Here is a 115343-nt window from a genome sequence, read left to right on the forward strand (position 1 = left end):
TGTTCTTGCCGAAGTCGTGCGTCGGGTCGACGAGCACCGAGGCCGCGGGCACCCCGCACGCGACCGCACGCGCGGCAGCCGCGGTGAGGGTCGCGACGACGTCCTGCACGACGGCGTCGCGAGGGTCGTCCGGCCGGGTCGCCGCGCCGTCGTCCTCGTGGGAGCGGTAGGCGACCCGGAACGGGTCCGTCCGCGGCGTGGCGCCGCCCGTGTGGGAGCACACGACCCCGACGCCGAGCTCACCCGCGACCTCGACCAGGCGTGGGTCGTGCCCTGCCCAGGTGTCGTTGATGAGGTCCGCACCGGCCAGCGCCGCCTCGCGCGCGACCTCGGCTCGCCAGGTGTCGACGCTCACGAGGAGGTCGGGGAAGTCGGCCCGCACCCGTTCGACGAAGGGCACGACCCGACGGATCTCCTCGGCCGGTGTGACCTCGGGCCCGGTCCCGGCACGCACTCCCCCGACGTCGACGATCGCCGCGCCCTCGGACCACGCTCGCGCGACGGCCTCGAGCGCGGCGCCGTCGTCGAGCTGTCGCGCGGGCGCGTAGAACGAGTCCGTCGTCCGGTTGACGATCGCCATGACCACGGGGCGCACGGGGCGACCTGGCACGCTCTCGTCGACCCCCACCTCCCGCCCCCGCAGGACGAGCGGAGCGCACTGCGGGGGAACCGGCGCGAGGGGTCCGGTCGAGGACGGGTCGTCGCCGGCCCCCGGGCCTCCCGACGCCGGGGTCGCGGCGCCGGTCACCGGTCGCCGGCAGCCCGCTGCTGGGCCGCCGCGGTCTCCTCGACGGACTCCCGTTCCTCGGCGCGGAGCTCCGCGCCCCGCTCGCACACGTACTCGACGGCCTCGGCCGGGTCGTCGCACAGGTACAGCAGGTCGAGGTCGTGCGCGCTGATCATGCCGCGCCCGGCCACGGTCGTCCGTGCCCAGTCGAGCAGGCCCTGCCAGTACTCGGTGTCCACGAGCGCGATGGGGAACTCGGTGACCTTGTGCGTCTGGACCAGGGTCAGCGCCTCGAAGAGCTCGTCGAACGTGCCGAACCCGCCCGGCAGGACCACGAAGCCCTGCGCGTACTTGACGAACATGGTCTTGCGGGCGAAGAAGTACCGGAAGTTCACGCCGAGGTTGACGTACTTGTTCATGCCCTGCTCGAACGGGAGCTCGATCCCGAGGCCGATCGACAGACCGCCCGCCTCGTTGGCACCCTTGTTCGCGGCCTCCATGATCCCGGGGCCACCACCCGTGATGACCGCGAGGTCGCGCTCGGCGAGGAGTCGGCCGACCTGCTCGGCCAGCGCGTAGTCCGGGTGGTCGGGACTCGTGCGCGCCGATCCGAAGACCGACACCGCCGGGCCGACCTCGGCGAGGGCTCCGAAGCCCTCGACGAACTCGCTCTGGATCCTCATGACCCGCCACGGGTCGCTGTGCACCCAGTCCGCGCTGCCGGCGGTGTCCAGGAGGCGCTGGTCGGTCGTCTGCTGGGGGATCTGCTCGCCCCGCAGCAGCACCGGCCCCTTGCGGTAGCCGGTGCCTGCCTGGGGAACTCCGTCGTCGCTCATGCTCTCGAGCCTAAGCGTTCCCGGGACCCGTGGCGGGGACGATCAGCGGGTGAGCCACGCGTGCAGCGCGTCGTGGCACAGCGCGAGGTGCCCGACCGGGCAGCGCTCGTCGTCCTTGTGCGCGAGCAGCGGGTCGCCGGGGCCGAAGTTCACGGCCGGGACCCCCAGCTCCGCGAAGCGCGCCACGTCGGTCCAGCCGTACTTGGGCGCCGGCCGGCCGCCCGTGAGGCTCAGCACCGTCTCGGCGAAGTCGGCGGCGATCGGGTCGTCGAGCCCGGGGCGCGCACCGGGGGCGGCGTCGGTGACGACCACCTCGAATCCGGAGAAGAGGTCGCGGACGTGCGCCTCGGCGTCGGGCAGCGAGCGCGAGGGCGCGAAGCGGTAGTTGACCGTGACCACGCACTCGTCCGGGATGACGTTCCCCGCGATGCCGCCGCGGATGCCGACCGCGTTCATGCCCTCGCGGTAGACGAGCCCCTCGACCTCGATCGACGCGGGCTCGTAGGCCGCGAGGCGGTCGAGCACGACCGACGCCGAGTGGATCGCGTTGGACCCCATCCACGCCCGCGCCGAGTGCGCCGTGACCCCGGGGACGCGGACCTCGACCCGCAGCGTCCCGTTGCAGCCGCCCTCGATGCCCGCGGCCGTGGGCTCGCCGAGGATCGCGAAGTCGCCCTGGAGGAGCTCGGGGTGGTTGCGGGCCAGGCGTCCCAGACCGTTGAGGTCGGACGCGACCTCCTCGAGGTCGTAGAAGACCCACGTGACGTCCTGGTTGGGCGAGGTCAGCGAGGCCGCGAGCGCGAGCTGGATCGCGACCCCACCCTTCATGTCGACCGTGCCGCGCCCCCAGACCTCGGCCTGGGCACCCTCGCCGACCACGCGGGTGGGCAGGTTCGGCGGGTCGGTGAGCGGGACCGTGTCGATGTGCCCGGCGATCACGACGCGGCGCGAGCGCCCGAGGTGCGTGCGGGCGACGATCGCGTTGCCGTCACGCACGACGTCCAGGTGCGCGAGCGGTCGCAGCGCGGCCTCGACCGCGTCGGCCAGAGCCCGCTCGTCCCCGCTCACGGACGGCACGTCGCACACCGCGCGGAAGAGCGCGGTGAGGTCGCCGTCGAGGTCGAGCCGGATCACCGGTACCGACGACACCGGCGGTGCGGTCTGGTCGGAGGACTGGTCGGGAGTCTCGTCGCTGGTCACACGCAGACCCTACCCGGACAGTTCACCCCCCGGCCTGGAGTGACGGATAGGGTGAAGGCATGACTTCAGCGACTCCCACCGGCGCCGCAACGGGCCCCCGCACCGCCTGGGCCTTCGGCCTCGCCACCGTGACCGACGAGGGCGCCGTCCTCGACGTCTGGTACCCGTCCCCCGTGCTCGGGGAGGCCCCCTCGGACGAGACCGTCCCCGCGTCGCTCGACGCGCTGACCGAGCACGACGAGGCACGCCGCGTGGACGTCGTGGTCGTGCGCACCGTGATCGACCTGGACGCCGCACCGTCGGGCGCGGCGGACGCCTACCTGCGCCTCCACCTGCTCTCGCACCGCCTCGTGGCCCCCCACGGCCTCAACCTCGACGGCGTGTTCGGCGCCCTCGCCAACGTCGTCTGGACCAACCACGGCCCCTGCGCGGTCGAGGGCTTCGAGGAGACGCGCCTGCGCCTGCGCGCCGCGACGGGCCAGCCGGTGCAGGTCCTCGGGGTCGACAAGTTCCCCCGCATGGTCGACTACGTGGTCCCCTCGGGCGTGCGCATCGCCGACGCCGACCGCGTGCGCCTGGGCGCGCACCTCGCCGCGGGCACGACCGTCATGCACGAGGGCTTCGTGAACTTCAACGCCGGCACCCTCGGCACCTCGATGGTCGAGGGCCGCATCTCGGCCGGCGTGGTCGTGGGCGACGGGTCGGACATCGGCGGCGGCGCGTCCATCATGGGCACGCTCTCGGGCGGTGGCCGCGAGATCATCTCGATCGGCCAGCGCTCGCTCCTCGGCGCCAACGCCGGGCTGGGCATCCCGCTCGGCGACGACTGCGTCGTCGAGTCCGGGCTCTACGTGACCGCGGGCACCAAGGTCACCCTCGTGGGACGCAGCGGTCCCGACGGCGGGCCCCTGGTCGTCAAGGCCCGCGACCTGTCGGGCCAGGACAACCTCCTCTTCCGCCGCAACTCCCTCACGGGCGGTGTCGAGGCGGTCTCGCGCACGGGCGTCGGGATCGAGCTCAACGCCGCGCTGCACGCGAACTGACATGTCCTCCGTCTTCGGCGCCCCGGGCCACCAGGGTGCCCCGTCCGCTCCTGGGCAGGAGGGCACGAGCCTCCACGCCCAGGGGCGCGACGTCCGCAGGCGTCGGCACCGCCCGCTGCGCCTCGCCGTCACGGTCGTGACCGTCCTCGCTGTCGCGAGCGCCGGGGTCGTCATCGCGCTCAACCGGCTGACCGACCACACGCCCGTCGCCGAGCGCTGCTCGGCCGAGGCCGACGGGCAGGCCTGGCACCTCTCGCCCGCCCAGGCGGACAACGCCGCCCTGGTCGCCGTCACGACGGTCCGTCGCGGCATGCCCGCACGTGCCGCGACCATCGGCCTCGCGACGGCGCTGCAGGAGTCCCGGCTGCTCAACATCGACTACGGCGACCGCGACTCGATCGGGCTGTTCCAGCAGCGGCCGTCCCAGGGCTGGGGAACCATCGAGCAGATCATGGACCCCGTCTACTCGACCACCGCGTTCTACGACGGCCTCGACACGGTGGACGGCTACGAGGACCTCCCGGTGACGGTCGCGGCCCAGGCCGTGCAGCGTTCCGGCTTCCCCGACGCCTACGCGCAGCACGAGTCCAGGTCGCGCGCATGGGCCTCGGCCTTGACGGGCAACTCCGAGGGCACCCTCTCGTGCGAGCTCGTCGCGGTCGACCCGGCCACGCTCGTGAGCGTCGAGGACTCGAACGAGACGCTGAGGACGCGCGTCGTGCGCGACCTCGGAGACCTGCCGGTCACGGTCGAGGGAGCGAGCACCGTGGTGGACACGACGCCGCTCACGGGAGTCCCGTCAGAGGCCCGCCGGACAGGGTGGGCCGTCGCCCAGTGGGCCGTCGCGAGCGCCGACGCGACGGACGTCGTCCGGGTGGACGTCGGTGACAGCACCTGGACCCGCGAGGACCCCGTGTGGACGCCGTCGAGCGACCTGCCGGCGGACGAGGCCGGCGCTGCTCTCCCGGTCGGTCAGGTGCGGATCACGGTCGCCACGGCCGACGAGGGCTAGCCCTCGCGCATCGCGGCCGTCGCGGCCGAACGGTTGCGCGCGCTCCTGGCGAGCGGCCCGCATACGACGACGGCGCCCCGCACCGAAAGGTGCGGGGCGCCGTCGTCGGTGCTGGTGATCGACGAGGTCAGCGACCGTCGACCGGCAGGTACGGACGCTCGGTCGCGCCCGTGTAGACCTGGCGCGGACGCCCGATCTTGGTCTGCGGGTCCTTCATCATCTCGCGCCACTGCGCGATCCACCCGGGCATGCGCCCCAGGGCGAACAGCGGGGTGAACATGGCCGGCGAGAAACCCATGGCCTTGTAGATCAGGCCGGTGTAGAAGTCGACGTTCGGGTAGAGCTTGCGCTCGATGAAGTAGTCGTCGTTGAGCGCGATCTCCTCGAGACGCAACGCGATGTCGAGCAGCTCGTCCTTCTTGCCGAGGGTCGAGAGCACCGCGTCGGCCTTGGCCTTGACGATCGCTGCGCGCGGGTCGTAGTTCTTGTAGACCCGGTGGCCGAAGCCCATGAGGCGGACGCCGTCCTCCTTGTTCTTCACCTTCTTCATGAAGGTGTCGACGTCGAAGTCGCTGTTCTGGATCTTGTCCAGCATCGACAGGACGGCCTCGTTGGCACCACCGTGCAGCGGGCCCGAGAGCGCGTTGACGCCCGCGGCGACCGACGCGTAGAGGTTCGCGTGGCTCGAGCCCACGACGCGCACGGTCGAGGTCGAGCAGTTCTGCTCGTGGTCCGCGTGCAGGATGAGGAGCTTGTCGAGCGCGTCGACCACGGTCGGGTCGGACTCGTACTTCTCGTAGGGCGTCGCGAACGTCATGCGCAGGAAGTCGTCGACGTACCCGCGCGAGTAGTCCGGGTAGAGCAGCGGCTCGCCCACGGCGCGACGGTGCAGGTAGGACGTGATGGTCCGCGTCTTGGCGAGGAGCAGGACGGTCGCGAGCTCGACCGTCTCGTCGTCGAACGGGTCGAGCGACTCCGGGTAGAACGTCGACAGCGCGTTGATCGCCGACGACAGCACCGCCATGGGGTGCGCGTTGCGGGGGAACGTCCCCATGAACGTGCGGAAGTCCTCGTGCACCAGGGTGTGGCGGTTGACGCGCTCGACGAACGCGTCGAGCGTGGGCCCGTCCGGGAGCTCGCCGTGGATCAGGAGGTAGGCGACCTCGAGGAACGTGGACTTCTCCGCGAGCTGGTCGATCGGGTACCCGCGGTAGCGCAGGATCCCCGCGTCGCCGTCGATGTACGTGATCTCCGACTCGCACGAGGCGGTGTTCATGAACCCGGGGTCCACGGTGACGAGCCCGGTCGACTTGAGCAACGAGGACACGACGATGCCGTCGTTGCCATCGGTCGCTGCGACCACGGGCAGGTCCTGGCTCGATTCGTTGACGACGAGCCGAACGGTCGCCTGCTGGGTGGTGGTCATGTCTTCCTTCCTTGCGCGCTGCCGCTCCCCCTGCGGGTGGCTGCGCGTGTCTTCCGTGGTGTCGCCGCGAGATCGCCACCTGTCCGGCCGAGCCGTCGGTGGCCGAAGTGTCGGACAGCGTTGGCCTGGGTCGACGGTACTCGCTTCACCCACACGTGACCAATCTGGAACGGTCACACAACCGACACTCGCCTGTGATGCGGGTCACAGGCGAGAACGAGGCGCAGTTCGCCCAACAATCGACAGGTGGGTCACACCGCGGTCAACCGGGCCGCCGCCTCGTGCACCCGCTCGTCGCTCGCGGTGAGCGCCACGCGGACGTGACCCGCCGCCGTCGGGCCGTAGAAGGCCCCGGGACCCACGAGGATGCCGAGGTCCGCGAGAGCCCCTACGGTCTGCCAGCAGTCCTGCTCCTCCGCCGCGGCTGCAGGGCGCGACCAGAGGTACAGACCCGCCTGCGACCCGTCGACCTCGAGTCCCGCGTGCCCCAGCGCGGGCAGGAGCACGTCCCGACGTCGCCGGTACACCTCGCGCTGCGCCGCGACGTGCGCGTCGTCCGTGAGGGCCGCGACCATGGCCGCCTGGACCGGGGCCGGCACGATCATGCCCAGGTGCTTGCGCGTCGTGAGCAGGTCGGCGACCACCGCCGGGTCGCCCGCGACGAACGCGGCCCGGTACCCCGCGAGGTTCGACTGCTTGGACAGCGAGTAGGCGGCGAGCAGGCCCTCGTTCGAACCGCCGCTCACGCGCGGGTCCAGGATGCTCGGCACGCCGGAGCTCGCGTACGGCTCCTCCCACGCGAGCTCGGCGTAGCACTCGTCGCTCACGACGACCGCGCCGATCTCCCGGGCGGCCGCGACCACCCGCGCGAGCTCCTCGACCCCGAGGACCTCGCCCGTCGGGTTGCCCGGCGAGTTGACCCAGACCAGACGCACGTCGTCGCGCCCGGCCCAGTCCTCGACCCGGTCGGTCGCGAGCGGGGTCGCTCCGGCGAGCCGGGCACCCACGTCGTACGTGGGGTACGCGGTGGCCGGGTGCACGACGACGTCCCCCGGGCCGAGCCTCAGCAGCGACGGCAGGAGGCCCACGAGCTCCTTGGAACCGACCGTCGGCAGAACGGCGTCCGGGTCCAGCCCGGGCACGCCGCGACGCCGCGCGAACCAGTCGACGACGGCCTCGCGCAGCACGGGCGTGCCGTGCGTGGTCGGGTAGCCGTGCGCGTCACCGGCTGCGGCGAGAGCGTCGCGGACGACGGCGGGGGTCGGGTCGACCGGCGTGCCGATCGAGAGGTCCACGATCCCCCGCGGGTGCTGACGGGCGCGCTCGGCGAACGGCGTGAGCGAGTCCCACGGGTAGGCGAGGCCACCCAGGCTGGCGAATCCCATGGTGTTGTCCGGCCTCCGGGCTCAGGCCTGGGGGGCCAGTGCGGCGATCATCGGGTCGTCCTTCTCGATCATGCCCATCTTCGCCGCACCACCCGGCGACCCCAGGTCATCGAAGAACTCCACGTTCGCCCGGTAGTAGTCGCTCCACTCCGAGGGCACGTCGTCCTCGTAGTAGATCGCCTCCACCGGACACACCGGCTCGCACGCACCACAGTCCACGCACTCGTCAGGATGGATGTACAACGACCGCTTGCCCTCGTAGATGCAGTCCACCGGACACTCCTCGATGCACGCCTTGTCCTTCACGTCCACACAAGGCTGAGCAATCACGTACGTCACGTCGGAGGTCCTTCCACCTTCTGCACAGGGCACTTCCCCCTAGTATCTCTCAGGAGACGGACATCCTGGCCACCCGCCGACCAAGGGAGCGTGACGACTGCTGTGAACCCCTCGCACCGCTTCCCCGCCGTCGACCCCGACTGGGCCGACTGGCCTACGGGCACGCGCGTCGTGCTCCGCCGGCGCCTGAGCGCCGCGGAGTCGCTCGCGACGCGCGACGCGGCGAGCGGCGAGGCCGCGAAGACCGTGACCGACGTGATCGGGATCGTCCTGTCGACCGTGCCCGGCCGGTCCGTGACGGTCCGCACCGACGCCGGCGGATCGCGCGAGGCGGTCGAGGTGACGATCCCCGCCGACCAGCTCGTCGCGGCCAAGCGCATCCCTCCGAGGCCACCCCGCCGGCTGCCCCGCCAACCGGTCGACTGAGCCCGGCGAACGGCCGAGCCCGGCGCCCGGGTTCCGGCCCGGTCCGCTCAGCCCGGCACGACCGCGGCGATCGCGCTCACCTCGATCAGCGCTCCCGGCACCCCGAGCCCCGCGACGCGCGCTGCGGTCACCAGCGGCGGCGCCCCGGAGGTCGCCAGCCGCGGCGCGATCGCACCGTAGGCCGCACCCAGGTCCGCGTCGGCGGCCAGCAGGACCGTCCACTGCACGACGTCGGCGAGCGAGGCCCCCGCTGCCTCGAGCGCGATGCTCACGTTGTCGATCGTCCGGACCGACTGCTCGACGACGTCGTCCGAGACGACTACGCCCGTGTCGTCGACGCCGTTCTGGCCGCCCACGTAGATGGTCGCGGCCCCCGCAGGGACGATCGCGACATGACTGAACGCCGGGCTCACCACGAGCCCGGCCGGCTGCATCCGTGTGATCTCCATGACCTCCACGGTTCCACGGACCCCCGACACCGGCACCCGGGCGGCACCCGAGCGGCACTGGGGTGGGCCCCGGAACCGGGACCGGCTCTCGGCGGCGCAGGGCAACGGCTCCACGGCGGCACCGTGCCGCCGAAGGCCGGGGCCTACCGGTGCAGACCGGGCCTACCGGTGCAGGCCCACGAGCGAGTCCTGCACCGAGACGACGGCCCAGCCCGCGAGGCAGAGCTCGACGAGCTCCGCGAGACCGTCAGGCTCCGCGAGGTCGACCGTCAGCCGCTCCCCCGAGCCGTCTCTCACCGGTACCCCCGACCCGCCCGACGACGGCCCGGCGGCGCCCCGAGGCTGCCAGGTCGCCCGGACGTCGTCGGCCCGATCGAAGAACTCCGACGTCGAGGCGTTGGCCTCGAGCGCCGTCGCGAGCGCCTCCAGGTCCCGTGCCGCGAGACGCAGGGCCGGGGCGATCCACCCCGCGTTCTCGGTGAGCATGGCCTCGGTCCGGCGTGGATCGGTCCGGCCCACCCGGGTCCCGTCCCGGAAGCTGCCCGCCGCGAGCGCCAGCGCGACGTCACGCACCGGGGCCGCCGAGACGAGGTTCAGCAGCTCGATCGCGAACGCGTGCGGGACGTGGCTGACGAGCGCCGCTGCCTCGTCGTGCACCTCGTCCGTCAGGACGTAGGCACTCCCACCCGCGGGTCCCGTCACGAGCGCGAGCAGCGTCACGAGCAGGTCCGCGCGCGTGCGCTCGGTGACCGTGACGGCCCACCGCGCGCCGTCGAGCAGCGACGCCGAGGAAGACCCGAAGCCCGACTGCTCGGTACCCGCCATGGGGTGCGCACCGACGTAGCGCTCTCCCAGCCCGCACGCGTCGAGGACGTCGCGCACCGGCCCCTTGACCGACCCGACGTCCGTGACGAGGGTCGTCGCCGGCACGTGGCGTGCGACCTCGGTGGCCACCGGACGCATGGCCCGCAACGGCACCGCGAGGACCAGGACGTCGGGGGCAGCGCTGCACAGGGCCTCGACGTCCGTCGCCACGAGGATCCCGGCCGTCGCGGCCTCGGCGCGCGTCGCGGGCGAGGAGTCGTACCCCGTGACCTCGATCCCCTGAGCCACGAGCCGCCGGGCCAGGGACCCACCGATGAGCCCCAGGCCCAGGACCGCGACGGTCGGCGGCGTCATGCCCACAGCAGCCCCCGGTCCAGCTCGTCGGCTCCGGCGCCCGCCCCTACCGACCCCACCGGGACGTGGTCGCTCGAGAGCGCCTCGTCGAGCTCGCCACGGGCCGGGAAGACGCCGAGCGTCTTGACCGAGTCCCCCGCGGCCAGCAGGCCCTCGAGGACCTCACGCACCGCCGGTTCCCACGGCGCCGCGTCGGCCGTCAGGACGAACACGTACTTGCCCTCGAGCGCCTTGAGCGGACGCGTGATGAGGCTCGACAGGTTGACCCCGCCCGCCCCGAACGCCTGCGTGATGCGCGCCAGGACCCCCGGTCCCGTCACGAGGGGTGTGAGCGCGAGCATGGTGCGCCACTGTGCAGGCCCCGCGGCCCGCGCCGCCGCGAGCGCGTCGCGCGCACGGTCCCGCCGGACGATCGTGAGGAACCGGGTCCGTGCGCCGTGGAAGTCCTCGACGCCCGCCTCGAGCAGGTCCAGGCCGTAGAGCTCGCCGCAGATGCTCGGACCCAGGGCCACCTGGTGCACGGTCGCGTCCCGGCAGGCCGATGCGTTGGACGCGGCCGGCACCGGCAGCGCCCCCGAGCGTGTCACGAAGCCCTGGCACTGCGCCAGGCCGTGCGGGTGCGCGGTCACCTCGGTCAGGTCGCCGTGGCCCGGCCGGACGAACGCGTCGAACGTGATCTCGAGGACCACCTCGTCGATCGCGACGACGTCCTCGCTGCCCACGATCGCGTCGAGCGACGGGACGACGTAGCCCTCGACCGAGCTCTCGATCGCGACGATCCCCTGGTCGAAGGCCCCCGAGGCGACCCCCGCGTAGACGTCCGTCACGGCCTGGACGGGCACCAGCTCGACGGGCACGTCGGCAGGGCGGTCGGCACGGTCCGAGGTGCCGGGTGATGCCGGGCCCGCAGCGTGCTGCGCCTGGGACCGGACCCACTCCACGGCCGCCTGGTGTGTGAACGTGCCCTCCGGCCCGAGGTAGGCGACCCGGCTCACGAGCCCACGTGCTCCGGCGCCCACTGCGGCACCAGGGCGTCCGGACCGGGCAGGAAGTCACGTCCCGGGAGCACCGCGAGGACGCGGTGCGCGACGTCGCGCACCGCGAGCTCGGTCACGAGCGAGGACAGGACCGACGCGTCGGGGCACGAGAACGACGAGAAGAAGATGTGCGGCCCCGCGAGCGAGCGGTGGCTGCGCAGGTGCTGCATGTCGATCCCGCTCTCCGCGATGACCGACAGCGTCTGCTGGAGCGAGCCGCGGTGGTCGTCGCGCGGACCGAACGCGAACCACACCTGCGCCTGCCCCTCGACGACGGGCGCCGGGCGCCTGGCCTCGACGAGCCCGTACCAGATCGGGGCGCCCGCGCTCAGCTGCTCGCTGCCCGGGATCTCGGCCCACCCGGCGGGGATCTCCGAACGCTCGACGACGAGGGTCCCGTCCCGGCCCGAGAGAGCGATGCGCTCGTCGAGCGCGGTCCGCGACGGGACCAGGCGGGGGTTCGCGCCCAGGGTCCGCAGGACGTGACGGCAGTCGCGCATACCGGCCTCGTCGACGACCACGCTGCCCGTGGCCTGCCCGGGCCGACCCACCCACACCCACTGGGCGGGGACCGCGACGGCCGACGTCACGACCAGGGATGGTGACGCCGCCAGGAGCGCCCGCTCGAGGTCGTGCGACGGCTGTGCAGGGTGCCCGATGTGCATGACTGCCGCCAGGTCGTCGATGCTCGCGACCGTCGCCAGGGTCGACGTCGTGGACCCCAGGTCCAGCAGGTCGTCGGCGCCGGTCCCCGCGGGCAGACCGTCCGCGCCGTGCCACTTCGCGATCTGCGCCGCGAGCCGCGCGTGGGCCCCCGACTCGCGTTCACTACGTCCGAGCATCGAGTGTCTCTGCCTTGCCTCGAGGGGTGGCTGCGCGAGCGCAGCGCCGGTCAGCGTCCGCCGAGCAGTCTAGCCGCGGGGGCACGACCCGGCGGCGGACGCCAGACCCTGTGAGACGGCCTGGATCACGCGCGGAGCCCGACCCTACGTGCGGTGACAGGCGCGGTACGCCCCACGACGGAGCGGGCCGCGGCCCGGTGGCCACGACCCGCTCCGTGATGGTGCCTGGCGCCTCGTCGCCCACCCGACAGCGACCCGCCGACCTCCGGTGCGAGGTCAGCAGGTCAGGGAGCGCAGACGACCTGGTTGTCCGGCTTGTACGTCCACGTGTTCTTCTCGTCCTTGACGACCTTGCCGTCGAGCAGGACCTTGCGAGGCGTCGTGATCGTGAACCCGGGGTTGCCCTTGGGCTGCGGCACGCAGTCGGCGCCCGAGTGGGTCACCGTGGTCGGCTGGACGACGTTGCGCTTCTCGCCCTCGCTCGTCTGCACCTCGTAGTACTTGGTGCTCCAGATCGCGACGTGCAGCTCTCCGCCCCCGACCCACGACTGCATGAGGACGCCGTACGGCGTGTCGTTCTTGAACTTCATGTCGATCGAGCCGACGAAGATGGTCGCCTCGCGCCCTGCCGGGTAGCGGGTGAACCAGTAGCTGTGCTGGCGGTGCTCGACGTCGTCGAGGCCCGCGAAGAACCCGGCGTTGTAGGTCGTGGTCGCCATCTGTGACAGGCCACCACCGATACCGTCGACGTGCTTGCCGTCCTGGACGATCCCGGCAGAGAAGTAGCCCCCCGCCTTGGTGATGGGCGACAGCGTCTCGGTCAGCGAGAACGTCTCGCCCGGCAGCACGAGGGTCCCGTTGACCTTGCTCGCACCCACGCGCAGGTTCTCGGTGCGCTGGGCGTCGTTGGTCAGGGGCGTCGAGAACTCGGAGACCTTCTCCTTGACGCCGAGGGCCTCGAGCGCGGCGACCGACTGTGCGGGGTCCGACTCCACGAGCTCGACGGTCGCCGTCCGCTCGGTGCCCGTCCCCGCGGTCGCGACCGCTGCACTGAGGGCGGCAGGGTCGATCGTCGTCCCGGGTGCGCCGCCCTCGATCACGGGAGCGCCGTCGACGAAGACGAACTTGGCGTCGGCCGCCTCGTTGAGCAGGTCGTCCGTCCCGTCGACGACCGCCTCGAGGAGCGTGGCCCCGTCGAACGTGAGCTGGAGCGAGCCGTCCGCCGCGTTGAAGGCCGCAGCCTCGGCCAGCACGGCCGGGCTCAGCTCGGCGCGCTGTCCGCCCACCTCGACCGTGACCGGTGCGGAGACCAGCGTCGTGGCCTGCGCCAGCGCTGCGTCCGTCTCGGCCTGGGTGATCGCCGGGGCGATCGGGTCGGTGGGCAGCTCGAGCGGCTGCGCGGCCGTGAGCCATGACGACTCGATGATCGCGGTGGCCTCGTCCGCGACGACCTCGGCGCCGTCCTGTGCCGGCGTCGCGGTCGGCTGCCCGTCGGTGAACACGACCGAGCCGTCGACCGGCTCGAGGTTGAGACCCGCCTCGATCTCCGCGACCTGGGCCGCGAGCTTGGTCTTGTCGACCGTGGTGACGGGCAGCTCGTCCTCACCACCGAAGAGCTGCTTCCACAGCTGGACCGGGCTCATGGAGAACGACGTCAGCTCGTCGGCCGTCGCCTGGGCGTCGAACGCGAGACCCGCTGCCGCGGGGTCGAGCGTCGTGGTCGCCTCGCCGGCCTGGAGCGTGACGGGCTCCTTGGCACGTCCCGAGAGCCCCTTCTCGAGGGCTGCCACGGCAGAGGTTCGGTCGAGGCCGCCGACCTCGACACCCGCCACCGTGGTCTCGGGCGGCACCTTGTCCGAGTAGAACCACTGGGCACCCGTGTAGAGACCACCGAGCACGACGACACCGATGCCCGCCCACAGGGCGACCTTGGGCAGTCGGCTCGGAGCCTTGTCACCGGACAGGCCCGCGAGCGGCGAGTCGTCGGCCGGCGGCTCCACGTTCGCCGGGGCAGACGCCCCGACGGGCGTGAACGCCGAGGTGACGGACGTACGCGCAGGAGCGGACGGTGCGGGGGTCGCCGCAGGGCCCGACGTCGCGGCGCTCGTCCACGCGGACGTCGCCGGAGCGAAGGGTGAGGCGGCCGCCTCGGAGGCCGCGGACGCCTCGACCGGGGTGGCGGGCACCTCGGGGACGTCCTGCACGGGCGCGATGACCTGGGTGGCCTGGACGTCCGGGGCCGGGTCGGCGGGCGCGGCCGGCGCCTCGGGCGCTGCGGCGGCGGGCGCTGCGGCGGCGGGCGCGGCGGGCTCTGCGGAAGCGACGGGCGCAGCGGCGGTGGGCGCCGGTGCGGTCTCCACGGGCGGCAGGACCTCCGTCACAGCGCCGGTCGGCGCCTCGGCAGCCACCGCCACCGTGGCAGCGTCCGACTGATCGAACGCGAAGACCCGCGGCGAGTAGGGGACGTCGTCGTCATCGTCGAACGACGGACCACGCGGTGCCGCGGCAGGCGTGGCGGTCGACTCGGGAGCGACGGCCTGCTCGGCAGCGCTCGCCGGCACGGTGGGCTCTACAGCTGCCGGCACGGTGGGCTCTACAGTTGCCGGCTCGGTGGGCTCGGCAGCCGCCGGCTCCGGTTCGATCGGGGCAGGTGCTGCGGCAGGAGTCACGGCCTGGGCGGGAGCCGGGACCTCGGCGTCGGGTGCGGCCTCGTGGGCAGGAACGACCGGCTCGGGCGTCATGGAGTCGGTGGGGACGACCGGCTCGGGCGCCTCGGCCGTGGGGGCTGCTGCCGCTGCGGGAGCGACATCCTCCGAGACAGGCTCGGCGGGAGCGACCGGCTGGGGCGCCGTCGCGGGGACGCGTTCCGCGTCGGAGACGACCGCCGGAGCGTCCGCAACGGCTTCCGCCGTGCCCTCTGCACCGAGCACCTCGGCGGGCTGCTCGTCCGGGGACGCCGTGTCCGCAGCCGATGCTGCCTGGTCCACGAGGACGGTCGGCTCGCTCGACGTCGAGCTCTCGACCGGAGCCGGCTCGTCCGCAGGCTCGACGATCTCCGGACCGGAGCCGGCGGTCTCGGCCTCGGGTGTCTCCGCGTCCGACACGGTCGCGGAGGCCTCGGTCGCCGGGCTCGCCGGAGCGTCGGCAGCACCGGGCACCCCTGCCGGGGCTGCCGCGGACTCAGCGACCGGGGCTCCTGACTCCACTGGAGTCGCAGTCCCGTCGCTCAGGCTCGGGTCGGGCGCGTTCTCACGCTCGGTCGGGTGTCCCATCGACTGTCTCCGTGATGATGTGGGTGCGCGGTCGAGCCGCGACGAAAGTGGGGGGATGCGGGAGCCCGCACGGGGGCAATTCTATGCGTCTGTACCGAAGTGTCCGGTGGTTGTCCGGGGTGAAGATCCCGTGGTGATCTGCGGCTGCGACGACTCGTCGCTCACGCGGGCGACGGCACGCACGGGCCTGTCGCTGAACCAGGACGCCGGTAGGAAGGCGGACACCGCCACGAGCAGCATCCCGCCGTAGACCCACACGAGCCCGACGGTCTGGTTGGGCACGAGCAGGTCACCGCCCGGACCGCGCATCGACAGGACCTGGACGGCGACGACCCATCCGATCGCGAACCCCACGACCCCGGCGTAGCCGGCCCAGGCCCGCGCGAGGGTCCCGGCGGCCAGCACCGCGAGCAGCGCGACGACGACCCCCACGGGAAGGAGGTGGTCGGTCACCACGACTCGGTGCATGACCGTGCCGACGATGCCCACGACGAGGCCCAGGAGCACGCACAGCAGCGCGTGCGTCAGGCGACGGGTTCCGGTCTTCTTCACGACGTCCACGCTACTGGTCCTGTCTGATCATTTCCCGTGAACGTGCGAGAGGCTCCCGCAGACTCCGAGGTCACCGTGTAGAACTCGCGTGAAGGAAGGGCAGCGAGGACGTCGTTGCTCAGCGCGTACCAGCCGAGCGCCTCCGCGGCACCACCCTGGCCCCCCTCCCCCGTCGGGTCCCCGTCGCCGCTGCCCAGCGCGACCCCGACGTGCTGCACCTGGGTCGCGTGCGCACGCAGGGCGCCGACCACGGCACCGAGCACCGGCCCGACCTCGACCTCGACGACCTCCTCGAGACCCGTCTTGGCCACGGGGGGCAGCGGCTCGTCGGGGTTCGGCAGCGTGAGCTCCGGGTGCTCGGCGCGCAGCGTGGCGACGCCGGGCAGGACGGCCAGCTCACGACGAGCTGCTCGCGCGACCTCGGCGGGCACCACCGACTGCCACAGCTCGAGGTCGTGACCGGCCGACGGGTCGACTGCGCGAGCACCGCCCACCCGGACGTCCTCCGGGTCCGACGCTCCGGCGTCGGGCACCACGGAACCCTCCTCCCGGGCGAGCTCGATCGCGCGGACCGTGATCTCGTGCGCCCTCACGTGGTCCGGATGGCCGTAGCCGCCCGACGGCTCGTACGTCACCACGACGCGCGGGCGCCGCTCGCGCAGCACGCGCGCGAGGCGGCGCGCCGCCTCGTCGAGGGGGACGCCGACCAACGCCCCCTCCGGGAGGTCCGCCTCTGCCGCGGCCCGGGCGATGCCCGGCGCGGCCCACGCCATGCCCGAGTCGCGGAAGGCACGCTCACCGACCTGACCCCGTGAGCCGTCGGGCTCGACCTGGTCGAGGAACACGTGGTCGGACACGCCCAGGTTCGCGAGCGCGGCGGCCAGCTCGCCCTCACGGTGCGCCGCGAGGGCCGGACCGTCGCCCTCGAGGTGCGCGAGCTCGGCGCCGATCACCTCGCCCTGCTCGCCGCGCGTGCACGTCACGAGCGTCACGGGCTCGCCCGACGCCGCCCACGTCGCCAGCAGCGCGCCGGTCGCGAGGGTCTCGTCGTCGGGATGGGCGTGCACGGCGAGCAGCCCGCCGCGGGGCCGGACCGGCTCGGTCCTCATGCGCTCTCCAGAGGGGCAGGAAGCGCGGAGCCCGCGCCGCCGGTCACGAGGACCGGCGGCACGGGCTGCACGCTCAGGCGGACGACTGAGCCGACGCTCAGGACTTCTTCGCGCGGGAGAACGCGCGGGCGCGCTCGGTCTGGTCGAGGATGACCTTGCGGATGCGCACGACCTCGGGGGTGACCTCGACGCACTCGTCCTCGCGGGCGAACTCGAGGGACTCCTCGAGCGTCAGGTGCTTCGGAGGGGTGAGGTTCTCGAACGTGTCGCTCGACGCGGCACGCATGTTCGTGAGCTTCTTCTCCTTGGTGATGTTGACGTCCATGTCCTCGTTGCGCGAGTTCTCGCCGACGATCATGCCCTCGTAGACCTCCTGCGTGGGGTCGACGAAGAAGGAGCCACGCTCCTGCAGGTTGATCATCGCGAACGGCGTCACCACACCGGAGCGGTCCGCGACGAGCGAACCGTTGACGCGGGTCTCGATGGGGCCGGCCCACGGCTCGTAGCCCTCGGCGATCGAGGACGCGATGCCCGTGCCGCGCGTGTCCGTGAGGAAGCGCGTGCGGAAGCCGATGAGCCCACGAGCCGGGACGACGAACTCCATGCGGACCCAGCCCGTGCCGTGGTTCGACATGGTCTCCATGCGGCCCTTGCGCTGCGCGAGGAGCTGCGTGACGTTGCCCAGGTACTCCTCGGGCACGTCGATCGTCATGCGCTCCATGGGCTCGTGGCGCTTGCCGTCGACCTGCTTGGTGACGACCTGCGGCTTGCCGACGGTCAGCTCGAAGCCCTCACGACGCATCTGCTCGACGAGGATGGCGAGCGCGAGCTCCCCACGACCCTGGACCTCCCACGCGTCAGGACGCTCGGTCGGCAGGACGCGCAGCGACACGTTGCCGATGAGCTCCTTGTCGAGGCGGTCCTTGACCTGGCGGGCCGTGACCTTGTGGCCCTTGCCGCCCTTGCCCGCGAGCGGGGACGTGTTGATACCGATCGTCATCGAGATCGCCGGGTCGTCGACCGTGATGAGCGGCAGCGGACGCGGGTCGTCGGGGTCCGTGAGGGTCTCACCGATGGTGATCTCCTCGATGCCGGCGACGGCGACGATCTCGCCCGGGCCCGCCGAGTCCGTGGGCACGCGGGTGAGCGCCTTGGTCTCGAGGAGCTCGGTGATCTTGACGTTCTGCATGGTGCCGTCGGCACGGGCCCACGCCACGGTCTGGCCCTTGTGGATGGTGCCGTTGAAGATGCGCAGCAGCGCGAGGCGGCCGAGGAACGGCGACGCGTCGAGGTTGGTGACGTGCGCCTGGAGCGGCGCGCCCTCCTCGTACGTGGGGGCCGGGATCTTGTCGAGGATGACCTTGAACAGGGGCTCGAGGTCCTCGCTGTCCGGGACCGAGCCGTCGGCCGGCTGGACCGTCGAGGCGCGCCCGACCTTGGCCGCGGCGTAGACGACGGGCATGTCGAGGATCGCGTCGAGGTCGAGGTCGGGGACCTCGTCCGCGAGGTCGCTCGCGAGACCGAGCAGCAGGTCGGTCGCCTCGGCGACGACCTCCTCGATGCGCGAGTCGGGACGGTCGGTCTTGTTGACCACGAGGATCACGGGGAGCTTGGCGACGAGCGCCTTGCGCAGCACGAAGCGCGTCTGGGGCAGCGGGCCCTCCGAGGCGTCGACCAGGAGCACGACACCGTCGACCATGGACAGGCCGCGCTCGACCTCACCACCGAAGTCGGCGTGGCCCGGGGTGTCGATCACGTTGATCGTGATGCCGTCGGGCTGACCGGCGGCGATCGCTGCGGGACCGGCATAGTGCACGGCGGTGTTCTTCGCGAGGATCGTGATGCCCTTCTCGCGCTCCAGGTCACCGGAGTCCATGGCCCGCTCGTCGACGTGCGCGTGAGCGCCGAAGGCGCCGGACTGGTGCAGCATCGCGTCGACCAGGGTCGTCTTGCCGTGGTCGACGTGGGCGACGATCGCCACGTTGCGCAGGTCAGAGCGCACAGACATACAGAACTCATTTCGGGAGAGGAGCAAGCGACGGAGGTTTCCGCCCCGGAGTTGGTGGCCAGCAGACGGGCGCCGCCCGCGCAGAGCACGCGCGCGCCGTCGTCCGGGCACGGCTATCTTACCGGGTGCAGGCCAGTGCGTGGAGGGGGTGCTCCGTCACACCCCGCTCCCCTTGCCCGCAGACGCGAGATGCCCGACGACGGCGCGTGCCGTCGTCGGGCATCTCACCCGTGCTGTGCGCGAGACCGGTCAGACCGGCTGCTGCGGGATGCGGTCGCCCTCGAGGTCCTCGCGGTCCTCGTCCTGCGTACGCGCCAGAGCGCCGAGCTCCTTGCGCTCGTCGCGCGCCAGGTCGTTCTTGGACGCGTCGAGCAGGGCGTCACGCACCTCACGACGCCGACGCTGCTCGGCAGGGTCCGGCACCGGCACCGCAGCGAGCAGGCGCTGCGTGTACGGGTCCACGGGCGCGTGGACGATCTGCTCGGTGGTCCCGACCTCGACCAGCTTGCCCTGGTGCATGACCGCGACGTGGTCCGAGAGCATCTCGACGACCGCGAGGTCGTGCGAGATGAACAGGCACGCGAACCCGTGCTCACGCTGCAGGTCCTGGAAGAGGTCCAGCACACGGGCCTGGACCGAGACGTCGAGAGCCGACGTCGGCTCGTCCGCGACCAGCAGCTTGGGCTCGAGCGAGAGCGCGCGGGCGATGCCCACACGCTGGCGCTGGCCGCCCGAGAGCTCGTGCGGATACCTGTTGCGCATGGCCCGGGGCAGCTCGACCTGGTCCAGCAGACGCTCGACCTCGGCGCTCAACGCCTTGCCCTTGATGCCCTTGTGGAGCATGAGGGGCTCGCCGATCGACTCTCCGATGGGCAGGCGCGGGTTCAGGGACGAACCCGGGTCCTGGAAGACGATCCCGACCTCCTTGCGGAGCGGGCGCAGCGCCTTCGGGGAGACCCCGACCATGTTCATGTCGCCGACGCGCAGCGAGCCACCCGTCACGGGCAGCAGCCCGACGACGGCGCGGCCGATGGTCGTCTTGCCCGAGCCGGACTCGCCCACGAGGCCGAGCACCTCGCCCTTGCGGATCGAGAAGCTCACCTGGTCGACGGCACGGAACGCCTTCTGCCGACGGCGGGCCGGGTACTCGATGATCATGTCGGTCGCCTCGAGGACGACGTCCTTGTCCACGACCGGAGCCGTGGCAGGTGCACGGTGCGTCACGGACTCGACGCCGGTCTTCGACGTACCCAGGTGCGGGACGGCGTCCAGCAGACGACGCGTGTACGGGTCCTTCGGCGCGCCGAAGACCTCTGCCGAGGTCCCACGCTCGACGACGTGGCCGTCCTTCATGACCATCATGGTGTCGGCCATGTCCGCCACCACGCCCATGTCGTGCGTGATGAGGATGATCGCGGCGTCCACCCGGTGACGCAGGTCGCGGAGCAGGCGCAGGATCTCCGCCTGGACCGTGACGTCGAGCGCCGTCGTCGGCTCGTCGGCGACCAGGAGCTTGGGGTCGCAGGCGAGGGCCTGGGCGATCATGGCGCGCTGACGCTGACCGCCCGAGAGCTGGTGCGGGTACGCGTCGAAGCGACGCTCGGGCTCGGGGATGTCCACGAGACGGAGCAGCTCGATCGCACGCTTCTTGGCCTCCGAGGGGCCGACCGTGAAGTGCGTGCGGATCGTCTCCACGATCTGGAAGCCGACCGTGTAGACGGGGTTGAGCGCGGTCATGGGCTCCTGGAAGATCATCGAGATCTCCCGCCCACGGATGTTGCGCAGGCCGCCCTGCGTCAGGCCGATGAGCTCGCGGTCGCCCAGCTTGGCACTACCGCGTGCGCGCCCGTTCGAGGGCAGCAGACCCAGCAGGGCGAGCGAGGACTGGGACTTGCCCGAGCCCGACTCGCCCACGATCGCCAGGACCTCGCCCGCGTACAGGTCATAGCTGATGTCGGTCGCCGCCGGGTACCAGACCCCGTCGACGTAGAAGTCCACGCCCAGGTCGCGCACCGAGAGCACGGGGCTCCCCGTGGGCGTGAACTGAGGCACGGAAGATGTGTCGATGGCCACGATGATCAGTGTCCTTCCAGCAGGTGGGAGACCTGGCGCTCGTGGCGCCGCATCTCTGGGAACATGGGGCCATGGGTCCCACGAAGGTCTTCTTCTCGATGTACGGCCGAGTGCTCACCGTGGCGGTGGGCGTGGTCGGTGTGATGCTCTGCGCCGCGATCTGGACGTCCGACGGCGCGGCCGCGGGCCTGCGCACGCTGCCCGGCGCGGCACTGGTGACCTGGGCGGTCGCCATGCTGTTCTGGGCGCCACGCGTCGAGGTGTCCGACGGCGGGATCGACGTCCACAACGTGGTGCGCAGCGTGCACGTCCCGTGGCCCGCGTTCGAGGGCGCCGAGACACGCTGGTCGCTCGAGGTCAGGTACCGCGGCGGCTCCGTGACCGCCTGGGCCGCGCCCCGGTCGAGCGGCAGCGCACGCTGGCTGCGCACCCGCCGTGACGGTACCCAGCGCGGCAGCGGCGCCACGGCTGCCGCGACGGCCGAGACCGTCACGGCAGCCGTGGCCGAGCGCCACGCGGCCCTCGTCGCGGCGGGCTACCTCGATGCCCGCCGCGACGACACGCCCGGCGCCAGCACCCGCTGGAACGTCCGCCAGCTCGCCGTGCTCGGCGCCCTGGTGGTCGCGACGATCGTGGTCACGACCGTCGGAGGGTGACCCGACGCGCCGTGGCGCGCAGGTCACGGGGTGCTCGGTTCCGCAGCGGCACCCGTGCCGTCGGTCGGGCGCGTCGTGGGCAGCGGACGCTCGATGCGGCGCGCACGCGCCATCTTGCGCAACGAGGGGATCCGCTTCTGACGCGGGTCGAACGCGTCGCGCAGACCGTCACCGATGAAGTTCACGCACAGCGCGATCGACACGATGAAGGCACCTGGCCACCAGAAGAGCCAGGGGCGCGAGGCGAACGCCTGCTGGTAGTCGTTGATCAGCAGACCCAGCGAGATGGACGGCGACTTGATGCCGACCCCGAGGTAGCTGAGCGACGTCTCCAGCAGGATCGCCGAGCTCAGCAGCAGCGTCGTGTTGACGATGATGACGCCGACCGCGTTGGGCAGCATGTGCTTGAAGATGATGCGCGTGTTGCTCGCACCGGCGACACGAGCCGCGTCGACGAACTCCCGCTCGCGCAGCGAGAGGAACTCGCCACGCACCAGACGGGCCAGCGGCGGCCAGAGGATCAGACCGAGGAACGCGCCGAACACCGCAGCGTTGTTGCCGCCCGACATCAGACCGAGGACGGCACCCAGGACGATCACGGGCATCGTGATGATGAGGTCCGTGAAACGCATCAGGAGCGAGTCCGTCGTGCCTCGGAAGAACCCGGAGAGCGCGCCGACGACGATGCCCATCACGGTCGCGATGAGGCCCACCGAGAACATGATGATGAGCGACGTCTGCGTGCCGCGCATGACGCGGGCGAAGATGTCACGACCGGCCTCGTCCTGCCCGAAGGGGTGCACCGAGCTCGGGGCGCCCCCGTTGACCAGAGGGTTGGTCGCTCCCTGACCGGACGGGACGAAGTTCCACCAGCCGGTCCACGAACCGAAGCCGACCGAGGTGACCGCGAGGACCGTGATCAGCGCGAGGACGACGACCGAGATGACCGCGCCCTTGTGGCGGAGGAACCGCCGGCGGACGATCTGGTTCTGCGAGAGCCCCTCGACCTCCTTGAGCTCGATCTGGTTCTCGACGTTCGGGTCGAACGTGGAATCTTGAGGAGAAATGGCGTTGCTCATGCGTTCACCCGGATCCGCGGGTCGAGGGCTGCGTAGATCAGATCAGCCACGATGTTGGCGATGATGGCGAGGGCCGCCACGATGACGAGGTACGCCATCACTGGATCGACCTCAGCACCCTGCAAGGAGTCGATGAACAGGGTGCCCATGCCCGGACGGGCGAAGACCTTCTCGGTGATGATCGCGCCACCGAGGAGCGTGATGACGTCGATCGGGACGATCGTCGCGAGCGGGATCAGCGTGTTGCGGAACCCGTGGCGCATGATGACCGTCCGCTCCGGCAGGCCCTTGGCGCGCGCGGTGCGGATGTAGTCCTGGCTCATCACCTCGAGCATGCTCGACCGCGAGTAGCGGGTGTAGCCGGCGAACTGGATGAGGACCAGCGCGATCGTCGGCAGGAGGAGGTGCGTGAAGCTGTCCAGGGTCCCGACCCAGAAGTTGCCCCCGAGGTTCGGGGTGGCGTCTCCGATGGTCGCGAGCGGCCGGCCGTTGATCGCCGGGGCCTTGAGGTAGGCGGGCCAGATCGACATGACCTTGTCCACGAAGATCATGGACGCCACGAGGAACGCCGTGATCGCAGCGCTGCGCGCGGAGATTCCTCGGTCCGGTCCTCCCCAGAGGTAGCCGATGCCGATGCCGACGGCGATCGTCAGGACCGCGAGGCCACCGACGAGAGCCCAGCTGTCGACCGCACGGAGGACGGACCTCAACGGGTAGTAGAGCGCCAGCCCCAGTGCCACGGTCGACAGCGCCGCGCCCAGGGCCCGGCGGTTCTGCAGACCGGCCGTCAGTGCGGTGATCGCGAAGGCGAGCGCCGTACCCGTGATCAGGATGATGACGGGGCCGAGGTTCGGCTGGAGCCACCAGTTGGAGAGCTGGAGGTAGTAGAGCGCGCCGACGGTGACCAGGAAGGCGCTGCCGAACGTGATGAGCCGCTTGCGGGCCGTCCCGCCGAAGGCGAGCATCCAGGCAGTCCCTGCCAGCGCACCGGCGACCGCTATCACGAGCGGACTCAGCGACGGATCCTTGAGGAAGTCGTTGAAGCCGATCGCCCCCCACTGCTTGAGCAGCACGGCGACCCAGAAGGCCGGGAGCGAGTAGAGCACGAAGGACAGGAAGATCGTGATGTAGTCGAACGAGCTGTACTGGCGCAGCGCGCTCACGATGCCGATCATCACGCCGAGGATGATCGCGATGACCGTCGCCGCGGCGACGAGCTGGATCGTGGAGGCGACGGCCCCCTGGAGCAGGCTCGAGACGGGCTGACCGGAACGCCAGCCGACGCCGAAGTCGCCGGTCACGAAGTCACCGAGCCACTTGAAGTAGCGGATCACCGGGTGCGTGTTGAGATCCAGGATCTCGGTACGCTCGGCGATCCTCTGCGCCTTGACCGCGCCGTCCGTCAGCGACTCGAGGTCTTCGAAAGGCCTGATCGACTTGCTCACGAGCAGGTACATGGCGAACGTCGACACGAGCAGGGTTCCCAACCCTGCCAGCAGACGCCGCGAGATGAAAGAGAACATTGGAGGGCATACCTCGCTGAAACTAGGGACCCAGGTTAGGGCCGGGCAAGTCTACGCGCGGGTAGCGCGAGGAGACGTTCAGCCGGCGCGAGGTGAGGGTCATGGTGGACTCCTGCCGCACAACCCACGACGAGGACACCGGTGATCGAATCGACCGGTGCCCTCGTCGTGCGACGCGCCGAGCACGGGCCGGCACCAGGCGTGGGCCTGGTGCCGGCCGGGGGCTTGGCCCCGTGCTCAGGAACGGATGGGCTCGACGCTACGCGCCGAGCTCCCAGTTCCAGAAGCCGTAGAAGATCGTCGGGCTGATGGTGATCGCGTCGACGCCCTTCAGGTTCTCGTTCCAGCCCTGGATCGCGGGGAACTGGAAGATCGTGGTGCCGAAGGCGTCGGCCCACAGGTTCTTCTCGACCTCGAGCTGCAGCGCGAACTGCTCGTCGGGGTCGGTCGAGACCTGGAGCTGGTCGAGCGCAGCGTCGACGGCCGGGTTCGAGTAGAAGCCGTAGTTGTTCAGGCCACGCTCGGGCGAGTAGCGGAAGTTTGCGTCCGACTCGGTGACGGCGGTCGAGGTCGACTGCCACCCGAAGAGCGATGCGTCGTACTCCTGCTGGCCGGTGCCGAGGAGCGTGCCCCACGTCGCGGCCGGACGGCCGGTGTCGACGATCTCGAAGCCGGCCTGCGACGCGGTGTCGGTGATGAGCGCGACCTGGTTCACACGGCGCGCGTTCTCGTTGTTGTACGCGAAGCGGACCTTGACGGGGGTGGTCACGCCGGCCTCGGCGAGCAGCGCCTTGGCCTTCTCGACGTCACCCGCGGGCGGGTAGAAGTTCGAGCCGTTCTCCTCGACCATCTTGTCGTAGTTGGGCGAGCCCGGGATGAGGATCTGCGAGTTGCGGACCTCGGCGTCAGGGTTCAGCGGGACGATCAGGTTGTCGACGATCGTCTGGCGCGGGATGGAGAGGAGGAACGCCTGGCGGACCTTCTTGGCCTTCTCGGCGTCGCCGCCGTAGGTCGCGGGGCTGAAGGGGCCACCGTTCTCGAAGACCAGGTCGACGTGCTCGAACGTGCCCTCGACGCTGTTGTTGGTCTCGATCGCGGGCAGGGCCTCGAGGGCGCTGCGCACGTCTGCCGAGGCCTGCGGGCCGATGAGGTCGACCTCACCGTTCTGCAGCGCCTGGACCTGGGCCATCGGGTCGTCGATGTAGCGGACCGTGATGGTCTCGACCGAGGCCTTGTTCTTGCCCTTGAAGTCAGGGTTCGCCTTGAGCGTCAGGTACTGGTTCTCCTCGTACGCGTCGAGGAGGTAGGCACCGTTCGAGAGCACGAGGGACTTGTCCTCGGGCATCTTGGTCATCTCGAAGCCGGAGTTCCAGAAGGTCGCGATGGGCGAGAGCTTGGCGACGTCGGCGTTCAGGATGGCGTCACGCAGAGCGTCCTTGGCCTCCTGCGGGTCCTGGATGTCGAGCGTCTTCTGAGCGACCACGTGCGCCGGGACGAACTGGTTGGTGAAGTTCAGGGCCCAGTCACCGAAGGGCTTGTCGTACACGAAGGTGATCGACTTGCCGTCTTCGCTGATCTCCGGGACCGCGCTGATGAGCGAGGCGCCGGGGGTCGTGCCGTCGAAGTAGACACCGGCGTCCAGGGCGGCCTGGTTCGTGATGGTGCCCTCCTCGTCGGTCTCGGGCTGGACGTTGTTGAACTTGGCGGAGGTGCCGGCCCACTGGAGCAGGATGTCCGTCGCGTCGAACGCCGTGCCGTCGGACCACTTGGTGTCGTCGGCAACCGTGTACTTGACCGTCAGCGGGTCGTCGGAGACCTTCTCGTACGAACCGAACGAGGTGTCCTCGACCAGGTTGAGGTTCTCGTCGTAGTAGTTGAAGCCCGAGTTCAGCATGTAGCCGATCACGGCGTTCTGCGTCGCGTTGCCGTTCGTCGAGCTGAGGTTGAGCTCGTTGAGCGGTGCTTCCCAGGCCACGGTGACCGCGGACTCCTGGTTGATGCCTGCGTCGTCAGTTTCCGCCTCGTTGGCCGTGCCACCGCATGCGGTCAGCACCAACGCGACCGAGGCCACGGCCGCGGTAACGGCACTTGTGCGCCTGATGTTCAATGTTCCTCCTCAAGGGGATGGCGACTCCCTTGCCTCGAGGACCGCGCGGGTGACCCGCAGGGCGTCCTCGGCGGCGTCGTCAGGGAAGCCCACCATGGTTTGGGGCAACGGTACCGACCAAGATGGGTGACTTCACCCGGTTGCGCCTTTCGGGCAGCCGATCGTTACCGAGTTGATACTGGCCGGTACGGTCCTGTTTCCGTCCGGATACCGGGAGAAACCGGTACGTAACACCCTGGACACGAAGAACGGGCACCTGCCGCGTCTCACGATACGGCGGCGCCCGTCCCACGAACGGGGAGTGTGACCGGCCTCTCGGAGACCTCCGTCACGCAGCCGATCCTCCTGCGACCCGCACGTCGCAGGAGCTTCGCCATAGGCTCCTCGTCGTGACCGTGCCCCCTCCGGCGACAGCCGCCCTCCCCTCCAGGACGCTGCGCACCGCCTCGATCGTCGTCCTCGCCTTCGCGGCCATGTTCCTGCTGTTCGGCCTGAGCATGCTCGGAGCCGCGCTCGGGCCGGGCCTGGAAGCCAGAGAGCTCGTCGCGTCGGGGCGGTCGGGGACCGTGACCGATGCCCGCGTGCACTCCTGGTCCGCGGACCAGCAGATGCACAGCTCGCTGGAGCTCACGTTCACCGGCACCGACGGAGAGCAGCTCGTCGCCGAGACCGACCACCGGCCGGAGTATGTCCGCGGTCGGTCCGTCACCGGGTGGGCCGACGAGTTCCAGGGAAAGGAACAGCTCATCGGCCGGCCTGTCACGTACCTGCTCGGCGACCCGCCGACCGTCGAGCTCACGAGCGAGCTGCCGGCCCTCGCGTCCGGCGGGTGGGGCTTCCCGCACTTCCTGGGACTGGCGTTCGTCGTGATCGGCTGCGGCGCCGCCGTGGGCGGGCTGATCAGCCTGCACCGTGCCCGGCGGCGGATGACGCTCGAACGGTCCTGAGCGCGCCGCGCACGGGGAGGCGGACCAGGTTCTGGTCGGGCCGGACGCACCGAACGGGCTAGAGAACCTTCTTGACCACGCTCGACTTCAGCTGCATCTGCCCGAACCCCGGCACCTTCGCGTCGATGTCGTGGTCACCTACGCCGTCGGAGATCAGCCGGATGCCGCGCACCTTGGTGCCGACCTTGACGACTCCGCCGCCAGCACCCTTGACCTTGAGATCCTTGGCGATCGTGACGTCGTCGCCGTCCTCCAGCGGATTGCCGACGGCATCCTTCACCGCACGTGCGTCTGGCGCGTCGGCGTCGTCGGTCTCCTCGACGCTGCTGGGCGCCCACTCGTGGCCGCACATCGGGCACACCAGCAGCGCGCCGGACTCGTACGAGTAGTCGCTCGCGCACGAGGGGCACGGGGGCAGCTGATCAGACATTGGACCTCCAGGTCGTCGTGTGTCGTGGAATCGGCCTCGAGCCGACTCTCGTTCCTCGTCGAGGCGTGGGTGCGTCGAGCCGGGACTACCGGGCGTCGCGCCGCCGGCGTGCACGCTCGAGCTCGGCGGCATCCGACATCCACGGGCCGTGCTGGTCGAGCCCGGCGCAGCCGCCGCGGACGAAGGCGCTCACCACGGTCCGGTACCCGCTCATCCCGTCGACCAGACCGTACTCGACCCGGTACTCCGGTTCCGCCCCGCCGACACCCTTGCGCACCGTCGTGACCCGGGCGATCGAGTCCGCGTAGAAGTGGAGCTGGATCCCTTCGCCCATCGTCTCGTCCTCGATGGTGAACACCTCGTTGTCCGAGGCCGACCGATCAGCGACGAACTCCCAGAACTCCACGTCGGCAGTGCGTGGGCCACCCTGCTGCCACCGCTTCTCGACCTCCTTGTCGTCCGTGAACGTCAGCCTCGTCCTTCTCGCGCCGGCATGGTCGCCCAGCACCACGGCTTCGTCCTCCACGGGCAGGTCCCGTGTGCGGTCCGCGACCTCCGAGCACATCAGGAAGCTCACGGTGCGTACCGCGTCGTCGACGAGCTCAGGGTGTGCGCCCCGCACCGCGGCCTCGACCGCCTCCGCCACGCGGTCCCACTCGCGCTTGTCCGTGGCGCGCCTTCCCCGTCGCGGGTCGAGGCCGATCCGCATCCCGGAGCTCGCCTGCTCCGCGGTCGCGATCACGCGCATGACCTCGGAGAGCAGCGCAGGGTCGACGGCGTCCGGATGGCGTCGCGGGATCGTCGCACCGTGCAGGTACTGTCCGGTGAACCTCAGGATCGCGGCGTCGAGCGGGCCGAGGACCACCCCACGCCCGGCTCGACGACGGTCCGCCGAGTACGCCTGCGCTCGTCTCCCGTCGGGCGTCTCCGACGCCTCGCGCATCGAAGCGCAGACCTGACCGCGCTCGAGCAGATCGATGTGGGCCCCGTGCGCGACGAGCCGGCTCCTGTCCCACGGGATGCGCTCGAACAGCGCGTCGACGTCGACGGACGGGGAGAGGAGCACAGGGTCCAGGAGCGCGACAGCGACGTCCTCGTCGAGGCGCCCCCGGGTCCCGGCCGCGTCGCACAACGGAAGGACCGCGCTCCACAGCAGCAGGTGTCTCGCCAGGTCCTCGCGGATCACCGCCAGATGGGCTTCCCCGATCGGGAAGGTGAACGTCCGCGGGTCGTGGTTGGCGTCGGCCCCGGCAGCGAGCATCAACCTCAGCTCGCCGTCCTCCCGGATCACGGTCGGGATCCAACCGCTCGCGCGCGTGAAGACGACGTCCCTCATGACCACTTCTCGAGCTCGACGTCGAGGCGTTCGTCGGTACGCACCCAGACCTCCCCTGCGGCGGCCCCGGCCGGGGCATCGACCCGCTGGAGCCCGAGGAACGTGATCAGTCCGAGCAGCTCGGCTCGATCTGCCGGGGCATCGTCGAGAGCGTGCGCATCGAAGAAGACGTAGAACTGGTCGCTCGGGTCGACGATGCCCGAGTCTCCCCAGATCCGAGCGACCTTCTCGATCGCCTCGGCTTCGGTCGTGATCGCCGCGGCGCGGGCGGCACCGCGAGCCTCCGGTGACGCGTCGAGGTCGTCGAGCTCCGGGAGCCACTGGCCGAAGCGGTCCAGGCCGGCATACCCGTTCTCGAAGAACAGCATGGCGCTCGGCAGGTAGCGATGGGGCCCGTCGACCGTGAGGTGCTCGCTCCGGGCCCGTCCCGTCAACTCGCTCCGCGCGATCACACCTCGACCGGGCATGAGCACCAGGCGTTGGCCCGCCGGCTCGTCGTCGACGGTGTAGGTGTCCGACTCTCGACCTCTGAAGAACGCGGAGAACGCGACGTAGGCCTCCTGCGGGTCTTCCACGAAGACCTGGTGGTCGTTGCCGTCGCCTACGCCGAAGACGAACTGCTTCGGTCCGGGGTGGTACGGGCGGGCCATGGCTGTCCTCCGTCGTCGTTCGTGCGGTCCCCACCGCCGTCGTCGAGCCGGCGCCGGGCCGGGCCGGCCTCGGCCGGCGCCGACCCGGCCGGGGCTTCCGAGCGACTACACGTTGAAGCGGAACTCCACGACGTCGCCGTCGACCATGACGTAGTCCTTGCCCTCGATGCGGGCCTTGCCCGCCGCGCGGGCCGCCGCGACCGAGCCGGTCTCGACGAGGTCGTCGAACGAGATGACCTCGGCCTTGATGAAGCCGCGCTCGAAGTCGGTGTGGATGACGCCCGCCGCCTGCGGCGCGGTCCAGCCCTTGCGGATGGTCCAGGCGCGCGACTCCTTGGGCCCGGCGGTCAGGTAGGTCTGCAGGCCGAGCGTGTCGAAGCCGACGCGCGCGAGCTGGTCGAGCCCCGACTCCTCCTGGCCCGTCTCGGCGAGCATCTCGGCCGCTTCCTCGGGCTCGAGCTCGGCGAGCTCGGACTCGAACTTGGCGTCCAGGAAGATCGCCTGGGCCGGCGCGACGAGCGCGCGCAGCTCGTCCTTGCGGGCCTCGTCCACGAGCCCCGCGTCGTCGGTGTTGAAGACGTAGATGAAGGGCTTGGCCGTCATGAGCTGCAGGCTCGCGATCTCGGCCAGGTCCAGGCCCGCGGCAGCGGCGCCCTGGAACAGCGTGATCCCCTGCTCGAGCAGGGACTGGGCCTTCTGCGCGGCCGCGACCAGGACGGGGTCGCCCTTCTTGATCTTGACCTCCTTCTCGAGGCGCGGCAGCGCCTTCTCGAGGGTCTGGAGGTCGGCGAGGATCAGCTCGGTGCTGATGGTCTCGATGTCGTCGGCGGAGTCCGTGGACCCCTCGACGCGGATCACGTCGGGGTCGTCGAACGCACGGGTCACCTGGCAGATCGCGTCCGCCTCACGGATGTTCGCGAGGAACTTGTTGCCGAGTCCCTCGCCCTCGCTCGCACCCTTGACGATGCCCGCGATGTCGACGAACGAGACCGTCGCGGGCAGGATGCGCTCGCTGCCGAAGATCTCCGCGAGCTTGTTCAGCCGGGGGTCCGGGAGGGACACCACACCGACGTTCGGCTCGATCGTCGCGAACGGGTAGTTCGCTGCGAGGACCTGGTTGCGCGTCAGGGCGTTGAAGAGGGTGGACTTGCCGACGTTGGGCAGGCCGACGATGCCGATTGTAAGAGCCACGGGGCCTGAGTCTACGGGAGCGGCGCACCAGCCCGCTCGCGCCCTCGGCGACCCGTAGCCCGACGGCGTCCCTCGCCCGGGTGGGCGCGTGCAGGACGGCACGTGCGCACCCGGGCGAGAGCCGGCGTCGGGCCCGCTACTTGTAGCTCATGACCTGCTGGAGCAGCTCCGGTCCCCGCTGGTCCACCAGACGCCCGCCCCAGCGCATGCCCAGCACCAGGAAGAGCCCGCCGAGACCGATGCCCACGACCAGCGCGAGCCAGCCCCACACCGCGTCGCCCGTCAGGACGTTCGTGAGCGCCAGGCCCGCCGCCGGCAGGGACAGCGCGAGGAGCACGAGCATCGTGATCATCTGGGCGAACATGGTCGCCATCGCGGCCCCCTGGGGCGACTTGAAGGGGCTGTCCCCCGGCTTGGGCACCGGGTAGAGGAGCCGCGCCGAGACCACGCTCGACACGCCGAGCCCCGTCGCGAGCACGCCCAGGCTCAGCCCGACCGTGGCGACCAGGAGGTCCCACCGCCCCGTGAAGGCGACCGAGACGACCGCGAAGACCGTCACGACCGGGACCCCCAGCACGGCGGCCGCGAGCACACGGCCCGCACGGTCCGCGAAGCCAGTGACCCCGGACGAGAGCTGCGTCCAGAACGCGGTGTGGTCGTAGGCGATGTCCGCCGAGATCGCGAACCCGAACGTGAACGCCGTGAGCGGCCCGAGCACGAGCATGAGCTCGCGGAAACCGTCGCCGCCGTCGATCCCCATGCTCGAGCCGACGAACCACAGCAGGACCGGGAGCAGCGGGACGACCGCGATGGACCCCGAGTAGCGCGGGTCGCGGAACCAGTACGTGAGGCATCGCGCTGCGACGGCCCCGACCGGGGTCGCCGGGAAGCGGTCGAACCAGCCCAGGCCCTTGGACTTGCCCGCGCTCGCACCGCCGCGCGGGGCGACGAGCGCCTTGGCGAGCGCACGGTCCCACACGACCCACGCGAGCGCCACGACGACCACGGCGATCGCGAGCCGGGCGAGCGCGAGGCCCCAGGCGCCGTCGGCGACCGCGGACGCGACGGCCCACGGCGCCCCGAACGGCGTCCATCCCAGGACGGCCGCGATGACCGGCAGGACGTCCTGGCCGCGGGCGATCGCCGCGGTCGCCCAGCCGATGAGAGGGCCGGCGAGCATGAGCGGCACGAACGCCGCGATCGACAGGACCTCGCGGTAGCGACGCGAGTCGAGCAGGGGCGCGAGCGCCGTCGTGGTCGCGCGCGAGCCCACGACGCACATCGCGACCGCGAGCAGCCCGCCCACGACCGCGGCGAGCGCCGCGACGGGAGAGCGCCACCACGCGAGCGTCGTGCCGAGCGAGACCAGGAGCGTCACGACGCCCGGGATGCCGACCAGGCCCGCGACCGCGAGGCCTGCGAGGAGCTGACGCTGGGGCACCGCGAACGTCACGAAGCGCTGCGGGTCGAGCGTGGCGTCCACGCCGAACGCGAAGAGCGGCACCACCCACCACGCGATGACCACGACCGAGCCGACGATCGTCACGATCTGCCCCGCGGTCTCCGGGGCCGTGGTACCCAGGACCGCGAGCCCGATCAGCGCCATGGTCGCGATGCCGAGGCCGTAGAGGATCCCGAGGGCCAGGCCGATCGTCTGCCACACGCTCTTCTTGAGCGTGTTGCGCATGAGCGTGAGCTTGAGCCTTACGAGGTGCGCAACCACGACAGCCCCTCCGTGGTGTGACGGCCGCCGACGAGGTCGACGAAGCGGTCCTCGAGGCTCTGGCCCGCGCGGACCTCGTCCACGGTGCCCGCCGCGAGCACGTGCCCGCCCGCGATGACCGCGACGTGGTCGCACATGCGCTGGACCAGGTCCATGACGTGCGAGGAGACGATCACGGTGCCGCCGCTCGCGACGTACCCGTTGAGGATCTCGCGGATGTTGGCCGCGGAGACCGGGTCGACGGCCTCGAACGGCTCGTCGAGCACGAGCAGGCTCGGCGCGTGGATGAGGGCCGAGGCGAGCGCGATCTTCTTGGTCATGCCCGCCGAGTAGTCGACGACGAACGTGTTCGCGTCGGCCGCCAGGCCCAGGGCCTCGAGGAGGTCCGCGGTGCGCTCGGCGACCGTCTGCCGGTCCATGCCGCGCAGCAGGCCCGCGTAGGTGATGAGCTGGGCGCCCGTGAGGCGGTCGAACAGACGCACGCCGTCGGGCAGGATGCCGAGCATGCGCTTGCCCTCGAGCGGGTTGGCCCACAGGTCCAGGCCGTGCACGTGGACCGCGCCGAAGTCGGGGCGCAGCAGACCGGTGGCCATGGACAGCGCGGTCGTCTTGCCCGCGCCGTTGGGGCCGACGAGCCCGTAGAACGATCCGGCCGGGACGTCGAGGTCGATGCCGGCCACGGCGATCTTCTCGCCGAACTTCTTCCACAGCCCGCGCACCGAGAGCGCGGGGGCCGCAGGCCCCTGCGTCGCCGGGGCCGGCGGTGCCGCGGGGGCGAGCACGGGAGCGGTCGGGGCGGACGCCTCGGGGTGTCCGGGAGCGTCGAGCGCTCCCGTCGTCCCAGGGGTCGCGGGTGGGAACTGGTCGCGGGGCTCAGGATCGTGGGCCATACGGACAAACGTAGCGGAGCCGGGCCGCCGCTCCCCCTGTGAAATGTCACTACTTTCGAGGTGGGAGGCTCGTCCGCAGGCCCGACGGCGTCGCTCACCGGTCCTGTCGGTGGCACCTGGCAGAGTGCGGGCATGGACAACGCCTTGCCGTGGTTGATGCTCGTCGTCGGGCTCCTCGTGGGTGCCCTCCTGGGGTGGTTCGCGCGGCGGTCCGCGCCCGACTCGGGACGGGAGGAGATCGGTCGGCTCACAGGCCTGCTGTCCCAGGCGCAGCAGGAGGCCGCGCGCGGCGCCGGGCTCGCCGAGCGCCTCGCGGCCGAGCGCGAAGGGTTCGAGCGCCAGCTCCGCACCGAGCGCGAGGGGTTCGGGCGACACCTCGCGGGCGTCGAGCGAGCAGCGGACGAACGGTTCGACATCGAGCGCGCCAACCACGAACGGGCGATCGAGGAGCTGCGCGCGGGCTCGGAGAAGAGGCTCGGCGAGATCCGCGGCGACCAGGCCCGCCTCGAGGCGCAGTTCGAGGTCCTGGCCCGCAAGGCCCTCGCGACCAGCAGCGAGCAGTTCCTCACCCAGGCCGAGGAGCGCTTCAAGCGCAGCCAGCAGGTCGGCGAGTCCGAGCTGGCCAAGCGTGAGCAGGCCGTCCAGCAGCTCGTCGAACCGCTGAGCAAGGCCCTCGACCAGGTCAAGGCCGAGGTCACGGCCGCCGAGCAGGCCCGTCGGGAGGCGCACGGCACGCTCACGGAGCAGGTGCGCAGCATGCGCCTCGACTCTGAGGCCCTGCGCTCGGAGACGGCCCAGCTCGTCACGGCCCTGCGCTCCTCGCAGGTGCGCGGGGCGTGGGGCGAGCTCCAGCTGCGCCGCGTGGTCGAGGCCGCGGGCATGATCCCGCACGTCGACTTCATGGAGCAGGACCAGGTCAGCACCGACGACGGCGCGCTGCGTCCGGACATGGTGATCAGGCTCGCGGGCGGCAAGAACGTCGTGGTCGACGCCAAGGTCGCGTTCCTCGGCTACCTCGACGCCCAGCAGACCGCCGACCCTCGGGTGCGTGCAGAACGCCTGGCCGCGCACGCCCGCCACTTCCGCAAGCACATCGACGACCTCGCGGGCAAGCGGTACTGGGACCAGTTCAGCCCCGCCCCGGAGTTCGTGGTCATGTTCGTCCCCGCCGAGTCGTTCCTGTCGGCCGCGATCGAGCAGGACCCCTCGATCCTCGAGTACGCGGTCGCCAAGAACGTCATCATCGCCGCCCCCATGACCATGATCGCGCTGCTGCGGACCGTCGCGTACGCCTGGCGCCAGGACGCCCTCGCGGCCAACGCCCAGCAGGTGCTCACGCTCGGCAAGGAGCTGCACGGTCGCCTCGCCGTCATGGGCAGCCACCTGGCCAAGCTGGGACGGTCCATCCAGGGCGCCGCCGAGTCGTACAACAAGACGGTCGCGTCGCTCGAGACCCGTGTCCTCGTCAGCGCCCGTCGGTTCGCCGACCTCAACGTCGTGGACGAGGACCTCGAGACCCCCGCACCGGCCAACCCGCAGCTCAGCGCCGTGAGCGCCCCCGAGCTGCTCGCCTCGGTCAACGAGTCGGTCGTCGCGCTCGACGAGCTGGGCGGCGCCTCGGGAGCGGGTGCGGAACACGGCCCGCGCAGCGACAGCGGGGCCGGCGTCCTCGACGCGGGCATGCTCGGGACGATCAACGGGCCCGGGCGGCACGAGCGCGACCGCGGGGCCGACGCGTCCTGACGCGCAGCGCGACCCGGGGTCGCCGCGAGGCGAGCGTCCCGTGCCGTCGGCCTCCGCATGCCGTGAGCGGCACGTGCGGTGAGCGGCGCAGGATGGGAGGCACTGTGACGGACGCACCCCGGTGAGCGGCGCCGTCGGGCCGGACGACGAAGGCCCGCCCCCGGCATCGGGGGGCGGGCCTTCGTGCGGTTGCTGCGTGCGGCCGGAGCTCCGACGGGTCAGACGGGCTCGACCGAGAGCGACGTCCGGTTCTCGCGGCGCGGGCGCGCAGGCGCGTTGCCCGCGGCCTTGAGGTCCGCGCGCAGCTCCTTGGGGAGGGAGAACATGAGGTCCTCGGTCGCGGTGCGCACCTCCTGCACGTCGCCGTAGCCGCGCTCGGCCAGGTACGCCAGCACGTCGTTGACGAGGATCTCCGGGACCGAGGCCCCCGACGTCACACCGACCGTCGTCACGCCCTCGAGCCAGGACTCGTCCATCTCCTGCGCGCGGTCGATGCGGTACGACGCGTCCGCGCCGGCGCCCAGCGCGACCTCGACCAGTCGCACCGAGTTCGACGAGTTGGCCGAACCGACCACGATCACGAGCTCGCAGTCAGGCGCGAGCTTCTTCACGGCGACCTGACGGTTCTGCGTCGCGTAGCAGATGTCGTCCGACGGCGGGTTCTGGAGCGTCGGGAAACGCTCGCGGAGGCGGTCGACGGTCTCCATGGTCTCGTCGACCGACAGCGTCGTCTGCGAGATCCAGACGACCTTCTCCGGGTCGCGGACCGTGACGTTCGCGGCGTCGTCGGGCGAGTTGACGACCTGGACGTGGTCCGGCGCCTCGCCGGCCGTCCCCTCGACCTCCTCGTGCCCCTCGTGCCCGATCAGCAGGATGTCGTAGTCGTCCGCCGCGAAGCGCACGGCCTCCTTGTGCACCTTGGTGACCAGGGGGCACGTCGCGTCGATCGTCTGGAGGTTGCGCTGGGCGGCCGCCTCGTGGACGGCGGGCGAGACGCCGTGGGCCGAGAACACGACGCGCGCGCCCTCGGGCACCTCGTCGGTCTCGTCGACGAAGACCGCGCCCTTGTCGCTCAGCGACTCGACGACGTACTTGTTGTGGACGATCTCCTTGCGGACGTACACGGGGGCGCCGTAGTGATCGAGCGCCTTCTCGACCGCGATCACGGCGCGGTCGACTCCCGCGCAGTAGCCGCGGGGGGCGGCGAGGAGGACACGCTTACCAGTCGGGGAAGTCACCCCACGAGTCTAGGCGACGGGCCCCCGGGGCCGGGCCGTGCGGGTGGGTCCGCGTGCGGTCCGGGCCAGGTCCTGGCAGCAACTCCACAGGATCCCCACGGGTCGGCGCGCACACGGTGGCCCTGTCAGTCCCATGAGGCAGTCTTGACCCGTGACCGACCGACCCGCCGACACCGCCGACCCCACGAGCCCCGCCCCGCCGCCCGCGCTCCCCGCCCGGGCCCTCGACACGACCGCGGAGAACCCGTGGCCCGTCCGGCTGCTGTCGAGCAAGATCACGGCGTACATCGACAAGATGGCCCCCGTCTGGGTCGAGGGCCAGGTCGTCCAGCTCAACCGTCGTCCCGGCGCCTCGATGGCCTTCCTGACCCTGCGGGACACCGACGCCGACATGTCGCTCCCGGTCGCCGCCCTCGCCAAGGTCTTCGAGGCCGCGAGCACGCCGCTCACCGAGGGCGCGCACGTCGTCGTCCACGCCAAGCCCGTCTTCTGGCCCAAGCGCGGGTCGTTCCAGCTCCAGGCGAACGAGGTGCGCACGGTCGGGATCGGCGAGCTGCTGGCCCGCATCGAGCACCTCAAGCGGGTCCTGGCCGCCGAGGGCCTGTTCGACGCGGCCCGCAAGGTCCCGCTGCCCTTCCTCCCGGCAGTCGTCGGCCTGGTGTGCGGCCGCGAGTCCAAGGCCGAGCACGACGTCGTGGTCAACGCCCGCGCCCGCTGGCCCCAGGTGCGCTTCGAGATCCGCGAGGTCGCGGTCCAGGGCACGGGGGCCGTCGCGCAGGTGAGCGCCGCGATCGCCGAGCTCGACGCGCGCCCCGACGTCGACGTGATCGTGGTCGCGCGCGGCGGCGGCGCGGTCGAGGACCTCCTGCCGTTCAGCAACGAGGCCCTGGTCCGGGCCGCGGCGGCCTGCCGCACCCCGCTCGTGAGCGCGATCGGCCACGAGACCGACACCCCGCTCCTGGACCTCGTCGCCGACTACCGCGCCTCGACCCCCACGGACGCCGCCAAGCGCATCGTGCCGGACGTGGGCGAGGAGCGTGCGCGCGTCCTGCAGGCCCGGTCCCGGATCCGCGCCGCGATCACGCACCAGCTCCAGCGCGAACAGTCCCGTCTGGACAGCGCACGCTCGCGCCCGGTGCTCGCGGCCCCCGAGACCATGATCTCGACGCGCGAGCAGCAGGTCCTCACCGCGAGGGACCGGGCCCGGCGCTCGCTCGACGCGATCCTGCTGCGCGCGCACGGCGAGGTCGACCGGCTCGCTGCCCAGGTGCGCGCCCTGTCCCCCGCCTCGACGCTCGAGCGGGGCTACGCCGTCGTGCACGGACCGGACGGGGCGATCGTCCGCTCCCCCGACGACGTGAGCCCGGGCGACGCGCTGCACGTCCGCCTCGCCCAGGGCGCGATCGACGCCACCGTGCGCTGAGACCGTCCGGCCACCAGCACCACCCCGCCCCACCAGACCAGCCCAGGAAGGCCCACCACCATGACCACCACCCCTCCCCACGCCGACGTCGCAGACCTCACCTACGAGCAGGCCCGCGACGAGCTGGTCCAGGTCGTGTCGCGCCTCGAGGCCGGCGGCGAGCCGCTCGAAGCCTCGCTCGCGCTGTGGGAGCGAGGCGAGGCCCTCGCGGCCCGCTGCCAGGAGTGGCTCGACGGCGCCCGCGAGCGCCTCGCGTCGGCACGCGCTGCAGACGCCCCGTCCGCGACGGGCAGCTCCTCCGAGGCGACCGAGGACGACTGACCGGTACCGCTCAGGCGCTGGCCTTCTGCGCCTGGGCGTCGGCCTGCGCCTGAGCCCGCTCGAGCGAGGCGCGCCGGTCCTCCTCGTTCTCGCGGTCGAGCCGGTCCACCTCGTCCTGGTCGTGCGTGAGGTTCTCGCCCGTCTCGGGGTCGAAGACCATCATCTTGTCGGGGTCGAACCAGAGCTCGGTCGTGTCACCGTCCCGCACGCGCGACGCCGAGTCGAGCGCGACGACGAACTGGGTGCGCAGGCCCTCCCCGTCGAGCTCGCGGTCGAGCTCCTCGAGCTGCTCGGCGACCGACGCGTGCATCTCGAACGGCACGTAGGCGTAGAGCTCGGCGCCGAGCCACTCCGTCACGTCGATCTGCGCGTCGAACGTCCGCCCCCGGTCCTTCTTGGTCGGGTCGACCAAGCGCGCGTCCTCGAAGTGCTCGGGGCGCAGCCCCACGATCACGAGCTCGCGGCCACCGACGGCGCTCACGATCCGCTCGGGCATGTCGAACGTCCCGAACGGCAGCTCCATGCTGTCCCCCGTGACCTGCCCCGGGAGGAAGTTCATGGGCGGCGACCCGATGAACCCGGCGACGAACAGGTTGACGGGCTGCTCGTACAGGGCCCGCGGGCTCGCGAGCTGCTGCAGCTCCCCCTTGCGCAGGACCGCGACACGGTCGCCGAGCGTCATGGCCTCGGTCTGGTCGTGGGTCACGTACACGGTCGTGGTCGCGAGGCGGCGCTGGAGCCGGGCGATCTCGGTGCGCATCTGCCCGCGCAGCTTGGCGTCCAGGTTGGACAGCGGCTCGTCGAACAGGAACGCCTTGGCGTCCCGCACGATCGCGCGCCCCATCGCGACACGCTGTCGTTGCCCACCCGAGAGGTTCGCGGGCTTGCGGTCCAGGTGCTCGCGCAGCTCGAGCAGGTCCGCGGCGTGCTCGACCTTCTCGCGGATCTCGGCGTCGGTGAACTTCCCCCTGGTCAGGCGCAGGGGGAACGCGATGTTCTCCCCGACGGTCAGGTGCGGGTAGAGCGCGTAGTTCTGGAACACCATCGCGAGGTCGCGGTCGCGGGGCGCCTTCTCGTTGACGCGCTGACCGTCGATCATCAGGTCTCCCGAGGTGATGTCCTCGAGGCCGACGATCATGCGCAGCAGCGTCGACTTCCCGCAGCCCGACGGGCCGACGAGGATCACGAACTCGCCGTCGGCGATGTCGATGCTCACCCCGTTCACGGCGGGGAACCCGTCGCCGTACTTCTTGACGATGTCCTTGAGGGTGATCGACGCCATCAGGTCTCTCCTCGGTCGGGGGTCGCGCAGCGAAGGGTTCGGGGGCGGGACGGGGTCTCACGCGGGTGCCCGACGGCGCCGCGCACCGCCGGGAGAGATCGCACCCGCGCGCGGCGCGCCGTCCGCAGGGTGCGGCGACCGCTCGGGGCGAGCGGCGCCGTCGGGCCGGTGGCTCTGCTCATCCCTTGACCGCCCCCTGCGTGAGGCCCGAGACGATCTGGCGCTGGAACAGCACCACGAGGATCACCACGGGGATCGTCACGACCACGGCAGCGGCCGAGATCGCGCCCGTCGGCTCCTCGAAGTACGACGCCCCCGTGAAGAACGCGAGCGCCGCGGGCACCGGACGGGCCGCGCTCGTCGACGTCAAGGAGATGCCGTAGATGAAGTCGTTCCACGCGATGAAGAACGCGATGAGCGCCGTGGTGAACACGCCGGGCGCCGCGAGCGGCACGATGACCTTGCGGAACGCCTGCCAGGGCGTCGCGCCGTCGACCTGCGCGGCCTGCTCGAGCTCCCACGGGATCTGGCGGAAGAACGCCGCGAGCGTCCAGATGGCGATCGGGAGCGTGAGCGACAGGTACGGGATGATGAGCCCGAGCCACGTGTCGTACAACCCGATGTTGCGCCACAGGTTGAACAGCGGTGTGACGATCGAGACCACGGGGAAGATCGACACCCCGAGCGCGGTCGTGAGGATCAGCCGCTTGCCCGGGAAGTCGAGGCGCGCGATCGCGTACGCGGCGAGGGTCGCGAGGACCACCGCGATGGCCGTCGCGATGAGCGAGATGCCCACCGAGTTCCGCAGGGCCGACAGGAAGAGCTCCTGCGCGGACCCGCTCGAGGACAGGATCTGCCCGTAGTTGTCGGTGCTCCACTGCGGGGGCAGGAACGTGCCCGAGTTGATGTCGCTCGGACCCTTGAAGCTCGTCATGAGGATCGAGACGACCGGGAACAGGGCTCCGACGAGGACGACGATCGTGATGACGGCCCACCACACGCGGGCCCGGGTGCTCAGGACGCTGCCCATCATCGCTCCCCTCTCGCGCCGGCCAGATCCACCTTGAAGAGCTTGATCGCGACGAAGCAGATCCCGATCACGCACAGGAACAGCAGGACCGAGATGGCCGAGCCCATGCCGATCTGGAGCTGACCGATCGAGGTCCGGTAGGCCAGCAAGGACAGGACCTCGGTGTTGTTCGCCCCGTTGGTCATGATGAAGACGTTGTCGAAGATGCGGAACGCGTCGAGCGCGCGGAACAGCACGGCGACCATGATGGCGGCCTTCATGTTGGGCACGATCACGCGCGAGAAGCGCTGCCAGGCCGTCGCCCCGTCCACCTTCGCGGCCTCCTCGAGGTCTCCCGGGACCTGGGCGAGGCCCGCGAGCAGCAGGAGCGAGATGAACGGCGTGGTCTTCCAGACCTCGGACGCGATGATGACGAACAGGCTCGTGCCCTGGTGCGCGAACCAGTTGAGGTCGGGGCCGATCCCGGGCACCCAGTCGAACCAGCTGTTGACGTACCCCGAGGTGATGTCGAACGCGTAGAACCACGCGAACGCCGAGACCACCGTGATGATCCCGTAGGGCACCAGGATCGCGGTGCGCAGGAGACCGCGCAGGCGCTTGATCGCGCGGTGCATGACGAGCGCGAGCGCGAAGCCCAGGACGAGCTCGACCACCACGGAGACGACCATGATGAAGAACGTCACCGCGAAGTCGCGCCACCACACGGGGTCGCTGAGGATCACCAGGTAGTTGCCGAGCCCGACGAACGAGCGGTCGTCGGGGGCCGTGAGCTTGTAGTTGAACAGCGAGTCGTAGAAGGCCTGGAGGATCGGGTAGAGCGTCACGGCCAGCATCACGACGAACGCGGGTCCGGCGAGGTACCACCCGAGGCGGGCCTCGGCCCGGGCCCGGTCGCTGCGCGCGGCCCTGGCCTTCTTGTCGGGTCTGCGGTCCGCGCCGGGCGCGGGGTCCGGCGTGGGCCGGGCCGGGTGGGCGCCCCGGGTCTCGGTGCTCACAGGAGTCGCTCCCCTCGCAGGACGGCGGTGATGAAGTCGGTCGACTTCACGGGGGTCCCGTCCTCGGTCACGCTCGACGGCGGGTACCAGGTCTGCTGCAGACCTGTCGAGACCTCGTTGTAGAACGGGGTCTGCGGCCGGGGTGCGGCCTGCTCGAGCGACTGCCGGATCACGTCGTACATGGGATAGGCCTCCTGCACGGCCGGGTCGTCGTAGGCCGTCGTGCTGGCCGCCGGGTTGCCGTCCGACACGAAGTACGCGGCCTGGTTATCGGGGGTCACGATGCACTGCGCGGCCTCGTAGGCGAGGTCGGTGTGGTCGCTGAAGGCCCCGACGCCCAGGCTGATGCCGCCGTAGGGCGGACGCGTGTCCTTGCCCTCGACGGTCTGCGGGTAGAGCGTCCAGCCGATGTCGTCGAGCAGCGACTGGTCGAGCGAGCCCGCCTCGACGCCGCCCTGCGTCGAGGACCAGACGAACGGCCAGTTGACCATGAACGAGCCCTTGTCCCCCTGGAAGAGCGTGAGCGAGGCCGACTCGTCGGCGCTCGGCAGGCCCGGTCCCCCGACGCCCGACGTCCCGATCTCGCCGATGATGCGGGCCGCGTCACGGCCCGCGTCGGTCTCGAGCCCGAGCTTCAGCTCGTCCGCGGGAGCCTCGGGGTTCTCGAGGATCTGACCGCCCGCCGACGCGACGAGGGCGTTGATCCACACGGTCAGCGACTCGGCCTTGGCACCCTGGACCGCGAGGTACTTGTCCTGGGACTGCGCGGCGTCGATGAGCTGGTCCCAGGTCACGGGCTGCGTGAGGTCGAGGCCCGCGGCCTCGGCGACCGACGTGCGGTACCAGAGGAGCTGGGTGTTGGCCCAGAACGGGATCGCGACGAGCTCTCCCTTCCACGTCGAGCCGTCGATCGCGCCCTGCACGACGTCTGTGGTCGCGGCCGTCGCGACGTCCTCCGGCACGGGGGCGAGGAAGCCCGCCTCGGCGAGCTCGGGGATGAACGGCGGGTCGAGGCTCATCAGGTCGATCGACGAGTCCTTCGCGGCGAGGCGCCGCGCGAGCTGCTCGCGCTGGGCGGCGGCGTCACGCGGCAGGAGGGACGTCTCGATCGTGTAGGCGCCCCCCGCCGCCTCGGTGCAGGATGCCGCGATCGCGGCCTGTCCTCCGTTGTCCGGGTTGATGTACCAGGTGAGCACGGGCGGGCCGGAGCCCTCTCCGCTGCTGCACGCGGCGAGCGGCACGACGGTCGCGACAGCGAGTGCCGCGGCGAGTGCCCGGATGCGTCGGTGCACGGTCTCCCCTTCGTCCAACGGGCGCTGCGCCGTGCCCGTTCTCGGTTGGTTCACTCCTCCCAGGGCTACACCGTTCCCGGACGACTCGCCACAGGAGGGACATTCCGATGGGCCGCCGAGCGGTTCCTCGGGTGGCCCGACGGCGCCGCTCGCCCCGCGCGGCCAGGTCGCCGCGTCCACGGCGAGGGTCGGATCGTGAACACCGCCGACGGGACGGGCCCCCGTGAGCGAGCATGGAGGGTGTGACCACGACTGAGACGACCGAGCAGACCCCACCCGTGCTGACCCCCGCCGAGGCCTGGGCCATGCTCCGCGACGGGAACGGGCGCTTCGTCCGCGACGAGATGGAGCACCCCTCGCAGGGTGCCGCCCGCCGGGCGGAGCTCAGCGTCGCGCAGCACCCGCACACCGTGATCTTCGGCTGCGCGGACTCGCGTGTCGCCGCCGAGATCATCTTCGACCAGGGCCTGGGCGACGTGTTCGTCGTGCGGACCGCGGGTCACGTCCTGGACACGACCGTGATCGGCTCGATCGAGTACGGGGTCAACATCCTGGGCACGCCGCTCGTGGTCGTGCTCGGCCACGACAGCTGTGGCGCGATCGCCGCCGCGGCCCACACGCTCGCGACCGGTGAGCAGGCCGACGGGTTCGTCCGTGCGGTCGTGGACCGGGTCATCCCCTCGATCGTCAACATCACGAGCAGCACGGGCAGCCTCGCGACCCTCGACCCGGACACGCTGCGCCGCGAGCACGTGCGCCACACGGTCGACATGCTCCACGGCTACTCGGCGGCCCTGGCTGACGCCGTGGCCGAGGGGCGGCTCGCGATCGTCGGCGTCGAGTACACGCTCGCGGACGGCCGCGCCCGGCTCGTCGAGGTCGTGGGCGACGTCGAGGACACGCCGGACGTCTGAGCGCCCGACTCCCGCACCGGAACCGGCCCGCGCGGGTGACGTGCAGCACGCACCCACCCCGCGGCCGGGTTCGAGATCACCCGCGCTCGTGCGGCACCATTAGCCCCATGACTTCTGCCGACGCTTCCGACTACCGCATCGAGCACGACACCATGGGTGAGGTCCGCGTCCCCGCGGCCGCCCTCTACCGCGCGCAGACGCAGCGCGCCGTGGAGAACTTCCCGCTGTCGGGCACTCCTCTCGAGCGCAGCCACATCGAGGCCCTCGCTCGTGTCAAGAAGGCCGCCGCGCGCGCCAACGCCGAGCTGGGGGTGCTCGACGAGGACGTCGCGGCCGCCATCGTGGCCGCCGCCGACGAGGTCGCCTCGGGCGCCCACGACGCCCACTTCCCGATCGACATCTTCCAGACGGGCTCCGGCACGTCGTCGAACATGAACACCAACGAGGTCCTCGCGACGCTCGCCACGCGCTCGCTGGGCCGCGAGGTCCACCCGAACGACCACGTCAACGCGTCGCAGTCGTCCAACGACGTCTTCCCGACGTCGGTGCACCTGGCCGCGACCGCGGGCGTCGTGCACGACCTGATCCCGGCCCTGACGCACCTCGCGGAGGCCCTCGAGGCCAAGGCGGCCGAGTTCGCGACGGTCGTGAAGTCGGGCCGTACGCACCTCATGGACGCGACCCCGGTCACGCTCGGCCAGGAGTTCGGCGGTTACGCGGCAGCCATGCGCTACGGGATCGAGCGCCTCGAGTCGGCGCTCCCCCGCGCGGCCGAGGTCCCCCTGGGCGGCACCGCGGTCGGCACGGGCATCAACACGCCGGCCGGCTTCCCGCAGCGCGTCATCGCGCTGCTGGTCGAGGACACGGGCCTGCCGCTGACCGAGGCGCGTGACCACTTCGAGGCGCAGAGCTCGCGCGACGGGCTCGTCGAGCTCTCGGGCGCGCTGCGCACCATCGCGGTCTCGATCACCAAGATCTGCAACGACCTGCGCTGGATGGGCTCGGGCCCCAACACGGGCCTGGGCGAGATCTTCATCCCGGACCTGCAGCCCGGCTCGTCGATCATGCCGGGCAAGGTCAACCCGGTCGTCCCCGAGGCCGTCCTCATGATCGCCGCGCGCGTGATCGGCAACGACGCGACCGTGGCCTGGGCCGGGGCTTCGGGGAGCTTCGAGCTCAACGTGCAGATCCCGGTCATCGCGCTGGGCGTGCTCGAGTCGATCCGCCTGCTGTCGAACGCGTCGGTCGTCCTCGCCGACAAGACCGTCACGGGCATCACGGCCAACGTCGAGCGTGCGCGCGCGCTCGCGGAGTCCTCGCCGTCGATCGTCACGCCGCTCAACCGCGTGATCGGCTACGAGGCGGCGGCCAAGGTCGCCAAGCACTCGGTCAAGCAGGGCCTCACGGTCCGCGAGGCAGTGATCGACCTGGGCTTCGTCGAGCGCGGAGAGGTCACCGAGGCGCAGCTCGACACGGCGCTCGACGTCCTGTCGATGACGCGCCCTCCGCAGGCGTGACCCTCCAGAACGACTGAGGCAGCGGCGCCCTCGGGACGCGTGCCTCGGCGAGGACGACGGACGGCGTGGGCCGGGTGCTGGCACCCGGCCCACGCCGTCCGTCGTCGGTCCGTCGTTCGATGCCGATGCCCCGTCCGCGGCCGGGCGCGGCAGGGCCGGGCAGGGCCAGGGCCGGGCAGGGCCGGGCAGGGCCGGGCAGGGCCAGGGCCAGGCCAGGTCGGCTGCAGCCGGGCCTGAGCCACCGGGCCGACCCGACAGGCTCAGTACTCGACCGGGTCCACCCGGCGCAGCACGATCGCGAGCAGCTCGGCGAGGCGCTCGCGCTCGTCGTCGGTGAGCCGGTCGAGCGCGGCACGCTCGCGGTCGAGCTGGGCAGGGAAGAGTTCGTCGACGAGGCGCTCACCCTCCTCGGTGAGCGAGAGCAGCACGCCCCGACGGTCGCGTTCGACGACGGTGCGCTCGACCAGCCCCTCGCGCTGGAGGTGGTCGAGCCGCTTGGTGATCGAGGCACCGGGCGCGCGCGTGATGGTCGTGACCTCGCGTGCTCGCAGAGGCCGCCCCGCGCGCCGCAGGGCCGTGAGCACCTCGAGCTCGGGGCGGGTCAGCGACCGCTGCGCGAGGGCGGCGTCGCTCGCCTCGGCCAGGAGCGCCGCGATACGGGTGATCCGGCCGATCGAGTCGGCGGGCGACACGTCGACGTCGGGCATCTGCTCTGCCCACTGCTCGCGCAGGCGCTCCACGTAGTCCACGGGACCAGCGTAGTGCCCCGGCCCAATTAGTTCACTAGTGAAACATCTGCGAACGAGGCGTATCCTGGACGGGATGCCACTCTCCTCGTCGACCGCCACCGCCATGCCCGCCCACGCCACCACCGAGCAGCACTCACCCGACCAGCACTCCCCAGTCCGCACCGCCGCGCGCGACGTCCTCGACCCCGCACACCTGCGGGCCGCCCTGCGCCTGACCTCGGTCGATGCGACCCTCGCGGCAGCCCTGCGGTGCGGGGCGAGCGTCGCGCTCACGCTCGTCCTCGCCGCGACGAGCGGTCACCAGGACCTCGCGGGCTTCGCGGCCCTCGGCGCCCTGACCTCGCTCTACGGCCGGTTCGACCCGTACCGCCGTCGCGCCGCGCTGCTCGCGCTGGTCGGCACGACCATGATCGGCTCGATCCTGCTCACGACCGCGGTCACGGCCGCGGGCGCCCCGGCCGCGGTGACGCTCGGGATCGTCGCGCTGCTCGCCGGCGGCATGACCGCGCTGTGCCAGCTCCTGCGCACGGGCGCACCCGGCGCCACGATCGTCGTCTTCGCCGCGGGCGCGGGCCTGGCGGGAGCACCCGCGTTCGCCGACCTGGCCCCGCGAGGCCTCGCCGCGCTCCTGGGCGTCGTGGTCGCCTGCGTCGTGTGCCTGGCAGGATTCCTGGTCCGACCGAGCGCTCCGGCACGTCTGGCGGTGCGGCGCGCGACGCTCGCCGCCGAGGCCGCGGCCCTCGCACCCGACGACCGTGGCGCCGTCGGGCGGGCGCAGGACGCCGTGGCCCTCGCCCGGACCGTCCTCGCCGACGACGCCTCGCACGGCCGCACGCGCGCGACCGCGCTGCGGCTCGCCGACGAGCTCTCCGGCGCCGCCGGGACGCCCGCCGACCTCCCCTCACGCCTCTCGTTGCGCGCGACCGCCCGTGCGTCGCTCACGGACGGAGGCTGGGGTCTGCGCGCGGCGCGCGTGACCCTCGCGGCGGCCGCCGCGGCGGGGCTCGCGCAGGTCGCCGGGTTCGGGCACCCGGCCTGGGCCGCGATGGGCGCCACCGCGACGCTCCAGGGCACGACGACGCAGCACGCCGTGGTCCGCGCGCTCCAGCGTGCGCTCGGCACGGTCGCGGGCGCCCTGATCGCGTGGCCGCTGCTCGACGCGCACCTCGGCTTCTGGGCGACCGCGGCGCTCGTCGTCGTGCTCCAGGTCGTGACCGAGATCGTCGTGGGGCGTCACTACGGCCTCGCGATGCTGACCATCACGCCCATGGCCCTGCTCATGACGTCGCTCGGCGGGTCGGGCGAGGGCATCGCGCTGGACCGGGCGCTCGACACCGCGGTCGGCGCCCTCGTCGGCGTGCTCGCCGTGGTGCTGGTCCACGCCCGGCGCCGTCCGGCGGCACCGGGCACGGGAGGTGCCGCGGTCTGACCGCGGGGGCGCAGGCGTGGCCCCCGGTCCGTGAGGACCGAGGGCCACGACGCACCGGGTCCGGCGAGGTCAGACCTCGATGCTCTCCAGCATCTCGGTCACGAGCGCCGCGACGGGCGAGCGCTCGGACCGCGTCAGGGTCACGTGCGCGAACAGCGGGTGGCCCTTGAGCGCCTCGATCACCGCGGCGACGCCGTCGTGCCGACCGACACGCAGGTTGTCGCGCTGGGCCACGTCGTGCGTGAGGACGACCCGGGAGGACTGCCCGATGCGCGAGAGCACGGTCAGCAGGACGTTGCGCTCGAGCGACTGGGCCTCGTCGACGATGACGAACGCGTCGTGGAGCGAGCGCCCGCGGATGTGGGTCAGGGGCAGGACCTCGAGCACGTCGCGGTCCACGACCTCGTCCATGACCTCCTTGGACACGAGCGCGCCCAGGGTGTCGAACACGGCCTGCGCCCACGGGTTCATCTTCTCGGCCTCGGAGCCGGGCAGGTAGCCGAGCTCCTGGCCGCCCACGGCGTACAAGGGGCGGAAGACCATGATCTTGCGGTGCTGCCTCTTCTCGAGCACGGCCTCGAGGCCCGCGCAGAGCGCGAGCGCGGACTTGCCCGTCCCGGCGCGCCCGCCGAGCGACACGATCCCGATCTCCTGGTCGAGCAGCAGATCGATCGCGATGCGCTGCTCGGCCGAGCGCCCGTGCACGCCGAACACGTCCTGGTCCCCGCGGACGAGCTGCACGTGCTTGTCGGCCGTGACGCGACCCAGCGCGGAACCCCGCGGCGAGTGGATCACGAGCCCCGAGTGCACCAGGAGCGGCTCGGCGGCCGCGACCGTGGCGGCGTCGAGAGCTGAGAGCTCGACCGACTCGTGCTCCCACAGGTCGGCCATCTGCTCGTCGCTCACGTCGATCTCGCCCATGCCCGTCCAGCCCGAGTCGATCGCGAGCTCGGCCCGGTACTCCTCGGCCCGCAGCCCCACGGCGGAGGCCTTGACCCGCATGGGCAGGTCCTTGGACACCACGGTCACGTCGCAGCCCTCGCTCGCGAGGTTGGCCGCGACCGACAGGATGCGCGTGTCGTTGTCGCCCAGGCGGAACCCGGCGGGGAGCACGGTGGGGTCCGTGTGGTTGAGCTCGACCCGCAGCGTCCCGCCGACGGCCCCCACGGGCAGCGGGGCGTCTAGGCGGCCGTGCTTGACCCGCAGGTCGTCGAGCATGCGCAGCGCGCTGCGGGCGAAGTACCCGAGCTCGGCGTGGTGCCGCTTGGCCTCGAGCTCCGTGATGACGACGACAGGGAGGACGACGTCGTGCTCGGCGAAGCGCAGCATGGCTCGCGGGTCGGACAGGAGCACGGACGTGTCGATGACGAAGGTACGACGGGCCGCGGAGGTCGCGGGGTCGGGGCTCGTCGGGTCAGGGGACGCGACGCCCGTGACGTCGGGTGCAGCTCCAGAAGCAGAGGCGGTTCGGACCACAGCAGGCTCCCTCCGGCGCGCGGCGCCGTTCTCGCTGGGTGGGGCAGGCGACCGGCCGACGGATGGCCGGTGCCGGCCCTCCTGCGCGGAGCAGAAACTCCATCGGATGGCCTCCCGGAGGACGACGTGTGTCGTCCGTCACGTTCGAAACTACGCCCGTGAAGTTCGGCCGTGTCGACCTGACACGCCGCGCGTCCGAGATGTCACCTGCCGTTCACGCGAGCGGGGCCCGCCCACCCCCTGGGACGGGGTGGGCGAGCCCCGGGTGCCCGACGGCGGCACGTGCGCTCCGCCGTCGGGCACCGTCCGCGAGTGCTCAGTCCGCGTGCGCGACGTGCGTCGCGCGCATGGCGAGCGCCGCGACGAGCCCGATCACCAGGACCGCCGACGTGACGAGCAGCGTCTGCCCGACCGCGACCGAGAAGCCCTGGTGCAGCGCGGTCGTGGCGGCCTCGCGGATCTGCGCCGCGGCCTCGGGCGGGATGCCCGCGGGCAGCTCCATGGCCTGGGCGCCCCCGGTGAACGCCCCGCCGGCCGACGCGAAGCCGTCGACGAACGGCTGACGCAGGTCGGCGGGCAGGCCCGCCGCGGCGTCGCGCGCGGCCGCGGGCAGGGTCGCCGAGAGCCGGCTCGTGAGGGTCGCGACGATCGCGGCCGACCCGATCACGCCGCCCACCTGGCGGAACGTGTTGAAGGCGCCCGCTCCGGCGCCCGCGGTGCGGTGGTCGAGCCCCGAGGTCGCGAGGTTCGCGAGCGGCGAGAACACGGCCCCGGTCCCGATCCCGAACAGGGTCATGGGCGCGACGATGGACAGGGTGCTCGCGTCGGGCGCGACCGCGACGCTCAGCCACACGACCGAGGCGGCGAGCAGCGCGAAGCCCGTCGCCACGACCCACTTGGCCGGGATCCGGTCGGACAACCTGCCCGCGAACGGCGCCACGACGCCGGACACGAGCGATCCCGGCAGGTTGATGAGCGCGGCCTCGATCGGCGAGAGCCCCAGGATCGACTGCAGGAAGATCGTCAGCGGGAAGAAGATCCCGATCATCCCGAACGACACGGCCATGCCGGACACGTTCGCGAGCGAGAAGTTGCGCGAGTGGAACAGCGTGAGCGGCAGCAGGGCGCGGTCGCCTAGGTGCCGCTGCCACAGCACGAACGCCGCGAGCACCAGGACGCCCAGGCCGATGATCGACCAGATGGTGAGAGGTCCCACGACGGTGCCCCAGTGGTAGGTCTCGCCCTCCTGCAGGCCGAACACGAACAGGAACAGGCCCACGATCGAGAGCGCGACGCCGATCATGTCGAAGCTGCGCTTGTTGGTGGGCAGCGACGGCAGGCTCCGCAGCGCCAGGACGAGAGCCACGACGCCCACGGGGATGTTGACGAAGAAGATCCACTCCCAGCCCCAGGTCTCGACGAACACGCCGCCGAGCAGCGGGCCCGCGATGGTCGCGACGCCCGCGACCGCTCCCCACAGACCCATCGCGGCCCCGCGCTGACGCGGTGGGAAGACGCGCGTGATCATCGACATGGTCTGCGGGGTCATGAGCGCCGCGCCGACGCCCTGGACCGCGCGCGCCACGATGAGCATCTCGACCGATCCCGACAGCCCGCACCACAGCGACGAGAGCGTGAAGACCACGAGGCCCAGGACGAACACGGGCTTGGGGCCGAACCGGTCGCCCAGGCGCCCGGCGAGCAGGAGGAGCACCGCGTAGCTGAGCAGGTAGGCGCTGTTGACCCAGCCCACCGCGGTCAGGGTCGTGTCGAACGTGTCGACCAGCGTGGGGACCGCGATGTTCACGATCGTGGTGTCGACCATGATCATGAAGAAGCCCAGGCACAGCGCGGGCAGGATGCTCCACGGGCTGCGCCCGCCGAGGTCGACGAGCGGGGGTCCGGCAGGAGCCGGCGGGCCCACCGGCGCGTCGGCTGGGGAAGGCGGCGTGGCGGGGGCCGTCCGGGTGCCTGCCGTCGGCAGGCTCCCGGAAGAGGGTGGCGTGGTCATGGGTGGTCCTCGGGGCTCGGAGAGGTGCGGGGGTGTGCGAGAAGGCTGCGCGAGCAGCGGCACCGGCGTGACGCCGGCGGCCCGTCAGGGCACGTGATCCGTCGCTGCCGCCTGCGAGCGGGCGGCAGCGAAGTCACGGAAGGACTGCGGGACGGACTCGTCCCAGTCCAGGGCTCCGGAGTCGAGGTCGGCGAGCAGGCCGTCGAGCCAGGCCAGCTCGGACTCGATCCGGTGGATGTCGTACTCGACGTCGAGCAGGAGGCGACGCGGCAGCCCGTGGTGCCGGACGACGTCGTACCTGCTGGTGTAGGAGGCGAGCTCGTCGGCCGTCGCGGCCCGGCGGGCTCGCAGCGCATCGACCGCGCTCTGGTGGCCGATCGCGTGGGCCTGGGACAGCGCGAGCGGGAAGCACGGGTGCTCGCGCCGGGGGTGACCGAGGAGCAGGGCCGTGCGGTCCGCGAACGCGTCCCGCCCGCCCTCCGTCAGGCGGTACGTGGTCCGCTGGGGCCGGTTGCCCTCGCGGTCGGTACCGACCACCTCGACATACCCGTCCGCCGCGAGGCGGTCCATCGCGTGGTAGACCGAGCCCGGCGTGATGCTCGCGAGCCGGTCGTCCCCGCGCTGCTTGAGCGTCTGGTGGACCTGGTAGGGGTGCATGGGCTGCTCGTGGAGGAGCCCGAGCAGGAGGAGCGCGGCGGCGGACAGCTCCTTGCGTGCCATGCGCTCTCCTCCTGACGGCGGTTCGTTCGTTCGTCGCTTGGTTCGGGCGGCCGGGCGGGCCGTGATGGTCGGCGGGGCCGGCCGACCGACGGGCCGGGCGCACGCGCCGAGTGCTCGGACGCGTTCGCTCCCCCAGGAATATTCCCGTCGGAATATACGCCCCTGCGACCGGTGGGTCGAGAGAGAAGCCCCCCACCGTGGGGCACGTCACGCGGCCGGGACGTCGTCCGCCGAGAAAGAGGGCCGGCGTCGAGGTAGAGGGCGCGAACCCTCTACCTCGACGGCCGGCCTCTACCTCGCGCCCCACGGCCCGACGGACACGACAGAGGTGTTCGACTGCTGCCGAGATGTCGACTACTCCCGCCACCGCCCGCGGCACTAGGCTCGGTCAGGCGGGTCGTGCGAGAGGGCCGAGCAGCATCGCTGCAGGTCACGAGCACACCCGACCGCCGCCCACCCAGCGGCGTCGGCGCGGACGCAGGGACGGCCCGCCACCGGAGCAGCATCAGAGCGGGTATCGAGAACGAGCTCGACACGAGGAGACGCATGGACACGGCAGCGGGCACGTCATCGGCACCCGAGCAGGCACGAGGTCCGGTCGGTGAGACGACGGCGGGCGCCCCCCTGCCCGGCTCGATGCCGGGCTCGACAGCCCGCCCGGCGGCCCGCTCGACGGCGGGCGCGGCCTCGCCCCTCTCGCCCCTGGTCCCGCTGCCCGGCGGCACCTACCGGCGGGGATCGACCGAGTTCTACCCCGACGAGGCCCCGGTCCACGAGGTCACGGTCGGCCCGTTCGAGATCGAGCAGCACCCCGTGACCAACGCGCAGTTCGCGGCGTTCGTCGACGCGACCGGCTACGTCACGGTCGCCGAGCGTCCGCTCGACCCGGCCGACTACCCGGGCGTCGCGGCCGAGGACCTCCAGCCGGGTGCGCTCGTCTTCACCCCGACGGCGGGCCCCGTGAACCTCTCCGACTGGCGCCAGTGGTGGCGCTGGCAGCCCGGGGCCCGGTGGAGCGCACCGCACGGCCCGGGCAGCTCGATCACCGGGCGCGAGGACCACCCGGTCGTGCAGGTCTCGTACGAGGACGCCCAGGCCTACGCGGCGTGGGCGGGCAGGTCGCTCCCCACCGAGGCCGAGTGGGAGTACGCGGGACGCGGCGGGCTCGACGGCGCACGGTTCGCCTGGGGCGACGAGTACCAGCCCGACGGCGAGCTCCTCGCGAACCACTGGCAGGGTTCGTTCCCGTACCGCAACACGGGCGCCCGGGGGTGGGTCGGCACGAGCCCCGTGGGGACGTTCCCCGCGAACGGGTTCGGGCTCGACGACATGACCGGCAACGTCTGGGAGTGGACGTCGTCGTTCTACACGCCCAACCACGCGGTCGACGCCCGCACGGCCGAGGAGGTCGCCGCCGCGCGCGACGCGCTCACGATCGAGATGCCCGCGTGCTGCGCGCCGAGCACCGGCGCGGCCATGGCAGCGGCCCACCCCGCCCCGCACGACCCCCTGGGCAGCCGGGCGACGGTCGAGGGGGCCGGGGGCGTGCCGGGCGACTCCTCGGACGCGCTCGCGGCCGCGAGCGCCGAGCCCGGCTCGGCGATCCCCCGCAAGGTCCTCAAGGGCGGGTCGCACCTGTGCGCGCCGGAGTACTGCCTGCGCTACCGGCCTGCGGCTCGTTCTCCCCAGGCGGTCGACACCGCGACGAGCCACATCGGCTTCCGCTGCGTGGTCCGCCCGCCCGTGGCGGTGGCGCCGAGCATGCCGGCCTCGACGCGCAACCTGCTGGGCTGACGCGTGGCCGGGTCCGGAGTCGCGTCGGCCTGCGCGGTGCTGCTGCGCGGGGTGAACGTGGGAGGGGGCCGCAAGGTCCCCTCCGCAGACCTGCGCGCGGTCGCGCAGGACGCGGGGTTCGCGGGCGCGCGCACGCTCCTCAACAGCGGGAACCTCGTCGTCTCGCCGGGGACGTCGGGGGCCTCGGGGCCCGACGACGTCGCGCGCCTCGTGCGCGCGGGGCTCGCCCGGCGCCTGGGGCTGGACGTCGACGTGCTCGCGCTGACGGGCGCGGACCTCGAGCGGGCGGTCGCGGCGAACCCGTTTCCCGAGGCCGCGAGCCAGGACCCGTCGCACCTGCTGCTGACGTTCTACCCTGCGGCACCTGATCCCGAACGGGTCGCCGCCCTGGACCCGCTGAGCTACGGGGTCGAGCACATGGCGTGGTCCGGGCCTGTCAGCTACACCTGGTACCAGGGCGGTGTCGGGACCTCGAGGCTCACGCCCGCGGTGCTGCTGCGGACGGTCGGGCTGTGGGGCACGGCGCGGAACTGGAACACGGTGACCAAGCTCGCCGGGCTGGTCGCCGAGGCGGGCTGACGGCCTCAGGCGCGGCGCTCGACGCCGACCGCCCCCGTGGGGGCAGCCGGGGAAGCCGGTCGCCAGTGCTGGGCGGCCCCGTCGTCCCGTACGACGACCCCGATCGCCGCGAGGTCTGCTCGCAGCGCGCGGACGTGGTCGGTCTTTCCCGCGTCCATCAGGCCGGCCCGTGCCCGCAGGAGCGCGTCGGCGCCCGTGGGAAGCCCCGGGTCGCCGATCTCCCAGCGGCGGTAGGCCGCACGGAAGGGGTCGCCGGTCTCCCGCCAGGGCCACCCGTGGCTCGTGAACGCCGCCCGGACCTTCGCGAGGGGCAGATCCGCGGGCCACCGGCCGACCTCCCGCTCGCCTGCGAGGAGGACGATCTCCTGGTCCTCGACGTACACGTCGGTCACGTCGGACCGCCCGAGGGTCTCGAGGGTGTCCTTGGTCCTGAACCCGGCCCCCGTGGACGTCACGGCGATGCGCCCCATGGTCTCGACCAGGTGCTGGGCGAGGACCGCCCCGAGGAGAGCGCCCACGATCCCGAGCCCGACGACCGTGCACGCCCCCCACCTGTCGGCGAGCGTGTCGACCGAACGGGCGATGCCCTGCCACGGCGCCCACGACAGACCGGCCATCCAGGCCGCGAGCCAGCGCAGGCCGACCCCGGCCACGGCGCCGAGGACCGGGAGGACGACGCGGAGGAACAGCGTGTCGGCGGACGAGCACCCGACGACGGTCTCCTCCGGGGAACGAGGAGGGAGGTCAGGGTCGGGCCGGTCGGAGAGTTTCTCGTACACCTGTCCATGCTCCCGTGGGCGAGGTGTCCGAGACATCCCCCTTTCGGCGGACCTGTCGCCCGCCGAGGTCCACCTTCCGGCGTCCCCGGGCGATCCCACCGTCCTCCTTCAGGACCGTCCGCCGAGAGCCGGCCCAGGCCGACCGAGCCGCTCGACCGGTAAGATGGGAGGCTGGTGTGCCGGGAAGTCTGGTCGGCGTGACGTCGACGACCCCTCAACCGCAGGAGACCTGTGAGCACGCACGAGCAGCACACCCCCACCCCGGACGACTCCCCTCGCACGAGCGACGCGACCCCCGGCCCGGCGACCGCGGACGGTGCGACGAACCTCCCGGCGAGCGCGTCGCCGTCGGGCAGCCAGAACCCCGCCCCCGCTCCCCTGCCGACGACGCGCCCCACCGCTGCGCAGCGCTGGAAGCGCTGGGTCACGCGCGAGACCACGGGCGGTGCGCTCCTCATCGGGGCCGCGATCATCGCGCTCGTGTGGGCCAACTCGCCCTGGCGTGCGGCGTACTTCGACCTGTCCGCGCTGACGTTCGGTCCCGAGGCGCTGCACCTCGACCTGTCGCTGTCCACATGGGCCGCCGACGGGCTGCTGGCCATCTTCTTCTTCGTGGTCGGCGTCGAGCTCAAGCAGGAGTTCGTCTCGGGCTCGCTGCGCAACCCGCGCCAGGCCGGGGTGCCCATGCTCGCGGCCGTGGGCGGCATGGTCGTGCCCGCGATCCTCTACGTCACCGTCGCGCTGTGGGGCGGGGGCGCCGACGCGGTGCACGGCTGGGCCATCCCGACCGCGACCGACATCGCGTTCGCGCTCGCGGTCCTCGCGGTGTTCGGCCGCGGGCTTCCGACCGCGATCCGCACCTTCCTGCTCACGCTCGCCGTGGTCGACGACCTGCTCGCGATCGTCGTCATCGCGGTCTTCTACACCGAGACGCTGCACTGGGCCCCGCTGGGCCTGGCGCTCGTGGGCGTCGCGCTGTTCGCGTTCCTGGTGCGCCGACGCCGGACGCACTGGTGGCTCCTGCTCCCGCTCGCGTTCGTCGTCTGGGCCCTGGTCCACGCGTCCGGGATCCACGCGACCGTCGCGGGCGTGCTCCTGGGCTTCACGGTCCCGGCCGTCGTCCTGTTCGGCGAGAAGTCCTCGCGCACGCACCAGTACGAGCACGTGGTCCGGCCCGTCTCCGCGGGGATCGCGCTGCCGATCTTCGCGTTCTTCGCGGCCGGCGTCTCGCTGGTCGACGGCGGCGGGGTCGGCGAGATGATCGGCCAGCCGGTCGCGATCGGCATCATCGTGGGGCTCGTGGTCGGCAAGGGCATCGGCGTGCTGGGCGTCACGGCGCTCGTGACGAGGCTGACGCCGCTGCGCCTCGCCCCGGGCATCGGGGTGCGCGACCTGCTGCCCGTGGGCCTGCTCGCCGGGATCGGGTTCACGGTCTCGCTGCTCATCGCCGAGCTGTCGTTCCCCGACTCCGAGCACACCGAGTCGGCCAAGGCCGCGGTCCTGCTGGCGTCGGTGATCTCGGCCCTGCTCGCGGCCGCCGCGCTGCGCTGGGACGCCCGGCGCAAGCGCTCGAACGACATGAACGAGGACGGGCTGCCCGACGACGTGTCGACGTACATCGGCGACGCGGCCGACGACGAGCGCTGACCCGCTTCACCCGGCGCCCGGTGGCGCGAAACCCCCAGCCCCGTACGATCGCACCCGTGCAGCCAGACGTCACGCAGAAGCCCGAGAACGCTCCGGACGCCGGGTCGCCCGAGGTCGCCGAGGCCGTCGGCCAGGCCGAGCCTGCCGGGCCGACGGACGAGCCCGGCGCGCGCTCGACCACGCCCGACGGCGAGCCGAGCGCCCGGCCGTCGCGGCGCCGTCGGGCGTGGGCGTGGCTCCAGCACTACGCACGGCGCTTCTCCACGACCGGGCTCGTCCTCGCCCTCCTGTTCTTCTGCTACTCGCTCACGCCCTCGCTCATCCCCCGCGCCTGGTACTACCAGGCGCTCATCACGGGCATGAGCATGGTCGGCGGGTACGGGATCGGGGCGTTCGTCGAGTGGTTCGCCCTCAAGGTGGGGCTGCGGATCCGCTGGAGCCCGCGCGTGAGCCGGATCGCCTGGTGGGTCCTGGGGGCCGCGACGATCGTCCTCGTGCCGCTCTTCCTGGTGCTCGGCGCGCGCTGGCAGCACGAGCTGCGCGCCCTGTTCGGCATGCCCGAGCAGGCGCCGGCCAACGACGTCGCGGTCGTGTTCGTCGCGGTCCTCATCGCGATCGGCGTCCTGCAGCTCGGCCGCGCGCTGCGCCGCGTCGCGCAGTGGGTGAGCCTGCTGGTCGACAACATCATGCCCAAGCCGATCGCCCGCTTCCTGAGCGGGGTGATCGTCGCGGTCGTGGTCGTCCTGCTCTTCAACGGCGTGATCTGGGCCGGGGCGCTGCACATGCTCAACAACGTCTACGCGAGCGCCAACGAGCAGATCGACCCCAAGCTCGCCCCGCCGACCTCGCCCGACCGGTCGGGCTCGCCCGAGTCCGGCTCGTCCTGGGAGTCGCTCGGCGCCGAGGGGCGCCGGTTCGTGGCGCTCGGCCCCACGCAGGCCGAGCTGACCGAGTTCGCGGCGGGCGGCGACGTGATCGACCCGGCAGACGTCCAGGAGCCCATCCGCGTGTACGCGGGCCTCGACCCCGAGGGCGACCTCGACGCGACCGCGCAGCGCGTGGTCGACGAGCTCGACCGCACGAACGCCTGGGACCGCTCGGTCCTGGTCGTGGCCACCACGACCGGCACGGGCTGGGTGGACCCCGGCATGAGCAGCTCGCTCGAGCTCATGCACGGCGGCGACACCGCGATCGCCTCGATGCAGTACTCGTACCTGCCGAGCTGGATCAGCTTCGTCGGTGACCGGAGCACCCCGCCGAACGCGGGCAAGGCGCTCTACGAGGCCGTGTACGAGGCGTGGTCGAAGCAGCCCGAGGACTCGCGTCCCCGGCTCATGGCGTTCGGGATCTCGCTCGGCTCGTTCGGCGCGCAGGGCGCGTTCAGCGGCCTGCAGGACATGACGACCCGCACGGACGGCGCCATGTTCGTGGGCACGCCCAACTTCACGCCCAACTGGACCGACTTCACGACCCACCGCGACGCCGGCTCGCTCGAGTACTCGCCCGTGTACGAGGAGGGCGCACAGGTCCGGTGGGGCACCGAGGTCTCGAGCGCGGCCAACATCTGGTCCGTGCCCGGCACGTGGGAGACCCCGCGCGTCGTGTACGTCCAGCACGCGTCCGACGGCGTCACGTGGTGGTCCCCCACGACGCTGTGGTCCGAGCCCGACTGGATGCGCGAGCCCCGCGGGCCCGACGTGCTCGACGCCGTCGAGTGGCGCCCCGTCGTGACGTTCTGGCAGCTCACGGGCGACCTGTTCGTGGCCGCTGCCTCCGACATCCCCGCGGGTCACGGGCACGTCTACTACCTCGAGTACGCCGACGGCTGGTCGGCGCTCAACGCCCCCGACGGCTGGGACGAGGACGACACCCTGCGCCTCAAGGAGCAGATGCTGACCAAGCAGCCGGCCGCGTCGAGCTCGACGGGCTGAGGCACCCGCTCCCCGCGCCCGACGGCGGCGCGCACCTTCTCGGGGAGGGTGCGCGCCGCCGTCGGCGTTCCTGGGCGAGCGCAGGTCAGGCGCGGGCCCCGCCCGCGCGCGCCGACGGCAGCGCTCCCGCGACCACCAGCGCGACGAGGCCCACGACCGCAGCGAGCCCGAAGGCCACCGAGAACGGGGTCGTCGACGAGACGGTCCCGCCCTGGACCACGGCCCCCGCCAGGAGCGCGGTCGTGACCGGGGCCGCGACAGCCGACCCGACCGTGCGCAGCACCGCGTTGAGCCCCGTGGCGGCCGCGACCTCGTCGGCCGGCGAGAGCATCGTCACGAGCTGTGCGCACACCGCGAACCCGATCCCGTTGCCGAGCCCGAGGAGCGTGAAGAACACCAGGACGGACCACATCTCGCCCGGCCAGACGGCCAGGCCCGCCCCCGCGACGGCCATGACCAGGACGGCCGTGATCGCCAACGACTTGGCGCCGAAGCGGATGCTCAGCGCCGGGGCGACGCGCCCGCCCACGAACACCAGGACCGCGCTGGGGAGCAGCACCAGACCGGTCTGCGTGACCGTGAGTCCCGACCCGGCGCTGGGCTGTGCCTGGAGGATCAGCGGCAGGCTCACGTAGAACACGTAGGGCACGAACCCGAGGGCGAGGGTCAGGACGCTCGTGATCACGAGCGACCGGTTGCGGAACGTGCGCACGTCGACCAGGGGCGCGGGCGACCGCAGCTCGACCAGGACCAGCACGGCCAGGGCGCAGACCGCCGCGAGCCCGACGCCCCAGGTCAGCGGCGACGTCCACCCCCACGACCGGCCCTGGGAGACCGCGAGCAGCAACCCTGCGAGACCTCCCGCGAGCAGGAACGTCCCCGCCCAGTCGGTGCGCGCCGCGCGTCCCGCAGGACGGGCAGGTGTCGCCGGGACCCAGGCGAGGACCATCGCGAGCGCGACGAGGACCAGGGCCGCGGTCGACCAGAAGAGCCAGTGCCACGAGAGGGACTCGACGATCAGACCGCCCAGGACCAGCGCGACGCCCGCCCCGACCCCGACCATCCCGGACAGCCACCCGAGGGCGGTGACCAGGTGCCGCCCGTCGAGCGACCGGCGCGAGATCGCGAGGGCCAGCGGGAAGGTCGCGGTGCTCACGCCCTGGACGACGCGCGCCGCGAGCAGGACGCCCAGGTTCGGCGCGAGGCCCGCGGCCACGGTCGCCGCGGCGAAGACGACGAGCGTGACGACGAGGACCCGACGGTGCCCGTAGCGGTCGCCGAGCGAGCCGACGACAGGGGCGAGCACGGCACCCGCGACGAGGAAGGCCGTGAGGATCCATCCCGTCCCCTGCGGCCCCGACCCGAGGGCCTCGCCCAGCGTCGGGAGGGCCGGCACCAGGAGCGTCTGCATGAGCGAGAAGGCCAGGACCGCGGTCGAGAGGGCAAGGATCACCAGGGCCGGCCTGGCCCGCACTCCCGGGCCGCTCTCTCCGGGCGGGGCCGACGGCGCCGTGGCCGTGCCGGGAAGGGTGGCGGTGGACGTGGGGGCAGGACGGGTCACGGGCACGGCTCTCGGTCGATGGCCGGCGGACCGGCAGCAGATGGAACGGAACGGAATCTCCGTTCCGTTCCAAAGTAGCATCCACGACGGCTACCGTGAAGGCATGCCTCCGGACCCGACCTCGCCGCCGCTCGCCGGTCGCAAGCGCGAAGCCCTCGCCAACGACCGCAACGTGCTGGTCGCAGCGCGCGAGGTCTTCTCCCTCCACGGTCCCGAGGCGAGGATCGCGCAGGTCGCCGAGCGGGCAGGCGTCGGCGTCGGGACGGTCTACCGGCGCTACAGCACCAAGAACGCCCTGGTCCGCGCGCTGCACGTCGCGGCGATCGACGAGCTCGCACAGATCGCGCGCGAGTGCGCCCAGGGGGCCGGCACCACGGAGGTCGCCGCGACGGGTGCCGTCGAGACCTTCCTGCGGCGGCACATCCTCGAGTCGTTCGGCCCGCTCATCATCTCCTCGGGCGAGCACCCGCCCGCGACGCCCGAGGTCGACACCGCGTCCGCCGCGCTGCACGGGGCGCTCGAGGAGCTCCTGGTGGTCGACCGCGCGGCCGGACTCGTGCCGACCACCCTCACCCCGGCGGACCTGATGCTGCTCATCACCCACCTGCGCCCGCCCCTCCCCCTGCCGCGCGCGCAGGCCGACGCCCTCCACCTGCGCTATCTCGGCGTGACGCTCGCCGGGCTCGCGCAGGCCGCCGCGTCAGCGGGTTCCCCGGCGACCGCCGCCTCCGCGGACCTTCCCCCGGGCCCCTCGTGGGAGGACTGGCTCGCGATGTGGAGCGCGCGCGACACCGGGACCACCGCGGGAGACTGAGCCGCGACCCCGTCGACGAACAGCTCGACGGCCGCGTCTCCCCCGGCCGCCACGAGCCGCTCCGGAAGGTCGGCCAGGCCGTCGACCTGCTCGACGTGGCGAACGCCCGGCGGGACGCGCCCGGCGAGGACCGCGAGCGCCACCTCGGCCGCGACCAGCCCGGTGACCCTCCCCTGGCCCGACGCGACGAGCGAGACCTGCGCCGCACGGTCGCCGTCGCGGGCCGTGGCGGCGAGCGCGAACCGGTCGCCGCCCACGTGCACGGCACCGAAGACCGCCGCGAGCGCGCGCCGCCCGCGCGCACCGCGGAACGCACGCAGCACTCCCGAGCGCCGCGCCCCGAACAACGACGCCGTCAGCACGCGCGAGTCGAGCGCGAACCGGGTCGTCACCCGGGGCACGTCGAGCGTGCGGCGCAGGGCGTGCTGGTCGGAGAAGTCGAAGGGGTGGACGGTGCGCCGCCCGAGGGCGGGCAGCAGGACCTGGCGAGGACCGCCGTCGGGCCGTGGTCCGACCAGGCCGTCGACCGTCCAGCGGATCGCGTCCGCGCCGTGCGCCTCGCCCCCGCCGAGGACCACCGCGACGTCTATCTCCTGGGCGCCGCCGACCAGGTCGTGCGCACGCCGGGCGAGCAGGTTCGTGAGCCCAGGTGCGACTCCCACGCTCAGCACGGCCGCGGCGCCCGCCTCGCGGGCGACCTCGTCGAGGACCTCGGTCGCCTCGAGCTGGCCGCGGGACGCCGAGACGTCCACGAGCGACACGCCCCGCGCGAGGCACGCCCGGGCCACCCGGTCGTCGCCCGGTTCGACGGCCAGGACGACGAGGCCCACCCTGTCGAGCGCCGCGTCGAGGGTCGCGGGGTCGGCGAGGTCGACCCGTTCCGCTCGGGGCGAGCCGATCTGGCGCGCCGCCTCCTGCGCCGCGGCGAGGCTGCGCCCGGCGGGCACCACCCGGCCGGGGACGGCCTGGGCGAGCCGTGCGCACACGACCGAGCCCACCGCACCGTAGCCACCGATCACGAGCACGTCCCGTGCATTCACTAGAGTCATGCTCTAGTGAATATCACTGTAGTCTCACTACAGTCAATCGTCCCCGAGGAGTCCCCATGCCGCCCACCCGCGCCGAGAAGGCCCGCGCGACGCGCACCCGCATCCTCGACGCGGCGCACGAGCTCTTCGTCGAGAACGGCTGGACCCGCACCTCGGTCGACGACGTCGCCCGGGCCGCCGGCGTCGCGACGCAGACGATCTACTACACGTTCGGCACCAAGCACGCGCTCTTCAAGGAGCTGCTCGACGCGCGCGTCGCGGGCGACCACGACGACGTCGCGACGCTCGACCGGCCCTGGGTGCACGAGGTGCTGGCCGAACCCGTCCCCGCACGCCACCTCGCCCTGCACGCCGCCGGCGCCCGGGCCGTCCTGGACCGCGTCGCCCCGCTGCTGCGGGTGCTGCGCGACGCCGCGCCCGGCCTGCCCGCCCTGACCGACCTGTGGACCGCGAACCAGGACCAGCGGCGGACCGTCGCCGCGACCCTGACCGCCGCGCTCGCCCGCAAGGCGACGCTCCGGACCAGCACCGAGGCCGCGGCCGACGTGACCCACACGCTGCTCGGCCCCGACACCTACGGGACGCTCGTGCTCGACCTGGGATGGTCCCCCCAGGCGTGGCAGGACTGGGCCGCCGACGCGCTCGCGCGCCAGCTCCTGGCGCCGTCCGACGCGTCGGGCACGGCGGGTCGGTGAGCGCCGCTGCACGACCGCCGCACGGGAGCCGCCGGGCTCTCGGGCCACCGACGCTCCCCTGCTAGGGTCGACCGTATGAGCCACTCGTCGACCGTCATGATGCGCCCCACCCGGGGCCCTTCGTGATGCGCTGACCGCGCTCGTCACCACCCAAGGCCTCGCCGCAGCGAGGCCTTTCGTGTGTCCGGGCCCGGTGCGGTCGAGGCGTCCGTCGAGGCACCCGCCGAGGTGCCGCAGTCCCCGAGAGGACCCTGCGCCATGACCCTCCCGCCCGCACAGCCCACGCCGGCCGGCAGCACCGCACCGCCCGCCGGCCCCACCTTCTACGTCACGACCGCGATCCCCTACGTCAACGGCGACCCGCACCTGGGTCATGCGCTCGAGCTGGTCCAGACCGACGTCCTGGCTCGCCACGCACGCCTGCGCGGGCGGCCGACCCGCTTCCTGACCGGCACCGACGACCACGCCCTCAAGAACGTGAGCGCCGCCCGCGCCGCGGACCGTGAGGTCGGGGGGTTCGTCGCCGAGCGCGTCGAGGACTTCCGCGCCCTGCGCCCTGCGCTGTCGTTGTCCACGGACGACTTCCTGTCGACGTCGTCCGACCCCCGTCACCGGCCGGGCGTCGAGGCTCTGTGGCGTCGCTGCGCCGAGGCCGGCGACTTCTACCGACGCTCCTACGAGGGCCTGTACTGCGCGGGCTGCGAGCAGTTCTACACCCCCGACGAGCTCGACGCGTCGGGCCGCTGTCCGGAGCACGTGCCCCTGCCCGAGCGCGTCGTCGAGGAGAACTGGTTCTTCCGGCTGTCCCGCTACGGCGACCGCATCCGCGAGGAGATCGCGACGGGGCGCGTGCGCATCAACCCGGCCGCCAAGCGCAACGAGGTCCTCGCGTTCGTCGACGCCGGGCTCGAGGACTTCAGCGTCTCGCGGCCAGCAGCCCGTTCGGACGGGTGGGGCGTCCCCGTGCCGGGCGACCCCTCGCAGGTGGTGTACGTGTGGTGGGACGCGCTGACCAACTACGTCACCGCGCTGGGCTACGGCTCGGACCAGGCAGACCCGGGCGCCGCGGACGACTACCGCACCTGGTGGTCCGGCGGCGACGAGCGCGTGCACGTGATCGGCAAGGGCATCACACGTTTCCACGCGGTGTACTGGCTCGCGCTCCTGCTCTCGGCGGGCGAGCCGCTGCCCACCACGATCCACGTGCACGACTACGTCACGGCCGGCGGCGCCAAGCTCGCCAAGTCCGCGGGCACCGCGGTGCACCCCGTCGGGCTCGTGGACGCCTACGGCACCGACGCGCTGCGCTGGTGGTTCGCGCGCGAGGTCCCGCTCCTGGGCGATGCCGAGTTCACGACCGAGCGCCTCGTCGCGCGGCACGACGACGAGCTGGCCCACGGCGTGGGCAACCTGGTCAACCGTACGCTCACGCTCGTGCACCGGTTCCGGGACGGCGTCGTACCCGCGCTCCCCCGCACCCGGGCGAGCGCACCCGACGAGCTGGGCTCCGCCGTCGGGCAGGTCGCCCCTGCCGTGGACGCGGCCCTCGCGGACGCGGACCTGCGGACCGCGACCGGGGCCGTGTGGCGCATCGTCGACGCGGCCAACCGGTACGTCAACGCCGAGAAGCCGTGGGAGCTCGCAGCCCGCGAGCGCGCCGGGGACACGGACGCGGGTGGACGACTGGACGAGGTGCTCGCGCGGCTCGTCGAGGCGTGCCGGGTCGTGGCGGCCGAGCTCTCGCCGTTCGTGCCCGACGGCGCCGCGCGGCTCCGCGAGCAGCTCCTCCCGGTCGCGGCGGCAGGCGGGCAGGGGGTCAGCGACGACCGGGTCGGCAGCCCCGACCCGGTCTTCCCGCGCCTGGGCTGACCCGCTTCCTGCTGGGTGCGGAGTTCTTGCGCGACTCGCCGGGCGGTTCTCGCAAGAACTCCGCACTCAGCAGACGGCTACCGCAGCGCCGGTGCGTGCGCCTCCAGGAACCGGTAGACCTCGGTCTGGTCCACCCCGGGGAACGCCCCCACCGGCATCGCGGCGAGCATGCTCGCGTGGGGGCGCGCGCTGGGCCACGACTGGTCGCCCCAGCGCTCGGTCAGGGCCACGGGCGGTCGCCGGCAGCACGACTCGTCGGGACAGCGCGAGACCGTTCGCTCGCTCGTCTCGCGCCCCCGGAACCACTTGACGTGCGCGAACGGCACGCCCACGCTCACCGAGAACTGGCCGTCGTCGGAGTCCTGGACGCGCGACGTGCACCAGTAGGTGCCGGTCGGGGTGTCGGTGTACTGGCTGAACGGGCTCAACCTGTCCTCGACCGCGAACACCGTGCGCGCGGTCCAGTTGCGGCACACGTACTGGCCCTCGACCGCGCCGAGGGGGTCCGCGGGGAAGCGCACGCCGTCGTTCTCGTAGGCCTTGTGGATGATCCCGGACTCGTGGATCTTCATGAAGTGCACCCCGATGCCCAGGTGCGTCGTGGCGAGGTTCGTGAACCGGTGGGCCGCGGTCTCGTAGGAGACCGAGAACGCGTCGCGCAGGTCCTCGACCGAGATCTCGCGGGCGTCCTTGGCCTCCTTGAGGAGCTTGACCGCGTCCCGCTCGGGCAGCAGCAGCGCGGCCGAGAGGTAGTTGGCCTCGACGCGCTGGCGCAGGAACTCGGCGTAGTCGCGCGGTTCGTGGTGGCCAAGGACGTGCGACGCGAGCGCCTGGAGCAGGGCCGAGCGCGGGTCGCTCGACGCGCGCGTGCCCGTGCTCGGCAGGTACACGCGGTGGTGGCGCAGGTCGATGACCGAGCGGGTCGAGTGCGGCAGGTCGTGCACGTAGTGCAGCGAGAAGCCCAGGTGCGTCGCGAGGTCCGCGGCCACGCGCTGCGACATGGGACCGCGGGCGTGCCCGACGCCGTCGAGCAGCTCGCGCGCGGTGGTCTCGAGCTCGGGGAAGTGGTTGTCCTGGGCTCGCATGGTCGCGCGGAGCTCGGTGTTCGCGCGGCGCGCCTCCTCGGGGGTCGCGGCCCGCTCGGTGTGCAGGCGCTCGAGCTCTCGCTGGAGGCCCACGATGGCCTCGAGCGCGTCGCTCGGGAGCGACTTGCCGACCCGCACCGCGCCCAGCCCGAGCGAGGCGAACAGCGGCCCGCGCTGCGCACGCTCGAGCTCGATCTCGAGGGCCGCCCGGCGCGTGGGCGGCTCGGCCGAGAGCAGGTCCTCGACGCTCGCGCCGAGCGCGCGGGCGATGGCCTGGAGCTGCGAGAACTTGGGTTCGCGTCGCCCGTTCTCGATCACGGACACCTGCGAGGGTGCTCGCCCGATCGCGGCTCCCAGGTCGTCGAGCGTCATGCCCTTCTCGGTGCGCAGGTGCCGGATGCGGCGGCCGATCGTCAGGGCGTCGGCCTCGTCCTCGACGGCCAGCGTGCCGCCGAGGAGGCCGCGGTTCTCGCGGGGCGGCGCAGCGATCTTCTGCGCCGGGCCGGGGTCAGTTGCCATGACTGAGGGTGACACACGTCACTCCTTGCGCACAACAGAAGAACTCGACTTCTTCTACGAAAGAAGTCCTTGTGGACCCCTTGCGCGGCGAAGGAAGGTCGTTCCACGGCCACCGCTCACCCCGAGCGGCGACCGGAACGAGTACCACCGCACGCAACGAAGCTCTGGAGGCACCCCGTGACCACCCCGCCCATCATCAGCCGTCGCTCCGAGAACGAGTACGCCACGCCCCGCCCGGCGTCCGCGGCCTCCCGGACCGAGGCCGTCACGGCCCCCGTCGCATCCTCTGTCAGCTCCCCCGCACGGGCCGGCGACCAGCGCCAGTCCGCGGCCGACCTCGCGCTCTCCTGGTCGACCGACCCTCGCTGGGCCGACGTCCAGCGCGACTACACGGCCGAGGACGTCGTCGCCCTGCGCGGCTCGGTGCGCGAGGAGCGCACCCTGGCCCGTCGCGGCGCCGAGAAGCTGTGGGACCTCATCCACACCGAGGAGTGGGTCGCCGCGCTCGGCGCCATGACCGGCAACCAGGCCGTGCAGCAGGTGCGTGCGGGCCTCAAGGCCATCTACCTCTCCGGCTGGCAGGTCGCGGCCGACGCCAACCTGTCGGGCCAGACCTACCCGGACCAGTCGCTCTACCCCGCGAACTCGGTCCCGGCCGTCGTGCGCCGCATCAACAACGCGCTCCTGCGCGCCGACCAGATCGAGACCGCTGAATCGCCCCTCGGGACGCCCGAACGCGACTGGATCGCCCCCATCGTCGCCGACGCCGAGGCCGGCTTCGGCGGCGCCCTGAACTCCTACGAGCTCATGCACTCGATGATCGAGGCCGGCGCGGCGGGCGTGCACTGGGAGGACCAGCTCGCGTCCGAGAAGAAGTGCGGCCACCTGGGCGGCAAGGTCCTCATCCCGACCTCGCAGCACATCCGCACCCTGAACGCGGCCCGCCTCGCCGCGGACGTCGCGGGCGTCCCGACCGTCATCATCGCCCGCACCGACGCGCTCGCCGCCGACCTCATCACGTCCGACGTCGACCCCCGCGACCAGGAGTTCCTCACGGGCGAGCGCACCGCCGAGGGCTTCTACCGGACGCGTCCGGGCATCGACACGGTCATCTCGCGCGGCCTGGCCTACGCCCCGTACGCCGACCTCATCTGGGTCGAGACGGGCGAGCCGGACCTCGAGCTGGCCCGCCGGTTCGCCGAGACCATCCACGCGCAGTTCCCCGACAAGAAGCTCGCGTACAACTGCTCGCCGTCGTTCAACTGGAAGAAGCACCTCGACGACGCCCAGATCGCGAGCTTCCAGAAGGAGCTCGCCGCGATGGGCTACGCGTTCCAGTTCATCACCCTGGCCGGCTTCCACGCCGTGTCCCACTCCATGTTCGAGCTCGCCCGCGGGTACAACGACCGCGCGATGAGCGCCTACGTCGAGCTGCAGGAGGCCGAGTTCGCCTCCGAGGTCGACGGCTACACGGCCACCCGCCACCAGCGGGAGGTCGGCACCGGCTACTTCGACCGGGTCGCCACGGCTCTCAACCCCGACAGCGCCACCCTCGCGCTCGCCGGGTCCACCGAGACCGCCCAGTTCCACTAAGCCTTGCCCGCCTCGCCGAGGTAGAGGTCTCGCGTCGAGGTAGAGGGCTCCAGCCCTCTACCTCGACCACTCCCCTCTACCTCGCGGCACAGACCATCGGAGCCCGCCATGACCAGCACCCTCACGACCCACTCGTCCGGCCCGACGACGTCACGCACCTCGTCCGACCGGCCCACCTCGTCCGGTCAGCACCCCGGCCACCACCAGGGGCGCGACGACGACGCGCGGCGCGCGACGCCGTCGGGCACCCTGGACGTCACCGGACGCCTGGGCTCGCGCTACCGCGAGATCCTGACCCCCGAAGCCCTGGACTTCCTCACCGCGCTGCACGACCGCTTCCTCGCCGCCCGCCACGGGCTGCTCATGGACCGCCAGCAGCGCCGCCAGGACGTGGCCGACGGGATCGACCCCGACTTCCGCGCCGCGACCCGGCCCGTGCGCGACGACCCGTCGTGGCGCGTCGCCGGCTCGCACGGAGCCCCCGGCCTCAAGGACCGGCGCGTCGAGATCACCGGCCCGACCGATCCCAAGATGGCGATCAACGCCCTCAACTCGAGCGCCAAGGTGTGGCTCGCCGACCAGGAGGACGCGTCGTCGCCCACGTGGCGCAACGTGATCGAGGGCCAGCTCGCGCTGCACGACGCGATCCGCGGCACGCTCGCGTTCACGTCCCCCGAGGGCAGAGAGTACGCGCTGCGCTCGACCGAGCTGACCGACCTGCCGACCATCGTGTTCCGGCCCCGCGGCTGGCACCTGATCGAGAAGCACCTGCGCTACGTCGACCGCGCGGGCGTGGCGGTCTCGGCCTCGGCGTCGCTCGTGGACTTCGGGCTGTACTTCTTCCACAACGCACGCGAGCTCGTCGAGCGCGGCCGCGGACCGTACTTCTACCTGCCCAAGCTCGAGGGCTACCGCGAGGCGCGGGTCTGGAACGACGTGTTCGTGTTCGCGCAGGAGTACCTGGGGATCGAGCAGGGGACGATCCGCGCGACCGTGCTCGTCGAGACCCTGCCCGCCGCGTTCGAGATGGAGGAGATCCTCCACGAGCTGCGCGACCACTGCGCGGGGCTCAACGCGGGCCGCTGGGACTACCTGTTCTCGGTCATCAAGTCGTTCCGCACGCGCGGGGACCAGTACGTCCTGCCCGACCGCTCGCAGGTGCCCATGACCGCCCCGTTCATGCGGGCCTACACCGAGCTCCTCGTCGCGACGTGCCACAGGCGCGGGGCGCACGCGATCGGCGGTATGAGCGCGTTCATCCCCGACCGCCGCCGACCCGACGTGACCGAGAAGGCGTTCGAGCAGGTCCGCGCGGACAAGCGGCGCGAGGCCGGCGACGGGTTCGACGGCACCTGGGTCGCGCACCCCGACCTCATCCCCGCGGCGCGTGCCGAGTTCGACGCCGTGCTGGGCGACCAGCCGCACCAGGTCTCGCGGCTGCGCGACGACGTGAGCGTGGGGCAGCACGAGCTGCTCGACATCGGGTCGGTGCGCCGTGCGGGCGCGACGGTCACCGCGGCCGGGCTGCGGTCCAACGTCTCGGTGGGCGTGCGGTACATCGAGTCCTGGCTGCGCGGCGTGGGCGCCGCGGCGATCGACCACCTCATGGAGGACGCCGCGACGGCCGAGATCTCCCGCTCGCAGGTGTGGCAGTGGATCGCGTCCGGGACCCGCACCGAGAACGGGGTGCCCATCACCCGGGCCCGCGTCGAGGCGCTGCTCGCCGAGGTCGTCGACGACCTGCCCCGCGGGGAGGGCAACCGGGTCGACGAGGCCGCACACGTGTTCCGTGCCGTCGCGCTCGCCGAGGACTTCCCGACGTTCCTGACCATCGGGGCGTACTCGCAGTTCCTGGTCGGGTCGGCCGTGGACGGGCCGCGCGAGGGCTGACCACCTGAGCGCGGGCCGGTGCTTGCGGGGCTGGGGGCTCGGTGGGCCGAGTGCCCACGGGTGCCGAGAACGAGGTTGTGGTCGTTATCGAGGGGATAGCGACCACAACCTCGTTCTCGTGTGCGCGGAACCTCGTGCTCGGCACCACCAGCACCAGGACCCGACCCTGCCCGACCCGACCCGGCCCAGGCCCAGACCCAGACCCAGACGGCAGTCACGCTCGTTCCGGGGCACCACGGGCGCCAGCCTCCGCCGGTCGACCCTCCGACGTCCTGGCCTGCACGGATACCCCTGGCGCGCAGCCGCCCCCAGGTGGGATGATCCGGGCGCGCGGCGCGCGAGCTGCCGAGCGACACCCTTCCCGGACCCGCCGGTCCCGTCGCACCGTGGAGCACCCGTGAGTGACCTGTTCGCCCCGCCCTCGTCCCCGCTCCCCGGGTCCGGAGCCGGCACGCCCGCCGGGCCCGTACCGCCAGCACAGCAACCGCCGACGACGCAGCTACCGCCGACCTCGGCACCGGCACCGCAGCAGCCACCGGCCGCCCTGGTCCCCCCAGCCGCCCCCGCTCCGCCGAGCATCTCCGCCCAGCCTCCGGCGAGCGCGCGGACCACCACCCACCCAGACGTCGCCCCGGGCATCCCCCCGTCGGGCAGCAGCCCGTACCCCGGGCAGGCACCACCCCTCTCGGCCGCACCGGGGGCGCCCAACCCGTACGGTCCCCCGCGCCCGCATACCCCGAGTCACGGAGCCGCGGGCTTCCCGGCGGACGGGACGACCAGGACGCCGGGCCCCTCGCGCGTCCTGGTCGGGGTGCTCGCGGGGGTCGCCGGCCTGCTCATCGGGGGCGTCGGCGCGACCGCGGTGACCCTGGCCGTGGTGGCGGGCAACGAGCTCTTCGCCGACGCTGCGGCCGAGCCGTGGTCTGCCGGTCCGGCCCCCGACGAGGAGGAGGCGTGGGACGGGCACGGCGACGACCAGGTCGCGGGCGAGGACGGCGGGACGTTCGACGACCCGTGGGCGCTCGAGGGCGAGGTGTACACCGACGAGTGGTCGGTCCTGCTCGAGATCCCGCACGAGGCGACCGCCGAGATCCTCGCGCACAACGACGTCAACGTGTCCCCGGCCGACGGCATGGAGTACTGGATCGTCCCGGTCGACGCGATGTACCTCGGGCCGTCGAGCACGGTGACGGCCCACGGGTCGATCGACCTCTGGTTCGTCGACCGGGACGGCAACGAGTACACGGAAGGCTGCGGCGACGTCCCCGACTCCCTCGTCGGCACGGGCCTGATCGGCACCGACGACTCGGCCCAGGGCAACGTCTGTCTCGAGGTCCCCGCAGGGGCGGACGGCCTGTGGGTCCTCGCGGTCGACGACTACATGCCGGTCCACCTGTCCACCGACGTGGCGATCACCGAGTCCTGAGGCACCGCGCTCCTCGAGGGCCGGGCGTCACCACGCGAGCGCGTCGCGCAGCTTGTCCTCGAGCCGTGCCGACAGGGCCAGGTCGTCGCGCACCGCGGTGCGCTCGGCCACGGCGCGGCGCGGGCTGCTCGTGATGATGCCGTCGACGCCGCCACGGAGCTGGGCCCGCATCGCGGCCGGGTCGTTGACCGTCCACACGTAGACGTCGATCCCGGCCGCGCGCGCCTCGGCCCGCACGCGCGTGGTGTCCGACGACTGCTCGATCGCGACGAAGTCGACGGGCAGGACCCCGAGCGGGCCGCGCAGGAACGGGACGACGTACCCGACCGTGATCTCCGGGCCGAGCGCGTGCACCTCGTCAGCCTGCTCGGGGTAGATCGACTGGACCAGGTAGTCGTCCGCGACGCCGTGCGCCCGCAGGAGCGCGACGACGTCCGCGACGAACGTCGTCGTCTCGTGGCCGTGCGCCTTGAGCTCGACCAGGAGCGGCACGTCGAGCTCCTGGGCGCGCTCGACGAACTCCTCGAGCGACGGGATGGTCGCCTCGAACCCGCCCTGGCGGATCGTCGTCGAGGTCAGCTCGTCGAGCGTCATGGTGTGCACGGCGCGGTCGGAGCCCGCGAGGCGCCGCAGGGTCAGGTCGTGGAAGACGACGAGCCCGCCGTCGGCGGCCTGGAGGACGTCGAGCTCGACGTAGTCCGCGCCGAGCGCCGCGGCGGACTCGAGCGACGCGATCGAGTTCTCGACGCCCCCGCCCGGGTCGCCGCGGTGCGCGATCACCGCGCCGGGCTCCTCTCGCGCGAGGGTCGTCATGGCGCGGGTGTTGGCCGCGGTGACCGCGACGAGCACCAGCACGGCCCCCAGCCCGACGGCGGCGCGCACCCCGCGCGGCCGGCTCGCCCAGCCGCTCCCGAGGACGGGCGGCACCTGCCCGGGCGAGGAGATGTCGCCGACGGGAGCTGCGCCGTCGGGCAGCGACTCGCGCCGCTCCCCCGCGACCACGACCACGACCTGCGTGAGCAGCGCGGCGACGAAGCCCACGAGCACGAACCCGACCACCTGCACGACCGTGAGCGTCACGCCCGCGACGACCGGCGCGGCACCGGGCGCGGCCAGGTCGGCGACGCGCGTGGGGACGAGCGCGAGCATCACGATGCCCGCCGCGACCACGACCACGCCGAGCGCGACCACCGCGAACGTGCCCAGGAGGCGCGGCCAGAGCCCGCGCGTCGCCCGCCAGCTCGCGGTCATGGAGCCGGACACCGAGGCGTCGGACGTCAGCAGGAACGCGAGCGTCAGGACCAGCCGCAGGTTGAGGAACAGGACCCCCGCGAGGAACGCGAGGTAGACGTAGACGCCGCCGTCGAACTTGAGGAGCTCCCCGACGACGAACTCCGGGATCGCGATGCCGCGCACCAGGAACGCCGCGGTCCCGAAGTTGCCCACCGGGACGAGCACGAAGAAGTAGCCCACGAACAGCAGGAGCTGGGGGCCGAGGAGCTTGCGGCTCGTGCGCGCGAGGTCGGCGCCCACGGCCCGCACCGAGACAGGCTCGCCCGCGCGCAGCCGGGCGCCGATCGCGAGGAACGCGCCCTGCTGGCACAGGACCACGACCGACGCGACGAGCGCCACGACCAGCAGGAGGAGCACCGCGACCGGGCTCGACAGCACGCGCAGCACGTTGAGGTGCGTGAGCGCGCCGGCGCCCGCGGCCGCGAGCGCCACGTCGAACAGCCACACCATGAGCGGGACCGCGACGAGCGCCGCCGCGCCCTGCAGGAGCAGGACCGCCCCGAGGTACGTCGGCAGGTGCGCGCGGACCGTGCGCGCGGCGGGTCCGAGCAGCGCGGTGCGCTGCGGTCGGTCGCGAGCAGTGCGCCGCGCGGCGTCGTCGTCGGGACGCGGCATGCCCGAGCGGGCCGGGGAAGTGCGGGGGGCGGTCGGACGGGCGGCTGGTGGCACGAGCGAAGCCTACGGTCGCGTGGGAGGGCCGTTCGTACCGCGCACCACCTGCGCGGGCGAGTTCACCCGGGCGACGTGTAGGTGATGCGCGTGGCCGGGAGCCCGGCGGTCGGGACGCCCTGCGCCCGGACCCCGCCGGGGCCGCCCTCGCCCGCGCCCACGACGAGCTCGGCGACGGTCGTGAGGACGATCAGCGGGAGCAGCAGCGGCAGCGCGACGAAGCCGGTCGCGGCCGCGCCGAGCAGGCTCCCGACGGCGCCGGGCACCCACCGTGGACGGGGCCTGTCCGGGGCGGGTCGGCTCTCGACGCCGAGCAGCACGGCCTGGACGAGCAGCGCGGCGGCCGCGCCCCCTGCGACGGTCCCGGCGCCCAGGACCCACGGCGTCCCGGTTCCGGCGGCGTCCAGGCAGAGCGCCGCGAGCCCCGCGACCACGGACAGCAGGAACGTGATCGCGAGACCGAGGTGCCCGAAGAGCCGGACCGCGGCCCACATGAGCAGGCGACGCACGGGGCCCGTCCCCGACTGGCGCAGCGTCGCGCGGAAGAGGTGGTCGGCGTCTCGGCGGGCCGCTCGACGAGCGCTCGCCGGGGCGTCGGACGTGGCGAGCTCCCGCGAGGCCGCGTCGTGCAGGATCGCCGGGAGCGTCTGGCGGCCGTAGCTCGCGATCACGCCCCACAGCGGCATGGGCACCGACGCGAGGTCGGTCACGAGTCCTGCGGGGACGGTCTGCTCGACGCTCGCGCGCCGCCAGACCGGGCCGTCCGCCGTCTGCTCGTCGGCGGGCCGCGAGCTGTGGCCGAACGCGGTGAGGACCTCGAACCACACCTTCCAGCGGCCCGTCACGGGGAGCTGGCGCAGGTCGACCGTCGTGGCTGTGGTCCACCGGTCGGGGTCGTCCGGGAGCGGGGCGAGGAAGGGCACGGCGCTCCCTCAGCCGGCGGGGACGAGCGCCGGGGCGTCGGGCGCGGGCGGCGCCACCTCGTTCGTCACGCCGTACGGCACCAGGACGCTCGCGACCTCGCGCGCCACGGGGTCGAGGTGCCCGCGCTGGTCGTCGAAGAAGATGTGCGGGCGCAGGACGCGCAGCACCCGGCCCTTGTCCGCGCCGCCCAGGAAGAACGCGTCGTTGACCGTGACGCCCCACGAGCGCAGCGTGTTGACGGCCCGCTCGTGCGAGGGCGCGCTGCGGGCCGTGACGATCGAGACGCGCACGCGGGGCCTGTAGCCCGGGTCCTCGGCGACCCGTTGCTCCTCGCGTCGCTGGATGGTGCTCAGCGCGCGCAGGAACGGGAGGATCGGTCCGGCGTGGTGCTCGGTGATCTTGCGCGCGCTCTCGTACTGGTGGAACTGCTCGAGCCCGCCCGACTGGAAGATGCGCTCGGCGCTGTCGTCGGCGAGCACGCCGTCGAAGTCGAACGCCACACGCAGCTCGCCGACCTCGGCGTCGACGGTGCTCTCTTCGGAGATGTCGGCGGTCGCGTCGCCCATCGCGGCCGCCTCGACCGCCGGCTCCACCGCGACCGGTGCGTCGCCCCGGGCGACGCGAGCGCCGGACGTGCGGTGCGCCGTCGGGCCGGACGAGGCGCCCCGCCCGACGGCGGCGCTCCCCAGGACCTGCCCGGCCGGGTGTCCCAGCGTGGTCGCCGTGCGCACGTCGCCCGCGTCGCCCGAGAGGAACAGCGAGATGTTGAGCGCGGGGATGTACGCGTAGGGCGCGACGCCCTGCGTGAAGATCGCCCGGCTGATGGGCAGCCCGTGGGCCGCGACCGAGCTCATGACGCGCAGGCCCGTGGACGGGTCGTTCTTGGACAGGATGAAGACCTCGACCAGCGGGTCGCCCGCGGCGGGAGACAGGTCGTTGAGGCTCAGGAGCCGCTGGACGAACTCGAACGCGACGCCTGGCCGGAGCATGCGGTCGCGGTACCTGTCCTGGTAGGCGCGGTAGGCGTCGATGCCCTGCTCGTCGAAGACGCGCTGGGACGTCGAGAGGTCGAACAGCGCGCTCGAGGCGACGCCGACGACGAGCCGGTGGTCGAGGTCGTAGGGCGGCACGGGGGCTCCTTCGGGACGGGCGGGACCGGCAGGCGGGGCGGGCTGGGCAGGCGGGTGAGCGGGCGTGCGGCGCGTCACGCGGGCTCAGGCCGGCTCGGGCGGGCGGCGCACCTGGTCGTGCGGGTGGCGGCGCGAGTACCGCTTCACGCACTCCTTGCACATCGGCATGGTCGGGAGGCGCTCGGCCTCGCGCGGGGTCATCTCGCCGATGACCTTGGCCCCGCACAGCCCCCGGTCGGGGTGCACGATGTGGCCCCACTCGGACTCCCACCGGTAGCCGAACCGGTAGGGCGGGCGCACCTGGAACTCGCGCACCTGCGGGGCCGAGCGCAGGACCGCGGCCTTGTCGAGCGTCTCCTCGCCGTACCCCTGCGGCTGGCGCTGGCACACGTGACGCACCCGGAACGGCATGGTCGGCGAGTACGCGAGCTGCGTCCCGGGCACGGCCCCCCGGTTCGACGTCAGGAACCAGCGCACCTCGTCCCCCGCGTGGGCGCTACGGACCTCGTCGAGCGCGAAGGCCCGACGACGGCCGTCGTAGCACGGCAGCCACTGGACGTCGGCGCCGCACTGCTCGCAGCGACCGACCCGTACGCCGCTCACGCGAGCGGGCTCGGGGTCTGGACGTGCATGCTGCCTCCGGCGGGTGATCGGTACGGGCGGACCGATGACACCCTACGTCCCGCCCACCACCCCGGCCGTCTACCCCGTGACCGCGAAGAACCCGTGCGCCCCGCGCTCGGCGTCGATCATGGCGTGGGTCACGAACGGGTAGCGCCCCGCCTCGGGGAACGCGAGCTCGACGAAGCCGCCCTGGGCGACCGCGAGCCCCAGCACCTGCGACCCGCCCGCCTCGGCGTTGCCGGGACGCAGCCGGTAGGCGCCCTCGCTGAACACGGTGTCGAACTGGCCGCCGACGACATGGAACGCCGTCCCCCGGTTGGGGCCCGCCGTGAGCACCCACACGCGCACGCGCTCGCCCACCCGGGCCGGGAGCGGCGCCGCGTCGTACTGGTTGGCGTAGCCGTTGAAGGCCACGACGTCGGGATCGCCCGTCGCGAGCCGATCCAGGTCGACCTCGCCACCCTGCGGCCCGAGGTAGTACTCGGACTGGACGAGCAGGTACTCCCGGTCGACCGCGGGCAGGTCAGGAGGGTCGATCACGACCGCGCCGAACATGCCGTTCGCGATGTGCGCCGACATGGGCATGGTCGAGCAGTGGTACATCCACACCCCGGACATGGTCGCCGTGAACGTGTAGGTGAGCTCCTCGCCCGGCGCGATCGTGCGCATGGGCCGGTCGGGGGCGAGCGCCCCGGCGTGGAAGTCGATCGAGTGCCCGATCGTGCCGTCGTTGACCAGCGTGATCTCGAAGCGGTCGCCGACCTTGCCGCGCAGCGTCGGACCGGGGGCCGTGCCGCCGAACGTCCACAACGTCTGCGTCACCCCGGGCGCAACCTCGGTCACGAGCTCGGAGACGGCGAGCCGCACGCGGTGCACGGTCTCGGGGCTCGCGGGCGCGAGCTCGGCCGGACGCGCCACGAAGTCGTCGCCCGGGGCCGCCATGAAGTCCAGGTCCTTCGCGGCGCTCGGGGCGCCCGACGCGTCGCCCGAGCCCACCGGGCCGTGGTCCATGCCCGCCATGCCGTCGTGCCCGGCCTCGCTGTCGCTGCCGGCGCCGGCGCCGGCAGGTTCGGCACCGCCGTCGGCGAGGCTCGTCCCGCCCACAGAACCGCCCACCGGCTCGATCGTCAGCACCATGCCCATCTGCCGGTGGCCCACGATGCTGCACCACCCGTCGACCGTGCGGCCCACGACCCCCACCTCGAACGTCTCGGTCGCCCCCGGGGCGAGCCGCCCGCTCGTCGCGCCCGTGTCGAGCACGAGGTCGTGGACCGTGGAGTCGGTGTTGGTCACGACGAGCACCAGGGTGTCCCCGGCGGGCACCTCGATCGTCGCGGGGAAGAAGCGCATGTCGCGGGCCTCGACCTCGACGGTCGTCGTGCGCCCCGTGGGGACGACGGCGCCCGACGCACCGGCCTCGGTCGGCGAGGCTCCCGTCCCGGTGCCGAGCGCGGCCGGGTCCAGGGCCACGCCGCCCGCGGCGACCAGGAGAAGGACGCTCAGCGCGGCCACGGCCAGCCCCTTGCGACGCGGTCCGGTCACGGCCTCCACGGGAGGTCCCTGGCGGGCGTCTCCGGACCGCGCGCGCAGGTCCTGTCCCAGGGCGTGGGCCGCCGCGACGTCCTCGGCGGTCGGTGGCACGAACGGCGTGCGCCGGGCCCGGCGGTGGACGCGCAGGGCCCCGACGAGCAGCGGGAGGAAGGCCACGAGCGCGCCGAGCGCGGTCAGCGACGCGAGCACGTGCACCAGGCTCGGCGCGGGCAGGACGAAGAGCGCGAGCGCTCCGTCGAACAGCACGACCCGCAGCACGGCCCCGCGTTCGAGCACGGCCGTGGTCGAGCGCACGGCCGCGGGACCGCCGCCCAGGACCACGGGCACCAGGTAGGTCAGCGCCCCGAGCAGGACCTGGGCCGCGAAGCCCGCGACGAGCGGCACGGTCACGATCCCGACGCGTGCGGCCGCCGCCTCCCACGTCCCGCTCAGCGCCAGGACGCCGACCAGCGTCGCGAGCGATCCCACCAGCCAGGCCAGCGCGCAGGCCGCCGACCACGTCGCGAAGGTCGCGGGCGGACGCCGTCGGGCCGCCGTGACCATGGGCCGCACCGAGACACCGATGCCCGCGAGGTACGTCGCCAACCCCACGGCCGCGACGGGCGGCGAGGCCGCCAGGACCGCGGCCACCCCGCCCGCCAGGCCGACCAGCATGAGGGCGAGCGTCGTGCGCGCGGCGCGGGGAGCGTCGTCGGCCATCTTCGTCCGCAGCATGGTCGGCCACAGCGTCATGAGCGTGCCCATGACCGTGAGGCCCACGAAGCCCAGCAGGTTGAAGCCCGCGTGCGCGAGCACGACCCGCCTGTGCCACCCCTCGTCGAGGCCGCGCGCGAGCGTCGCACCGAGCCCCGCCCCGAACGGCAGGAGCCAGGCCGCCGCGACGTAGAAGCCCACGCAGATCGCGAAGCGGGCCGCGAGCGCCTGCCGTGACTGGAGCCACAGGGCCGTGCCGTGGGCCGCGACCGCGACGCCCACGCCGACGGCCCCCACGAGCGTCACGACCCACGTCGCCGTGACCATGCCCGCGACCGTCGCGGCGACCGCGCCGTTGAGCAGCACCAGGCGCGCGACCTGCCAGCGCCGCGAGGCGGGCGTGATCCGGCGGCGCAGGAGCGCGTCGGTGAAGTGCTGGCTCCACACGCAGATCGCGTTGGTCACCGCGCCGAGCAGCAGCAGGTGCACGAGCAGCCAGGGCGACGCGGGGATCCACCGGTGGCCCACGGCGACGACCACGGTCGCCACGAGCCAAGCGACCACGGGGGCGTTGGCGCGCAGGTGCCAGGCGGAGCGGTCGGTCAGGGGCTTGAGCGGAGCGGGCTGGGCGGACAGGTCGAGCTTCACGGAGCGGTCTCCTCGAGCAGGGACGGTGCAGGCCCGACGGCGTCGCGCGGCCGCGACCCGGGCGCGGGCGCGAGGCGCGCGCGGATCCCGACCCCGAGCATGAGCACCACGAACGCGAGCAGCGCGACCACGTTGAGCACTCCCCCGACCTGGTGGGCCACGGGCAGGTCCCGGGCGTCGCCCAGCCCCAGGCGGACCAGCAGGCCCAGGTGCAGGAGGACCGCCGGCCCGTACATCAGGGGCGTGTACGGCAGCCGCACGCGCAGCACCGCGGGCAGGATCACGGGCGCGTGGGCCATGATCATCGAGATCGTGAAGCCTAGGAAGACCGCGTGGATCACGGCGTCGTACCCGGGCCCCGTGACCTGGCGCCCGGCGAGGAGCCAGATCGCTCCGGCGACCGCGAGCCACGCGTACGCCGCGAGCAGGCACGCCGCCATGTAGCGCGCGAGCCCCGTCGATCGGACGGTGCGCCGGGCGACGTCGTGCACCGCGAGCCAGCCGCACAGCACCAGGACGGCCGCACCCAGCAGGGCGTAGCCGGCAGCGGGCCACAGCAGGGTCGCCACGCACCCCACCGCGAGCGCCCAGCAGACCCACAGGATCAGTCCCGCGCCCCGGCCGAGGAACGCGATCCGGGCGAGCTCGAGCCGCTCGCCCGCGATCGTGGTCACGACGAAGCACGCGAGCCACGGCAGCACGTCGGCGACGCCCACGCCGCCGAGCCACAGGAGCGCCCCGCCCGTCGCGAGCAGCGCGCCGACGAGCTGCACGAGGACCGCGTCGTCGTGCTGGCGCCGCCACAGCGGGACGTAGACCAGGCACAGCGCGCCGCAGCCCGCGACGAGGAGCACCTGGCCCACGGCGAGCGGGGCCGGGCTGAGCAGAGCCAGCGCGCCCGCGCCCAGCAGCGCCGGGGCCGCGAAGCCCCACCGCGTGCGCAGCGCGACGGCGCGCTCGAGCGCGATCACCGTGCCGACGAAGCCCAGGACGAGCAGCACGCCGTGGATCTGGGGCAGGCGCTCGGTCGTGAGCGGGGCCGGCAGGCCGAGCAGCAGGAGCGCCGCGTCGAGCCCCGCGAGGAGCGCGAGGCCGGCCGGCAGCACGAAGACGACGCGGCGCATCAGCGGTGCGAGCTGTCGGCGTGGCCGGGGGTGCTGGTGGCCTCGGCCTCCGGCACGGGCCGGTCCGGGGTCCCTTCTGGGGGTCCGTCCGCGGGGCGCAGGTGCAGGCGGCACGCGCCCGGCTCCGCGAAGGGCAGCAGCGACGTCCCCTCGCGAGGAGCCCCCAGCCGCTCGAGCGCCCCCTGCGCCAGGCCGAGGTGCACCGCGCACACGACCTCGGGGTTGCGGTACGCGGCCTCGAGCAGAGGGCAGCGGGTCAGCGCGACCGAGGCCGCGTCGTCGTCGGCCCGAGGGGCGAACCCCAGGCGATCCAGCAGGTCGACGACCTCGTGACGCGCGGCGCTCCCGGCGTCGTCGGCACCTCGGCCGGGTCTCCCCTTCTCGGGGGCCCCTGGACCGTCGCCCGCGCTGCCCAGGTGCCCGACGACGTCGGGTCCCCCGCCGGGCTCCCGGCGTGCGTCCGGCGCGCTCTCCCCGCGCCCTGTGCCACCCCCGCTCGCAGGGTGCGAGGCGCCGTCGGGAACCGTGCCCGGACCCGAGGGGAGCTCGACGTCCCCGACGAGCTCCGCGCCCCAGGCGCGGCCCGCGGCGAGCGCGTCGCCCACGGGGTCGGCGCTCGACCGGGCGATCTGGGCCGCGAGCGCCGACGCCAGGCCCGCGTACTCGGCGGCGCCCGCCGTCGTCGGCGACTCCGTGACCGCGGCGTAGAGCCGGGCCGGACGGCCCCGGCCGTGCGCCGGGGCGCTCTCGCTCGTCGCGAGCCCCGCCTCGACCAGGCCCTCGAGGTGCTCGCGCACGGTGTTGGAGTGCTGATCGAGCGCGGTCGCGACCGAGCTGACCGAGCAGGGCTCGGGCTGGGACGCGAGGACGTCGAGGACCGCGAGCCGGGCCTTCGAGAGCCGCGCCGGGCGGACCGCGCGACGCACGAGCGGCGGGCCGTACCCGGGGCGCGGGGGCGCGGGGTGCTCTGCCCGTCCAGCAGGCTGCGTATTTTCCACGGAATAAAGTGTACTAATGTTTGGCGCGTTGGAGAACCACTCCCACCGCTCCCGGAGGTCTCACGTCATGAGCAGCATCGTCCTGGCCACGTCGGCCGAAGACTCACGCGCCGTCGAGGCCGTCGTCGCCCACCACACCGAGATGAACGGGACCCTCGGGCTGCTCGTCGAGGCGCTGGTCCAGGCCGTCGAGTCCGGCACCGCCACGACCGGCGCCCACCGCCGACTCGTGGACTGGACGCGGACCGACCTGCTGCCGCACGCGCTCGCCGAGGAAGCCGCGATGTACCCCCACGCGCACCGCGACGAGCACGCCCGGCTCCTGGTCGACGCGATGATCGCCGAGCACGGGGTGATCGGCGAGCTGGTCGACGCCCTCGACCGCGCGACCAGCCCCGTCCGCGCCGCAGCCCACGCCCGCGCGCTCGAGGTGCTCTTCGAGACCCACATGACCAAGGAGAACGAGCAGATCCTGCCGCTGCTCGCCCTGTCCTCCGACGTCTCGCTCGCCGGCGTCCTCGACGGGATGCACGAGCTGCTCGGCGGGCACTCCCACGGGGAAGGCGGGGAGGCCGGGGAGGCTGCGGCGGGTGGCGAGCCGGGCGGCGCCTGCGGCTGCGGCGGCGGTGCCGAGGGCTGCGGTGGCGCCTCGGAGGGGGCGACCGCGGCGGCCATGGATGATGCCCCCGCCGAACCCGCAGGCCACTCGTGCGGCTGTGGCGGGCACGACGACGCCGGCAACCTCCCGGTGCTCGACGCCCGCGCGGTGCCGCACGCGATCCGGCACGCGACCATCTTCGGGGCGCTCGAGGGCGTCGCGCCCGGCGCGGGTATGGTGCTCCTCGCCCCGCACGACCCGCTGCCGCTCCTGGCGCAGATCGAGGCCCGCTGGCCGGGCACGTTCACGGTCGACTACCTCGAGCGCGGCCCCGAGACCTGGGCGCTGGCTTTCACGCGCTGACCTCTGCTTGGTTGTCAGAAGCACACCGGGGTATGCCCCCGTGTGCTTCTGACAACTTGGCTGGTCGTGGTGTGCTCCAGGCGGCGCTGCCTGACCGCCACGACTGCCGCGATCCCTCGCCCCCATTTCGCAACCTGCGATCGATCAATGACCAGCTCAGCCGAGCACGAGGTTGCGGTCACCAGGGCGCCCAAAACAGCCGCAACCTCGTGCTCGGCAGCAGAGTCGTGCGAGCAATCCCGTTGACGCCCCGTGATGGGTCGTCGCCAGGGCGGGCGCGCTGGGAAGGCGCGCACAGTGTGCCGAAGTCCGACAATTTCACCCGGACGGATTCTCTCCGGTTCGCGCTCACATGGGACCATTTCGCGAGCCTCCCGACGATGTCGCGATCGAGGCACCCTTCCGCGCGAAAGGCAGTACCCCGCCGATGTCCGATGACGGCATCCTCAAGTCCCTCTGGAACCTGGTTCCCAACTTCGCAGATGCCTTTCGTGGTGACACACATGCACTGATCGTCGTCATCTTCTTCGTGGTGATCGTCGCCATAGCCTTAGGGGCAATCTGGTACACGGTCAGAGCATCTCGTGCAGCCAACAAGGCGCTTGACGCGCTGAACGAACAGCTCGTCGACGTCTCTTCGGAGAATCTGCTGCAGCGACGTAGCGAGCTGCTCGAGCAGGCCGGTGCGGCGGCTCCTGGTGTCGTGGGCGAGCTCTGGCGCGAGTTCGACGAGACGCTCGTCGTCCACCACGACCCCGTGCTGAGACAGGACGCTATCCGCAACACGGTCGAGGCCGACCACTACTTCAGCGCCGAGCGTATTGCGCCGCAGCTCGTCAACAATCGGCTCCTCACCGCAGCTCCAGCAGTGCTCACAGCACTCGGGCTTCTCGGTACCTTCATCGGGCTCGCCACGGGCCTCAACAGCCTCAAGCTTGGCGAGAGCGCCACGGTCGAAGAGATGCGAGCCGGCATCGAAGGTCTCGTGGCTGGAGCCGGCCTTGGCTTCACGGCGTCCGTCTGGGGCGTCCTGGCGAGCCTGGTCGTCAACATCTGGGAGAAGGTCGTCGAGCGGCGCGTCGCCGCTCGGGCCACAGCCTTCCAGGCCCGCATCGACGGCCTCTTCGTGCTGCACTCCCCGGAGCGATCACTGCTCCAGGTCGAGAAGAACACCTCCGAATCCGCGGTCGCCCTCAACGAGCTGCACGAGAAGATCGGCACCCAGCTCCAGGAGGCCGTCGCAGGCATCTCCCAGGAGATGCAGGACGCGTTGACGCGCGCCATCGAGACGTCGATGGCTCCCTCGATGGCTTCGCTCGCCGAGAGCACCGCGACGCAGTCGGCCGAGGTCTTCGAGAAGCTCGTCGACAAGTTCGCCGCCGCGTTCCAGTCGATCGGGACGCGTCAGGCGGAACAGCTGGGCGCGGCCTCCTCGTCGCTGGACGCCACAGTGACCGCCGTCGCCCAACGCGTCGACAGCTCTGTCGCGGGGCTCTCGGACGCTTTCGAGGCGGTCGGGGCCCGCCAGGCCGAGCAGCTCGACGCCGCGACGGCGACGCTGGACACCGCCCTCGGCTCCGTCTCCGACAAGGTCGGTGGCGCGATCGTCCTGCTCAAGGAGAGCGCGGCCGCGCAGTCGACGGCTACGTCCGAGCAGGCCGAGGCCTTCCGCGAACAGCTCACCGAGCTGTCCGAGCTCACGGCGCGCCAGGCCCGCCTGCTGGACGGCTCGCTCACCGCGATCACCCTGGGCCTCGACTCGGCGGCCACGAAGATGGGGACCGCGATCACGTCGCTCGACACGTCGTCGACCACCTTGCAGGGCACCGCACGAACGTTCGCGCAGACGAGCGAACGCTTCGAGTCGTCATTGAACGCGGGCGCCCAGGCGCTCGAAGGGACGGCCGAGGCCCACGCGCAGGCGGCTGCGGCCCTCGGCAACCACACGACCGCGCTCGAGCAGATCAACTCTGCCTCGCTCGACGCGACAGAGCGGCTGACCCAGGCGGCCCGGGCCGCGGCAACGAGCTTCGAGACCATGCAGGTCCACCAGGGCCGTTTCCTGAACGACCTCAAGGCGCAGGTCGACAATCACTCGGCTTCCCTCAGGAACTGGCTCGACGAGTACTCGGACCAGGTCCAGCACCAGACGACCGAGCGCATGAGCGACTGGAACAAGCACACGCACACGTTCTCCTCGCAGATGCTCGAAGCGACCAACGCACTCTCCGAGGTCATCGACGAGATGGGGGTGAAGATCGGTGCGCAGGACGCGGGGAAGAGCTCGCTCTCGTGAGGAGGCGGAGAACCCGTACTGGATCTCCTTCGCAGACCTCATGACGGCTCTCCTGGCCGTCTTCATCCTGGCCGTGGTCGCACTGGTCCTCCAGCTCACGGAGAAGCAGGAGGCCCTGGCCGCCGAGCAGAAGACGGCGCAGGAGCAGCGCAGCCTGTTCTCGGACCAGATCACCTCGCTGCAGCGCGCTGAGGAGGTCCGTTCCGACGTGCTGATCGAGGTGGCCACGACGCTCCAGGCGCAGGGCATCGACGTCATCGTCAGCCAGGACAACTCGGTGCTGAGCATCCCGACGGCCCTTCTGGGCTTCGACTCGGCCTCGTTCGAGATCCGGCCCGAGCACCGGGACGTCGCCCTCGCGATCGGGGCCGCGATCGACGACTCTTTGCGCCACGACGAGCGCTTCCGCTACCTCGACACCGTGTTCGTCGAGGGACACACCGACAACCAGTCGTTCGACGGGCTCGAGGGCACCGGCAACTGGGGGCTCTCCACGTTCCGCGCGATCTCGCTGTGGCGCCTGTGGGAGACCTCGTTGCCCGACGGCGGAGGTCTCGACGACCTGCGCCGAACCGATGGGAGCCCCCTGTTCTCCGTCTCCGGCTACGGCGAGACGCGACCCGCGACCTCCGTCCAGGAGAGCGAGGCCGACCGCGCAGCGAACCGGCGCATCGACGTGCGGTTCACTGTGGTCCGTCCGACGGCGGAGGATCTCGCGGAGATCCTCGAGAGCGCCGACGCGACCGGGCGGGTGCCCTGACGTGGGAACCAGGCCCGAGCTGTTCCTTCCTGGATGGCCCGCCGAGTCCTTCGACTCGTGGGACCGTCTCACGGACCGTGCCCAGCGCCTCACGGCCCGGGCGGGCACAGGCCGACAGTTCGACCTGCTCCTCACCGAGGTCCGCCACCTGATCGACGCCAGGCGGATCGACCTGCTCGCCGCACGCCTTCCCGAACGCCGCTTCGCGCGTGCCGTCGTGACGGTCTGGTCGGAGGACCGCGAACGTGCCCGCGCGTCGATGACCCCGGGCCTCGTGGCGTTGCTCGTCGACTCGCAGGCACCCCGCCCCTCCCGCCTGCTCGTTGCTGCCCTGGCGTCGATGTTCCTGATGCACTTCGATCACCTCGACTCCTGGTCCCCGGGACTGTTCGGGGCCACGAGCACGGCAGTCGAGCGAGCCGTGACGCAGATCCCCGTCCGCAGGACTCGCGCGGCGACGCCGCCCCCACCCCCTCCGCGCCCCACAGGGGCCTCCGTCCCGCCACCACCGCCACCGCCACCGCCACCGCCACCGCCGAGCCCACCCACGAGCCGCGACATCGTCGACGCCTTCCGGTACAACTCCGAGTTCCTCCTCGACCTCGAGGCACCGCGAGCCGTCGCGCAGGGACTCCGAGCCACAGGGATGGCACTCGTGGACTGGCTGCGCCAGATCGGGATCAACGGGCACGTCAACGGCCGGTACGGCATCCGCGTCCGTGAAGCCGTCTTCCTCGAGAAGATCAAGGCGGCCGACCACACGCGGGCCGACGGGCTCGGGTTCCTGGCGGAGCTCACGTCGAAGACCGTCGTGGAGTCCCTGGGCACCGACGGCATGTACTTCGGGCACCAGATCCTGATCGCCATGACCGACAAGCCGGATATCGCTCCGTGCGACGAGTGGCTCGACGCGATCGTGAAGATCGGTGGGGACCCCCGACTCCAGCGACAGGCGCAGTGGCACACATGGTGGCAACCCCTGCCGCAGGCTGCCCGCGACAAGGCTGTCCGGTGGATGAGCGTCGAGGACCTCCGCCTGTTCCTCACCGCCGTGGAGAACCACGGCGTGCTCACCCGCAACGCAGAGCTGCAGCGAATGTTCCCGGCCCGCAAGACCTTCCTGTGGGGGCTCTACGAGAGCGGGCTGGTCCGCGAGTCCCGGATCTTCCTCGGCAGCGGAGCCAGCGCATCGGTCCAGCGCCAGCTCGGCAGGCGACGGACTGACGCTGCTCATCTCACGCAGCGGTCCGACACCGCGATCGTGTTCCTGGACTGCGGCGACTTCCACATCGTGGAGGGCTCCCACAGCTTCAAGCTCTGGATCTACGCGGGCCGCCCCGTCGCCCGGTTGCTCGACCGCTCACGGCGGAGCTACTCGCCCGACGAGCTCATCAAGAGCATCCCGGCGCTCCACGCCCAGCAGCACCCTGCCGGCTGGCGTGCTCACGTCGGTATCACCCACTACCCCACGACGTGGCAGCACGCTGCCCTGAAGTTCCTGATCGAGACCCTCGGCGCGCCGGTCGACCCGCAGCGCGTGCTGATTCCCGAGGACTACTCGACGCTCAAGCACCGTTTCGGACTTCCTGTCCGAGGCGCGACCCTTCTGAGGAGCTGACATGGGCCTGCGTGACCTCCTGCGAGCCCGGCGCATGCGCCCTGACGACACCGAGTCGCCCATGCGGCTGTTCGCGGTGTCGTACGATTCCGACGGCGCCAACTTCGTCACGACGCCCGAGGACCTCGCGCTGCTGCACCGAGGCGAAGGGCAGCGGTCGGCCCAGGAGCAGCACCTGGTCCTCGAGATGCTCGCCGAGCAGGGTGCGGCCTACCTCCTGCCCAACGGCTTCGCGATGCGCTCTGCGGACGTGGCCCGTCTGGGCGACGACGAGGCCGAGGTCCTCGGTCTCCCCCGGCGCCTGCCCGGCACGCTCGAACCGGAGGTCCGCGGCAACACGACGTCCCGCACGTTCTCCGTCACGCTCAGGGCCCGCATCGGGAGCCACCTGGAGCCGTGCCGCCGGAACGGTCCCGTCCTGACGATCGGCACGGCGACCCACTACCGGCTCTCGCCACGCGCGCTCAAGGTGATCTGCGCCGTCGAGCACCACGAGGCGCTGGCCTTCGAGGACCGCACCGAGACGAACAACGTGCGACTCGTCGCCGAGCTCCAGGCCGCCAGGATCCCCCTGCCCGACGACCCGGACCGCGACGAGCCGTTCCCGCTGCCCCTGGGGCACCTCACGAGCTGGTCCACCACGGTCCCGGACCGGGTCGGTCTCCTGGTCGACGAGCAGCACGACGGCTCGTTGCACATCTCTCCCGACCTGGGGCCTGACGTCGACCCGGATCGGTTGGCGAGAAGGTGGCACCAGATCGAGGGCGACCGGCAGGCCGGCGTCCTGCGCATCGACGAACAGCTCGTCCTCCTCGACGAGCAGCGCCTCGCAGGCGTGCGGGACGTGCTGGCCACGCCCCGCATCCCGGCAGAGAGGGCACGGGACTTCCTCACGGCGCCGGGGCAGTTCTTCGACCACGAGCTCGTCGACGTCGAGCTGAACTTCGGTGTCCGAGTCGCGGGTGTGGGCATCATCGTCCCGCAGACCTTCGCCGACGCGAGCGAGTCGGGCATCTCCTGGTTCGGGGACTCGGACGGCGTGCAGCCGGCCAGCATCCTCGCGGGGCTCATCGCCACCCTCCCTCAGCTGGACACGGTCGAGCAGGACGTGCGCGCTGCGCAGGACCAGGGTCGATCCGTCATCGCGGTCGGTGACCAGCTGGTCGACATCAGCGACAGGTCCACGGTCGACAGCGAGCTCGCCACGGCACGTGATCGCCTCCTCGACGAGACCCTCCTGCCTGACCCCGGCGACGACGACCAGACCGACCCGTCGGACCCGGCGACCCCGCGGACCGTTCGGGTGGGTGTCCACGTCGCGGACGTCCAGGACGTGGGCGAAGCGCTCCGGGCCTCCGCGTCGAGCACACCTCCTGGTCGCCCGGTCGACTACGCGAGCCTCCTGCGCTCGCCGTACCCGCACCAGCGCGAGGGCATCGAGTGGATGGTGCGGCTCATGACCGCGTCTCTCCTCAAGCCCGACGGCGACCCCTCACGCGTCCAGGGTGCGATCCTCGCGGACGACATGGGCCTCGGCAAGACCTACATGACGCTCGTCGCGCTGCGCGAGTTCCTCGAGGCGCAGCGCGCACGTGGGGGGATGGTCCGCCCGACGCTCGCGGTCCTCCCGGTCTCGCTGATCGAGAACTGGCAGGCGGAGATCGACGCGACCTTCGCGACGAACCCGTTCGAGGACGTCGTGGTGCTCCAGGGCAAGGGCATCACAGCCTTCCAGGAGCTGGGGCGGGGCAAGGAGACCACGGCGAGCGTCGTGAACCTCGACGACCAGGGCATGCTGCGTGCCGACGCGATCCGCTTCTCGCTGAAGATCGGTCCGGAGCACGGCAGGAGTCGGCTCGACATGCCGGGCCGGCTGGTTCTCGTGACGTACGAGACGCTCGCCTCGTACCAGCTCTCGCTGGCGCAGGTCGACTGGGGTGCGGTCGTGTTCGACGAGGCCCAGACCATCAAGAACCCCGACGCCCTGCGCACCCGGGCCGCCAAGGCGCTCAAGGCGCGGTTCATGCTGCTGGCCACGGGAACCCCGGTCGAGAACAAGATGCTCGACTTCTGGTGCCTCATGGACGCCGCCCAGCCGGGGCTCCTGGGCTCCTGGGCTGAGTTCCGCACACAGTGGGTCTCGCGGATGGAGAAGGCTCCGAGCGAGGAGAAGTCCCGGATCGGGCAGGAGCTGCGTGAGCTCGTGGGCCCGTTCATGCTGCGACGGATCAAGGAGGACCACCTCAGGGACCTCCCTCCCAAGACGGTCTACGGCCCCGAGGGCGGGCCCGCGCAGGTCGCCCGCCCAGATCTCGGCGTCATGATGCCCGTGCCTCAGCGCGACGCGTACGACGCGGTGCTCGAGGGCTACCGGCGCAACGGCCCGGGGGTCCGCGGGGCGGCGCTCGCGACCGTCCAGGCTCTGCGTGGCGTGAGTCTCCACCCGTCGGCGTCGGGGGACGCGCCGCTGTCGAGCGATCCCGCGGGCCTCGACCTGTCCGCGCGCATGCAGGCGGCGGTCCAGGTCATCGACGAGGTGCGGGCGGTGGACGAGAAGGTCATCGTGTTCGTCATCAACAAGAAGGTCCAGGCTCGGCTGGCCCTGTGGTTGCAGGAGCGCTACCGGCTGCGGGTTCGTGTCGTCAACGGCGACACCGCCGCGGTGGGTGCAGGCGCGACGCGCAAGGGGATCATCGGGGAGTTCGAGCGATCGCCGGGCTTCAACGTCATCATCATGTCGCCGCTCGCGGTCGGGGTGGGGCTGACGATCGTCGGGGCCAACCATGCGATCCACCTGGAACGGCACTGGAACCCTGCCAAGGAGGCGCAGGCCACGGACCGCATCTACCGGATCGGTCAGACGCGGCCCGTCCACGTCTACCTCCCGATGGCCCTCCACCCGGACACGACGTCGTTCGACCTCAACCTGGACCGGTTGCTGCAGCAGAAGTCGACGCTGCGGGACGCGATCGTCGTTCCAGAGGCGGTGGGAGAGCAAGAGGTCGTGGCTGCGCTGGGGCTCGTGGGCTGAAGGGCCCCGCGCCTGGGCCCATCAGCCCGACGACGGAGCGCACCCGGGCGGATCTCCTTGCCTGGGTGCGCTCCGCCGGTTCACGCCTCGTCGAGCTCGCGCTCATGCTCGTCCGTGCGCAGCTCCCAGCTGTCGTGCAGGCCGTCCCAGGTGTCCCAGAAGTCGACGTTGCTGAAGGGGAACTCGAGGAGGACGCCGTTACCACCGAGGATCGCCTCGACCCCGATCGCGCTGCCGTCGGAGTCCTCGTGCACGTCGAGGCCGACCGGGTCGTGGTCGAGGTCATCCGTGACTCTGTCCGCGAGAGACTCCAGGTCGGCTGCCTCGAGCACGGCGAACAGGTCGTCGAGCGACGCGATCCCCCGCACGTGATCTGGATTCCAGTCGCGGCGCCGGCCTTCCCACCGGCAGGCAGAGCAGGAGTGGGTGGCGACCGGTCCCGCAGGTAGAGCGCAGCCGCCCATCACGTAGACGTCGGGATCGACCGGTCCGGGAGGCATTCCCCAGAAGATGAGGCGAAGCTCTGCGCCGCACCGCGGGCAGTCGAGCGGACGGGACCGCAGCCCCGACTCACTCGCTTCGCCTTCTGCGTCCGATGACTCCTCCTCGGACGACCACAGTGCACGGATCGAGGCCGCGGTGCTCGCGGGCAACGGTCCTTCCGTGCGGAGATCGTGGCCTTGCCCCTCCGCGACCCGTCTCACCGCCGCATAGGTGACCGAAGCCTGCGAAGGTGGCGTCACACAGATCGCCACGGTCGAGCCGTCCGTCGAGTCGCGGACGAGACGAACGACGGTCGTGACCGGCCACGACCTGCGGTTCCCTGTGGGAACCTCCTGATCGTCGGCCAAGGTGAACGGCAGAAACTCGTCGCCGACACGAACGCCGTCCTTGTATCCGTCTTCCCCCAGGCGGTATCTCTCGATCGAGTGCTCGACGAACTCTTGAGCCACCAGTCCGAGCACTGCCTCGACCTGGGGCGAAGGTGGAGTCTCGTCCTCGATCCATGGGACGACCCACAATCCAGCGCTCGTCGGTGCACGAGGAACCGCTCGCGGCTTCCGTGCAGCCTGAGGGCGATAGATCCCCCGAGCCCGGTCGATCCACTCCTGATTGACCCACTCCGAACCGCGGGCGCCCGACCATCGATCGATCTGAAGGTCCGCCTGTGCGGCGACCTCGACGTCGTCGGTCAGGAGCGCCGCCTCACGCAGCGACGTGCGCGAGCGCTCGGAGGCGTTGGCCGATCCGACGAGGGTCTTGCGCTCACCGGCCTCCTCGGACCCGGCGACGATCACCTTGGCGTGCAGCCGGGCGACCGACACCAGGATCACGCCACGGTCGAACAGCACCTGGAGCGCAGCGGGGTTCGTCGTGCCACCGGCGAGCGACTCGTCGGACCCGTCGAACACCAGCGTGTCCCCCGCGCCCAGAGGTAGCAGCTCCGGGGCCTCACGTCCCACGTAGGCGATCGCGGCACGCACCGGCCCGGGCCACGTCACCGTGCGCAGCGACTCCCAGACCTTCTCCGACACGAGATCGATCACGCCGCCCCCTCCTCGCGCTCCGCGTAACGCGGCGCCATCGACTCCATCTGTTCCATGACGAGCTTGATCGCTCCGGGCTGCTTGTCCGGCGGGTAGCCGTGCTTGACGAGGAGCCGCTTGATCGAGGAGCGCAGCTTGGCGCGCACGTCCTCGCGCACGGTCCAGTCGGTGCGCACGTCGCGCCGCAGGACCGTGAGGAGCTCTCGTGCGATGTCGGCGAGGACCCCGTCCCCCTGGACCTCGACGGCCGACTCGTTGGTCGAGACCGCGTCGTAGAACGCGAGCTCGTCGCTCGTCAGGGGTGGGGAGAACTGGGCACCGCGGTCGCCTTCGGCCGAGACCTCGTGCGCCATCTCGATGAGTGCTGCGATCACCTCGGCGGACGTGAGGTTGGAGTTGGTGTACCGCGTCATGAGCTCGTTGAGCCGGTCGGAGAACGCACGCTGGCGCACCAGGTTGTTGCGGGTCGCGGCGCGCGACTCCTCCTGGATCACCTTGCGGAGCGCCTCGATCGCGAGGTGCGGGTTCTCGGCGTGCGTGGCCGTCGCGAGGAAGGACGTGTCGATCTCGTCGATGCGCGGCGACTCCATGCCGGCCGCCTGGTAGATGTCGAGCACCTCGCCCGAGTCGACGCTCTCGGCGACGAGGTGGTTCAGCATGCGCTGGACGTCGTCGGGGATCGCCTCGCCCCGCGCCTGGCGGTCCTCGGCGTCGAACTTCCCCATCCAGACGCGCACCTCCTCGAAGAACCGCACGTCGTCGGCGATGTCGGTGAGGTGGTCCGCTCCCCCGGCGAGGGCCCAGGCCCGGTGCAGCTGACCTGCCTGACGGCGGAAGGTCGCGCCGAGCGTGTCGCTGCCGTCCTCGACGTCCTGGGGCCGGTTGCCGACCGTGCCCGGGTCACGCAGGTGGTTCACGGTCGCGTGGACGGCCAGGACGTACGCCCGGTCGCCGGGCTGCTCGAGCCGCGAGCGCCAGTCGAACCCGGAGAGCGTCGCACGCACCTGGGACACGAGCAGCTCGGCCAGCGCGACGGCTTCCTCGACCTGACGGCCGAGCGGGCGGGTCGCCTGGTCCTGGGGCGAGTACTCGCGCAGCGCGGCGGCGAGGTTCTCCGCGACGGGGGCATAGGCGACCAGCAGGCCTGCGGTCTTGCCGCGGAACGTGCGGTTGACACGGGCGAGCGTCTGCATGAGCAGCGCGCCCTTGATGGGCCGGTCGAGGTAGAGGGTGTGCAGGGGCGGGGAGTCGAACCCCGTGAGCATCATGTCCTTGACGATCACGATCTCGAGCTCGTCGTCGGGGTCCTTGAGCCGCTGCTTGATGGCCGCGTTCTCGCTGTCACGCCGCACGTGATCGCGGATGGGCGCGGGGTCCGACGGCGTCCCCGAGTAGACGACCTTGATCTTTCCGGTGGACAGGTCGTCGGAGTGCCAGTCGGGGCGCAGGGTGACGATCTCGCTGTAGAGCCGTGCACAGATCTCGCGGGTCGCGCCGACGACCAGCGCCTTGCCCGGGGTGCGTTCGTGCCCAGTGCGGCCGAGCGACTCGAACATCGCGGCCCGGCGCCCTTCCCAGTGCGCGACGAGGTCGGCCGCGAGCGCCTCCAGGCGGGCCGGGGCACCGTAGATCGCGTTGACGACCGCGACGCTCGACTCGATGCGGCGGCGCTCGGCGTCGTCGAGCCCAGTGGTCATCTCGTCGGCGGCCGCGTCGATCGTGGACTCGTCGGCGCCGTCGACGAAGTCGACCTTCACGAGACGGGAGTCGAAGTACACGGGGACCGTGGCGCCGTCGTGCACGGCGCGGGAGAGGTCGTAGACGTCGATGTCCTCGCCGAACACCGCACGCGTGTCACGTTCGGCGGTGCTGATGGGTGTCCCGGTGAACGCGATGAGCGTGGCGTGCGGGAGGGCGCTCTTGAGGTGCCAGGCGTAGCCGTCGAGGTCGTCGTAGTGGCTGCGGTGGGCCTCGTCGACGACGACGACGATGTTGCGCCGGTCGGACAGCAGAGGGTGCTTGGTGCCTGCCTGCTTCTCGGCGGGCGAGAGCCCGAACTTCTGCAGGGTCGTGAAGTAGATGCCGCCGGTCACCCGGCCGGCGAGCTCGGTCCGCAGCTCCTCGCGACGGCGGATCTGGCGGGGTTCCTCGGGCAGCAGCTGGCTGCGCCGGAAGGTCTCGTAGAGCTGGCCGTCGAGCTCGGTGCGGTCGGTCACGACGACGACCGTGGGGTTGCGCAGTCGAGGGTGCCGCATGACCTGGTTGGTGTAGAGCTCCATCTCCATGGACTTGCCCGAGCCCTGGGTGTGCCAGACGACGCCCGCCTTGCCGTCGGACGCGACGGCGGTGATGGTCTTCTCGATCGCCTTGGAGACCGCGAAGTACTGGTGAGGCTTGGCGACACGCTTGCTGAGCCCTTCACTCCCCTCGTCGAACGCGACGTATCCGTGCAGCAGCTGGAGGAAGCGGAGCTGGTCGAACAACCCGTAGAGGGCGAGCCGCAGCGCGGTGACGGGTTCGTCCTCGGCGGGCGTGTCGCCGTCGGGCGCCTGCGCGCCTTCCGGGCGGCCGGACGGCCCGACGGGGCGACCGTCGTCGTCGACGTTCCACGGCGAGAAGTGGTTGAACGGCGTGAAGGGCGTGCCGTAGCGCGCGGTGATGCCGTCGGAGAGGACGGTCAGCACGACGAAGCGGAAGACCAGCGGCAGCTCACGGACGTAGGTCGCGACCTGGGCGTGGGCCGCGGCGAGGTCGGCTGCCCTGGTGCCCGCGTTCTTGAGCTCGATCACGCTGACGGGCATCCCGTTGAGGAAGAGGACGACGTCGAAGCGCCGTTCGACGTCGCCGCGCACGACCGTGACCTGGTTCGCCGCGAGCCAGTCGTTCTCCGATGGCTCGCTGCTCACGAGGCGGATGGTCGGGTTCTGCTCGATGCCCTCGGCGTCGATGTAGCTGATGCCACGGAACCCGTCGGTCAGGAAGTCGTGGACGCGCTTGTTCTCGGCGATCGCGTCGTTCGACGTCGGGGCGACGATCGCGGCGAGCGCCTGGTCGAGGTACTCGCGCGGCACGTCCGGGTTGAGCGCGCGCAGCGCGGTGCGCAGGCGGGTGGGGATGAGGAGCTCGTCCCACGACTCGCGCTCGGGGACGGGGTGCCCGTCCGGCCCGACGGCGGCGCTCGCCCCGGGCGCGATCTCCTTGCCGTGCTTCACGGTCCAGAAGAGCTCGCCCAGGTCGTCGAGGGCCAGGTGTTCCCAGGCGTCCTCGGTGAGCTTCATGGGTCCTCCGTGGTGTCGGTGCTGCGACTGCTGCGCTGCGGTGCTGGTCCGGAGCCTATCGGCGCCGTCACTCATTCTTGGTGGTCTCGTGGCGGGGCGCGGTGGGTGAAGTGATAAGGGCTATATCGGCCCCGAGGGGGAACGCGCCGCGCGATCAATCGCCGAGAATGGATCCTGCCCGGTGGAAGGTCGCGCCGATCTCGTCGACCGTCAGGTCGAAGGCGTAGGTCTCCGCCGCCATCTGCACGACGACAGGGCTGGCGATCACGCGACGAAGATGGTCGATGCCCTTCTGAACGGCAGGACCGATCGTCGGATGGTCGGAGTGCTCGTCGAGAACGCCCTGGACCTGCTCGAGGTCACAGGCCTCCAACAACCGCCAGACGTCTCCTGAGTCCTTCGCGCGCAGACGGGCGGGGTTGCCATCGAGCCGTTCCGAGATCTTGTACGCCTTCGCGATCAGCAGTGCGCCATGTCCTGCGACGTTGACTTCCACACTGTCCGACGGGTCGGTGAGATCGGTGACGAGCAGCGGGGATCGGTCGTAGGAGCACAGCTCCACCCCTTCGGCGTTCCCGACCGACATCTTGCCGTGCACGAGCGAGAGAGCCGGCACACCGCGCGTGCGCTTGCCCACGTTCCCTGCGATGGCGCGCCCGGCAAGCAGGTCGACGGTCTCGGTCCACGAGGTGGACCCGTCGGGCTGGATGATCCGCCCACGCCCCCACTGGCCCGGGCGGGATGGTGGCACTCCTTGAGCGGCCCGCAGCTCGTACCCTTCCCCCACGAGTGTCGCTTCGATGCTCGTGTCAGCCACGAGCTCAGGCGTGACGGAGAAGTCTGCGTCCGCAGTTGCGGACGGTTCGATCGGTACGTCCTGGGTGCGAAGGATCACGGCGTGCGCGCCGACGACGGTCAGTGCAGCCCGGTGCTGATGGAGCGATCGCACGGCGTTGATCAGAGCGCGTCGACTCCACTCGTTCGCGGTACCAGGAATCCCGCCGTCGCCTCGATCCGTCATCCGCGCACGCCCAGCAGGAGGTCGGCCTGATCCGGCATCCGGCCAGGGCCGCTGTAGCAGTCGATGGCGACCTGAGCAGTCGTGGCGACGATGGTGCCATCCACCGTCCGAGCACCGAGCTCACTGAGGCCGTCGAAGGGGACGAGGGTGATCCGACGACCGCGCGCGCCGCTAGCAAGCGGAACCAGCCCGAGGACTTCCTGTGCCTGCTGGATGCCCTCGACGTACAGCACCGGCCAGACCTGGGTGGCGTGCGCGCCGAGCAGGTTGGCGGCCGCGTCGCCGGTGAGCGCGTACGGGGCTCCCGCTCGGCCGAGCGCCTGGGCAAGGTCGACGGCCAGGCCAGCCGGCGCGAAGTCAGCACCGCCGGGCCTGTCGGCGAGGCGGGCCAGGCGTGCGGCTCGGAAGGCGACGTCCGCTTCGCGACCGACGGCGGCCCGCCCGTCGGGGCCGATGATGCGGATGCGGGACCAGCGCGCGATCCACTCCCGCGCACCAGGAGTCAGTTCGACGTCCTGGCCCAGCGCGTACCGTGCGGCTCGCAGGGCCTCGACGTCAGTGGCCTCCACTGCGCCGATCTCCATGCCCATGACCTGCAGGATGGTGGTGGCGAGGTCAAAGCTCGGATCCATCTTGCGGGCCTCGATGCGGCTGATCGTCGACGGGCTGACACCTGCGAGCCCCGCAAGGTCACGGACGGACAGGCCGTTCACCTGGCGGAGGGTATTGACGCGCTCAGCGAGGTCCATGCGATCACCCTAGAACTGGTGTTGCGGATACGCAACACCCATCATCGGTCCGTCCTCGGGGCGACGCGCTCACTGCCGTCCACCTTCCGCGGCAGCGGCGCCGCCACACCCAGGATCTCGGGGGCGAAGGAGTACATCTCCTCGCGCTCTGCCCGCTCGGCGTCCGCCTTGCGCTGGGCCTTGCTCGTGGCCGCGCTCTTGGCGCCGCCCGCGCTCGGCTTGTCGCTCATCACTCCGCCTCCTTCACCGTCACGACCCCGTCCATCCCCCGGTCCGGGTGATAGGACCAGGCGACCGTGATGCCGTCCCAGCTCTCCTCCTGGCGGCCGTCCATGGACGTCGTCTGGCCCATGTGGGAGAGGACGGCGGCAGGCGCCTCCAGGACGTCGAGCACGCATTCGATGTCCTGGAAGTCTGCTCCGCCGAGGTAGTCCTCCTTCCCCTTGTTGTCGAAGGTCAGGGACAGTCCTTCGTCGGCCACGACGAACCAGTTGCTCTCGGCCTGGCCGCACAGGCCCACTGCCTTGGTCAGGGTCTCCGCGCGAGCCGCCTGCGCTGTGGCGGCCGAGACCTGATCGGCACGCGATTCGGCTGCCACCTCCCGTTCCTGTGCAGCGTCCTGCCCCGCACCGATCGCGGCCATACCGCCGGCCCCGACGACGAGTCCGATCACTCCCGTCACGACGGGCAGCACCCATGTGGGTCGCTTCCCCGGCCCGACGGCGGGGCTCCCCTCTCCCGTCGACGCCGCCCAGGTCTGGGCGTCAGCTGGCGACGGGGGCGGCGGAACATCGGCAGCGGGCTCGCCGCTGTCCGGGACGGGCGCGATGGGCTGGTCAGTCATGGCTTCTCCTGGAATCACGGTGGAACGGGGTTCAGGGGATCGACCCCGTGCTCAGTCTCTGTGGCGCGGGGGCATGACGCGATGAGTGCCGCGATAAGGGGATGATCAGATGGATCGCGGTGACCGAGTAGCGTCTGCGGTGTCAGTCGGTGGGGCGCACGTGGCCCACAACCCGACCGCCGAAGCCGAGCACCCACGTACGGAAGACGTCGCCACAGCCGAGGAGAGCACCGTGACCCACCAGCCCGGCTGGTACCCCGACCCGTACGACCCGCGGCTGGTGCGCTGGTTCGACGGAGAGCAGTGGACGCAGCACTCCCAGCCCGTCCAGCCTCCACCTTCCCGGAAGCTGAGCACGGGTTCGATCGTGCTGATCGTGGTGGGCGCGATCCTCCTCCTGTGCGCGATCGTCGCGATGATCCTCGGCGTCGTCGCCCTCGTTGCGTTCTTCGCGAATATCGCTCAGGGAGTCGTCTGCGGAGAGAGCCCGCACTACTGCACGTAGCAGGTTCCGGTCGGACGAGCTATGCGACGAGTCCCACGACGACGACCGACGCCACGCACGCCGCGATCGACGAGACGAGCATCGGAGCTGCTCGTCGCCGAGCATCCCGTCGGAGGTGCCCGGTCTCCGATGCTCTCTCGGCCTCCCAGGCCGCGACGAGCCCCGGGTACGCGGCGGTCGCGCGGTCGAACTCGACGTTGAGACGAGCCTGGCGTTCCGCCTGATCGGCCCGCGCGCGAACCATCTCGGCGACCCAGACCTCGTGGTCCGGGTTCACCTGGAACGCATAGCGCGGGCCGTAGCGCTTGATGCACGTCGAGCCGACCCGGGCTCGCATGCTCTCGCCGTTGGTCAGCGGCCGGCCACAGATCACGCACACCCGCGAGAGCAGCGGGATCTGCCGCGGAGGCTCGCGCCGGACGCGCCCCAGCTTCGCGACCGTGCGATGCGGCCGGCGTGGGCGACGGTAGTCGAGGTGTCGGCCGAAGAGGACAGCGCTCACCACGAACCAGACGAGGCTCGCGAGCAGGGCGACCGCCACAGCGGGTCCGTCGAGGAGTCCGAGGGCGCCGACCAGGAGGGCGACGACCAGGAGGGCGACGACCAGCAGCAGCCAGCGCTTCCGGCCCGACGGCGCCGGGCCCATTCGGGGATCGGGTCGGGCGGGGGCGGGACTTGCCTCGGGCGCCGCGTCAGTGACGCCTGCGCGATGGTTCATGACGTCCTGCTGTCGGATAGAGGGTGCGGCGGGCAGGGCGATCGGGCGACGACGACATCGTCGCCTCCGGGAGGGTCGGTCGAGATGAGCGGTGATCGAGATACGGCCAACGGGGGCTGATCAGGCGCTACGGCCCCCGGTAGCCGCATCTCGGCAGGATCTTGAGCGGCCGAACCTCGCCGGCATCGCGGATCGCGGTCAGGCGACCTCGGAGACGGCGCGCTCGGCATCCTTGACACGGAGCTTGCCGGACATGAGCTGCGGGAGCAGGGTGTCGCGGGTGGCGACGAGGGTGCGGTTCTCCTTCTGAGAGGCGTCGACGACGTCGAGTAGCCCCCGGATCGCACCCTCAAGGACGTCGAGCGAGTCAGCGTCGAGCCCCGGGACGGAAAGGTGATCAAACGTCTTCATCGTGATGGTGTCGAAAACTGAACCATGCGCTAGCGCCTTCGCGTGGTCAGTTGCCGCCCGAATGGCAAAGTACAAGACCGAAGCAGGCAACGCCCCAGGCACGAACCCGTAGCACGACTGGTTGAAGGACGCCGACTCCGCCAGCCGCGCGACCGCACCGACGGTGCCGCGGGCCGTCAGAATGACCGAACCGGCAGGCAGCGGCTTCGCCTTGGTCGAAGCGATCGCAAGATCTGTGATCTTCTCCTCAGTGTCAAGAATCACCGACTGCCCTGCGCCCGTGACATCACGCGCAGAGATCCAGAGATTGTCACCGCCCCAGAATCCAATGGTCGAACGCGCAGGGGTCCCTCCCAGCACTGGCACCAAACGTGAACTCATTGGAACCATCTCCACACCAAGCGTCGCCTCGCGATAGATTGCCTGAGCGAGATCCTCGGCCGTGGAGGCAAGCTTGGTGTTGGCCGCGATCTTGTCGTCGAGCGCCTCAATCACATCCGAAATCCCCTCCTGGACATCCCGAGGCGGCAGGGGGACACGCATCGCCTTGAGGTGCATCGGACCGAAATGCTTCATCACTGATCCGACCCCCATTGCCTCGATTTGCTCCTTGAACATCTGAGAAGTCAAGGCAATCGGGATGAAGCGCGCAGTCATAGAATCATCCAGCGGCCGGAAACGGATCAGCCCGGTGTAAGGAATCGCACCAGACCCATCCGGCCCAACGACAGCAACTTCGCCGAGCGAAGCCGAGGTGCTCAGGAGAACATCTCCAGTCTCAAGGCGGAAATGATTCCATTTGGCCACAACAAGGTCAGGGTCCAGGAAGTTACATCCGTCAAGTATGTTCGCACCACGTTTCACCCCGGCGAGGCGGACGAGCGGAACCCCGTCGTCATGGAAGTCCTTGGCGAGAATTCCTGGACCTTCACGAAAGTCTAGGATGTCAGGCAGAGGAGCCTCGGTCCATCCGTTCACTGAACCCTCCCCAGCTGCTCCCGCACCACGGCCTCGAGCCGCGCCGACTCCTCGAACTGTTCGAACAGCTCGCCCGTCAGCCGCGCGATCTTGTCCTCGATGGGCTCGCCGTCGTCCTCGACCTCGGCGGCACCGACGTAGCGTCCGGGTGTGAGCGCGTATCCGGCATCCTTGATCTCGGCCAGGCTCACGGAGCGGGCGAAGCCCAGCTCGTCGTCGTACACCGCTCCCGCAGCAACCGCAGAGGGTGTGCCGCGCCACGCATGGTAGGTCCCCGCGATCTTGGCAATGTCCTCATCGGACAGCGCGCGCTCGGCGCGGTCGACCATGTACCCGAGGTTGCGTGCGTCGATGAACAGCACCTGCCCGGTGCGGTCGACCGATCCGCGAGCGCCCGCCGTCTTGTCCTTGGCGAAGAACCAGACGCACACGGGGATGCCCGTCGAGCGGAAGAGCTGGGTCGGCAGCGCGACCATGCAGCTCACGAGGTCGGCCTCGACGATCTGCGCGCGGATCTCGCCCTCGCCGCCCGAGTTGGACGACATGGACCCGTTGGCCATGACCACGGCCGCAGACCCGGTGGGCGTCAGCTTGGACAGGATGTGCTGGATCCACGCGTAGTTCGCATTGCCCACGGGAGGAACACCGAAGCGCCAGCGCGGGTCCGACTCCGAGCGCGACCAGTCCTTGATGTTGAACGGCGGGTTGGACATGACGTAGTCCATCTGGGTGTCCGCGTGCTGGTCGCGCGCGAACGTGTCCCCCCAGCGGGGCCCCAGGTTGCCCGTGAGGCCGTGGATCGCGAGGTTCATCTTCGCGAGGCGCCACGTGCGCTCGTTGAGCTCCTGACCGTAGACCGAGATCTCCTGCGGGCTGCCGCCGTGCTTCTCGATGAACTTCTCGGCCTGCACGAACATGCCGCCCGACCCGCACGCCGGGTCGTACACGCGCCCGCTGTACGGCTCGAGGACCTCCACGAGGACCCGCACCACTCCCGCGGGCGTGTAGAACTCGCCGCCGCGCTTGCCCTCGGCGCGCGCGAACTTCTCCAGGAAGTACTCGTACACCTCGCCCAGCAGATCGCGCGCCTTCGACGCCCCCTCACCGGTGAAACGCGTCGAGTTGAACAGGTCGAGCAGCTCGCCCAGGCGTCGCTGCTCCACGTTGTCACGGTTGAAGATGCGCGGCAGCGTGGCCGCGAGCGACGGGTTGGACCCCATGATCTGGTCCATGGCGTCGTCGATCAGCTGCCCGATCGGCGCGAACGGCTCGCCCATGGCCGCCGGTCGGCCCTTCGCGTTCTCCGCGAGGTATCCCCAACGTGCGCGGACGGGGATCCAGAAGACCCCAGCTCTCGTGTACTCGTCGATGTCCTCGAGGAACTGGTGGCTCTGCTCCTCATTCAGGCCGTCGGCGGCGAGCTCCGCGAGGATCTCGCCGCGACGCTCCTCGAACGCGTCCGAGACGTACTTGAGGAACACGAGCCCCAGGATCACGTCCTTGTACTGCGAGGCATCCATGGAGCCGCGGAGCTTGTCCGCGGCCTTCCACAGCGTGTCCTTGAGCTCCTTCAATGACGAAGGAGCTGAGGGAGCCGCCTTGCTCGTGGCTGCTGCCTTGGTGCGGGGAGGCACTGGTCCTGCTTTCTTCGGGGTCGTGGGGACGTCGAACAGGGTCGGGGCGTCGTCAGGCATTGTCCACCGTTCGGAGCTGGATGAGGGCGTCGGCGACGCCCCGGGTCAGGGTCGTGCGGAGCTCGGCGAGGCGTCGGGCCTCGTCGAGCACCAGGGTTTCGCGCTGCCCGACGGCGGCGAGCAGCTCTTCGAGAGCGCTCACCTGGTCCTCGGGGACCTCGCGCACCTCCCACGTGCGCCACCGCTTGGCGGTCGCACGCTGGGACGAGATGTCCTCGGCGAGGACGTGCGGGACGAGGCCAGGGGCTCGCGCCCGGTCGATGCGCAGCACCTGCGCCGGGAACTCCACCACGGACAGTCCGACGTGGTCGACCACCGCGGCCGGGTAGGGCGCGGTGCAGAAGATCACGTCGCCCGGCTCGGTATACCGGGCGGCGGGGAGCTTCGAGAACGTGAGCCGGTCCATGCGCCGCTCGCCGAGATTCACGTCACCGGTCAGCTCAACAGGACCGATGACCGGCACCTCGCCGACCGCACCGACGGCACTCGGGTCCAGCCGGTTCCCGGAGATCCTGCGCACACCCCCGCGGGCCTCGACCGACCGGAGCGTCTCGCGGCGGGGGTCTCGCCCCGGGCCGGGGACGACGGACTCGGCCCCCGCGAGCCCGAGACCCGTGGCGAGCTCGTGCGCACGCACGGCCGCACGACCGCCGTCGTCACGCTGGCCCACCCGGAGCCGACGGAAGTCCACCGAGAGGTCGCTCCGTGAGGCCACGAGCGAGGACGTGTAGGCGAAACGCGTGAAGCGGAAGGCATGCCCCTGGACGTCCCTGAGAGTCCCTTGAGCGGCGACGACGTCGGTCACGAGATCGTCGATCACGCCCTCGTCGAGCGCTCCCCCGGTGACGCGCTCGCCCGCGAGGTCCGAGACGGTCGTCCACTGCTCGGCGAGCCCGACGTCGGCGGGCGGGTCGCCCAGGACCCAGATCGCGAGGCGCTCGCGCGAACGCCCGGGAAGGAGCCCCGCGGGGAGCTCGACGACGCTCCGCACCTGGTCGTTGCGCAGCAGGCTGGACCGGAGCTTCTCCGCCTCGCCGTCGACCGCTCCCACGAGCGCGCCCGCGGGCCCCAGCACGACGGCGAACCGGCCAGGCTCGCGCTGCACGGCAAGGGTCTCGACCGCGCGCAGGACGTCGTCGTCGGACCACGGGGTGCTGCCGACGGGAGGGAGCTGCGCCACGATCGTCGCGCCGGGCGAGACGGCGTGGCCCACGGCGTCGTCGGCGTCGAGGTCCAGCACGCGGACGCCGAGAACACCCAGGCGCCTGCGCGCGAGCCGGGTCGCGGGATCCGTGCGCACGTCGGGCACGGCGCAGGCCGGGGCGTCGTGGTCACCGTTCGCGTCGCTCCCTGCCCGGACTGCTGCCACCAGCAGGTCGCCGCAGTCGGCGTGCGGGTTGGCGAGCGTGAGCGGCCCGCGCCCGGACGCGAGCGCCAGGACGATCCTGCCCACGACGTCGAGGGCTCCGGCGGATGCTGCCGACTCGGTGAGCGTCCTGCGTCCGGCGCGGTGCCGGTCGAGCAGGACGGCCTCGAGCGCGCCCGCCGGTGTGTAGGCGGCGTCGGCCGCCGTGTCGGCCAGCTCGCACAGGTCGCCCAGCCGGTCGGCCAGCGCCTCGATCTCCGAGTAGGCCAGGTGGTCGTCGGGGTCCACCTCGTCGGCGAGGTCGAGCACCTCTGCACGACCGAGCGCGCCGAGGAGCTCACCCGTCTGCGCCTTGAGGTAGAGCAGCGACGTGAGGCCGTCGAGCGCCACGTCCGCGTCGAGGCCGGGGACCTCGTCCAGCGCGGCCCTCATCGCGACGTCGGCCGCGAACGAGGGGTTCCGGCCGAGTCCGCTGCGCTCGATCCACGCCGTCACCTCGGAGGCCCGGAACCGCTGCTGGTCACGACGGGTAGTGACCGCCTCCGGGAACGGCGAGGCCGCCGTCGCGTACCGCCGGCGCCACATGGAGACCACGGGGCGCTGCACGTGCGCCAGCTCGGCGATGTCCGGCAGCGACAGCGTGAGGGAGTCGAGGACCGACGGCACAGCAACTCCCTTCAGCAAGACCAGTAGGTGACCGAGCTCGTCGGGCGAGCTCGCTGGAAGGACAGTAGCGCTTTCTCGAACCCCCACGCGCCATGCACCGCGATAAGCCGGGTTATCAAGGTGGTGATGGAACTTGCACTCCGACTCGACCAGGCTCGTCTCAGTCGATCACCTCCGTGATCACCGCTCCGGCCACGAGCCGGGAAGGGAGGGCACGCATGAGCCACGTCAGGTGCCGTTGCGGACACGTCTACCGCATCCTCGACGGCCGCGGGCTGTGTCCGCGCTGCGTCTCGCTGACGCCGCCGGCCTCCCCGACCGTCCCGCACGAGCCGGCCGACCGTCCCCGAGAGGACCAGCCATGAACTACCTCCGCTCCGTCCGCGTCGCTCACCCGGGCACCTCGAGCCAGCACATCACCGAGCTGGGCTGGTCCACGACGACCACCGGCCAGCTCTCCCGTGCCACGCGCGACCAGGTCCACGCGTGGATCAACTCAGGTCACGCCTTCCGCTCGCTGAGCCCTCAGGGAACCCAGGCGGACGTGGTCGCCCGGACGTCCCCCTCCGGGACCCGCTACGTCGCCACGGTCGCCGACGGCCGCGAGACGAACAACCTGCTCAACCTCCCGCGCTTCTGACGCTCATGCCGTTCATCCGCGCGATCCGCACCCTGCCACACGACACCGACACCGCCGGCACGTCCCCGGGCGGAGAAGCGGCCGAGCACGTGGTCGCCGTCCTCCACTCGGTCACGACCACAGGCCCGACGACCACGACCAGCGTCATCGGCATCCACCGCCGGATCGTCTCCGGCGAGCGCTTCCGCACGTTCGACGAACGCAACCACCACCAGGCCGACGTCGTCGCCCGGATCGGTCCGGACGGACGTCGCACGCTCGCGACGACGATCGACGGCCGCACGACCGAACACCTCAGGAACCTGCCGCGCTTCTGACGCGCTGCACCCGGCCGAGCCCACCCTCTCGACGGCACCTCCGCCGTCGGGCCCTCACGAAGGACATCCCATGAAGAACATCGACACCGCCCCCCTGTCCGTCGACCCGACCACCGGGTCCCACGCGACCGTCACCGGGCGGTCGCGTCGCCACCTCACGATCGCCGTGGTCGCCCTCGGGCTCGCCGTCGGCCTGACGGGCTGCGGGCTGAGCTCGGACAACCTCACCGCCACGGACGAGAACGCCGCGGATCAGCCCGCCGTCGAGGCCCCCGCCGCAGAGCCGGCCCCGGAGGCGACCCCCGAAGCTCCCCCTGCCCCCGCGGGCGGGACGCGTGCCAACCCCTTCCCCGTCGGGACGACCGTCAGCAACGAGGACTGGTCCCTCGTCCTCGGCACGCCGCGTGAGGCCTGGGGGGAGATCAGCGCCGAGAACCAGTTCAACTCGCCGCCCGAGGCCGGGCTCGAGTTCTGGATCGTCCCCGTGACGGCGACCTACCAGGGCGCGACCTCGGGCACTCCGTGGCTCGACATCACGGTGAAGTTCGTCGGCGACGACTCGGTCACCTACGAGGACTACTGCGGTGTCATCCCGGGCGACCTCGACGAGGTCGGAGAGCTCTACGCAGGTGGTGTCGCCGAGGGCAACGTCTGCGTCGCGGTGCCCGCCGGGGCCCCGGGGCTCTGGACCGCGACCACCGGGTGGGGCGAGCCGAGCTTCTTCACGGCTCGCTGACCGCGAGGCATCGGCGGGGGTCCGCCTCGCCGAGCACGAGGTTGTGGTCGTTCTGGGCACCGAGACGACCGCAACCTCGTGCTCGGCGACCGACCGGGCCGTGCCCGGCAACCGACCCGCACCGGTGGCCCCCGCAGGGCCGCAGTGCCACGATCGGTCTCATGGTCGCGAATGGCGAGGGATGGACCGAGGGAACCGTCGACGTCGAGGGGCACCCCGTGTTCTACCGGCGCAGCGCCGACGTCCCTGACGCCCTGCCGATCGTCCACGTGCACGGCTTCGCGATCTCCGGCTCGTACCTCATGCCCACGGCCCGGGTGCTCGCCGCGCGGGCCACGAACGTCGTCCCCGACCTGCCGGGATACGGCAAGAGCGAACGGTGGGACTACACGCTCGGGATCCCCGCCCTCGCGCACGCGCTCGTCAAGATCCTCGACGCCCTCGAGCTCGAGAAGGTGGTCCTGGTCGGCAACTCGATGGGCTGCCCCATCAGCCTCGAGGTCGCCCACAGCGCTCCGGACCGGGTCGAGCGCATCGTGCTCGTGTCCCCTGCCGGGGGTGTGCACAACCAGGGCCTTGGGCGGGCCATCCGGCAGCTCGCAGCCGACGGTCCGCGAGAGAGCCGGCAGATGGCGCGCGTAGCGGTGCCGGACTACGTGAAGTTCGGGCCGATCAACACGTTCCACCTGTTCAGCGAGTTGACCAGGTTCCCCTCGCTCGAGCGCATCATCACCTCGTCCGTGCCCACGCTCGCGGTCATCGGCAGCAGGGACCCGCTCATGCCGCCGCCTCCGCGCGTGCGGGAGGTGGGGCGCCTCGCGGGCGACAACACCACGGTCGCCCTCATCGAGGGGGCCGCGCACGCGATCAACTTCAGCCACCCCGGTGAGCTCGCGCACGTGATCGGGTCCTGGTTGGACGGCGTCGAGATCGTCGACGACCCGGACTCCCCCGGCCTGACCCGCGTCCTGCAGCTCCCCCGCGACTGACCGCCCGCGGAAAGCCCTACGCCCCGACGATCCGTTCGAGCAGCAGCGCGTGGAGCCGGGGGTCGGCGAGCGGGCGGAAGTGGCCGGGGGTGTCGAGCACGACGTCCTGCGCGCCGTCGAGGAAGCTGCCCGCGGGGATGTGCGGGTCCCACCGGCTGTGCACCGAGGTGATGCGCTCGTTCACGGCCCGCTCGGCGGACAGCGCCACGATCGTCGCGTCGTTCGGGATGAACGCGCGGACCGCGGGCGCGACGAACCAGCGCGCGTAGGCCGAGCCGGCGAAGGGCGTGTTGATCGCGATCATCGACGCGATCCGGTCGTCGGGGTCGTCGCGCACCATCGCGAGCTTGCCGATGAGCCCGCCCTTGCTGTGCGCGACGACGACCACGTCCCGCAGGTCGTGCTCGCGGACGTAGCGGCCGAGGACGGCGGCCCCGGCGGCGACGGGCCGGCGGTTGTCGCCGAGCTCGGGGAGCACGTGGACGGCCACGCCGTGCTCGTGCAGCAGGGTGGCGAGCGGCAGGAGGAAGTGCCACGACTCGTACACGCCCGGGACGAGCACGACGGGAGGACCGACCGGCTGTGCCGGGGCGCGCAGGTCGTCGGGGTCCACCCGGGACGTGATGCCCGCGGCCTGCCAACGGAGCACGCTGGCGTAGTCGAGCACGCGCCACCAGGTGCGTCGCAGGCTCAGGCTCGGACGCACCCCCTCGACTCCGCTCCCACCCCGCACGGCTCTCCCGTCGTCGTCACGTCAGGTCACCGTCGACGTCGACGGCTCCCACCCGATCCTGACGCCTCAGGCGCCGAAGCGCGCGTTCGTCGGCACGACCTGCTTGCCGAGCGGCAGGAGCGAGACGGGGATCATCTTGAGGTTGGCGATGCCCATGGGGATGCCGATGATCGAGACGAACAGCGGGATCGAGGTGATCACGTGCCCGATCGCGAGCCAGATCCCGGCGAAGATCACCCAGATCACGTTGCCGATCGTGGAGAACGCGCCGGCCGTCGGCTTGTCGACGACCGTCCGCCCGAACGGCCACAGCGCGTAGCCGGCGATGCGGAAGCTCGCGATCCCGAACGGGATGGTGATGATGAGGACGCAGCAGATGATGCCGGCCAGGACGTAGCCGAGCGCGAGCCAGAGGCCCGCGAAGATCAGCCAGATGACGTTGAGGATCGCGTTCATGCCCCGATTCTCCCCCAGCCCGGCCACGTGGTCGGGCCGGCCGCGCCACACGACGGGCGCAGCCCCGCGACGGCCCGGCCCACGGCACGCCGCGACCGGTCCGCCCGGGGCGCGCGACGCCGTCGGGCAGGGCTCTCCCCTGCCCGGCGCGCGCCCGCCGAAAACTAGACTGCTCGCGTGTCCTCCCACCGCTCCGCCCCCGGCGACTCCCCTCTCGGCACGACCCCGACCATCGCGGACCGCTACGCCGCGGTCCGCGCGCGCATCGACGCCGCGGCCCTGGCTGCGGGCCGGGACCCGGAAGAGGTGCAGCTCCTCGTCGCGACCAAGACGCAGGACGCCGCGGCGGTCCGCGCGGTCGTCGCCGCGGGCGCGACGCTGATCGGCGAGAACCGCGTCCAGGAGCTCGTCGCCAAGGCCCCCGACCTCGCCGACCTGGTCGCGGCCGGCTCCGTCCGGGTCCACATGATCGGGCACCTGCAGCGCAACAAGGTCAACCAGGTCCTGGCCACGGCCACGGGCGTCGAGTCGGTCGACTCGCTCGCGCTCGCCGCGGCGCTCGCGAGCCGCTGCGCGCGTGAGGGCCGCACGCTCGACGTCATGGTCCAGGTCAACGTGTCGGGCGAGGGGTCCAAGGCGGGGGTGGGGCCCGACGGCGCCGCGCACCTCTCCCGTCAGGTCGCCGCCCTGGAGGGTCTTCGCCTCACGGGGTTCATGACGATCGGGGCGAACTCCCCCGACACCGCGCTGGTGCGCGCCGGGTTCGAGCGGCTGCGCGAGATCCGTGACGAGGTGCTCGCGAGCGGGGCCCCGGGGACGGGAGAGGCGCGTGAGCTGTCGATGGGCATGAGCGGCGACCTCGAGGCGGCGATCGCCGAGGGCGCGACGATCGTGCGCGTGGGGACCGCGGTGTTCGGGGCACGGGCCGTCACCACGCCCGTCGGCTGACGGGCCTGCAAGCCCGGCCCGCCGGCGAGGCTGACCGGCCCCCGTACCCCCGGCCGTCCGTCCGTCAGGACTGCCGTCGATCCCGCCGACGGACGGGGCTGTTCACCACGACCGGTTGCCGCCATACTCGTCGTCGTCCTCGGACGCGCCCGCCCTGCCTGTGGGTCGGGCGCTCGGCCACGACGAACGGAAGACCATGGCCTCCACGCTCGACCTCCACACCTCCGCCCACCCGGACGCGGCGCGCGACATCGCCCACGCGACCCTCACCGAGGCGGGCGTCCGGCTCACCCCGACGGGCACGCACAGCGCCGACGGCGAGCGGGGCACCCGCTGGGTCACCCTGCTGTTCGGTGCGTTCGCGGGCAAGGCCAGCCAGCACCTGAAGATCCAGGTCAGCACGTTCGCGCTCGGCGACTCGGGCTCGATCGTGCGGGTCTCGCTCGTGAGCACGGGCATCGCGGCCGGTGCGATCGGCGCGGCACGGGCCCAGACGATCATCACCGAGCTCCAGGCGCAGGTCGCCGCGGCGCTGCCCGCTGCGGTCCCTGCGGCCGAGCCCCGGTAGGGACGACGGATCCCGGCGGTCGAGGTCGACCGCCGGGATCGGCGCGCACAGCAGTCAGGCGCGCGGGCTCGTCCGGCGCACGCCCCGGGCGGCCTCGGTCCTCAGGCCCCCAGCAGCTCGAGCGCGCGGCGCACGCCGGGCGCCCCGGCCCCGCGCAGCGCCTCGCGGGCCTCGTCGACGCCGACGCCGGCGAGCAGCATGACGAGCGCGACGTGGATCTCGCCGCCGGCCCGGTGCAGGGTCTGCTCGCACTCGTCGGTCCCGAGCCCCGTGGCCTGGACGAGCATGCGCACGATCCGGGCGCGCAGCTTCTGGTTGGTCGGGCGCACGTCGATCATGAGGTTCGAGTAGGTCTTGCCGAGCCGGATCATGGTCGCGGTCGAGAACGTGTTGAGCACGAGCTTCTGCGCCGTGGCGGCCTTCATGCGGGTCGAGCCCGTGACGACCTCGGGGCCCGTGTCGAGCAGGATCGCGACGTCGACGCGCGACGCGAGGCGCGCCTGCGGGTTGGCGCTCACGAGCACGGTCGCGGCGCCGCGCTCGCGGGCGACGTCGAACGCGCCGCCCACGTAGGGCGTGCGGCCGCTCGCCGCGAGACCCACGACCAGGTCGCCGGAGCGCACCTCGTCGGCGTCCGCGCGGCCGAGCTCGACGTCGTCCTCGGCTCCCTCGACCGCGAGCATCATGGCGCCCGCGCCCCCGGCGAGGTGAGCCTCGAACCACTCCTCGCCCACGCCGTACGTGGGCAGCAGCTCGACCGCGTCGAGCACGCCGAGGCGGCCCGACGTGCCGGACCCGAAGTAGTGGACCTTGCCGCCGCCGCGCAGCGCGGCCACGGCGAGGTCGACGGCCGCGGTGATGCGGTCGGCCTCGGCACGCACGGCGTCCGCGACGCCCGCGTCCTCGTCGGTGATGCGTCGCACGACCTCGGCCGTGGGCAGCAGGTCGATGTCCGTGGTGCGCGGGTTGCGCTCCTCGGTCGGCGACGCGAGCCGGAGCACCTCCTGCCAGTCCTCGGCGGCGGAGGCGTGCCCGGCCGAGAGGTCCCCCTGGGTGGCGGGGCGGGTGTCGGTCATCGGTGCGTTCCCTTCGGCATCGGGGCGAGCCCGAACGGGGTGTTGGCCAGCACGAGCCGGCGGATGGGCCCGGTGAACGCGGGCCAGATCAACGGGGTGGGCGGGGTGAGCGAGCCGAGCACGGTCGCGCGGCGCGCCCCGGTCGAGCGTCGACGCTGCTCGCCCTTGGCGGTCCCGGCGACCCCGTGGGCCGACAGGAAGCCGAGGAGCGCGAACAGGTACGCCTCCTTGGCGTCGATCGGCATGCCGAGCTGGTCGGCCGTGAGGAGCTCGCACCCCTCGGGCAGGTAGGCGCGCAGCCGTGCGAGCAGGGTCGGGTTGTGCGCCCCGCCGCCCGAGACGACGACGCGACGCACCTCGCGCTGCGGGTCCGTCTCGCCGAGGGCCGGGTCGCGCGGGGCGCCGTGCCCGGCAGCAGCCTGCGCGACCGAGAGCAGGCCTTCCGCGATGGTCACGGCGGTGAGCTCGGTGAGCGTCGCGACGAGGTCGGCCCCCGTGAGGTCGGGGCGGACCGCGGCGAGCTTGCGCGGCACGTAGGTCGCGTCGAACAGCTCGCGACCGGTCGACTTGGGCGCCTTGGCCGCGAAGTACGGGTCGTCGAGCAGCGCGCGCAGCGCGGCCTGGTCCACTGTCCCGGTCGCGCCCAGGGCACCGTCCCGGTCGTACGGCTCTCCCGTGAGCTGGCGCATCGTGAGGTCGATGAGGCAGTTGCCGGGCCCGGTGTCCCACCCGGTCACGGGTGCCTCGACCTCGCCGACGAGCGTGACGTTCGCGATCCCGCCGATGTTGAGCGCCGCGCTGAGCCCGGCCGGCGCGCCGTCCGGGGACTGCGGGTCGCGCCCGAGCCAGAGCGCGTCGAGCACGCTCACGAGCGGTGCGCCCTGGCCGCCCGCGGCGATGTCCGCGACCCGGAAGTCGCTGATGACGGGGCGGCGGGTGCGCTCGGCGATCCAGGCGGCGTTGCCGAGCTGGAGGCTGCCGTGCGCACGGGCGCCCACGACCCAGTGGTAGAGCGTCTGCCCGTGCGACGCGACGAGGTCGACGTCCCCACCAGCGACGTCGTCGATGGCCTGGCGTCCGGCGCGGCCGAACTCCTGCCCGATGAGCGTGTCGAGCTGCGTGACCTCGCCCATGTCGACCGGGGCCGGCGGCAGCGCCTTGAGGATGCGTTCACGGAGCGCGGCGGGCCACTCGTACTCGGTGTGCCCCAGCGGGCGCATGCGCAGGACCCCGTCGGGGCCCAGGTGGAAGTCGGCGGCGGCCGCGTCGATCGCGTCGACCGACGTGCCGGAGGACAGGCCGAGGACGATCATCGGGTCACCTCCGCGGTGACGGTCAGCTGCCCGACGGCGGCGCGCGCGTTGGCACGTCCGGTGCCGCACGCGACGACCACGGTGGTCTCGTCCCCGAACCAGGCGGGCACGGCGTCGGGGAACCCGGTGTGCACCACGACGAGCCCGGGGCGCACGGCGCGCAGGGCGTCGAGCATGGCGGCCTCGCGGCTGCCGGGGACGGGTTCACGCGTGATCACGACGAGGGGGCGGACGGGGTCGCCGGCGGGCCGGGCCGTCGAGACCGCGGCGAGAGTCGCCTCCCACCCGGCCGGGTCGGAGAAGACGTGGACCTCGGTGCCGGGGAACGTCGCACGGAGCGCGCTCTGGACGTGCTGGGCGGTGCGCCCGGCCGCGTGGTCGAACCGCTGGCGCAGGTCGATCACGTCGGGCGCGGGCCCGGTGGGGTCCAAGCGTGCGAGGGGTCCGTGCGTGCGCACGGCCCGCTCGGCGGCCTCCTGCCCGACGGCGGCGAGCGCCTCGAGCGCGGCGGTCGCCTCGGTCGGGCCGCACGTCGCGCCCGTGGACGCCTGGAGCTCGCGCACCCGGCGCACCGTGCGCGCCGTGCGGGCCGCGGACTCGAGCAGGCGCTCGACCGTGACCCGGCCCTGCTCGACGGCCGCGAGGAGCGCGCTCTGCGCCTGGCGGAACAGCTCCTCGTCGTCGCGGCCTACCGTCGTGCCGAGGCACAGCAGGTCGGCGCCTCCCTCGATCGCCTGGACGGCGACCTCGCCGATCCCGTCGGCTCCCTTGACGGCCCCCATGTCGAGGGCGTCGGTGATGATGGGCCCCTCGAAGCCCAGCTCACGCGCCACGAGGGCGGCCGCGGGCTCGAGCGAGACGGGCCGCGGGCCGATCGCCGGGACCAGCAGGTGCGCGGTCATGATCGAGTCGATCGCGACGTCGGGCTCGAAGGCCCGGACGAACGGTGGCAGGTCGCGCTCGCGGATCGTCTCGAGCGGGTCGTCGACCACGGGCAGCGACAGGTGGGAGTCCACGTCGGTCGCGCCGTGACCCGGGAAGTGCTTGCCGCACGCCCCGACCCCGGCGCGGTGCAGGCCCTGCACGAATGCGGCCCCGTGCCGGGACACCAGGTCGGGCGTCGCACCGAACGCGCGCACGCCGACCACGGGGTTCTCGGTCCGGGAGTTGACGTCGAGCACGGGCGCGAGGTCCAGGTCCACGCCCGTCGCGGCGAGCAGGCGGCCGAGCGCGAGCCCGACCCGCTCGGTGAGGTCCACGTCGTCGATCACGCCGAGGGCCGCGGCCCCCGGGATGCTCGACCCCGTGGCGGCCTCGAGCCGGCTGACGTCCCCGCCCTCCTCGTCGATCGCGATCAGCAGGTCGGGCGCGGCCTCGTGGAGGCACGCCGAGAGCCTGGCCGTCGTGGCGACGTCGGGCGTGTTGTACGCGAAGTAGATGACGCCCGCGAGGCCCTCCTCGCAGGCCGAGAGCAGCCAGGCCGGGGCGTCCGTCCCCGTGAAACCGGGGAGCAGGACGCCGTTGACGGCGCGCAGCGCGTCGTGGTGCACGGTGGTCATCCCTTCACCGACCCAGCGGTCAGGCCGGAGGACAGGTTGCGCTGCACGAGGACGAAGAAGACGATCACGGGCAGCGTGATGAGGGTCGAGGCGGCCATGACCGCGCCCCAGTCGGTCGTGTTCTCGCCGAAGAACTTCTGCAGGCCGATCGGCACGGTGTACTTGGCCGACTGCTGCAGGAAGGTCAGGGCGAAGATGAACTCGTTCCAGGCGGTGATGAACGAGAAGACGCTCGTGGCGACGACGCCCGGAGCGACGAGCGGCAGCAGGATCTTCCAGAACATGCGACCCCACGAGGCGCCGTCGAGGTACGCGGCCTCCTCGAGCTCGACCGGGACGGCCGCGACGAACCCGCGCAGCATCCAGATCGCGAACGACAGCGAGAAGGCGATGTAGACGATCGTCAGACCCAGGAGCGAGTTGAGCATGCCGAGGGTGCGCATCTGGAGGAACAGCGGGATGACGAGGGCCTCGAGGGGCACCATCTGCACCATGAGGACGAGCACGAGGATCGACTTGCGGAAGCGGAACCTGAAGCGGCTCACGGCCACCGCGGCGAGCAGCGCGAGCACCGAGGAGAACACGACGGCGCCGATCGCCACGACGATCGAGTTGCGGAGGTACTGGCCGAACCCGCCGTCGTCGATCACGGTCACGAAGTTGTCCCACGTGACGCCCGCGGGCAGGATCCGTGCCCCGCGGGTCGCGGCCTCGGGGTCGATCGCCGAGGAGAACATCCAGTAGGCCGGGAACAGCGCGAAGACGAGCAGCGCGACGATGCCCACGACCTTGCCCGCGGTGGGCAGGGGGCGCTTGCGCGCCTTGGTCCGCAGGACCTGCGGGGCACGCTCGTCGGCCGTTCCACCCCCCGTGCGGTCTCCAGCGCGCGGGGTGCTGGACGGGGTACCGGTCAGGGCGCTCACAGCTCCTCCTCCTTGAACAGGGTGCGCATGTACACGACGGTGATCCCGAGCAGGATCAGGGTGAGCAGCACGGCGATCGCCGAGCCCATCCCGTACTTGCCCTGCGCGAAGGACTGGATGTACGACCACACGCCGAGGTTGAAGACCTCCTTGTTGCCGCCGTTGCCGCCCGGCATCAGGTAGATCTGCGTGAAGACCTTGAAGTCCCAGATGGTCGACAGGATCGTGACGACCGCGAAGACGGGGCGCAGGATGGGCGCGGTGATGGCCCAGAACCGGCGCCAGGGAGTGGCACCGTCCATCATCGCGGCCTCGTGCAGCTCCTTGGGGATCGTCAGCAGGCCCGCGAGGACCGTGATCGCGACGAACGGGAAGCCGTGGTGCACCACGTTGAGCGTCGCGATCGCGTAGAAGCTCAGACGCTCGGTGAACCAGTTGGTGGTCGCCGGGTCGATCAGCCCGACCGAGTCGAGCACCGAGGAGACCAGACCGTTGAGCGGGTCGAAGATCCAGATCCACACGTAGGTGCCGGTGATCGCGGGCACGGCCCAGGCGACCATGATCGCGGTCGAGCAGATCGTGCGCCAGAACGTCCCGAGGTTGTTGAGGAACAGCGCGACGGCCGTGCCCAGGACGACCGTCAGCACGACGCACGCGACCGCGAAACCGATCGTGTTGGGCAGGACGACGGTCCACAGGAACGAGTCGCCGAAGATCGCCGCATAGTTGTCGAACCCGATGTAGTTCGACTCTCCCGAGGCGATCTGGCGCAGGCCGTAGTCCTGCAGCGAGATCATCACGACGCGGACCAGGGGCCACAGGAGCAGGATGCCGAGGACGGCGAGCGCGGGGGCCAGGAGCAGCCAGGGGCGCAGCGGGGACTTGTGGCCGAGCAGGCCGTGCATGCCGGAACGGCGGCGCGGGGTGGACGAGGGGGCCGGGGCCGGGGCCCGGCGCGTCAGCTGGTCGGCCGACGCGCCGGGAACCGAGTGCAGATCTGCCATGGGTTCGTCAGGACCCGAAGGTCTCGTTCATGTCGGCGGCCGCCGTGTCGGCGGCCTCCTGCACCGTGGCGCTGCCCGAGAGGATCGACTGCAGCATGGTCTCGACCGTCTTCTTGCCCTGGATCTGGCCGTAGAGCGGCGTCACCGGGACCGAGGCGCCGGCCTCGACCATCTGCTGGGCGAACGGCGCGACGAGCGGGTCGTTCTCCTCGATGACCTTCTCGAGGAGCGAGGTCTGACCCGGGAAGTAGCCGGACTGGTTGCCCCACTCCTCGGCGAACTTGCCCGTGGTCATCATCTCGACGAACTCCCACGCGAGGTCCTGCTTCTCGCTGGCCGCGAAGACGCCCAGGTGCGACCCGCCGAGGAACGAGTCCGACAGCCCGTCGGTCTCGCCCGGGATCGGGAACGCGCCGATCTTGTCGGCCATGTCCGGGACGTCCGTGAGGATCTTGCCGGGGGTCCAGCTGCCGGAGATCATCATGCCGACGTTGCCCTGCTCGAAGTTGGAGAGGAGGTCGGTCTCCTTCCACGTCGTGGCCGCCGCGGTGGACAGCCCCGCCTCGGTCGCGAGACCGGTGTAGAACTCGAGGCCCTTCACGGAGTCCGCGGAGTTGATCTCGGACTTCCAGGTGTCACCGTCCTTGACGGCCAGGTCACCGCCTGCACCCCAGATGAAGGGCATGGCGCCGTACTGGCTGTCGCCCGCGATGGGGAAGGGGATGAGGCCGGGGTTCGCGGCCTTGAGCGTCTCGGCCGCGGTCTGCAGCTCGGCCCAGGTCGTCGGCACCTCGATGCCGGCCGCCTCGAAGAGGTCCTTGCGGTAGATGACCGAGCGCACGCCCGCGTACCAGGGCATGCCGTACTGGGCGCCGTCGAGCGTGCCCGACTCGACGAGCCCGGGGACCAGGTCCTCCTCGAGGCCCGCGTCCTTGATCTTGTCCGAGAGGTCGGACAGCGCGCCGACGTCGGCGAACTCGCCGGTCCACGTGGTGCCGAGCTCGGCGACGTCCGGCGTGGTGTTGCCCGCGATGGAGGTCGTGAACTTGTCGTGGGCGCTGGCCCACGGCTGGAACTCGATCTGGAGGTCCGCGCCCGTCTCTTCCTTGAAGGCGGTGGTGACCTCGTCGAAGAAGGCGTCCCCGTCGGGGTTGGTGCCCTCCATG

General features: G+C 72.0%; 94 protein-coding genes and 1 pseudogene (2 of these 95 cut by a window edge). 33 read left to right on the forward strand and 62 right to left on the reverse strand.

The window, feature by feature from the left end; translation table 11 throughout:
* The 3 genes from folP to dapE all read right to left on the reverse strand — a co-directional run.
* Window positions 1-610, reverse strand: the 5' portion of a protein-coding gene (folP, locus tag ACIPWA_RS12405; RefSeq protein WP_248948450.1) for a dihydropteroate synthase. The gene continues 281 nt to the left of window position 1, outside the view; 610 of the gene's 891 nt are visible here — the first part of the coding sequence; its start codon is at window positions 608-610; the stop codon falls past the left edge of the window.
* Window positions 611-744: 134 nt separating this feature from the next.
* Window positions 745-1563, reverse strand: coding sequence for an LOG family protein (locus tag ACIPWA_RS12410; protein ID WP_068625332.1), 819 nt, complete (start codon window positions 1561-1563; stop codon window positions 745-747).
* Between the two features lie 42 nt (window positions 1564-1605).
* The gene (gene dapE / locus ACIPWA_RS12415) at window positions 1606-2712 is read right to left on the reverse strand and encodes a succinyl-diaminopimelate desuccinylase (protein WP_068707451.1); all 1107 of its coding nucleotides are present in this window, start codon (window positions 2710-2712) and stop codon (window positions 1606-1608) included.
* Window positions 2713-2822: 110 nt separating this feature from the next.
* On the opposite strand from dapE, the gene dapD reads away from it, so the two are divergent.
* A complete protein-coding gene (gene dapD / locus ACIPWA_RS12420) occupies window positions 2823-3806 on the forward strand; it encodes a 2,3,4,5-tetrahydropyridine-2,6-dicarboxylate N-succinyltransferase (RefSeq protein ID WP_056650277.1) in 984 nt (327 codons plus the stop codon).
* Between the two features lies 1 nt (window position 3807).
* Window positions 3808-4818: a hypothetical protein gene (locus ACIPWA_RS12425; protein ID WP_400290515.1), complete on the forward strand. Its 1011-nt coding sequence runs from the start codon at window positions 3808-3810 to the stop codon at window positions 4816-4818.
* Between the two features lie 127 nt (window positions 4819-4945).
* Here the strand turns inward: ACIPWA_RS12425 and ACIPWA_RS12430 are convergent, their stop codons facing one another.
* The 3 genes from ACIPWA_RS12430 to fdxA form a co-directional block, all read right to left on the reverse strand.
* On the reverse strand, window positions 4946-6244 hold the full coding sequence (locus tag ACIPWA_RS12430; protein ID WP_056763266.1) for a citrate synthase: 1299 nt from the start codon (window positions 6242-6244) through the stop codon (window positions 4946-4948).
* Between the two features lie 251 nt (window positions 6245-6495).
* A complete protein-coding gene (gene dapC / locus ACIPWA_RS12435) occupies window positions 6496-7629 on the reverse strand; it encodes a succinyldiaminopimelate transaminase (RefSeq protein WP_400290520.1) in 1134 nt (377 codons plus the stop codon).
* 21 nt (window positions 7630-7650) lie between these two features.
* Window positions 7651-7968, reverse strand: a complete 318-nt coding sequence (gene fdxA, locus ACIPWA_RS12440) for a ferredoxin (protein WP_056764260.1) — start codon at window positions 7966-7968, stop codon at window positions 7651-7653.
* Between the two features lie 90 nt (window positions 7969-8058).
* Here fdxA and ACIPWA_RS12445 point away from each other — a divergent pair, with 90 nt between their 5' ends.
* Window positions 8059-8394 carry a hypothetical protein gene (locus tag ACIPWA_RS12445; protein ID WP_248948446.1) on the forward strand — a complete coding sequence of 112 codons (336 nt, stop codon included), beginning with the start codon at window positions 8059-8061 and terminating at the stop codon, window positions 8392-8394.
* 47 nt (window positions 8395-8441) lie between these two features.
* Here ACIPWA_RS12445 and ACIPWA_RS12450 read toward each other — a convergent pair whose 3' ends face one another.
* From ACIPWA_RS12450 to ACIPWA_RS12490, 9 genes are all read right to left on the reverse strand, one after another.
* Window positions 8442-8843 (reverse strand): RidA family protein, encoded by a 402-nt coding sequence (locus ACIPWA_RS12450; protein WP_400290524.1) that lies wholly within the window; start codon window positions 8841-8843, stop codon window positions 8442-8444.
* Between the two features lie 162 nt (window positions 8844-9005).
* Complete coding sequence (locus ACIPWA_RS12455; protein ID WP_400290527.1) at window positions 9006-10022, reverse strand: prephenate dehydrogenase; 1017 nt, start codon at window positions 10020-10022, stop codon at window positions 9006-9008.
* Window positions 10019-11017: a prephenate dehydratase gene (locus ACIPWA_RS12460; RefSeq protein WP_400290530.1), complete on the reverse strand. Its 999-nt coding sequence runs from the start codon at window positions 11015-11017 to the stop codon at window positions 10019-10021. The genes ACIPWA_RS12455 and ACIPWA_RS12460 overlap by 4 nt, the downstream gene beginning before the upstream one ends.
* Window positions 11014-11901: a hypothetical protein gene (locus ACIPWA_RS12465; RefSeq protein ID WP_400290533.1), complete on the reverse strand. Its 888-nt coding sequence runs from the start codon at window positions 11899-11901 to the stop codon at window positions 11014-11016. Before ACIPWA_RS12465 ends, ACIPWA_RS12460 begins: the two co-directional genes overlap by 4 nt.
* A gap of 284 nt (window positions 11902-12185) precedes the next feature.
* Window positions 12186-15173: a VanW family protein gene (locus ACIPWA_RS12470; protein WP_400290536.1), complete on the reverse strand. Its 2988-nt coding sequence runs from the start codon at window positions 15171-15173 to the stop codon at window positions 12186-12188.
* A gap of 81 nt (window positions 15174-15254) precedes the next feature.
* Entirely contained in the window at window positions 15255-15725 is a 471-nt protein-coding gene (locus ACIPWA_RS12475; protein ID WP_400290539.1) for a DUF6113 family protein, read from the reverse strand.
* Complete coding sequence (locus tag ACIPWA_RS12480) at window positions 15722-16834, reverse strand: PIG-L family deacetylase (protein ID WP_400290542.1); 1113 nt, start codon at window positions 16832-16834, stop codon at window positions 15722-15724. The genes ACIPWA_RS12475 and ACIPWA_RS12480 overlap by 4 nt, the downstream gene beginning before the upstream one ends.
* A gap of 97 nt (window positions 16835-16931) precedes the next feature.
* On the reverse strand, window positions 16932-18842 hold the full coding sequence (gene typA, locus ACIPWA_RS12485) for a translational GTPase TypA (RefSeq protein WP_068625323.1): 1911 nt from the start codon (window positions 18840-18842) through the stop codon (window positions 16932-16934).
* A gap of 249 nt (window positions 18843-19091) precedes the next feature.
* Window positions 19092-20915, reverse strand: coding sequence for an ABC transporter ATP-binding protein (locus ACIPWA_RS12490; protein ID WP_068625322.1), 1824 nt, complete (start codon window positions 20913-20915; stop codon window positions 19092-19094).
* A 71-nt stretch (window positions 20916-20986) separates the two neighbouring features.
* On the opposite strand from ACIPWA_RS12490, the gene ACIPWA_RS12495 reads away from it, so the two are divergent.
* Window positions 20987-21571 carry a PH domain-containing protein gene (locus tag ACIPWA_RS12495; RefSeq protein WP_068707423.1) on the forward strand — a complete coding sequence of 195 codons (585 nt, stop codon included), beginning with the start codon at window positions 20987-20989 and terminating at the stop codon, window positions 21569-21571.
* 23 nt (window positions 21572-21594) lie between these two features.
* On the opposite strand, the gene ACIPWA_RS12500 is transcribed toward ACIPWA_RS12495, so the two are convergent.
* From ACIPWA_RS12500 to ACIPWA_RS12510, 3 genes are all read right to left on the reverse strand, one after another.
* Complete coding sequence (locus tag ACIPWA_RS12500; protein ID WP_068625321.1) at window positions 21595-22650, reverse strand: ABC transporter permease; 1056 nt, start codon at window positions 22648-22650, stop codon at window positions 21595-21597.
* Window positions 22647-24173 carry an ABC transporter permease gene (locus ACIPWA_RS12505; RefSeq protein WP_068625320.1) on the reverse strand — a complete coding sequence of 509 codons (1527 nt, stop codon included), beginning with the start codon at window positions 24171-24173 and terminating at the stop codon, window positions 22647-22649. Before ACIPWA_RS12505 ends, ACIPWA_RS12500 begins: the two co-directional genes overlap by 4 nt.
* A 259-nt stretch (window positions 24174-24432) precedes the next feature.
* The gene (locus ACIPWA_RS12510) at window positions 24433-26280 is read right to left on the reverse strand and encodes an ABC transporter family substrate-binding protein (RefSeq protein WP_400290550.1); all 1848 of its coding nucleotides are present in this window, start codon (window positions 26278-26280) and stop codon (window positions 24433-24435) included.
* A 389-nt stretch (window positions 26281-26669) separates the two neighbouring features.
* On the opposite strand from ACIPWA_RS12510, the gene ACIPWA_RS12515 reads away from it, so the two are divergent.
* The gene (locus tag ACIPWA_RS12515) at window positions 26670-27227 is read left to right on the forward strand and encodes a hypothetical protein (protein WP_400290553.1); all 558 of its coding nucleotides are present in this window, start codon (window positions 26670-26672) and stop codon (window positions 27225-27227) included.
* A 58-nt stretch (window positions 27228-27285) separates the two neighbouring features.
* Here the strand turns inward: ACIPWA_RS12515 and ACIPWA_RS12520 are convergent, their stop codons facing one another.
* The 6 genes from ACIPWA_RS12520 to ACIPWA_RS12545 form a co-directional block, all read right to left on the reverse strand.
* The gene (locus ACIPWA_RS12520) at window positions 27286-27657 is read right to left on the reverse strand and encodes a zinc ribbon domain-containing protein YjdM (protein ID WP_400290556.1); all 372 of its coding nucleotides are present in this window, start codon (window positions 27655-27657) and stop codon (window positions 27286-27288) included.
* Between the two features lie 85 nt (window positions 27658-27742).
* Window positions 27743-28993, reverse strand: coding sequence for a DUF6357 family protein (locus tag ACIPWA_RS12525; protein WP_400290558.1), 1251 nt, complete (start codon window positions 28991-28993; stop codon window positions 27743-27745).
* Entirely contained in the window at window positions 28990-29643 is a 654-nt protein-coding gene (locus ACIPWA_RS12530) for a hypothetical protein (RefSeq protein WP_400290561.1), read from the reverse strand. The genes ACIPWA_RS12525 and ACIPWA_RS12530 overlap by 4 nt, the downstream gene beginning before the upstream one ends.
* Before the next feature lie 105 nt (window positions 29644-29748).
* Complete coding sequence (gene ychF / locus ACIPWA_RS12535) at window positions 29749-30834, reverse strand: redox-regulated ATPase YchF (RefSeq protein ID WP_030152107.1); 1086 nt, start codon at window positions 30832-30834, stop codon at window positions 29749-29751.
* Between the two features lie 136 nt (window positions 30835-30970).
* Entirely contained in the window at window positions 30971-32557 is a 1587-nt protein-coding gene (locus ACIPWA_RS12540; RefSeq protein WP_056654563.1) for a hypothetical protein, read from the reverse strand.
* Entirely contained in the window at window positions 32539-33447 is a 909-nt protein-coding gene (locus tag ACIPWA_RS12545) for an ABC transporter ATP-binding protein (RefSeq protein ID WP_400290565.1), read from the reverse strand. Before ACIPWA_RS12545 ends, ACIPWA_RS12540 begins: the two co-directional genes overlap by 19 nt.
* Before the next feature lie 132 nt (window positions 33448-33579).
* Between ACIPWA_RS12545 and rmuC the strand changes: the two genes are divergently transcribed.
* Window positions 33580-35190: a DNA recombination protein RmuC gene (gene rmuC / locus ACIPWA_RS12550; protein WP_400290566.1), complete on the forward strand. Its 1611-nt coding sequence runs from the start codon at window positions 33580-33582 to the stop codon at window positions 35188-35190.
* A gap of 218 nt (window positions 35191-35408) precedes the next feature.
* Here rmuC and ACIPWA_RS12555 read toward each other — a convergent pair whose 3' ends face one another.
* Entirely contained in the window at window positions 35409-36428 is a 1020-nt protein-coding gene (locus tag ACIPWA_RS12555; RefSeq protein ID WP_068707434.1) for a 4-hydroxy-3-methylbut-2-enyl diphosphate reductase, read from the reverse strand.
* 151 nt (window positions 36429-36579) lie between these two features.
* Between ACIPWA_RS12555 and xseA the strand changes: the two genes are divergently transcribed.
* Both xseA and ACIPWA_RS12565 read left to right on the forward strand, forming a co-directional pair.
* Window positions 36580-37851: an exodeoxyribonuclease VII large subunit gene (gene xseA / locus ACIPWA_RS12560; protein WP_068707436.1), complete on the forward strand. Its 1272-nt coding sequence runs from the start codon at window positions 36580-36582 to the stop codon at window positions 37849-37851.
* Window positions 37852-37911: 60 nt separating this feature from the next.
* On the forward strand, window positions 37912-38172 hold the full coding sequence (locus ACIPWA_RS12565) for an exodeoxyribonuclease VII small subunit (protein WP_400290569.1): 261 nt from the start codon (window positions 37912-37914) through the stop codon (window positions 38170-38172).
* A 10-nt stretch (window positions 38173-38182) separates the two neighbouring features.
* Here ACIPWA_RS12565 and ACIPWA_RS12570 read toward each other — a convergent pair whose 3' ends face one another.
* The 4 genes from ACIPWA_RS12570 to ACIPWA_RS12585 all read right to left on the reverse strand — a co-directional run bounded on the left by ACIPWA_RS12570 (window position 38183) and on the right by ACIPWA_RS12585 (window position 42771).
* Window positions 38183-39454, reverse strand: a complete 1272-nt coding sequence (locus ACIPWA_RS12570) for an ABC transporter ATP-binding protein (protein ID WP_400290571.1) — start codon at window positions 39452-39454, stop codon at window positions 38183-38185.
* A gap of 178 nt (window positions 39455-39632) precedes the next feature.
* Complete coding sequence (locus ACIPWA_RS12575; RefSeq protein ID WP_056765496.1) at window positions 39633-40487, reverse strand: carbohydrate ABC transporter permease; 855 nt, start codon at window positions 40485-40487, stop codon at window positions 39633-39635.
* Complete coding sequence (locus tag ACIPWA_RS12580; protein WP_400290573.1) at window positions 40484-41479, reverse strand: carbohydrate ABC transporter permease; 996 nt, start codon at window positions 41477-41479, stop codon at window positions 40484-40486. The genes ACIPWA_RS12575 and ACIPWA_RS12580 overlap by 4 nt, the downstream gene beginning before the upstream one ends.
* Window positions 41476-42771 carry an extracellular solute-binding protein gene (locus tag ACIPWA_RS12585; protein ID WP_400290575.1) on the reverse strand — a complete coding sequence of 432 codons (1296 nt, stop codon included), beginning with the start codon at window positions 42769-42771 and terminating at the stop codon, window positions 41476-41478. The genes ACIPWA_RS12580 and ACIPWA_RS12585 overlap by 4 nt, the downstream gene beginning before the upstream one ends.
* A gap of 305 nt (window positions 42772-43076) precedes the next feature.
* On the opposite strand from ACIPWA_RS12585, the gene ACIPWA_RS12590 reads away from it, so the two are divergent.
* Together ACIPWA_RS12590 and ACIPWA_RS12595 are read left to right on the forward strand one after the other, a co-directional pair.
* Window positions 43077-43685 (forward strand): carbonic anhydrase, encoded by a 609-nt coding sequence (locus tag ACIPWA_RS12590; RefSeq protein WP_235534614.1) that lies wholly within the window; start codon window positions 43077-43079, stop codon window positions 43683-43685.
* A gap of 107 nt (window positions 43686-43792) precedes the next feature.
* Window positions 43793-45202 (forward strand): class II fumarate hydratase, encoded by a 1410-nt coding sequence (locus tag ACIPWA_RS12595; RefSeq protein WP_068707447.1) that lies wholly within the window; start codon window positions 43793-43795, stop codon window positions 45200-45202.
* A gap of 260 nt (window positions 45203-45462) precedes the next feature.
* Here ACIPWA_RS12595 and ACIPWA_RS12600 read toward each other — a convergent pair whose 3' ends face one another.
* Window positions 45463-45951 (reverse strand): MarR family winged helix-turn-helix transcriptional regulator, encoded by a 489-nt coding sequence (locus tag ACIPWA_RS12600; RefSeq protein WP_400290577.1) that lies wholly within the window; start codon window positions 45949-45951, stop codon window positions 45463-45465.
* 73 nt (window positions 45952-46024) lie between these two features.
* Here ACIPWA_RS12600 and ACIPWA_RS12605 point away from each other — a divergent pair, with 73 nt between their 5' ends.
* On the forward strand, window positions 46025-47380 hold the full coding sequence (locus ACIPWA_RS12605; protein ID WP_400290579.1) for an FUSC family protein: 1356 nt from the start codon (window positions 46025-46027) through the stop codon (window positions 47378-47380).
* A 69-nt stretch (window positions 47381-47449) separates the two neighbouring features.
* Here the strand turns inward: ACIPWA_RS12605 and ACIPWA_RS12610 are convergent, their stop codons facing one another.
* The 3 genes from ACIPWA_RS12610 to ACIPWA_RS12620 form a co-directional block, all read right to left on the reverse strand.
* On the reverse strand, window positions 47450-48709 hold the full coding sequence (locus ACIPWA_RS12610; RefSeq protein WP_056654600.1) for a PhoH family protein: 1260 nt from the start codon (window positions 48707-48709) through the stop codon (window positions 47450-47452).
* 463 nt (window positions 48710-49172) lie between these two features.
* Complete coding sequence (locus ACIPWA_RS12615) at window positions 49173-50867, reverse strand: DHA2 family efflux MFS transporter permease subunit (RefSeq protein WP_400290581.1); 1695 nt, start codon at window positions 50865-50867, stop codon at window positions 49173-49175.
* An 84-nt stretch (window positions 50868-50951) separates the two neighbouring features.
* Window positions 50952-51587, reverse strand: coding sequence for a PadR family transcriptional regulator (locus ACIPWA_RS12620; protein WP_400290583.1), 636 nt, complete (start codon window positions 51585-51587; stop codon window positions 50952-50954).
* A gap of 636 nt (window positions 51588-52223) precedes the next feature.
* Here ACIPWA_RS12620 and ACIPWA_RS12625 point away from each other — a divergent pair.
* The gene (locus ACIPWA_RS12625; protein ID WP_449870898.1) at window positions 52224-53381 is read left to right on the forward strand and encodes a formylglycine-generating enzyme family protein; all 1158 of its coding nucleotides are present in this window, start codon (window positions 52224-52226) and stop codon (window positions 53379-53381) included.
* A 3-nt stretch (window positions 53382-53384) separates the two neighbouring features.
* A complete protein-coding gene (locus ACIPWA_RS12630; RefSeq protein WP_400290586.1) occupies window positions 53385-53960 on the forward strand; it encodes a DUF1697 domain-containing protein in 576 nt (191 codons plus the stop codon).
* A gap of 5 nt (window positions 53961-53965) precedes the next feature.
* On the opposite strand, the gene ACIPWA_RS12635 is transcribed toward ACIPWA_RS12630, so the two are convergent.
* The gene (locus ACIPWA_RS12635) at window positions 53966-54739 is read right to left on the reverse strand and encodes a YqeB family protein (protein ID WP_400290588.1); all 774 of its coding nucleotides are present in this window, start codon (window positions 54737-54739) and stop codon (window positions 53966-53968) included.
* Between the two features lie 378 nt (window positions 54740-55117).
* On the opposite strand from ACIPWA_RS12635, the gene nhaA reads away from it, so the two are divergent.
* Complete coding sequence (gene nhaA / locus ACIPWA_RS12640; RefSeq protein WP_056765542.1) at window positions 55118-56386, forward strand: Na+/H+ antiporter NhaA; 1269 nt, start codon at window positions 55118-55120, stop codon at window positions 56384-56386.
* A 56-nt stretch (window positions 56387-56442) separates the two neighbouring features.
* Complete coding sequence (locus ACIPWA_RS12645; protein ID WP_400290590.1) at window positions 56443-58317, forward strand: alpha/beta hydrolase; 1875 nt, start codon at window positions 56443-56445, stop codon at window positions 58315-58317.
* A gap of 85 nt (window positions 58318-58402) precedes the next feature.
* On the opposite strand, the gene ACIPWA_RS12650 is transcribed toward ACIPWA_RS12645, so the two are convergent.
* Window positions 58403-59878 (reverse strand): MFS transporter, encoded by a 1476-nt coding sequence (locus ACIPWA_RS12650; RefSeq protein WP_400290591.1) that lies wholly within the window; start codon window positions 59876-59878, stop codon window positions 58403-58405.
* A 103-nt stretch (window positions 59879-59981) separates the two neighbouring features.
* On the opposite strand from ACIPWA_RS12650, the gene ACIPWA_RS12655 reads away from it, so the two are divergent.
* Window positions 59982-60692, forward strand: coding sequence for a TetR/AcrR family transcriptional regulator (locus tag ACIPWA_RS12655; protein ID WP_400290594.1), 711 nt, complete (start codon window positions 59982-59984; stop codon window positions 60690-60692).
* Between the two features lie 701 nt (window positions 60693-61393).
* On the opposite strand, the pseudogene ACIPWA_RS12660 reads toward ACIPWA_RS12655, so the two are convergent.
* A pseudogene (locus ACIPWA_RS12660) lies at window positions 61394-61741 on the reverse strand (saccharopine dehydrogenase NADP-binding domain-containing protein); the annotation flags it as partial.
* Between the two features lie 56 nt (window positions 61742-61797).
* Here ACIPWA_RS12660 and ACIPWA_RS12665 point away from each other — a divergent pair.
* Both ACIPWA_RS12665 and metG read left to right on the forward strand, forming a co-directional pair.
* On the forward strand, window positions 61798-62436 hold the full coding sequence (locus ACIPWA_RS12665; protein WP_400290596.1) for a TetR/AcrR family transcriptional regulator: 639 nt from the start codon (window positions 61798-61800) through the stop codon (window positions 62434-62436).
* A 258-nt stretch (window positions 62437-62694) separates the two neighbouring features.
* Window positions 62695-64305, forward strand: coding sequence for a methionine--tRNA ligase (metG, locus tag ACIPWA_RS12670; RefSeq protein WP_400290598.1), 1611 nt, complete (start codon window positions 62695-62697; stop codon window positions 64303-64305).
* Window positions 64306-64382: 77 nt separating this feature from the next.
* Here the strand turns inward: metG and ACIPWA_RS12675 are convergent, their stop codons facing one another.
* Complete coding sequence (locus ACIPWA_RS12675; protein WP_400290600.1) at window positions 64383-65909, reverse strand: helix-turn-helix domain-containing protein; 1527 nt, start codon at window positions 65907-65909, stop codon at window positions 64383-64385.
* 177 nt (window positions 65910-66086) lie between these two features.
* Between ACIPWA_RS12675 and aceA the strand changes: the two genes are divergently transcribed.
* The 3 genes from aceA to ACIPWA_RS12690 all read left to right on the forward strand — a co-directional run bounded on the left by aceA (window position 66087) and on the right by ACIPWA_RS12690 (window position 70818).
* A complete protein-coding gene (gene aceA / locus ACIPWA_RS12680) occupies window positions 66087-67502 on the forward strand; it encodes an isocitrate lyase (protein WP_248948671.1) in 1416 nt (471 codons plus the stop codon).
* Between the two features lie 108 nt (window positions 67503-67610).
* Window positions 67611-69392: a malate synthase A gene (aceB, locus tag ACIPWA_RS12685; RefSeq protein WP_400290603.1), complete on the forward strand. Its 1782-nt coding sequence runs from the start codon at window positions 67611-67613 to the stop codon at window positions 69390-69392.
* An 811-nt stretch (window positions 69393-70203) separates the two neighbouring features.
* On the forward strand, window positions 70204-70818 hold the full coding sequence (locus ACIPWA_RS12690) for a hypothetical protein (RefSeq protein ID WP_056654528.1): 615 nt from the start codon (window positions 70204-70206) through the stop codon (window positions 70816-70818).
* 27 nt (window positions 70819-70845) lie between these two features.
* Here ACIPWA_RS12690 and ACIPWA_RS12695 read toward each other — a convergent pair whose 3' ends face one another.
* The 7 genes from ACIPWA_RS12695 to ACIPWA_RS12725 all read right to left on the reverse strand — a co-directional run bounded on the left by ACIPWA_RS12695 (window position 70846) and on the right by ACIPWA_RS12725 (window position 80472).
* A complete protein-coding gene (locus ACIPWA_RS12695) occupies window positions 70846-72780 on the reverse strand; it encodes a glycerophosphoryl diester phosphodiesterase membrane domain-containing protein (protein WP_400290605.1) in 1935 nt (644 codons plus the stop codon).
* A 62-nt stretch (window positions 72781-72842) separates the two neighbouring features.
* Complete coding sequence (locus tag ACIPWA_RS12700; RefSeq protein ID WP_400290607.1) at window positions 72843-73703, reverse strand: DUF1353 domain-containing protein; 861 nt, start codon at window positions 73701-73703, stop codon at window positions 72843-72845.
* Window positions 73704-73712: 9 nt separating this feature from the next.
* Window positions 73713-74834 (reverse strand): 5'-nucleotidase, encoded by a 1122-nt coding sequence (locus ACIPWA_RS12705; protein ID WP_400290609.1) that lies wholly within the window; start codon window positions 74832-74834, stop codon window positions 73713-73715.
* Window positions 74835-74918: 84 nt separating this feature from the next.
* Window positions 74919-75437, reverse strand: a complete 519-nt coding sequence (locus ACIPWA_RS12710; RefSeq protein WP_400290611.1) for a hypothetical protein — start codon at window positions 75435-75437, stop codon at window positions 74919-74921.
* A 99-nt stretch (window positions 75438-75536) separates the two neighbouring features.
* Window positions 75537-78350, reverse strand: coding sequence for a multicopper oxidase domain-containing protein (locus tag ACIPWA_RS12715; RefSeq protein ID WP_400290612.1), 2814 nt, complete (start codon window positions 78348-78350; stop codon window positions 75537-75539).
* Window positions 78347-79474 carry a hypothetical protein gene (locus ACIPWA_RS12720; protein WP_400290614.1) on the reverse strand — a complete coding sequence of 376 codons (1128 nt, stop codon included), beginning with the start codon at window positions 79472-79474 and terminating at the stop codon, window positions 78347-78349. Before ACIPWA_RS12720 ends, ACIPWA_RS12715 begins: the two co-directional genes overlap by 4 nt.
* Entirely contained in the window at window positions 79474-80472 is a 999-nt protein-coding gene (locus tag ACIPWA_RS12725; RefSeq protein WP_400290617.1) for a helix-turn-helix transcriptional regulator, read from the reverse strand. Before ACIPWA_RS12725 ends, ACIPWA_RS12720 begins: the two co-directional genes overlap by 1 nt.
* Window positions 80473-80539: 67 nt before the next feature.
* Between ACIPWA_RS12725 and ACIPWA_RS12730 the strand changes: the two genes are divergently transcribed.
* The 5 genes from ACIPWA_RS12730 (at window position 80540) to ACIPWA_RS12750 (ending at window position 89138) form a co-directional block, all read left to right on the forward strand.
* Window positions 80540-81433, forward strand: coding sequence for a DUF2249 domain-containing protein (locus ACIPWA_RS12730; RefSeq protein ID WP_400290620.1), 894 nt, complete (start codon window positions 80540-80542; stop codon window positions 81431-81433).
* A gap of 427 nt (window positions 81434-81860) precedes the next feature.
* Window positions 81861-83729: an anti-phage ZorAB system protein ZorA gene (gene zorA, locus ACIPWA_RS12735; protein WP_400290623.1), complete on the forward strand. Its 1869-nt coding sequence runs from the start codon at window positions 81861-81863 to the stop codon at window positions 83727-83729.
* A complete protein-coding gene (locus tag ACIPWA_RS12740) occupies window positions 83695-84489 on the forward strand; it encodes an OmpA/MotB family protein (RefSeq protein ID WP_318244512.1) in 795 nt (264 codons plus the stop codon). The genes zorA and ACIPWA_RS12740 overlap by 35 nt, the downstream gene beginning before the upstream one ends.
* A gap of 1 nt (window position 84490) precedes the next feature.
* A complete protein-coding gene (locus tag ACIPWA_RS12745; protein ID WP_400290626.1) occupies window positions 84491-86107 on the forward strand; it encodes an EH signature domain-containing protein in 1617 nt (538 codons plus the stop codon).
* 1 nt (window position 86108) lies between these two features.
* The gene (locus tag ACIPWA_RS12750; RefSeq protein ID WP_400290628.1) at window positions 86109-89138 is read left to right on the forward strand and encodes a DEAD/DEAH box helicase; all 3030 of its coding nucleotides are present in this window, start codon (window positions 86109-86111) and stop codon (window positions 89136-89138) included.
* 80 nt (window positions 89139-89218) lie between these two features.
* Here the strand turns inward: ACIPWA_RS12750 and ACIPWA_RS12755 are convergent, their stop codons facing one another.
* The 6 genes from ACIPWA_RS12755 to ACIPWA_RS12780 all read right to left on the reverse strand — a co-directional run bounded on the left by ACIPWA_RS12755 (window position 89219) and on the right by ACIPWA_RS12780 (window position 96577).
* Window positions 89219-90685 carry a phospholipase D-like domain-containing protein gene (locus ACIPWA_RS12755; RefSeq protein ID WP_400290630.1) on the reverse strand — a complete coding sequence of 489 codons (1467 nt, stop codon included), beginning with the start codon at window positions 90683-90685 and terminating at the stop codon, window positions 89219-89221.
* Entirely contained in the window at window positions 90682-93963 is a 3282-nt protein-coding gene (locus tag ACIPWA_RS12760; protein WP_400290632.1) for a type I restriction endonuclease subunit R, read from the reverse strand. The genes ACIPWA_RS12755 and ACIPWA_RS12760 overlap by 4 nt, the downstream gene beginning before the upstream one ends.
* Window positions 93964-94117: 154 nt before the next feature.
* Window positions 94118-94912 (reverse strand): hypothetical protein, encoded by a 795-nt coding sequence (locus tag ACIPWA_RS12765; RefSeq protein WP_400290634.1) that lies wholly within the window; start codon window positions 94910-94912, stop codon window positions 94118-94120.
* 68 nt (window positions 94913-94980) lie between these two features.
* Window positions 94981-95733, reverse strand: a complete 753-nt coding sequence (locus tag ACIPWA_RS12770; protein WP_400290636.1) for a helix-turn-helix transcriptional regulator — start codon at window positions 95731-95733, stop codon at window positions 94981-94983.
* A 41-nt stretch (window positions 95734-95774) separates the two neighbouring features.
* Window positions 95775-95963 (reverse strand): hypothetical protein, encoded by a 189-nt coding sequence (locus tag ACIPWA_RS12775; RefSeq protein ID WP_400290638.1) that lies wholly within the window; start codon window positions 95961-95963, stop codon window positions 95775-95777.
* The gene (locus ACIPWA_RS12780; protein WP_400290640.1) at window positions 95963-96577 is read right to left on the reverse strand and encodes a hypothetical protein; all 615 of its coding nucleotides are present in this window, start codon (window positions 96575-96577) and stop codon (window positions 95963-95965) included. The genes ACIPWA_RS12775 and ACIPWA_RS12780 overlap by 1 nt, the downstream gene beginning before the upstream one ends.
* A 232-nt stretch (window positions 96578-96809) precedes the next feature.
* On the opposite strand from ACIPWA_RS12780, the gene ACIPWA_RS12785 reads away from it, so the two are divergent.
* Window positions 96810-97082 carry a DUF2510 domain-containing protein gene (locus ACIPWA_RS12785; RefSeq protein ID WP_400290642.1) on the forward strand — a complete coding sequence of 91 codons (273 nt, stop codon included), beginning with the start codon at window positions 96810-96812 and terminating at the stop codon, window positions 97080-97082.
* A 19-nt stretch (window positions 97083-97101) separates the two neighbouring features.
* Here ACIPWA_RS12785 and ACIPWA_RS12790 read toward each other — a convergent pair whose 3' ends face one another.
* The 4 genes from ACIPWA_RS12790 to ACIPWA_RS12805 form a co-directional block, all read right to left on the reverse strand.
* Entirely contained in the window at window positions 97102-97728 is a 627-nt protein-coding gene (locus tag ACIPWA_RS12790; protein ID WP_400290644.1) for a hypothetical protein, read from the reverse strand.
* Between the two features lie 270 nt (window positions 97729-97998).
* Window positions 97999-99189, reverse strand: coding sequence for a restriction endonuclease subunit S (locus tag ACIPWA_RS12795; RefSeq protein ID WP_400290646.1), 1191 nt, complete (start codon window positions 99187-99189; stop codon window positions 97999-98001).
* Window positions 99186-100883 carry a class I SAM-dependent DNA methyltransferase gene (locus ACIPWA_RS12800; protein ID WP_400290648.1) on the reverse strand — a complete coding sequence of 566 codons (1698 nt, stop codon included), beginning with the start codon at window positions 100881-100883 and terminating at the stop codon, window positions 99186-99188. Before ACIPWA_RS12800 ends, ACIPWA_RS12795 begins: the two co-directional genes overlap by 4 nt.
* Complete coding sequence (locus ACIPWA_RS12805) at window positions 100876-102915, reverse strand: DNA methyltransferase family protein (RefSeq protein ID WP_400290650.1); 2040 nt, start codon at window positions 102913-102915, stop codon at window positions 100876-100878. Before ACIPWA_RS12805 ends, ACIPWA_RS12800 begins: the two co-directional genes overlap by 8 nt.
* 361 nt (window positions 102916-103276) lie before the next feature.
* Between ACIPWA_RS12805 and ACIPWA_RS12810 the strand changes: the two genes are divergently transcribed.
* The 4 genes from ACIPWA_RS12810 to ACIPWA_RS12825 all read left to right on the forward strand — a co-directional run bounded on the left by ACIPWA_RS12810 (window position 103277) and on the right by ACIPWA_RS12825 (window position 105597).
* A complete protein-coding gene (locus ACIPWA_RS12810) occupies window positions 103277-103555 on the forward strand; it encodes a DUF3892 domain-containing protein (protein WP_400290651.1) in 279 nt (92 codons plus the stop codon).
* Between the two features lie 5 nt (window positions 103556-103560).
* Window positions 103561-103872 (forward strand): hypothetical protein, encoded by a 312-nt coding sequence (locus ACIPWA_RS12815; RefSeq protein WP_400290653.1) that lies wholly within the window; start codon window positions 103561-103563, stop codon window positions 103870-103872.
* A gap of 70 nt (window positions 103873-103942) precedes the next feature.
* Window positions 103943-104608, forward strand: a complete 666-nt coding sequence (locus tag ACIPWA_RS12820) for a hypothetical protein (protein WP_400290655.1) — start codon at window positions 103943-103945, stop codon at window positions 104606-104608.
* A 161-nt stretch (window positions 104609-104769) separates the two neighbouring features.
* Window positions 104770-105597, forward strand: a complete 828-nt coding sequence (locus ACIPWA_RS12825; protein ID WP_400290657.1) for an alpha/beta fold hydrolase — start codon at window positions 104770-104772, stop codon at window positions 105595-105597.
* Window positions 105598-105613: 16 nt separating this feature from the next.
* Here ACIPWA_RS12825 and ACIPWA_RS12830 read toward each other — a convergent pair whose 3' ends face one another.
* Together ACIPWA_RS12830 and ACIPWA_RS12835 are read right to left on the reverse strand one after the other, a co-directional pair.
* Window positions 105614-106303 (reverse strand): lipase family alpha/beta hydrolase, encoded by a 690-nt coding sequence (locus tag ACIPWA_RS12830; RefSeq protein WP_400290659.1) that lies wholly within the window; start codon window positions 106301-106303, stop codon window positions 105614-105616.
* Window positions 106304-106396: 93 nt separating this feature from the next.
* The gene (locus tag ACIPWA_RS12835; protein WP_400290661.1) at window positions 106397-106786 is read right to left on the reverse strand and encodes a YccF domain-containing protein; all 390 of its coding nucleotides are present in this window, start codon (window positions 106784-106786) and stop codon (window positions 106397-106399) included.
* Window positions 106787-106963: 177 nt separating this feature from the next.
* Here ACIPWA_RS12835 and ACIPWA_RS12840 point away from each other — a divergent pair, with 177 nt between their 5' ends.
* Both ACIPWA_RS12840 and ACIPWA_RS12845 read left to right on the forward strand, forming a co-directional pair.
* On the forward strand, window positions 106964-107734 hold the full coding sequence (locus tag ACIPWA_RS12840) for a YggS family pyridoxal phosphate-dependent enzyme (protein WP_400290664.1): 771 nt from the start codon (window positions 106964-106966) through the stop codon (window positions 107732-107734).
* A 196-nt stretch (window positions 107735-107930) separates the two neighbouring features.
* A complete protein-coding gene (locus ACIPWA_RS12845; protein ID WP_056654500.1) occupies window positions 107931-108302 on the forward strand; it encodes a hypothetical protein in 372 nt (123 codons plus the stop codon).
* Window positions 108303-108403: 101 nt separating this feature from the next.
* Here ACIPWA_RS12845 and ACIPWA_RS12850 read toward each other — a convergent pair whose 3' ends face one another.
* From ACIPWA_RS12850 to ACIPWA_RS12875, 6 genes are all read right to left on the reverse strand, one after another.
* A complete protein-coding gene (locus ACIPWA_RS12850; RefSeq protein ID WP_082848753.1) occupies window positions 108404-109378 on the reverse strand; it encodes an N-acetylmuramic acid 6-phosphate etherase in 975 nt (324 codons plus the stop codon).
* On the reverse strand, window positions 109375-110691 hold the full coding sequence (locus tag ACIPWA_RS12855) for an anhydro-N-acetylmuramic acid kinase (protein ID WP_068627371.1): 1317 nt from the start codon (window positions 110689-110691) through the stop codon (window positions 109375-109377). The genes ACIPWA_RS12850 and ACIPWA_RS12855 overlap by 4 nt, the downstream gene beginning before the upstream one ends.
* On the reverse strand, window positions 110688-112250 hold the full coding sequence (locus tag ACIPWA_RS12860) for a glycoside hydrolase family 3 N-terminal domain-containing protein (RefSeq protein WP_400290668.1): 1563 nt from the start codon (window positions 112248-112250) through the stop codon (window positions 110688-110690). Before ACIPWA_RS12860 ends, ACIPWA_RS12855 begins: the two co-directional genes overlap by 4 nt.
* Window positions 112247-113083, reverse strand: coding sequence for a carbohydrate ABC transporter permease (locus ACIPWA_RS12865; protein WP_369819027.1), 837 nt, complete (start codon window positions 113081-113083; stop codon window positions 112247-112249). The genes ACIPWA_RS12860 and ACIPWA_RS12865 overlap by 4 nt, the downstream gene beginning before the upstream one ends.
* A gap of 86 nt (window positions 113084-113169) precedes the next feature.
* Window positions 113170-114177, reverse strand: coding sequence for a carbohydrate ABC transporter permease (locus ACIPWA_RS12870; RefSeq protein WP_056654494.1), 1008 nt, complete (start codon window positions 114175-114177; stop codon window positions 113170-113172).
* 7 nt (window positions 114178-114184) lie between these two features.
* Window positions 114185-115343: the 3' portion of a sugar ABC transporter substrate-binding protein gene (locus ACIPWA_RS12875; RefSeq protein WP_068627365.1), read on the reverse strand. It continues 149 nt past the right edge of the window; 1159 of the gene's 1308 nt are visible here — the last part of the coding sequence; its start codon lies off the right edge, out of view; its stop codon occupies window positions 114185-114187.

It is taken from the genome of Oerskovia enterophila (genome assembly GCF_044748475.1).
Classification (GTDB): Bacteria; Actinomycetota; Actinomycetes; order Actinomycetales; family Cellulomonadaceae; genus Oerskovia; species Oerskovia enterophila.

Bases quoted from the DNA above. Each gene is read 5' to 3' on its own strand.
- ACIPWA_RS12410 (WP_068625332.1), bottom strand. From the start codon at position 1,563: ATGAGCGACGACGGAGTTCCCCAGGCAGGCACCGGCTACCGCAAGGGG.
- dapD (WP_056650277.1), top strand. From the start codon at position 2,823: ATGACTTCAGCGACTCCCACCGGCGCCGCAACGGGCCCCCGCACCGCC.
- ACIPWA_RS12425 (WP_400290515.1), top strand. From the start codon at position 3,808: ATGTCCTCCGTCTTCGGCGCCCCGGGCCACCAGGGTGCCCCGTCCGCT.
- ACIPWA_RS12430 (WP_056763266.1), bottom strand. From the start codon at position 6,244: ATGACCACCACCCAGCAGGCGACCGTTCGGCTCGTCGTCAACGAATCG.
- dapC (WP_400290520.1), bottom strand. From the start codon at position 7,629: ATGGGATTCGCCAGCCTGGGTGGCCTCGCCTACCCGTGGGACTCGCTC.
- ACIPWA_RS12450 (WP_400290524.1), bottom strand. From the start codon at position 8,843: ATGGAGATCACACGGATGCAGCCGGCCGGGCTCGTGGTGAGCCCGGCG.
- ACIPWA_RS12455 (WP_400290527.1), bottom strand. From the start codon at position 10,022: ATGACGCCGCCGACCGTCGCGGTCCTGGGCCTGGGGCTCATCGGTGGG.
- ACIPWA_RS12465 (WP_400290533.1), bottom strand. From the start codon at position 11,901: ATGCTCGGACGTAGTGAACGCGAGTCGGGGGCCCACGCGCGGCTCGCG.
- ACIPWA_RS12470 (WP_400290536.1), bottom strand. From the start codon at position 15,173: ATGGGACACCCGACCGAGCGTGAGAACGCGCCCGACCCGAGCCTGAGC.
- ACIPWA_RS12480 (WP_400290542.1), bottom strand. From the start codon at position 16,834: ATGAGGACCGAGCCGGTCCGGCCCCGCGGCGGGCTGCTCGCCGTGCAC.
- typA (WP_068625323.1), bottom strand. From the start codon at position 18,842: ATGTCTGTGCGCTCTGACCTGCGCAACGTGGCGATCGTCGCCCACGTC.
- ACIPWA_RS12495 (WP_068707423.1), top strand. From the start codon at position 20,987: ATGGGTCCCACGAAGGTCTTCTTCTCGATGTACGGCCGAGTGCTCACC.
- ACIPWA_RS12500 (WP_068625321.1), bottom strand. From the start codon at position 22,650: ATGAGCAACGCCATTTCTCCTCAAGATTCCACGTTCGACCCGAACGTC.
- ACIPWA_RS12505 (WP_068625320.1), bottom strand. From the start codon at position 24,173: ATGTTCTCTTTCATCTCGCGGCGTCTGCTGGCAGGGTTGGGAACCCTG.
- ACIPWA_RS12520 (WP_400290556.1), bottom strand. From the start codon at position 27,657: ATGTCTGATCAGCTGCCCCCGTGCCCCTCGTGCGCGAGCGACTACTCG.
- ACIPWA_RS12525 (WP_400290558.1), bottom strand. From the start codon at position 28,993: ATGAGGGACGTCGTCTTCACGCGCGCGAGCGGTTGGATCCCGACCGTG.
- ACIPWA_RS12530 (WP_400290561.1), bottom strand. From the start codon at position 29,643: ATGGCCCGCCCGTACCACCCCGGACCGAAGCAGTTCGTCTTCGGCGTA.
- ACIPWA_RS12545 (WP_400290565.1), bottom strand. From the start codon at position 33,447: ATGGCCCACGATCCTGAGCCCCGCGACCAGTTCCCACCCGCGACCCCT.
- rmuC (WP_400290566.1), top strand. From the start codon at position 33,580: ATGGACAACGCCTTGCCGTGGTTGATGCTCGTCGTCGGGCTCCTCGTG.
- ACIPWA_RS12565 (WP_400290569.1), top strand. From the start codon at position 37,912: ATGACCACCACCCCTCCCCACGCCGACGTCGCAGACCTCACCTACGAG.
- ACIPWA_RS12570 (WP_400290571.1), bottom strand. From the start codon at position 39,454: ATGGCGTCGATCACCCTCAAGGACATCGTCAAGAAGTACGGCGACGGG.
- ACIPWA_RS12575 (WP_056765496.1), bottom strand. From the start codon at position 40,487: ATGATGGGCAGCGTCCTGAGCACCCGGGCCCGCGTGTGGTGGGCCGTC.
- ACIPWA_RS12590 (WP_235534614.1), top strand. From the start codon at position 43,077: ATGCTCCGCGACGGGAACGGGCGCTTCGTCCGCGACGAGATGGAGCAC.
- ACIPWA_RS12595 (WP_068707447.1), top strand. From the start codon at position 43,793: ATGACTTCTGCCGACGCTTCCGACTACCGCATCGAGCACGACACCATG.
- ACIPWA_RS12605 (WP_400290579.1), top strand. From the start codon at position 46,025: ATGCCACTCTCCTCGTCGACCGCCACCGCCATGCCCGCCCACGCCACC.
- ACIPWA_RS12610 (WP_056654600.1), bottom strand. From the start codon at position 48,709: ATGCTGCGCTTCGCCGAGCACGACGTCGTCCTCCCTGTCGTCGTCATC.
- ACIPWA_RS12615 (WP_400290581.1), bottom strand. From the start codon at position 50,867: ATGACCACGCCACCCTCTTCCGGGAGCCTGCCGACGGCAGGCACCCGG.
- ACIPWA_RS12620 (WP_400290583.1), bottom strand. From the start codon at position 51,587: ATGGCACGCAAGGAGCTGTCCGCCGCCGCGCTCCTCCTGCTCGGGCTC.
- ACIPWA_RS12625 (WP_449870898.1), top strand. From the start codon at position 52,224: ATGCCGGGCTCGACAGCCCGCCCGGCGGCCCGCTCGACGGCGGGCGCG.
- ACIPWA_RS12655 (WP_400290594.1), top strand. From the start codon at position 59,982: ATGCCTCCGGACCCGACCTCGCCGCCGCTCGCCGGTCGCAAGCGCGAA.
- ACIPWA_RS12665 (WP_400290596.1), top strand. From the start codon at position 61,798: ATGCCGCCCACCCGCGCCGAGAAGGCCCGCGCGACGCGCACCCGCATC.
- metG (WP_400290598.1), top strand. From the start codon at position 62,695: ATGACCCTCCCGCCCGCACAGCCCACGCCGGCCGGCAGCACCGCACCG.
- ACIPWA_RS12675 (WP_400290600.1), bottom strand. From the start codon at position 65,909: ATGGCAACTGACCCCGGCCCGGCGCAGAAGATCGCTGCGCCGCCCCGC.
- aceB (WP_400290603.1), top strand. From the start codon at position 67,611: ATGACCAGCACCCTCACGACCCACTCGTCCGGCCCGACGACGTCACGC.
- ACIPWA_RS12720 (WP_400290614.1), bottom strand. From the start codon at position 79,474: ATGCGCCGCGTCGTCTTCGTGCTGCCGGCCGGCCTCGCGCTCCTCGCG.
- ACIPWA_RS12730 (WP_400290620.1), top strand. From the start codon at position 80,540: ATGAGCAGCATCGTCCTGGCCACGTCGGCCGAAGACTCACGCGCCGTC.
- zorA (WP_400290623.1), top strand. From the start codon at position 81,861: ATGTCCGATGACGGCATCCTCAAGTCCCTCTGGAACCTGGTTCCCAAC.
- ACIPWA_RS12750 (WP_400290628.1), top strand. From the start codon at position 86,109: ATGGGCCTGCGTGACCTCCTGCGAGCCCGGCGCATGCGCCCTGACGAC.
- ACIPWA_RS12760 (WP_400290632.1), bottom strand. From the start codon at position 93,963: ATGAAGCTCACCGAGGACGCCTGGGAACACCTGGCCCTCGACGACCTG.
- ACIPWA_RS12770 (WP_400290636.1), bottom strand. From the start codon at position 95,733: ATGGACCTCGCTGAGCGCGTCAATACCCTCCGCCAGGTGAACGGCCTG.
- ACIPWA_RS12775 (WP_400290638.1), bottom strand. From the start codon at position 95,963: ATGAGCGACAAGCCGAGCGCGGGCGGCGCCAAGAGCGCGGCCACGAGC.
- ACIPWA_RS12780 (WP_400290640.1), bottom strand. From the start codon at position 96,577: ATGACTGACCAGCCCATCGCGCCCGTCCCGGACAGCGGCGAGCCCGCT.
- ACIPWA_RS12790 (WP_400290644.1), bottom strand. From the start codon at position 97,728: ATGGGCCCGGCGCCGTCGGGCCGGAAGCGCTGGCTGCTGCTGGTCGTC.
- ACIPWA_RS12800 (WP_400290648.1), bottom strand. From the start codon at position 100,883: ATGCCTGACGACGCCCCGACCCTGTTCGACGTCCCCACGACCCCGAAG.
- ACIPWA_RS12810 (WP_400290651.1), top strand. From the start codon at position 103,277: ATGAACTACCTCCGCTCCGTCCGCGTCGCTCACCCGGGCACCTCGAGC.
- ACIPWA_RS12815 (WP_400290653.1), top strand. From the start codon at position 103,561: ATGCCGTTCATCCGCGCGATCCGCACCCTGCCACACGACACCGACACC.
- ACIPWA_RS12820 (WP_400290655.1), top strand. From the start codon at position 103,943: ATGAAGAACATCGACACCGCCCCCCTGTCCGTCGACCCGACCACCGGG.
- ACIPWA_RS12825 (WP_400290657.1), top strand. From the start codon at position 104,770: ATGGTCGCGAATGGCGAGGGATGGACCGAGGGAACCGTCGACGTCGAG.
- ACIPWA_RS12835 (WP_400290661.1), bottom strand. From the start codon at position 106,786: ATGAACGCGATCCTCAACGTCATCTGGCTGATCTTCGCGGGCCTCTGG.
- ACIPWA_RS12845 (WP_056654500.1), top strand. From the start codon at position 107,931: ATGGCCTCCACGCTCGACCTCCACACCTCCGCCCACCCGGACGCGGCG.
- ACIPWA_RS12850 (WP_082848753.1), bottom strand. From the start codon at position 109,378: ATGACCGACACCCGCCCCGCCACCCAGGGGGACCTCTCGGCCGGGCAC.
- ACIPWA_RS12855 (WP_068627371.1), bottom strand. From the start codon at position 110,691: ATGATCGTCCTCGGCCTGTCCTCCGGCACGTCGGTCGACGCGATCGAC.
- ACIPWA_RS12860 (WP_400290668.1), bottom strand. From the start codon at position 112,250: ATGACCACCGTGCACCACGACGCGCTGCGCGCCGTCAACGGCGTCCTG.
- ACIPWA_RS12870 (WP_056654494.1), bottom strand. From the start codon at position 114,177: ATGGCAGATCTGCACTCGGTTCCCGGCGCGTCGGCCGACCAGCTGACG.